The 89,918-nt window shown below is 54.8% G+C and carries 80 protein-coding genes; 27 read left to right on the top strand and 53 right to left on the bottom strand.

Annotation, left to right across the window (positions count from 1 at the left end; all coding sequences use genetic code 11):
- The 9 genes from ACRCWW_RS17940 to fkpA all read right to left on the bottom strand — a co-directional run.
- The coding region (locus ACRCWW_RS17940) for a GTP-binding protein (protein ID WP_032439543.1) at window positions 1-232 on the bottom strand (232 nt) is incomplete at its 3' end.
- A 70-nt stretch (window positions 233-302) separates the two neighbouring features.
- A complete protein-coding gene (gene fusA, locus ACRCWW_RS17935; RefSeq protein WP_438683601.1) occupies window positions 303-2,417 on the bottom strand; it encodes an elongation factor G in 2,115 nt (704 codons plus the stop codon).
- 97 nt (window positions 2,418-2,514) lie between these two features.
- Window positions 2,515-2,985 carry a 30S ribosomal protein S7 gene (rpsG, locus tag ACRCWW_RS17930; RefSeq protein WP_004106370.1) on the bottom strand — a complete coding sequence of 157 codons (471 nt, stop codon included), beginning with the start codon at window positions 2,983-2,985 and terminating at the stop codon, window positions 2,515-2,517.
- A gap of 94 nt (window positions 2,986-3,079) precedes the next feature.
- Window positions 3,080-3,454, bottom strand: a complete 375-nt coding sequence (gene rpsL / locus ACRCWW_RS17925; protein WP_002436309.1) for a 30S ribosomal protein S12 — start codon at window positions 3,452-3,454, stop codon at window positions 3,080-3,082.
- 124 nt (window positions 3,455-3,578) lie between these two features.
- Window positions 3,579-3,866 carry a sulfurtransferase complex subunit TusB gene (gene tusB / locus ACRCWW_RS17920; RefSeq protein ID WP_438683600.1) on the bottom strand — a complete coding sequence of 96 codons (288 nt, stop codon included), beginning with the start codon at window positions 3,864-3,866 and terminating at the stop codon, window positions 3,579-3,581.
- A 7-nt stretch (window positions 3,867-3,873) separates the two neighbouring features.
- Complete coding sequence (gene tusC / locus ACRCWW_RS17915) at window positions 3,874-4,230, bottom strand: sulfurtransferase complex subunit TusC (protein WP_438683599.1); 357 nt, start codon at window positions 4,228-4,230, stop codon at window positions 3,874-3,876.
- Window positions 4,230-4,616 (bottom strand): sulfurtransferase complex subunit TusD, encoded by a 387-nt coding sequence (gene tusD / locus ACRCWW_RS17910; RefSeq protein ID WP_438683598.1) that lies wholly within the window; start codon window positions 4,614-4,616, stop codon window positions 4,230-4,232. Before tusD ends, tusC begins: the two co-directional genes overlap by 1 nt.
- On the bottom strand, window positions 4,616-5,338 hold the full coding sequence (locus ACRCWW_RS17905; protein WP_404659817.1) for a helix-turn-helix transcriptional regulator: 723 nt from the start codon (window positions 5,336-5,338) through the stop codon (window positions 4,616-4,618). Before ACRCWW_RS17905 ends, tusD begins: the two co-directional genes overlap by 1 nt.
- Before the next feature lie 220 nt (window positions 5,339-5,558).
- Window positions 5,559-6,407 carry an FKBP-type peptidyl-prolyl cis-trans isomerase gene (gene fkpA, locus ACRCWW_RS17900; protein ID WP_404659816.1) on the bottom strand — a complete coding sequence of 283 codons (849 nt, stop codon included), beginning with the start codon at window positions 6,405-6,407 and terminating at the stop codon, window positions 5,559-5,561.
- 218 nt (window positions 6,408-6,625) lie between these two features.
- Between fkpA and ACRCWW_RS17895 the strand changes: the two genes are divergently transcribed.
- Complete coding sequence (locus ACRCWW_RS17895) at window positions 6,626-6,844, top strand: protein SlyX (protein WP_330985034.1); 219 nt, start codon at window positions 6,626-6,628, stop codon at window positions 6,842-6,844.
- Window positions 6,845-6,907: 63 nt separating this feature from the next.
- Here the strand turns inward: ACRCWW_RS17895 and slyD are convergent, their stop codons facing one another.
- The 4 genes from slyD to kefG all read right to left on the bottom strand — a co-directional run bounded on the left by slyD (window position 6,908) and on the right by kefG (window position 10,154).
- The gene (gene slyD / locus ACRCWW_RS17890) at window positions 6,908-7,492 is read right to left on the bottom strand and encodes a peptidylprolyl isomerase (protein WP_438683597.1); all 585 of its coding nucleotides are present in this window, start codon (window positions 7,490-7,492) and stop codon (window positions 6,908-6,910) included.
- Between the two features lie 94 nt (window positions 7,493-7,586).
- On the bottom strand, window positions 7,587-7,787 hold the full coding sequence (locus ACRCWW_RS17885; RefSeq protein ID WP_404659814.1) for a YheV family putative zinc ribbon protein: 201 nt from the start codon (window positions 7,785-7,787) through the stop codon (window positions 7,587-7,589).
- A 10-nt stretch (window positions 7,788-7,797) separates the two neighbouring features.
- Window positions 7,798-9,603: a glutathione-regulated potassium-efflux system protein KefB gene (gene kefB / locus ACRCWW_RS17880; RefSeq protein ID WP_438683596.1), complete on the bottom strand. Its 1,806-nt coding sequence runs from the start codon at window positions 9,601-9,603 to the stop codon at window positions 7,798-7,800.
- Window positions 9,603-10,154: a glutathione-regulated potassium-efflux system ancillary protein KefG gene (kefG, locus tag ACRCWW_RS17875; protein ID WP_438683595.1), complete on the bottom strand. Its 552-nt coding sequence runs from the start codon at window positions 10,152-10,154 to the stop codon at window positions 9,603-9,605. Before kefG ends, kefB begins: the two co-directional genes overlap by 1 nt.
- 164 nt (window positions 10,155-10,318) lie before the next feature.
- On the opposite strand from kefG, the gene ACRCWW_RS17870 reads away from it, so the two are divergent.
- The 4 genes from ACRCWW_RS17870 (at window position 10,319) to ACRCWW_RS17855 (ending at window position 14,540) form a co-directional block, all read left to right on the top strand.
- On the top strand, window positions 10,319-12,223 hold the full coding sequence (locus tag ACRCWW_RS17870; RefSeq protein ID WP_438683594.1) for an ABC transporter ATP-binding protein: 1,905 nt from the start codon (window positions 10,319-10,321) through the stop codon (window positions 12,221-12,223).
- Between the two features lie 176 nt (window positions 12,224-12,399).
- Window positions 12,400-13,422 carry a hydrolase gene (locus ACRCWW_RS17865; RefSeq protein WP_404659811.1) on the top strand — a complete coding sequence of 341 codons (1,023 nt, stop codon included), beginning with the start codon at window positions 12,400-12,402 and terminating at the stop codon, window positions 13,420-13,422.
- Window positions 13,419-13,637 (top strand): YheU family protein, encoded by a 219-nt coding sequence (locus tag ACRCWW_RS17860; RefSeq protein ID WP_330985027.1) that lies wholly within the window; start codon window positions 13,419-13,421, stop codon window positions 13,635-13,637. Before ACRCWW_RS17865 ends, ACRCWW_RS17860 begins: the two co-directional genes overlap by 4 nt.
- A gap of 36 nt (window positions 13,638-13,673) precedes the next feature.
- A complete protein-coding gene (locus tag ACRCWW_RS17855) occupies window positions 13,674-14,540 on the top strand; it encodes a phosphoribulokinase (RefSeq protein ID WP_438683593.1) in 867 nt (288 codons plus the stop codon).
- A gap of 116 nt (window positions 14,541-14,656) precedes the next feature.
- On the opposite strand, the gene ACRCWW_RS17850 is transcribed toward ACRCWW_RS17855, so the two are convergent.
- Window positions 14,657-15,061, bottom strand: coding sequence for an OsmC family protein (locus ACRCWW_RS17850; RefSeq protein ID WP_438683592.1), 405 nt, complete (start codon window positions 15,059-15,061; stop codon window positions 14,657-14,659).
- A gap of 306 nt (window positions 15,062-15,367) precedes the next feature.
- On the opposite strand from ACRCWW_RS17850, the gene crp reads away from it, so the two are divergent.
- Complete coding sequence (gene crp / locus ACRCWW_RS17845) at window positions 15,368-16,000, top strand: cAMP-activated global transcriptional regulator CRP (protein WP_000242758.1); 633 nt, start codon at window positions 15,368-15,370, stop codon at window positions 15,998-16,000.
- A 53-nt stretch (window positions 16,001-16,053) separates the two neighbouring features.
- Complete coding sequence (locus ACRCWW_RS17840) at window positions 16,054-18,126, top strand: YccS/YhfK family putative transporter (protein WP_438683603.1); 2,073 nt, start codon at window positions 16,054-16,056, stop codon at window positions 18,124-18,126.
- An 89-nt stretch (window positions 18,127-18,215) separates the two neighbouring features.
- On the opposite strand, the gene argD is transcribed toward ACRCWW_RS17840, so the two are convergent.
- From argD to ppiA, 4 genes are all read right to left on the bottom strand, one after another.
- Window positions 18,216-19,433: a bifunctional acetylornithine/succinyldiaminopimelate transaminase gene (argD, locus tag ACRCWW_RS17835; RefSeq protein WP_438683591.1), complete on the bottom strand. Its 1,218-nt coding sequence runs from the start codon at window positions 19,431-19,433 to the stop codon at window positions 18,216-18,218.
- 79 nt (window positions 19,434-19,512) lie between these two features.
- Window positions 19,513-20,076: an aminodeoxychorismate synthase component 2 gene (pabA, locus tag ACRCWW_RS17830; protein ID WP_438683590.1), complete on the bottom strand. Its 564-nt coding sequence runs from the start codon at window positions 20,074-20,076 to the stop codon at window positions 19,513-19,515.
- 31 nt (window positions 20,077-20,107) lie between these two features.
- Complete coding sequence (locus ACRCWW_RS17825) at window positions 20,108-20,707, bottom strand: putative adenosine monophosphate-protein transferase Fic (protein ID WP_438683589.1); 600 nt, start codon at window positions 20,705-20,707, stop codon at window positions 20,108-20,110.
- A 106-nt stretch (window positions 20,708-20,813) separates the two neighbouring features.
- The gene (gene ppiA, locus ACRCWW_RS17820; protein WP_438683588.1) at window positions 20,814-21,386 is read right to left on the bottom strand and encodes a peptidylprolyl isomerase A; all 573 of its coding nucleotides are present in this window, start codon (window positions 21,384-21,386) and stop codon (window positions 20,814-20,816) included.
- 279 nt (window positions 21,387-21,665) lie between these two features.
- On the opposite strand from ppiA, the gene tsgA reads away from it, so the two are divergent.
- Complete coding sequence (gene tsgA, locus ACRCWW_RS17815; protein ID WP_438683587.1) at window positions 21,666-22,847, top strand: MFS transporter TsgA; 1,182 nt, start codon at window positions 21,666-21,668, stop codon at window positions 22,845-22,847.
- A gap of 7 nt (window positions 22,848-22,854) precedes the next feature.
- Here the strand turns inward: tsgA and ACRCWW_RS17810 are convergent, their stop codons facing one another.
- On the bottom strand, window positions 22,855-24,171 hold the full coding sequence (locus ACRCWW_RS17810) for a cytosine deaminase (protein ID WP_438683586.1): 1,317 nt from the start codon (window positions 24,169-24,171) through the stop codon (window positions 22,855-22,857).
- 241 nt (window positions 24,172-24,412) lie between these two features.
- Here ACRCWW_RS17810 and nirB point away from each other — a divergent pair, with 241 nt between their 5' ends.
- From nirB to cysG, 3 genes are all read left to right on the top strand, one after another.
- Window positions 24,413-26,956, top strand: a complete 2,544-nt coding sequence (gene nirB / locus ACRCWW_RS17805) for a nitrite reductase large subunit NirB (protein WP_438683585.1) — start codon at window positions 24,413-24,415, stop codon at window positions 26,954-26,956.
- Entirely contained in the window at window positions 26,953-27,279 is a 327-nt protein-coding gene (gene nirD / locus ACRCWW_RS17800; RefSeq protein ID WP_438683584.1) for a nitrite reductase small subunit NirD, read from the top strand. The genes nirB and nirD overlap by 4 nt, the downstream gene beginning before the upstream one ends.
- Before the next feature lie 61 nt (window positions 27,280-27,340).
- On the top strand, window positions 27,341-28,714 hold the full coding sequence (gene cysG, locus ACRCWW_RS17795) for a siroheme synthase CysG (protein WP_438683583.1): 1,374 nt from the start codon (window positions 27,341-27,343) through the stop codon (window positions 28,712-28,714).
- A 106-nt stretch (window positions 28,715-28,820) separates the two neighbouring features.
- Here cysG and trpS read toward each other — a convergent pair whose 3' ends face one another.
- The 12 genes from trpS to ACRCWW_RS17735 form a co-directional block, all read right to left on the bottom strand.
- Window positions 28,821-29,825: a tryptophan--tRNA ligase gene (gene trpS, locus ACRCWW_RS17790; RefSeq protein ID WP_438683582.1), complete on the bottom strand. Its 1,005-nt coding sequence runs from the start codon at window positions 29,823-29,825 to the stop codon at window positions 28,821-28,823.
- The gene (gene gph, locus ACRCWW_RS17785; protein ID WP_438683581.1) at window positions 29,818-30,579 is read right to left on the bottom strand and encodes a phosphoglycolate phosphatase; all 762 of its coding nucleotides are present in this window, start codon (window positions 30,577-30,579) and stop codon (window positions 29,818-29,820) included. The genes trpS and gph overlap by 8 nt, the downstream gene beginning before the upstream one ends.
- Window positions 30,572-31,249 (bottom strand): ribulose-phosphate 3-epimerase, encoded by a 678-nt coding sequence (rpe, locus tag ACRCWW_RS17780; RefSeq protein ID WP_438683580.1) that lies wholly within the window; start codon window positions 31,247-31,249, stop codon window positions 30,572-30,574. Before rpe ends, gph begins: the two co-directional genes overlap by 8 nt.
- Window positions 31,250-31,269: 20 nt before the next feature.
- Window positions 31,270-32,091 (bottom strand): adenine-specific DNA-methyltransferase, encoded by an 822-nt coding sequence (gene dam / locus ACRCWW_RS17775; RefSeq protein ID WP_438683579.1) that lies wholly within the window; start codon window positions 32,089-32,091, stop codon window positions 31,270-31,272.
- A gap of 121 nt (window positions 32,092-32,212) precedes the next feature.
- Window positions 32,213-33,511 carry a cell division protein DamX gene (damX, locus tag ACRCWW_RS17770; protein WP_438683578.1) on the bottom strand — a complete coding sequence of 433 codons (1,299 nt, stop codon included), beginning with the start codon at window positions 33,509-33,511 and terminating at the stop codon, window positions 32,213-32,215.
- Window positions 33,512-33,600: 89 nt separating this feature from the next.
- Window positions 33,601-34,689: a 3-dehydroquinate synthase gene (gene aroB / locus ACRCWW_RS17765; protein ID WP_438683577.1), complete on the bottom strand. Its 1,089-nt coding sequence runs from the start codon at window positions 34,687-34,689 to the stop codon at window positions 33,601-33,603.
- Between the two features lie 171 nt (window positions 34,690-34,860).
- Window positions 34,861-35,382, bottom strand: a complete 522-nt coding sequence (gene aroK, locus ACRCWW_RS17760; RefSeq protein WP_297196781.1) for a shikimate kinase AroK — start codon at window positions 35,380-35,382, stop codon at window positions 34,861-34,863.
- A gap of 270 nt (window positions 35,383-35,652) precedes the next feature.
- The gene (gene hofQ / locus ACRCWW_RS17755) at window positions 35,653-36,888 is read right to left on the bottom strand and encodes a DNA uptake porin HofQ (protein ID WP_438683576.1); all 1,236 of its coding nucleotides are present in this window, start codon (window positions 36,886-36,888) and stop codon (window positions 35,653-35,655) included.
- Window positions 36,803-37,150 carry a HofP DNA utilization family protein gene (locus tag ACRCWW_RS17750; RefSeq protein ID WP_438683575.1) on the bottom strand — a complete coding sequence of 116 codons (348 nt, stop codon included), beginning with the start codon at window positions 37,148-37,150 and terminating at the stop codon, window positions 36,803-36,805. Before ACRCWW_RS17750 ends, hofQ begins: the two co-directional genes overlap by 86 nt.
- A gap of 43 nt (window positions 37,151-37,193) precedes the next feature.
- Window positions 37,194-37,616, bottom strand: coding sequence for a HofO family protein (locus tag ACRCWW_RS17745; RefSeq protein ID WP_438683574.1), 423 nt, complete (start codon window positions 37,614-37,616; stop codon window positions 37,194-37,196).
- The gene (locus ACRCWW_RS17740) at window positions 37,600-38,127 is read right to left on the bottom strand and encodes a PilN domain-containing protein (protein WP_438683573.1); all 528 of its coding nucleotides are present in this window, start codon (window positions 38,125-38,127) and stop codon (window positions 37,600-37,602) included. The genes ACRCWW_RS17745 and ACRCWW_RS17740 overlap by 17 nt, the downstream gene beginning before the upstream one ends.
- Before the next feature lie 13 nt (window positions 38,128-38,140).
- Entirely contained in the window at window positions 38,141-38,863 is a 723-nt protein-coding gene (locus ACRCWW_RS17735) for a pilus assembly protein (protein ID WP_438683572.1), read from the bottom strand.
- A gap of 118 nt (window positions 38,864-38,981) precedes the next feature.
- Between ACRCWW_RS17735 and mrcA the strand changes: the two genes are divergently transcribed.
- Window positions 38,982-41,534 (top strand): peptidoglycan glycosyltransferase/peptidoglycan DD-transpeptidase MrcA, encoded by a 2,553-nt coding sequence (mrcA, locus tag ACRCWW_RS17730; RefSeq protein ID WP_438683571.1) that lies wholly within the window; start codon window positions 38,982-38,984, stop codon window positions 41,532-41,534.
- An 88-nt stretch (window positions 41,535-41,622) separates the two neighbouring features.
- On the opposite strand, the gene nudE is transcribed toward mrcA, so the two are convergent.
- Window positions 41,623-42,183: an ADP compounds hydrolase NudE gene (nudE, locus tag ACRCWW_RS17725; RefSeq protein ID WP_330985001.1), complete on the bottom strand. Its 561-nt coding sequence runs from the start codon at window positions 42,181-42,183 to the stop codon at window positions 41,623-41,625.
- 319 nt (window positions 42,184-42,502) lie between these two features.
- Between nudE and ACRCWW_RS17720 the strand changes: the two genes are divergently transcribed.
- The 5 genes from ACRCWW_RS17720 (at window position 42,503) to pckA (ending at window position 48,717) form a co-directional block, all read left to right on the top strand.
- Window positions 42,503-44,650 (top strand): intracellular growth attenuator family protein, encoded by a 2,148-nt coding sequence (locus tag ACRCWW_RS17720; RefSeq protein WP_438683570.1) that lies wholly within the window; start codon window positions 42,503-42,505, stop codon window positions 44,648-44,650.
- Between the two features lie 68 nt (window positions 44,651-44,718).
- On the top strand, window positions 44,719-45,387 hold the full coding sequence (gene yrfG / locus ACRCWW_RS17715) for a GMP/IMP nucleotidase (RefSeq protein WP_330984999.1): 669 nt from the start codon (window positions 44,719-44,721) through the stop codon (window positions 45,385-45,387).
- A gap of 10 nt (window positions 45,388-45,397) precedes the next feature.
- The gene (gene hslR, locus ACRCWW_RS17710) at window positions 45,398-45,799 is read left to right on the top strand and encodes a ribosome-associated heat shock protein Hsp15 (RefSeq protein ID WP_438683569.1); all 402 of its coding nucleotides are present in this window, start codon (window positions 45,398-45,400) and stop codon (window positions 45,797-45,799) included.
- A 23-nt stretch (window positions 45,800-45,822) separates the two neighbouring features.
- Window positions 45,823-46,701, top strand: a complete 879-nt coding sequence (gene hslO / locus ACRCWW_RS17705) for an Hsp33 family molecular chaperone HslO (protein WP_438683568.1) — start codon at window positions 45,823-45,825, stop codon at window positions 46,699-46,701.
- Window positions 46,702-47,097: 396 nt separating this feature from the next.
- Window positions 47,098-48,717: a phosphoenolpyruvate carboxykinase (ATP) gene (gene pckA, locus ACRCWW_RS17700; RefSeq protein WP_438683567.1), complete on the top strand. Its 1,620-nt coding sequence runs from the start codon at window positions 47,098-47,100 to the stop codon at window positions 48,715-48,717.
- 85 nt (window positions 48,718-48,802) lie between these two features.
- Here the strand turns inward: pckA and envZ are convergent, their stop codons facing one another.
- Together envZ and ompR are read right to left on the bottom strand one after the other, a co-directional pair.
- Window positions 48,803-50,155 (bottom strand): two-component system sensor histidine kinase EnvZ, encoded by a 1,353-nt coding sequence (gene envZ, locus ACRCWW_RS17695; RefSeq protein WP_330984994.1) that lies wholly within the window; start codon window positions 50,153-50,155, stop codon window positions 48,803-48,805.
- Window positions 50,152-50,871, bottom strand: coding sequence for an osmolarity response regulator transcription factor OmpR (ompR, locus tag ACRCWW_RS17690; RefSeq protein ID WP_182382783.1), 720 nt, complete (start codon window positions 50,869-50,871; stop codon window positions 50,152-50,154). Before ompR ends, envZ begins: the two co-directional genes overlap by 4 nt.
- A gap of 226 nt (window positions 50,872-51,097) precedes the next feature.
- On the opposite strand from ompR, the gene greB reads away from it, so the two are divergent.
- Together greB and ACRCWW_RS17680 are read left to right on the top strand one after the other, a co-directional pair.
- Window positions 51,098-51,571 carry a transcription elongation factor GreB gene (gene greB / locus ACRCWW_RS17685; protein WP_438683566.1) on the top strand — a complete coding sequence of 158 codons (474 nt, stop codon included), beginning with the start codon at window positions 51,098-51,100 and terminating at the stop codon, window positions 51,569-51,571.
- A 101-nt stretch (window positions 51,572-51,672) separates the two neighbouring features.
- Window positions 51,673-54,003 carry a Tex family protein gene (locus tag ACRCWW_RS17680; protein ID WP_438683565.1) on the top strand — a complete coding sequence of 777 codons (2,331 nt, stop codon included), beginning with the start codon at window positions 51,673-51,675 and terminating at the stop codon, window positions 54,001-54,003.
- 115 nt (window positions 54,004-54,118) lie between these two features.
- On the opposite strand, the gene ACRCWW_RS17675 is transcribed toward ACRCWW_RS17680, so the two are convergent.
- Window positions 54,119-55,144 (bottom strand): fimbrial protein, encoded by a 1,026-nt coding sequence (locus tag ACRCWW_RS17675; RefSeq protein WP_438683564.1) that lies wholly within the window; start codon window positions 55,142-55,144, stop codon window positions 54,119-54,121.
- A 499-nt stretch (window positions 55,145-55,643) separates the two neighbouring features.
- Between ACRCWW_RS17675 and feoA the strand changes: the two genes are divergently transcribed.
- The 3 genes from feoA to feoC are packed head-to-tail and all read left to right on the top strand — an operon-like array spanning window position 55,644 to window position 58,469.
- A complete protein-coding gene (feoA, locus tag ACRCWW_RS17670; protein ID WP_404659781.1) occupies window positions 55,644-55,871 on the top strand; it encodes a ferrous iron transporter A in 228 nt (75 codons plus the stop codon).
- 29 nt (window positions 55,872-55,900) lie between these two features.
- The gene (gene feoB, locus ACRCWW_RS17665) at window positions 55,901-58,219 is read left to right on the top strand and encodes a Fe(2+) transporter permease subunit FeoB (RefSeq protein WP_438683563.1); all 2,319 of its coding nucleotides are present in this window, start codon (window positions 55,901-55,903) and stop codon (window positions 58,217-58,219) included.
- A 10-nt stretch (window positions 58,220-58,229) separates the two neighbouring features.
- Complete coding sequence (feoC, locus tag ACRCWW_RS17660) at window positions 58,230-58,469, top strand: [Fe-S]-dependent transcriptional repressor FeoC (protein WP_438683562.1); 240 nt, start codon at window positions 58,230-58,232, stop codon at window positions 58,467-58,469.
- Between the two features lie 196 nt (window positions 58,470-58,665).
- On the opposite strand, the gene ACRCWW_RS17655 is transcribed toward feoC, so the two are convergent.
- Window positions 58,666-58,935, bottom strand: coding sequence for a YdgH/BhsA/McbA-like domain containing protein (locus tag ACRCWW_RS17655; protein WP_438683561.1), 270 nt, complete (start codon window positions 58,933-58,935; stop codon window positions 58,666-58,668).
- 105 nt (window positions 58,936-59,040) lie between these two features.
- Window positions 59,041-59,814, bottom strand: coding sequence for a pimeloyl-ACP methyl ester esterase BioH (gene bioH / locus ACRCWW_RS17650; protein WP_438683560.1), 774 nt, complete (start codon window positions 59,812-59,814; stop codon window positions 59,041-59,043).
- Window positions 59,815-59,853: 39 nt separating this feature from the next.
- Here bioH and gntX point away from each other — a divergent pair, with 39 nt between their 5' ends.
- Together gntX and nfuA are read left to right on the top strand one after the other, a co-directional pair.
- The gene (gene gntX, locus ACRCWW_RS17645) at window positions 59,854-60,522 is read left to right on the top strand and encodes a DNA utilization protein GntX (protein ID WP_438683559.1); all 669 of its coding nucleotides are present in this window, start codon (window positions 59,854-59,856) and stop codon (window positions 60,520-60,522) included.
- A gap of 58 nt (window positions 60,523-60,580) precedes the next feature.
- Window positions 60,581-61,156: a Fe-S biogenesis protein NfuA gene (gene nfuA, locus ACRCWW_RS17640; protein ID WP_438683558.1), complete on the top strand. Its 576-nt coding sequence runs from the start codon at window positions 60,581-60,583 to the stop codon at window positions 61,154-61,156.
- A gap of 142 nt (window positions 61,157-61,298) precedes the next feature.
- On the opposite strand, the gene malQ is transcribed toward nfuA, so the two are convergent.
- On the bottom strand, window positions 61,299-63,380 hold the full coding sequence (gene malQ, locus ACRCWW_RS17635) for a 4-alpha-glucanotransferase (RefSeq protein WP_438683557.1): 2,082 nt from the start codon (window positions 63,378-63,380) through the stop codon (window positions 61,299-61,301).
- Window positions 63,381-63,389: 9 nt separating this feature from the next.
- Entirely contained in the window at window positions 63,390-65,780 is a 2,391-nt protein-coding gene (gene malP, locus ACRCWW_RS17630) for a maltodextrin phosphorylase (protein WP_438683556.1), read from the bottom strand.
- A 573-nt stretch (window positions 65,781-66,353) separates the two neighbouring features.
- On the opposite strand from malP, the gene malT reads away from it, so the two are divergent.
- The gene (gene malT / locus ACRCWW_RS17625; protein WP_438683555.1) at window positions 66,354-69,059 is read left to right on the top strand and encodes an HTH-type transcriptional regulator MalT; all 2,706 of its coding nucleotides are present in this window, start codon (window positions 66,354-66,356) and stop codon (window positions 69,057-69,059) included.
- Window positions 69,060-69,191: 132 nt separating this feature from the next.
- Here malT and ACRCWW_RS17620 read toward each other — a convergent pair whose 3' ends face one another.
- Genes ACRCWW_RS17620 through glpE form a run of 3 tightly spaced genes read right to left on the bottom strand, consistent with a single transcriptional unit; the run spans window position 69,192 to window position 71,183 of the window.
- Window positions 69,192-69,950, bottom strand: coding sequence for a DeoR/GlpR family transcriptional regulator (locus tag ACRCWW_RS17620; RefSeq protein ID WP_330984981.1), 759 nt, complete (start codon window positions 69,948-69,950; stop codon window positions 69,192-69,194).
- A gap of 31 nt (window positions 69,951-69,981) precedes the next feature.
- Window positions 69,982-70,812: a rhomboid family intramembrane serine protease GlpG gene (gene glpG, locus ACRCWW_RS17615; protein ID WP_438683554.1), complete on the bottom strand. Its 831-nt coding sequence runs from the start codon at window positions 70,810-70,812 to the stop codon at window positions 69,982-69,984.
- Between the two features lie 44 nt (window positions 70,813-70,856).
- On the bottom strand, window positions 70,857-71,183 hold the full coding sequence (gene glpE, locus ACRCWW_RS17610) for a thiosulfate sulfurtransferase GlpE (RefSeq protein WP_404660023.1): 327 nt from the start codon (window positions 71,181-71,183) through the stop codon (window positions 70,857-70,859).
- 261 nt (window positions 71,184-71,444) lie between these two features.
- Between glpE and glpD the strand changes: the two genes are divergently transcribed.
- A complete protein-coding gene (gene glpD, locus ACRCWW_RS17605) occupies window positions 71,445-72,953 on the top strand; it encodes a glycerol-3-phosphate dehydrogenase (protein ID WP_438683602.1) in 1,509 nt (502 codons plus the stop codon).
- A gap of 126 nt (window positions 72,954-73,079) precedes the next feature.
- On the opposite strand, the gene glgP is transcribed toward glpD, so the two are convergent.
- The 6 genes from glgP to asd all read right to left on the bottom strand — a co-directional run bounded on the left by glgP (window position 73,080) and on the right by asd (window position 83,821).
- Complete coding sequence (gene glgP, locus ACRCWW_RS17600; protein ID WP_438683553.1) at window positions 73,080-75,527, bottom strand: glycogen phosphorylase; 2,448 nt, start codon at window positions 75,525-75,527, stop codon at window positions 73,080-73,082.
- A gap of 16 nt (window positions 75,528-75,543) precedes the next feature.
- The gene (glgA, locus tag ACRCWW_RS17595; RefSeq protein ID WP_438683552.1) at window positions 75,544-76,977 is read right to left on the bottom strand and encodes a glycogen synthase GlgA; all 1,434 of its coding nucleotides are present in this window, start codon (window positions 76,975-76,977) and stop codon (window positions 75,544-75,546) included.
- 11 nt (window positions 76,978-76,988) lie between these two features.
- Complete coding sequence (gene glgC / locus ACRCWW_RS17590; RefSeq protein ID WP_438683551.1) at window positions 76,989-78,272, bottom strand: glucose-1-phosphate adenylyltransferase; 1,284 nt, start codon at window positions 78,270-78,272, stop codon at window positions 76,989-76,991.
- A 22-nt stretch (window positions 78,273-78,294) separates the two neighbouring features.
- On the bottom strand, window positions 78,295-80,283 hold the full coding sequence (glgX, locus tag ACRCWW_RS17585; RefSeq protein WP_438683550.1) for a glycogen debranching protein GlgX: 1,989 nt from the start codon (window positions 80,281-80,283) through the stop codon (window positions 78,295-78,297).
- Complete coding sequence (gene glgB, locus ACRCWW_RS17580; protein ID WP_438683549.1) at window positions 80,280-82,466, bottom strand: 1,4-alpha-glucan branching enzyme; 2,187 nt, start codon at window positions 82,464-82,466, stop codon at window positions 80,280-80,282. The genes glgX and glgB overlap by 4 nt, the downstream gene beginning before the upstream one ends.
- A gap of 248 nt (window positions 82,467-82,714) precedes the next feature.
- Window positions 82,715-83,821 carry an aspartate-semialdehyde dehydrogenase gene (gene asd / locus ACRCWW_RS17575; RefSeq protein ID WP_438683548.1) on the bottom strand — a complete coding sequence of 369 codons (1,107 nt, stop codon included), beginning with the start codon at window positions 83,819-83,821 and terminating at the stop codon, window positions 82,715-82,717.
- Between the two features lie 198 nt (window positions 83,822-84,019).
- Between asd and ACRCWW_RS17570 the strand changes: the two genes are divergently transcribed.
- Entirely contained in the window at window positions 84,020-84,613 is a 594-nt protein-coding gene (locus tag ACRCWW_RS17570; RefSeq protein WP_438683547.1) for a YhgN family NAAT transporter, read from the top strand.
- Window positions 84,614-84,714: 101 nt separating this feature from the next.
- Here the strand turns inward: ACRCWW_RS17570 and gntU are convergent, their stop codons facing one another.
- The 5 genes from gntU to ACRCWW_RS17545 form a co-directional block, all read right to left on the bottom strand.
- Entirely contained in the window at window positions 84,715-86,055 is a 1,341-nt protein-coding gene (gntU, locus tag ACRCWW_RS17565) for a gluconate transporter (RefSeq protein WP_438683546.1), read from the bottom strand.
- Window positions 86,055-86,585 carry a gluconokinase gene (gene gntK / locus ACRCWW_RS17560; protein ID WP_438683545.1) on the bottom strand — a complete coding sequence of 177 codons (531 nt, stop codon included), beginning with the start codon at window positions 86,583-86,585 and terminating at the stop codon, window positions 86,055-86,057. Before gntK ends, gntU begins: the two co-directional genes overlap by 1 nt.
- A gap of 126 nt (window positions 86,586-86,711) precedes the next feature.
- The gene (gntR, locus tag ACRCWW_RS17555) at window positions 86,712-87,707 is read right to left on the bottom strand and encodes a gluconate operon transcriptional repressor GntR (protein ID WP_438683544.1); all 996 of its coding nucleotides are present in this window, start codon (window positions 87,705-87,707) and stop codon (window positions 86,712-86,714) included.
- Window positions 87,708-87,809: 102 nt separating this feature from the next.
- A complete protein-coding gene (locus tag ACRCWW_RS17550) occupies window positions 87,810-88,505 on the bottom strand; it encodes a pirin family protein (protein WP_438683543.1) in 696 nt (231 codons plus the stop codon).
- A 123-nt stretch (window positions 88,506-88,628) separates the two neighbouring features.
- Complete coding sequence (locus tag ACRCWW_RS17545) at window positions 88,629-89,666, bottom strand: oxidoreductase (protein WP_438683542.1); 1,038 nt, start codon at window positions 89,664-89,666, stop codon at window positions 88,629-88,631.
- Window positions 89,667-89,918: the final 252 nt, after the last annotated feature.

Below are 89,918 nucleotides of genomic sequence, written 5' to 3'. Positions count from 1 at the left end.
CGTAGTGGCGAGTCGGGGTGTCATATTCAACGTGGGAAGTGTTGATGGTGATACCACGAGCTTTTTCTTCTGGTGCGTTATCGATCTGGTCGAAAGCACGTGCAGAACCACCGTAGGTTTTAGCCAGTACGGTAGTGATTGCAGCAGTCAGAGTAGTTTTACCGTGGTCAACGTGGCCGATAGTACCAACGTTAACGTGCGGTTTTGTACGTTCAAATTTTTCTTTAGACACGGCTATATTCCTTACTATAGTGCTCTCCCCCTTGGGAGAGAGCACGGGACATTAGTTTTTAACCTATGGCTTATTTGCCACGAGCTTCGATAACGGCCTGAGCAACGTTGTTCGGCGCGTCGTCATACTTCAGGAACTCCATAGAGTAAGAAGCACGACCTTTAGTCAGAGAACGCAGCTGAGTTGCATACCCGAACATTTCAGACAGCGGAACTTCAGCGTGAATCTGAACGCCAGTAGCGTTGGATTCCTGACCTTTCAGCTGACCACGACGACGGCTAAGGTCGCCGATAACGTCACCGGTGTTCTCTTCCGGAGTTTCTACTTCAACCTTCATGATAGGCTCAAGCAGAACTGGTTTCGCTTTCTTAAAGCCATCTTTAAAGGCGATAGAAGCGGCCAGTTTAAACGCCAGCTCGGAGGAGTCAACGTCATGGTAAGAACCGAAGTGCAGACGCACGCCGAGATCAACAACCGGATAACCAGCCAGAGGACCAGCCTTCAGCTGCTCCTGGATACCTTTATCAACGGCAGGGATGTATTCGCCAGGAATTACACCACCTTTGATGTCGTTGATGAACTCGTAACCTTTCGGATTTGAGCCCGGCTCCAGCGGGTACATGTCGATAACAACATGACCGTACTGACCACGACCACCAGACTGCTTGGCGTGTTTACCTTCGATATCGGTAACTTTCCCACGAATCGCTTCGCGGTAAGCCACCTGAGGTTTACCGACGTTCGCTTCAACGTTGAATTCACGCTTCATACGGTCAACGATGATGTCGAGGTGCAGTTCACCCATACCGGCGATGATGGTCTGGTTAGATTCTTCATCAGTCCATACGCGGAATGATGGATCTTCTTTTGCCAGACGACCCAGAGCCAGACCCATTTTTTCCTGGTCAGCTTTGGTTTTTGGTTCTACGGCGATGGAAATTACCGGCTCTGGGAATTCCATACGCTCAAGAATGATCACGTTGTCCGGATCACAGATGGTGTCACCTGTGGTCACGTCTTTCAGGCCGATTGCAGCTGCAATGTCGCCTGCGCGAACTTCTTTGATCTCTTCACGTTTGTTGGCGTGCATCTGAACGATACGACCAAAACGCTCACGAGCCGCTTTCACTGGGTTGTATACAGTATCACCGGAGTTAACCACACCAGAGTAAACGCGGAAGAAGGTCAGGTTACCTACGAACGGGTCGGTAGCAATTTTGAATGCCAGAGCAGCAAACGGCTCTTCATCGCTAGCGTGACGCTCGGACGGGGTATCTTTACCGTCGTCCAGCATACCGTTGATAGCAGGTACGTCAGTTGGTGCTGGCAGGTAATCGATTACCGCATCCAGCATCGCCTGAACACCTTTGTTCTTAAATGCAGAACCACAGGTTACCAGGATAATTTCGTTGTTCAGAACGCGCTGACGCAGAGCGACTTTGATTTCTTCCTCGGTCAGCTCTTCGCCGCCCAGGTATTTTTCCATCAGCTCTTCAGACGCTTCCGCAGCGGATTCGATCAGGTTCTGGTGCCATTCGTCAGCCAGGTCCTGCATATCAGCTGGGATATCTTCGTATTCGAAGGTTACGCCCTGATCAGCATCGTTCCAGTTGATGGCTTTCATTTTCACCAGGTCAATAACACCGGTGAAACCTTCTTCAGCACCAATCGCCAGCTGCAGCGGAACAGGGTTCGCGCCCAGACGGGATTTGATCTGACCAACAACTTTCAGGAAGTTAGCACCCATACGGTCCATTTTGTTAACGAACGCGATGCGTGGAACTTTGTATTTGTTAGCCTGACGCCATACGGTTTCAGACTGTGGCTGAACACCACCAACTGCGCAGTAAACCATTACCGCACCGTCAAGAACACGCATGGAACGTTCTACTTCGATGGTGAAGTCAACGTGGCCCGGGGTGTCGATGATGTTTACGCGATGCGGTTCATACTGCTTCGCCATACCAGACCAGAATGCAGTAGTCGCTGCGGAGGTAATGGTAATACCACGCTCCTGCTCCTGCTCCATCCAGTCCATGGTTGCGGCGCCGTCATGAACTTCACCGATTTTGTGGTTTACACCGGTGTAGAACAGAATACGTTCGGTAGTCGTGGTTTTACCGGCGTCGATGTGCGCACTGATACCGATGTTACGATAGCGTGCGATGGGTGTTGTACGAGCCATTTGATTCCTCGTTTGTTTCTTTAGACGTTCAGATTAAGTAACCCAGAGCGGGCGGCTTACCTGAAGCGCCCGCCTGGTGACTAACACTCCGAAGGGATTACCAACGGTAGTGAGCGAACGCCTTGTTGGCTTCTGCCATACGGTGAACGTCTTCACGTTTCTTAACTGCAGTACCTTTGTTGTCTGCAGCGTCAGAAAGTTCGTTCGCCAGACGCAGAGCCATAGATTTATCACCGCGTTTACGAGCAGCTTCAACGATCCAACGCATTGCCAGAGCATTACGACGAACCGGACGAACTTCAACTGGAACCTGATAAGTAGAACCACCTACACGGCGGGACTTAACTTCGACAGTCGGACGAACGTTGTCCAGAGCGACTTCGAAAGCTTCCAGTTCATTTTTACCAGAACGCTGAGCCAGGGTCTCCAGCGCGCTGTATACGATTGCTTCAGCAGTAGATTTTTTACCATCTACCATCAGGATATTTACAAATTTAGCCAGCAGCTCTGATCCGAACTTAGGATCCGGCAGAATTTTACGCTGACCAATGACGCGACGACGTGGCATGGGAATACTCCGTTGTTAATTCAGGATTGTCCAAAACTCAAAGAGTTTAGATTGACATTAATTTAAAACGTTTGGCCTTACTTAACGGAATCCATTAAGCCTTAGGACGCTTCACGCCATACTTGGAGCGAGCTTGCTTACGGTCTTTAACGCCGGAGCAGTCAAGCGCACCACGAACGGTGTGGTAACGAACACCCGGGAGGTCTTTTACACGACCGCCACGGATCAGGATCACGGAGTGCTCCTGCAGGTTGTGACCTTCACCGCCGATGTAGGAGGTGACTTCGAAACCGTTAGTCAGACGCACACGGCAAACTTTACGCAGTGCGGAGTTAGGTTTCTTAGGAGTGGTGGTATATACACGAGTACATACACCACGTTTCTGCGGGCAGGCTTCCAGCGCAGGCACGTTGCTTTTTGCAACTTTGCGTGAGCGTGGTTTGCGAACCAGCTGGTTAACTGTTGCCATTAAATAGCTCCTGGTTTTAGCTTTTGCTTCGTAAACACGTAATAAATCGCCTCATATAATATGAGGACGCGAAATTTTAGGGCCACGCCGAAAAGGTGTCAAGAAATATACAACGATCTCTGCACTACCAGGCAAGTTGCCCGTCGTGTTTGACCGCTAGTCTGACGAAGTCAGTATAGCTAACCCTGACGACACTGCTCGAAATTTGACCACAAAGGCCACGAGCTTCAATGTCTTCCTGCAGCGCATACAGGGTTATGGGGGCGTCATTGAGAAGATCAAGGAAGCGGCTGCCATCCAGCGCCGCAATCACCCCATCGGAGAGCAGCAGCAAATCATCCCCATCGGCCGTGAGTCGCAGAAAGGCACTGATATCATGCTGCCAGGGAGAGTGACTAAGCGTATGAAGCATCGACACCTCAGAAACGTAAAATCACATCGTATCCCTCAAGTTTCTGGCGCAACGCAGCTGGCTCCAGAATCTCAGGTTCGATAATAAAGGAAGGCGAACTCAGCCCGCGCTCTCGTAGCGAAGCAGCACATACCCAACTCTCTTCGATGTCATACAGCGCCATCAATTTAAAAGCAGGGATATAATCCCGGGCCAGGATCGCCGCCGGTTTTTGATCGCTTAGAAGCTGAAGAACCCCGTCACCGATAAAAAACACGCCGATATCTTCCGTTAGCGCCGAGGTGGCGAGGAGTGCATCCAGCCCTTCCCTGCCGGAAGAACTTCCGTGCGGTGCGGTGGAAAAGACAAAAGCCACACGTTTCATCAGAACTGCACCATTCTGTCGCAGGTTAATGAGGCTTCAGCCAGTGCGCCTAATCCACTTAAGTGGAAGCCCGGTTGAAGATTGGCACCCGCTAACCCAAGCTGTTTTGCTTCGGTTTCATCCGTCACCCCACGGCGCAATGCCGCAGCGACACAAATGTGAAGCGCTACACCGTGCTGCTCATGCAGTGCCTGCCACGCACGCACCAGATCGAATTCATCACTTGCCGGCGCGCTCAACTGGTTGGCGTTATACACACCTTCACGGTAGAAGAAGATACTGGAGAGCTCATGCCCTTCGGCAAGCACCGCCTGCGCAAATTGCAGGGCACTGCTGGCTTGTTGGGTGCCATACGCAGGCCCCGTAACCATCAGGGCAAACCGCATTACTTATCCTGTCCCTGGAAATCGCCGCTCTTAAACTGGCGAATATAGAGGTAAACGGTGTGTTTGGAGATGTTGAGACGATCGGCCACCTGGTTGATTGCGTCTTTGATATCGAAGATCCCTTTTTCATAAAGGTTAAGGACGATCTGACGATTTTTGGCGTTGTTGGAAACGTTACGATCGGCGTTGACCTCTTCGATGGTGAATTCCAGAGTCTGGGTCACCAGGTCTTCAACAGAAGATGCAAAGTTCACCTGAGAGTTTACTTCAGGCGTTTCAGGCGGAATAAAGGTGCTCATGATTTGCGAGAACGGCACATCAAGGTTCATGTTGATGCACAGCAGCCCAATCACACGCTGGTCACGGTTGCGGATAGCAATCGTCACAGACTTCATCAGCACGCCGCTTTTGGCGCGAGTGAAATAGCATTTGGAAACGCTGCTGTCCGCACCGGTCATATCATGGAGCATACGCAGCGCCAGGTCCGTTATCGGCGAACCGATTTGACGACCTGTGTGTTCACCGTTGGCAATACGAATGGCGGAACATTTGAGATCCTGCAGTGAGTGCAGCACGATTTCGCAATGGGAGCCAATGAGCATCGCTAACCCGTCCACTACCGCTTCGTAAGATTTCAGAATGTCGAAATCGGTCTGGTCAAAAGGACGTTGATCCAGCAAATCAAGTTCACTGGTTTCGTTGGTTAAAAGCGACCTGGACATGAAAAAAAGCACTCCTTTTCAGGAGCCTGTCGTTAGGTTGTCAGGGCAGGCTCATTATCATCATCAAAAATAAGGCATCTAAAGTAATACGCGCCTCAGGCACTTTCCAGTGTTTATTATACTCGTCATACATCAAGTTGCCTGTGCGTGGGTGACAACACAACGTTTGTTGCGCCCAATAAAAAACCGCCGCCCTTAAGGACGGCGGTTTTCATCACGCTTATTTCTTGCTGGAATCAGCAGCGGCTTTGTCGTCTGCAGCAGGTGCAGCGGCATCCGCTTTAGGTGCTGGTTTGATATCCAGCAGCTCTACGTCAAACACCAGCGTAGAGTTAGCAGGGATACCCGGGACGCCAGTTTTGCCGTAAGCCAGGTCTGGTGGAATGACCAGCTTGATTTTGCCGCCTTTCTTGACGTTTTTCAGGCCTTCAGTCCAGCCTGGGATTACGCCGTCCAGACGGAAGGACAGTGGCTCACCGCGGGTGTAAGAGTTATCGAACTCTTTACCGTCAATCAGCGTGCCTTTGTAGTTCACGACCACAGTGTCGCTGTCTTTCGGCGCATCGCCGGTACCTTCTTTCTCTACTTTGTACAGCAGACCAGTCGAAGAGGTTTTCACGCCTTTCTCTTTGGCAAAGGTGTCACGGAAGGCTTTGCCTTTCGCTTCGTTGTCAGTCGCGTCTTTTTCCATTTTCTGCTGAGCAGAGGTTTTTACGCGAGTTTCGAAGGCCTGCAGGGTCTGTTCGATTTCCTGATCAGAGAGTTTGCTCTTATCCGCAAATGCGTCCTGAACGCCGGCGATCAGCTGTGCTTTATCCAGTTTGATGCCCAGCTTTTCCTGCTCTTTCAGGGAGTTTTCCATGTAACGACCCAGCGATGCACCCAGTGCATAAGCAGATTGCTGGTCGTCGTTTTTGAATGCAGCGTTCAGGCCAGCAGGTGCGGCTTTCGCAGCATCAGCGGCCGGAGCAGCTTTCGCGGCAGCAGCATCGGCAGCGAAAGTCAGCGGAGCATTCAGGGCAACGGCCATCGTTGTCGCCAGAAGCGTTACTTTAAACAGTGATTTCATCCATCTCTCCAGGGACGGGGCATCTTTCTCACCCCGGGGTTTACGTAAATGAGTTGTCTACTATAAAGCGTCACAGAAGAAATCTACATATGAACACTCTGTAATCTCGGATCTTTTCAGACTCTTTTTGTGTAAATAAGTTTCGTCATTCGGGTTATTGGCTGCACAACCGGGAAAAGTCCCGTAAAATCCGCGCGAATTGATTAAAGAGGTGATTCATGAGCGAGACAACACTCGAAGCGCGCCTGGAAGAGCTGGAAAGCCGACTGGCCTTTCAGGAGATCACCATTGAAGATCTCAACCGGACAGTCACCGCGCACGAAATAGAGATGGCGAAGATGCGAGACAATATGCGTCTGATGGTCGAAAAACTGAAAGCCAGCCAGCCTTCCCACATTGCCTCACAGGCAGAAGAGACGCCACCACCTCATTATTGAGGCGTAAAAAAAGCGGGTTTCCCCGCTTTTTCCTTTAATGCGCCAGCCCAAAGGCAAAACGCATTAGTGGCAACCGCAGCCGCCGTTACCGCAACCACCTTTACCATGTTCATGGTCGCCGTGATCGTGGCCGTGACCACCGCAGCAACCACCTTCATGGTCGTGATCGTGGTGATGGTCGTGTGCACCGTGAACGTGGCCATGAGCCAGTTCTTCTTCGGTCGCTTCACGCATCGCTACCACTTCAACGTGGAATTTCAGGTTCTGGCCAGCCAGCATGTGGTTACCATCAACAACGACGTGGTCATCTTCCACTTCGGTGATTTCTACCGGTACTGGACCCTGGTCAGTTTCAGCCAGGAAACGCATGCCGACCTGCAGCTCGTCAACGCCCATGAAGACGTCTTTTGGTACGCGCTGAACCAGGTTTTCATCATACTGACCGTAAGCGTCGTTCGCGCCAACTTCAACGTCGAACTTATCGCCAACTTCGTGACCTTCCAGCGCTTTTTCAAGGCCAGAGATCAGGGAACCGTGACCATGCAGGTAGTCGAGCGGCGCGCTTACCGGAGACTCATCAACCAACACACCGTCTTCTGTACGTACCTGATAGGCCAGGCTGACCACCAGGTCTTTTGCTACTTTCATGATATCTCCTGAGCATGGGAAGAATAGTGGCGCAGATTGTAGCGGAATTCTGCACCTGTGTACCCCTTAGCTTAAAAAAAGACAGCGAGGATCGCTACTCGGGATGAAAAATGCCAATCACTTGCTCATCTTTGCGAACGTGCTCGCGGGCTTGTTTGTCAGCCTCTCGCATCTGGTGACCGCACTTAACACACTCAACAATATCGACATTATTCTCACGCCACATCGCCATTGAATCCTGCGCCTGGCATGCCGGGCATTTTGCCCCGGCGATAAAACGTTTACGGATTGCCATTGTTCACCTTCTATTCAAATTCGTCCCAGCCGTCCAGCTGGCGTCGTTCTTGTTGCATTTCACGCTGGAAAATCTCTTCCAGCTCGCGTCGGGCTTCCCGCACGCGAGATATTTGCTGCGTATCCGAGTGCACTGGCATCAGCTCACGCAACATGCGCATATCCAGACGACGGAAATGAAGCTGCGCGCGCTGCGCCTGATGAGGATGCATCCCCAGCGTAATGAGCGCCTTGCGTCCCAACTCCAGCGCACTGGAAAACGTCTCGCGTGAGAATTGTTTCACACCTGCCTGCAGCAATTCGTGAGCTTCCACACGCCCGCGTGCTCGGGCAAGAATGTGCAGATGAGGGAAATGCTGTTGGCAGATTTCCACCAGCTTCATGGTGTCTTCCGGCGCATTACAGGTGATGACGATAGATTGCGCTTCTTCTGCCCCTGCGGAGCGCAGCAGTTCAATCTGCGTCGCGTCACCGTAGTAGACCTTATAGCCATATTTACGCATCAGGTTCACCGCGCTAATGTCACGTTCCAGCACGGTTATCCGCATTTTGTTGGCCATCAGCAAGCGCCCGATAACCTGACCAAAGCGCCCGAAGCCAACCACAATCACCTGCGGTTTATCATCTTCAACCCACGGCGCTTCATCTTCTTCTTCCGGACCATTGAAACGGCGAGACAGCAGCTTATCGACAACTTTCATAACCAGCGGCGTGGTCATCATCGACAGCGTAACCGTCACCAGCAGCAGCGCCATTTGATCGTGATGGAACAGGCGCTGCGAAGAAGCCGTCGAAAAAAGCACAAACGCAAATTCTCCGCCCTGACTCAGTACACCAGCAAACTGCATACGCTCTGAACTTCGCAAACCATAAACCCGCGCCAGGACATACAGCACCAGTGATTTCACCGCCACCAGGATAATCACGCTGCCAATAACCCACAGCAAATGGGTATAGAGAACGCCAAGATTCAGCGCCATGCCAACGGAAATAAAGAACAACCCGAGCAGCAGCCCCTTAAACGGCTCAATGGCGATTTCCAGCTCATGCCGGTATTCACTTTCCGCCAGCAGCACACCGGCGATAAACGTGCCAAGCGCCATCGACAAGCCCAGCGCATCCATAAACAATGCGGACCCGAGCACCAACAGCAGCGTGGCCGCCGTAAACACCTCGCGCACGCCGGAACCTGCAATAAAGCGAAAAACCGGGCGCAGTAAATAGCGCCCGCCAATCAGCACGCCGGCAAACGCCAACACTTTCAGGCCGATCTTGATCCAGTCAGGATGCTCATCGCCCGATCCCGCCAGCAGCGGTACCAGTGCCAGCGCGGGGATCACGGCTAAATCCTGAAACAGCAATACCGAGAAGCCGAGCTGCCCGGCCTCATTGCGATTCATCCCTTTTTCGCGCATCAGCTGAAGTGCCATCGCCGTGGAGGACATTGCCAGACCAATGCCGCCAATCACCGCCGCCTGCCATGAGAAATTGGTCAGCATTAACAAACCGGTCAGGATTGCTGCGCTCAGCAGCACCTGAGCGGCTCCCACACCAAAGATAGAACGCCGCAGTTGCCAGAGCTTCGACGGATTCAGCTCCAGCCCGATGATAAACATCAGGAACACCACGCCTAATTCGGAGAAGTGCAGAATTTCGTCCACATCGCTGATGAACCCCAAGCCCCACGGGCCAATCGCGATGCCAGCCAGCAGATACCCCAGCACCGGGCCAATGCCCAAACGCGATGCCAAAGGCACTGCCGCAACGGCCGCGAAGAGAAACAGCACGCCCGCCAGCAGTAAATCCGATCCTTCCATCAGCGACCTCCCGGAGCGATAGGGTTTGCCAGCCATTCACCATAAGCTCTGGCATGGCTGGCCAGTTCTTCCGGAGGCTGGCGGCGGGCCCAGTAAACAATGATCGGATTCATCCAGTGCATGCGACACATCGCGGAGGTCAGTTCAAAAGGCCGCAAAACATCGCTCATCGAATAGCGATTCAGGGAGTCGTGGCGATAAGCACTCTCCGGCTCACCGGTGGTGATGACACTTCGCCAGTACTTTCCCGCCAGCTGGTTTCCGCCCGGGCCACTGGCAAAGCCGCGACTCAGCACACGGTCAAGCCACTCTTTTAAGAGCGCCGGACAGCTGTAGGTATAAAGTGGATGCTGGAACACAATGACATCGTGCTCCTGCAGCAATTTTTGCTCGCGTGGAATGTCGATAAAGAAATCGGGATAGTGTGCGTACAAATCGTGCACGGTAACATTTTCAAGCTGTTGTGCCGGCTTAAGCAAAACCCGGTTCGCCACCGAGTCCTGAGATTCCGGATGGGCATACAGCAGCAACACTTTTGCTGTCTCTGACATCATTCCCCTCCCGGCCAATGGGCAGGCCTCATTTCATGCCTGCGCCTGAATACTTTTGTCTGGCGTTGTTGTTTTGGGCTACCATTGCCGCCCGGTGTCGCGATGCGTCACCACACTACATTATCATAATGACAATTTAACATAGTCAGAACATACGGCGCCTTATGATTGTTTTCTCCTCGTTACAAATTCGTCGCGGCGTGCGTGTCCTGTTGGACAACGCCACAGCCACTATTAACCCTGGGCAAAAAGTCGGTCTGGTGGGAAAGAACGGCTGCGGCAAATCCACGCTGCTGTCGCTACTAAAGAACGGGATTAGCGCCGATGGCGGGAGTTTCACTTATCCGGGTAACTGGCAACTGGCCTGGGTGAATCAGGAAACCCCGGCGCTGCCGCAGCCTGCGCTCGACTATGTTATCGATGGCGACCGCGAATACCGCCAGCTTGAAGCGGAACTGAATGCCGCGAATGAGCGCAACGACGGTCATGCCATCGCCACCGTTCATGGCAAGCTGGATGCTATCGATGCGTGGACCATCCGTTCTCGCGCGTCCAGCCTGCTGCACGGTCTGGGTTTCAGCAATGAGCAACTGGAGCGTCCAACCAGTGATTTCTCCGGTGGCTGGCGTATGCGCCTCAACCTTGCGCAGGCGCTGATTTGCCGCTCCGACCTGCTGCTGCTCGATGAACCAACTAACCACCTCGATCTTGACGCCGTTATCTGGCTGGAGAAGTGGCTGAAGAGCTATCAGGGCACGCTGATCCTGATTTCCCATGACCGCGATTTCCTTGATCCAGTGGTGGGCAAAATTATCCATATCGAACAGCAGTCGATGTTCGAGTACACCGGCAACTACTCTTCTTTTGAGATCCAGCGCGCGACGCGTTTGTCTCAGCAGCAGTCGATGTACGAAAGCCAACAGCAGAAAGTGGCGCATTTGCAGAGCTTTATTGACCGCTTTAAAGCGAAGGCGTCGAAAGCCAAGCAGGCCCAAAGCCGCGTGAAAATGCTGGAGCGTATGGAGCTGATTGCCCCGGCGCACGTCGATAACCCGTTCCACTTTAGCTTCCGTGAGCCAGAGAGCTTGCCCAATCCGCTGCTGAAGATGGAAAAAGTGAGTGCCGGTTACGGCGACCGCACCATTCTCGACTCCATTAAGCTCAACCTTGTCCCGGGTTCGCGTATTGGTTTACTCGGTCGAAACGGTGCGGGCAAGTCTACGCTTATCAAACTGTTGGCCGGTGAACTGGCCCCGCAAAGCGGTGAAATCGGTCTGGCGAAAGGCATCAAGCTCGGTTACTTCGCCCAGCATCAGCTTGAATTTTTACGCGCTGATGAGTCACCGCTTCAGCATCTGGTAAGACTGGAGCCGCAAGTGCTGGAACAGCAGCTGCGCGATTACCTCGGCGGTTTTGGTTTCCAGGGCGATAAAGTGAGCGAAGAGACGCGTCGTTTCTCCGGAGGCGAGAAAGCGCGCCTGGTGCTGGCGTTAATCGTCTGGCAGCGCCCTAACCTGTTGCTGCTCGATGAACCGACCAACCACCTGGATCTCGACATGCGTCAGGCGCTGACCGAAGCGCTGATTGAATTTGAGGGCGCACTGGTCGTGGTGTCGCACGATCGCCACCTGCTGCGTTCCACGACCGATGACCTCTATCTGGTTCACGATGCGAAAGTGGAGCCTTTCGATGGCGATCTGGAAGATTATCAGCAGTGGCTGACAGATGTTCAGAAGCAGGAAAACCAGGCTGACGAAGCCCCCAAAGACAACGCCAACAGCGCCCAGGCGCGAAAAGATCAGAAACGTCGCGAAGCAGAGTTACGCACGCTGACCCAGCCGCTGCGCAAAGAGATAACCCGTCTGGAAAAAGAGATGGAAAAACTCAATGCGAAACTCGCCGCCGCTGAAGAGAAGCTGGGTGACAGCGAACTGTATGATCAGGCTCGTAAAGCGGAGCTGACGGAGTGCCTTCAGCAGCAGGCCAGCGCCAAATCAGGCCTGGAAGAGTGCGAAATGGCCTGGCTTGATGCCCATGAGCAACTGGAAAAAATGCTCCAGGAAGAGTAACCCATGCCCGGTGGCGGCTACGACTTACCGGGCCTACAAGGAGATGATCCGTAGGCCCGGCAAACGAAGTGCCGCCGGGCAACGCGTTGCAAAAGCGTCACGCGGCTCATTTTCATAAACACGAAACCGTCATGACGGTATAGTAAACAGGATTTTCATCACAACAGCGTAACAGTATGGCCCAGATCACCCCTGTAGAATTTGAAGTCCCACCCGAAGAGAACGACACATTTGTGCCGATGAAAGGCGTGCGCAACTGCCACCTGCAGACCATGCTGCCGCGCCTGATCCGTCGCAAAGTGCTGTTCACGCCGCACTGGCAGCGTCTGGAGCTTCCGGATGGTGACTTTGTCGATCTGGCCTGGAGTGAAGATCCGAATCAGGCACGTCACAAACCGCGTCTGGTGGTGTTTCACGGCCTTGAAGGCAGCCTTTACAGCCCTTACGCTCATGGCCTGATTCATGCGGCACAGCAGCGCGGCTGGCTTGGCGTGGTGATGCATTTTCGCGGCTGCAGCGGTGAACCGAACCGCAACGACCGTATTTACCATTCTGGTGAAACCGAAGATGGCACCTGGTTCCTCTCCTGGCTGAAACGTGAATTTGGAGAAGTGCCGACGGCGGCGGTCGGCTACTCGCTGGGCGGCAACATGCTCGGCTGTCTGTTAGCGAAAGAAGGCGACGCGACGCCGCTGGATGCCGCAGTGATCGTTTCTGCGCCCTTTATGCTCGAAGCCTGCAGCTATCACATGGATAAGGGCTTTTCCCGCGTTTATCAGCGCTACCTGCTTAATCTGCTGAAGGCCAATGCTTCACGCAAGCTTAAAGCTTATCCTGGTACGCTGCCGGTCGATCTTAAGCGTTTGAAAAGCGTTCGCCGTATTCGCGAGTTTGACGATCTGATTACCTCAAAAATTCACGGGTTCGCCGATGCCATCGACTATTACCGCCAGTGCAGCGCCATGCCGGTGCTGAGTCAGATAACCAAACCGACGCTGATTATTCACGCCAAAGACGATCCCTTTATGGATCACCACTCGATTCCTGCACAGGAAGAGTTGCCGAAGAATATCCAGTATCAGCTTACCGAATACGGCGGGCACGTTGGCTTTGTCGGCGGCACGCTGCGCCATCCAGAAATGTGGCTGGAAAAACGCATTCCTGACTGGCTGACCCGTTTTCTTGGAGCCATCGCATGATCATTCCCTGGCAGGATCTGGCTCCCGAAACGCTGGAAAACCTGATTGAAAGCTTTGTGTTGCGCGAAGGCACCGATTATGGTGAACATGAACGTTCGCTCGAAGATAAAGTCGCCGACGTCAAACAGCAATTGCAAAGCGGGGAAGTGGTTCTGGTGTGGTCCGAACTGCACGAGACCGTCAACTTAATGACCCGCACTCAATTTCGCGGCTGACTATACTCATTATCACAGCTTACCCAGGGAGTCGTTATGTCTGCCAAATACCCGGTGATTGCCGTGACCGGCTCCAGCGGCGCGGGGACCACCACCACCAGCCTCGCCTTTCGTAAAATCTTTGCTCAGCTCAATTTAAACGCCGCCGAAGTCGAAGGGGATAGCTTCCATCGCTATACCCGCCCTGAGATGGACATGGCCATCCGTAAAGCGCGCGATATGGGCCGCCATATCAGTTATTTCGGCCCGGACGCCAACGACTTCGGCCTGCTGGAACAGACGTTTCTTACCTATGGCCAAAGCGGTACCGGGCAGTCGCGCAAATATCTGCATACCTATGATGAAGCCGTGCCGTGGAATCAGGTACCCGGAACATTCACGCCCTGGCAGCCGCTGCCGGAACCCACCGATGTGCTGTTCTACGAAGGATTACACGGTGGCGTAGTCACGCCTCAGCATGATGTGGCAAAGCATGTGGATTTGCTGGTTGGCGTAGTCCCGATTGTGAACCTGGAATGGATTCAGAAGCTTACGCGCGACACCAGCGAACGCGGACATTCTCGTGAAGCGGTGATGGATTCCGTGGTGCGCTCCATGGAGGATTACATCAACTTCATCACGCCCCAGTTCTCGCGCACGCATATCAACTTCCAGCGAGTCCCTACGGTCGATACCTCTAACCCGTTTGCCGCCAAAGGCATTCCGTCGCTGGATGAAAGCTTTGTGGTTATCCATTTCCAGAATCTGGGCGACATTGATTTCCCCTGGCTGTTGGCGATGCTGCAAGGCTCGTTCATTTCACACATGAACACGCTGGTGGTGCCTGGAGGGAAAATGGGGCTGGCGATGGAGTTGATCATGACGCCGCTGGTTGAGCGGCTGATGGATGGCAGAGCGATTTAAACCACAACCGGGCGGCCAAGGTAAACAGCAAAACCTTCTCTTACGAGAAGGTTTTTAGTGTTTGCTCCCTCTCCCTGTGGGAGAGGGTCGGGGTGAGGGCATCAGGCCGCACACGATTACCCCTCAACCACCTCAAACGAGTGGGTGATCTTCGCCGCTTTCTCCAGCATTAGCGCCACAGAGCAATATTTCTCCGCAGACAAATCCACCGCACGAGACACTGCCGCTTCTTTCAGGTCTTTACCCGTTACGATGAAGTGCAAATTAATGTGCGTAAACATACGCGGCGCTTCTTCACGACGCTCCGAGGTCAGCTTCACTTCGCAATCTTTCACGTCATGACGCCCTTTTTGCAAAATAGACACCACGTCGATCGCACTGCAACCGCCGGCTGCCATCAGCACCATTTCCATCGGGCTCGGCGCTTTGTCTCCAGAGTTACCGTCCATCAAAATCTGGTGGCCAGAAGCAGACTCGCCCAGGAAGGTTAAACCCTCAACCCATTTCACACGTGCTTGCATAATTTTTAACTCCGAAGTTGCAAATTTCCTCTCAGATTACGCGCACATAACAAAACTCGCAACGGAAGGAGACGTGCATCATGCTGAAGCGAGACACCAGGAGACACGCAGCTAAAGCTATGCTAAAACAGTCGGGATGCGACAGTAATGCATTGAAGTGCTGAATGTACGCAGAGGACACCACATTACAGGCTGCTGCACAATTCGACAGCCGACTTCCCAGGCACAGGGAAGGATACGATTGCAAAGCCAGCGGCAGTGTCATGTCTGCCACTGGAGACAGCTTATAACAGAGGATAACCGCGCATGGTGCTTGGCAAACCGCAAACAGACCCTACCCTTGAATGGTTCTTGTCTCATTGCCACATTCATAAGTACCCATCGAAGAGCACGCTGATTCACCAGGGTGAAAAAGCAGAAACGCTGTACTACATCGTGAAAGGCTCAGTTGCTGTACTCATCAAGGACGAAGAAGGGAAAGAGATGATCCTCTCTTACCTCAACCAGGGCGATTTCATTGGTGAGCTTGGTCTCTTCGAAGAAGGCCAGGAGCGTAGTGCCTGGGTTCGGGCGAAAACCGCTTGTGAAGTGGCCGAAATCTCGTACAAAAAATTCCGTCAGTTAATTCAGGTAAACCCGGATATTCTGATGCGCCTCTCTTCGCAGATGGCCCGCCGTCTGCAGGTCACCTCAGAGAAGGTCGGCAACCTTGCGTTCCTCGACGTAACGGGCCGTATCGCCCAGACGCTGCTGAACCTGGCGAAACAACCCGATGCCATGACCCACCCGGACGGTATGCAGATTAAAATTACCCGTCAGGAAATCGGTCAGATCGTGGGCTGTTCCCGTGAAACCGTTGGCCGTATTCTGAAAATGCTGGAAGATCAGAACCTGATCTCCGCCCACGGTAAGACCATCGTCGTTTACGGCACCCGCTAAGCTCGATAAATGGCGTATTGTTCACGCAATACGCCATTTTTGTCTCTACCGCTATGTGGCGCAGGCTAATTTATCACCCGGAAATTAACTACGCACTGCGGCAAACCCTGGTGCTCTGTACGCCCGTGGCTATCGGCCTGATGCTGGGGTATCTCAAGTACGGTCTGCTGTTTTCGTTAGTTCCCGCCTGCTGCAACATTGCCGGTCTCGATACGCCGCACAAACGCTTTTTTAAACGCCTGATTATTGGCGGTTCACTGTTTGCGGGCTGCAGCCTCGCGGTTCAATTACTGCTGGCACATACCCTCCCCTTGCCGCTGATCCTGACCGTTCTCGCCATGACGCTTGGCGTAACGGCCGAGATAAGTTCTCTGCATGCCCGTTTACTTCCGGCGTCTCTCATCGCCGCAATTTTTACCCTGAGCCTTGCGGGCAACATGCCAGTCTGGGAGCCGCTGCTGATTTATGCCCTCGGCACGCTTTGGTATGGCCTGTTTAACTGGTTCTGGTTCTGGATGTGGCGTGAACAGCCGCTGCGGGAATCGCTGAGTCTGCTGTATCGCCAGCTGGCGGATTACTGCGAGGCCAAGTACAGCCTGCTGACCCAGCACACCGATCCCGAGAAAGCTTTGCCGCCGCTGCTGGCTCGTCAGCAAAAAGCCGTCGATTTAATCACCCAGTGCTATCAGCAGCTTCACATGCTCGCGGCCAATAAGAACCATGATTACAAACGCCTGCTGCGCTCCTTCCAGATGGGCCTTGATTTGCAGGAGCATATCTCCGTCAGCCTGCACCAACCGGCAGAAGTCCAGAAGCTGGTTGAGCGCAGCCATGCTGAAGCCGTTATCCGCTGGAATGCCCAAACCATTGCCACCCGCCTGCGCGTGATGGCCGATGATATTCTCTACCACCGTTTTCCCCAACGCTTCTCGATGGACAAGCAGATTGGCGCGCTGGAGAAAATCGCCCGTCAGCATCCCGATAACCCCGTGGGCCAGTTCTGCGCCTGGCATTTCAGTCGCATCGCCAGAGTGCTGCGCCTCCAGCGCCCGCTCTATCCGCGTGATTTAATGGCAGATAATGAACGCCGCTTGCCGGTCTTCGCGGCACTCAAAAGCTATCTTTCGCTGAAGTCCCCGGCACTGCGCAATGCCGCGCGAATCAGCGTGATGCTGAGCATCGCCAGCCTGATGGGGTCGGCATTACACCTGCCAAAACCTTACTGGATCCTGATGACGGTCCTGCTGGTCACACAAAACGGGTATGGTGCGACGCGAGTGAGGATCTTCCACCGGGCGGCAGGTACGCTGGCTGGATTAGTCATCGCAGGCATCACCCTGCACTTTCATGCTCCAGAAGGCTATGCGCTGGCGGCGATGCTGGTTATCACCCTCATAAGCTATCTCATCATCCGCAAAAGCTACGGCTGGGCCACGGTGGGCTTTACGGTGACGGCGGTATACACCATCCAGTTGCTGACGCTCAACGGAGATCAATTTATTGTTGCCCGGCTGATAGACACGCTAATCGGCTGTCTGATTGCCTTTGGTGGGATGGTCTGGCTGTGGCCGCAATGGCAAAGCGGCCTGTTGCGTAAAAATGCCCAGCAGGCGCTGGAAGCCGATCAGGAAGCCTTACGCCTTATTCTGAGTAACGACCCGGAAGCACCAACCCTCGCCTATCAGCGTATGCGTGTGAATCAGGCACATAACGCACTATTCAATTCGCTTAATCAGGCGATGCAGGAGCCCGGCTTTAACTCGCGCTATCTTGCCGATATGAAGCTATGGGTGACCCACAGCCAGTTTATTGTCGAGCATATTAACGCCATGACCACGCTCGCCCGCGAGCACAACATGCTGACGGAATCACTGGCCCAGCGTTATCTGGAATCTTGTGAGATTGCGCTGCAACGGTGTCAGCAGCGCCTGGAGTATGACGAAGCAGGGGGAAGCGGAGATGCGAATATTATGGAGTCACCTGATACGCTGTCCCACGGCCCGTTGAGCACCATGGAACAGCATTTACAGCGGATACTGGGGCACCTGAATACCATGCACACCATCTCTTCGGTGGCCTGGCGTCAGCGTCCGCATCACGGGATTTGGCTGAAACGCCGGGCATAGATACCCTGCCTGGCGGCGCTTCGCTTGCACAGGCCTACAGACGGTCACATCACGCAGGCCCGGCAAACGCAGTGCCGCCGGGCGAAAAATCAGCCGACGACCTTCTTCACCGCAGCAGCAAAACGCTTCATCCCTTCATCGATATCAGCGCTCTCAACCACCAGCGAAGGCGCGAAACGCATCACGTCAGTCCCTGCATTCAGCACCATTACGCCTTCATGAGCCGCTGCATGCAGGAAGTCACGCGCACGCCCTTTGAACTGGGGCTTAAGCTCAGCCCCAATCAGCAGCCCCATGCCGCGGATATCGCTGAATACATCCAGTTCGGCGTCAATCTGCTGTAAATGCTTCACAAACTGTTCGCGCTTTGCCTTCACCCCTTCCAGCACTTCCGGGGTGTTGATGATGTCGAAAGCTGTACCCGCTACCGCACAGGCCAATGGATTACCGCCGTAAGTTGAGCCGTGTGATCCCACGTGAAAAGCGCTGGCGATCTCTTCCGTGGTCAACATAGCGCTGACAGGAAAACCGCCGCCCAGAGCTTTAGCGGTGGTGAGAATATCCGGCGTCACGCCGTAATGCATATAGGCGAACAGCGAACCCGTACGCCCCATGCCGCACTGCACTTCATCAAACACCAGCAAAGCCTTATGTTCGTCGCACAGCTCACGCAGGCCTTTCAGAAATTCAGGCGTCGCCGCCGTCACGCCACCTTCGCCCTGAATAGGTTCAACCACAACGGCGCAGGTATGGTCGTCCATTACCGCTTTCACTGCATGCAGGTCGTTGAAGGGCACATGAATGATATCCGCAGGTTTTGGCCCGAAGCCGTCGGAATACTTCGGCTGCCCGCCAACGGACACGGTAAACAGTGAACGACCATGGAAAGCGTTATGGAAAGCGATGATTTTGGTTTTGAACGGACTGTGGCGCATGCAGGCATAGTGGCGAGCAAGTTTAAAAGCGGTTTCGTTCGCCTCAGTGCCGGAATTCATAAACGCCACACGTTCAGCGAATGTCGATGCCACCAGCTTACGCCCCAGACGCAGCGCAGGTTCATTGGTGAAGACGTTGCTGGTGTGCCACAACGTTTCGCCCTGGCTTTTCAGCGTTTCGACGAGTCTGGGATGACAGTGACCCAACGCAGTAACGGCAATCCCACCAGCAAAATCAACATACTCTTTGCCCTGCTGATCCCAGATTCGGCTCCCTTTCCCTTTCACCGGGATAAACTCCGCCGGGGCATAAATGGGCAGGATCACTTCGTCAAAAGTTGCCCGGGTAATTGCCATTTGTTCACTCGCCATGTCAAAACCTCTTACGCAGCATGATTATGAAAATATAATCATGAAATATGCATAAAAAATCAGATCGTGGCAAGCGCATTTACCGCTTAAGGAAGTTCTCCAGCAGCTGATGGCCCTGCTCGCTGAGAATGCTTTCGGGGTGAAATTGCACGCCTTCGAGATCCCATTCACGGTGGCGAATGCCCATGATCTCACCTGTTTCGCTGGTTGCAGTTATCTCAAAACAGGAGGGTAACGTTGGCGGGTCAATCACCAGTGAATGATAGCGAGTCACCGTGAGTGGATTATTCAGTCCGCTGAAAACGCCAGCACCGTTATGCGTTATCGGGGAAGTTTTCCCGTGCATCACTTTAGCCGCACGAACAATGGTCGCGCCAAAAACCTGGCCGATCGCCTGGTGGCCCAGACAAACACCGAGAACAGGCAGTTTTCCAGCATAGTGACGGATCACGTCGAGCGAAATCCCGGACTCATCCGGCGTACAAGGGCCTGGCGAAATGACGATTTTTGCCGGTGCCAGCTGCGCTATCTCATCGAGACTGATCTCATCATTGCGCCTGACAACCACCTCGGCTCCCAGCTCGCAAAAATACTGGTAGAGGTTCCAGGTAAACGAATCATAGTTATCGATAAGCAGGATCATAGCGGCTCCGGTGACAGCAAACCGCGCTATTCTACTCAGTTTCCTGCGCTTCGCTCACCACTTTAGTGAACAGGTCGGTCAACGGCTGTAAATCACCCATCGCCCCGCTCTGGTTCGCCTGACTCCAGCTTTCCGGGTCAACGACGCCCCAGTCCAGCACATATCCGGCGTGAATGGCCAATTGCTCGAAGAACACGCGCTGCGCACGGCCGCTGCCAACAAAGAACGGATGCAGCACATTAATCTCACAGTAGTAGTGTGCCAGCCGCTGAATAAACGCCTCTCTGGGCAGCCCAACGAGGTAGTGTTCGTCTTCCAGCTCCTGCATCAGGTCGTTGCCTTCATTTTCGATGTACTCAAAATGGCAGAAACGGGTCTCACCACGGGAGATATCAACCTCGCGCAGTTCGCCTGCCCAATCATAAGCATCCTGAAAAATCTGCTGGTGAATGGCGCACAGCCACGGCAAACCGCGATGCAGCGGGCCGAGTTCGAGGGATTCGACACGCTGGGCGAAAAGCGCATCCTGGGCGTGAGGCTCAGGGACATCCAGCCGACCGCTGGTCGCAAACGAGTGAGCTCGTCGCTTTTCCCACAGGCGAATTTTTTGCTTATCGGTGAGCTTTTTCATCTGAACCTCCCTGACGGTTCCCCTTGTGCCACAAGTATAAGCAGCAATTTCGGGTTACGCAGAAAGGTCAGAGTGACGCGGGCAGGTTAGCCCGCGAGAGAAGAGATTACGGCAGAACTTTCGCAGACAGGATAACTACCGGTTTTGTTGGCACATTCTGGTATGGGCCAACGTCGTGAGACGCCACCTGAGAAATCTTATCGGCCACGTCCATGCCTTTCACAACTTTACCAAAGACCGCGTAGCCAAAATCACGCTGACCGTGATCCAGGAACGCGTTGTCTGCCACGTTGATAAAGAACTGGCTGGTTGCGCTGTCTTTATCCGCTGTACGCGCCATAGAAATAGTCCCGCGAGTATTGCGCAGGCCATTGTCAGCTTCGTTTTTGATAGGCGGATTTGGCTGCTTCTGCTGCATCTGCTCGGTGAAGCCACCGCCCTGAATCATAAAGCCCGGGATCACACGATGGAACGTGGTGTTGTTATAGAACCCACTGTTTACATAGTTCACGAAGTTTTCGACAGAAACAGGGGCTTTTTGGCTATTCAGTTCCAGCTCAATATTACCGGCAGACGTTGTCAGTAAAACGTGCGGATCTGCTTTTGCCGCCAGAACTGCAGGGGAAATCGTAGAGAGTGCAAAAACAGCCGTCACGACAGCCAGGGTAGATTTGAGCATGTGAATTCCTTAAACGGGAACGGTAGAGAGTGCGAATCGCTTGATTCTAAAAGGCGTTCGGCTGACAAACCAGCCTTTTACTTAAGTTTACTTATCAGAAACAGATGTAACGTAGTGGATTTTATTTGAAGGCCGACAAAAATGTGACGAATGCCGCGCCAATTTAAGACTAATTTCATCATTTTCAGAATAAACATTTGCCTCAGTCACGCTAACGCATAAAATCTGCACACCCCACGCATTGTCAATGCGTTTTACAGTTCTATTCACAGGCCAGTCATGACTAACAGCAATCGTATCAAGCTCACATGGATCAGCTTCTTCTCCTACGCCCTGACCGGGGCGCTGGTAATCGTCACCGGGATGGTGATGGGCAATATCGCCGACTATTTCCACCTGCCGGTGTCCAGCATGAGCAACACCTTCACGTTCCTCAACGCCGGTATTTTGATCTCTATTTTCCTTAACGCCTGGCTGATGGAAATCGTGCCGCTGAAAACACAGCTGCGTTTTGGCTTCGTACTGATGCTGGCAGCGATAGCTGGCCTGATGTACAGCCACAGCCTTGCGCTCTTCTCCGCCTCGATGTTCGTTCTTGGGCTGGTGAGCGGGATAACGATGTCGATTGGTACCTTCCTCATCACCCATATGTATGAAGGCCGTCAGCGTGGTGCTCGTCTGCTGTTTACTGACTCCTTCTTCAGTATGGCCGGGATGATTTTCCCGATGGTTGCCGCGTATCTGTTGGCGCGCACCATTGAGTGGTACTGGGTCTACGCCTGCATTGGTCTGGTGTATGTCGCGATTTTCATTCTGACCTTTGGCTGCGATTTCCCGGTGCTCGGCAAGAAAGCTGAAGCGAACGCGCAGCCTGTGGCAAAAGAAAAATGGGGCATTGGCGTGCTGTTCCTCGCCGTGGCCGCCCTGTGCTACATCCTCGGTCAGTTGGGCTTTATTGCCTGGGTGCCAGAGTATGCGAAAGGCCTGGGCATGAGCCTGAGCGATGCGGGTGAGCTGGTGAGCAAGTTCTGGATGTCCTATATGCTGGGCATGTGGGCGTTTAGCTTTATCCTGCGCTTCTTCGACCTGCAACGCATTCTGACCGTGCTGGCAGGTGCCGCCGTTGTGCTGATGTATCTGTTCATCAACGGCTCGCCGGAGCATATGCCATGGTTCATTCTGTGCCTGGGCTTCTTCTCCAGCGCGATTTATACCTCAATCATCACCCTGGGTTCCCTGCAGACTAAAGTCGCCTCGCCAAAACTGGTGAACTTCATTCTGACCTGCGGCACCATCGGCACGATGCTGACGTTTGTCGTCACCGGCCCGATTGTCGCCCACAGCGGCCCGCTGGCTGCGCTGCACACCGCGAACGGTCTGTATGCCGTAGTGTTCGTGATGTGCTTTATCCTCGGCTTTGTGACTCGCCACCGCCAGCATAATGCGGTAGCAGGCCACTAAGCATCTGTTAAGCCCCTTTGCGTTCGCCGAAGGGGCTATTTTTGGTAAAGAACACCTCTTCCCCGCCGTTATCCATTTGCACCCAGGTTTGCGCCAGTTGTGTCGTCGCAATCACTCTCCCCTGACGAATCGACCAGCGAACCGGCACCTGACAGCGCACGGCTTCGAAGCCATTTTCGGCTGGCAGAATAATCAGGTTAGCGCTGTTCCCCACTTCAAGACCGTAATCCTGCAGACCAAACGTTCTGGCACTGTTGTGCGTGATCAGGTTCAGGCCATCATTAATCTGCTGATAGCCCATTATCTGGCAAACGTGCAGCCCCATATGCAGCACCTGAAGCATATTGCCCGTGCCGAGCGGATACCAGGGGTCAAACACATCATCGTGGCCGAAACAGACATTAATGCCCGCGCCCAAAAGCTCTTTCACGCGGGTGATACCACGCCGTTTAGGATAATCATCAAAACGGCCCTGCAGGTGGATGTTGACCAGCGGATTGGCAACAAAGTTAATACCCGACATTTTCAGCAGACGAAACAGGCGCGAGGTGTAAGCCCCGTTATAGGAGTGCATCGCGGTGGTGTGACTGGCCGTGACGCGAGCGCCAATGCCTTCTTTCAACGCCAGTGCTGCAACCGTTTCGACAAAGCGAGACTGCTCATCGTCGATTTCATCACAGTGAATATCTAACGGGTGGTCGTATTTTTTCGCCAGGGCGAAAGCAATATGCAGGGATTCCACGCCGTACTCGCGGGTGAATTCAAAATGCGGAATGGCTCCCACAACGTCAGCCCCTAATTCCAGCGCTTTTTCCAGCAAAGCAGCGCCATCCGGATAGGAAAGAATGCCTTCCTGTGGAAACGCCACAATTTGCAGATCCACCCAAGGCGCAACTTCCTTTTTCACTTCCAGCATGGCTTTCAGCGCCGTGAGCGTCGGGTCCGACACATCAACGTGGGTACGAACAAACTGGATACCGTTGGCAATCTGCCATTTCTGGGTTTTCCACGCTCGCGCTTTCACATCTTCATGCGTGAGCAGCGCTTTGCGTTCTGCCCAGCGTTCGATGCCTTCAAACAGCGTGCCTGACTGGTTCCAGCTTGGCTCGCCTGCCGTCTGGGTGGTATCCAGGTGAATATGAGGTTCAATAAAAGGCGGAATGGCCAACCCGCCGCGGGCATTGAGTACCTCTAAGCTCTCATGGCGAGTTTCTCCCATAGGAATAATCGACTGGAACTTACCGTCTTCAATCCCGAGTTGCCATAGCCCTTCACGCCCAGGCAAGCGGACATTTTCAATCAACCACAACGGTGTGCTTCCCATCCTCATTTCCCCCAGGAGTGGCGCACTGCGCGCCTTGTTTCATTTTTAGGCTAAAACCCGCACTTTTTGTACATTATTTCAGCACCACAGAAAAGTCTGACATTTCCGCAACTTATAAAAAACCTGACAAATCAACCGCATACCACTTAGGTGGTAGGTTAGGCCGGAATTGATTCACATCAATAAGTCACCTTGCTGAATCGTTAAGGTAGGCGGTAATAGAAAAGAAATCGAGGCAAAAATGAGCAAAGTCAGACTCGCAATTATCGGTAACGGCATGGTCGGCCACCGCTTTATTGAGGATTTACTCGATAAAGCGCCAGCAGACCAGTTCGAGATTACCGTCTTCTGTGAAGAACCCCGTATCGCCTACGACCGCGTGCATCTCTCATCATACTTCTCTCACCATACTGCGGAAGAACTTTCGCTGGTGCGCGAAGGCTTTTATGAGAAACACGGCGTCAAGGTGCTGATTGGTGAGCGTGCCATCACGATTAACCGTCAGGAAAAAGTGATTCACTCAAGCGCGGGTCGCTCTGTCTTTTATGACAAACTGATCATGGCGACCGGTTCTTATCCGTGGATCCCGCCGATCAAAGGCTCTGATACTCAGGACTGCTTCGTCTACCGTACTATCGAAGATCTTAACGCCATCGAAGCCTGTGCTCGTCGCAGCAAGCGTGGTGCAGTGGTCGGCGGCGGCCTGCTTGGTCTTGAAGCCGCAGGCGCGCTGAAAAACCTCGGCGTTGAAACACACGTCATCGAATTTGCCCCGATGCTGATGGCCGAACAGCTTGACGCGATGGGCGGCGACCAGCTGAAGCGCAAAATCGAAAGCATGGGCGTACGCGTCCACACCAGCAAGAACACCGAAGAGATCGTGCAGGAAGGGACCGAAGGGCGCAAAACCATGCGCTTTGCCGACGGCAGCGAGCTCGAAATCGACTTTATCGTCTTCTCGACCGGGATCCGTCCACGCGACAAACTCGCCACCCAATGCGGCCTGGCAACCGGTCAGCGCGGCGGGATCATGGTCAATGATACCTGTCAGACGTCCGATCCCGATATCTACGCTATCGGTGAATGTGCCAGCTGGAACAACCGCGTTTACGGCCTGGTCGCGCCAGGTTACAAAATGGCGCAGGTGGCCGTCGATCATATCCTCGGCAACCAGAACACGTTCGAAGGCGCAGACCTCAGCGCCAAGCTGAAGCTGCTGGGCGTTGATGTCGGCGGCATTGGCGATGCGCATGGCCGCACGCCGGGCGCACGCAGCTACGTTTACCTCGACGAAAGCAAAGAAGTCTACAAACGCCTGATCGTCAGCCCGGATAACAAAACGCTGCTCGGCGCCGTGCTGGTCGGCGACACCAGCGACTTCGGTAACCTGCTGCAGCTGGTGCTGAACGCTATCGAACTGCCGGAAAACCCGGACGCACTGATTCTGCCGGCTCACGCAGCAAGCGGTAAACCGGCCATCGGCGTGGACAAACTGCCGGACAGCGCGCAGATCTGCTCCTGCTTCGACGTGACCAAAGGCGATTTGGTCAGCGCTATCAATAAAGGCTGTCACACCGTGGCGGCGCTGAAAGCCGAAACCAAAGCGGGCACTGGCTGCGGCGGTTGCATCCCGCTGGTGACGCAGGTGCTGAATGCCGAACTGGCGAAACAGGGCATCGAAGTGAACAACAACCTCTGTGAACACTTCGCCTTCTCTCGTCAGGAGCTCTACCACCTGATTCGTGTAGAAGGGATCAAAACCTTCGACGAACTGCTGACAAAATACGGCAAAGGCTACGGCTGTGAAGTCTGTAAGCCAACCGTCGGTTCCCTGCTGGCATCCTGCTGGAACGAATATGTGCTGAAGCCTCAGCACACGCCGTTGCAGGACACCAACGACAACTTCCTCGCCAACATCCAGAAAGACGGCACCTACTCGGTGATCCCTCGCTCTGCGGGCGGCGAAATCACTCCAGATGACCTGATGGCGGTGGGGCGTATCGCGCAGGAATTTAACCTCTACACCAAAATCACCGGTTCTCAGCGTATCGGCCTGTTTGGTGCGCAGAAAGATGATCTGCCAGAAATCTGGCGTCAGTTGATCGACGCAGGCTTCGAAACCGGTCACGCCTATGCCAAGGCATTGCGTATGGCGAAAACCTGCGTCGGCAGCACCTGGTGCCGTTACGGCGTTGGCGATAGCGTTGGCTTCGGCGTTGAGCTGGAAAACCGCTACAAAGGCATTCGTACGCCGCACAAAATGAAGTTTGGTGTCTCCGGCTGTACCCGTGAATGTGCGGAAGCCCAGGGCAAAGACGTGGGCATCATCGCCACCGAAAAAGGCTGGAACCTGTACGTATGTGGTAACGGCGGGATGAAACCGCGTCACGCCGATTTGCTGGCTGCGGACCTCGACCACGACACGCTGATCAAATACCTCGATCGCTTCATGATGTTCTACATCCGTACCGCGGACAAACTGACCCGTACCGCGCCGTGGCTCGATAACATGGAAGGCGGCATCGACTATCTGAAAGCCGTCATCATCGACGATAAGCTTGGCCTCAATGACCATCTGGAAGAAGAGCTGGCTCGTCTGCGTGCCGCCTTTGCCTGTGAATGGACCGAGACGGTCAACAGCCCGGCTGCACAAAGCCGCTTCCAGCACTTTGTGAACAGCAAGCAGCGCGATCCAAACGTGCAGGTTGTACCTGAGCGCGAACAGCATCGCCCGGCAACCCCGTACGAACGCATCCCGGTCACTCTGGTGGAGGAAAACGCATGAGCCAGTGGGTAACTATCTGCAACATCGACGAAATCCTGCCTCAGACCGGCGTCTGCGCTCTGCTCGGCCACGAGCAGGTGGCGATTTTCCGCCCGTATCATGACGAGCAGGTGTTCGCTATCAGCAACATCGACCCCTTCTTCCGCGCCAGCGTCCTCTCTCGTGGGCTGATTGCGGAGCACAACGGTGAATTGTGGGTCGCCAGTCCGTTGAAAAAACAGCGCTTCCGCCTCAGCGACGGGCTGTGCATGGAAGATGAAAGCCATTCCATTGCACATTTTGACGTGCGCGTTAAAGACGGTCAGGTACAATTAAAGGCCTGATGACCCTTCCGGCGGCGTTCTGTCGCCGGACTTCTTTCCCCTTCATTGCTGCGAGACGCCCATGGATCACTTACCCATTTTCTGCCAACTGCGCGATCGCGACTGCCTGTTAGTCGGCGGCGGTGACGTTGCCGAGCGCAAAGCCCGTCTGTTACTGGACGCCGGCGCGCGGCTGACGGTCAATGCTCTCGAGTTCGCGCCCCAGTTCCACGTCTGGGCGGAAGCAGGCATGTTGACACTGGTCGAAGGGGAATTTGAGGCCGCTCTGCTCGATAAGAGCTGGCTAGCTATCGCCGCCACGGATGACGATGCGGTGAATAACCATGTCAGTGAAGAGGCAGAAAAACGCCGGATATTCTGTAATGTGGTCGATGCGCCAAAACAGGCCAGCTTCATCATGCCGTCCATTATCGACCGTTCTCCGCTGATGGTCGCCGTTTCTTCGGGCGGTGCCTCCCCGGTTCTGGCGCGTTTACTGCGTGAAAAGTTAGAGTCTCTGTTGCCACAGCATCTGGGCCAGGTCGCCCATTTCGCAGGCCAGCTTCGCTCACGCGTCAAACAACAGTTTGCGACCGTTAGTGAGCGTCGCCGCTTCTGGGAAAAGCTGTTCGTGAACGATCGTCTGGCGCAGTCACTGGCGAATCAGGACGAGCAGGCCATTCAGGCCACCACTGAGCAGTTACTTAGCGAACCGCTGGATAATCGCGGCGAAGTGGTGCTGGTTGGCGCAGGCCCCGGCGATGCGGGGCTGCTGACGCTGAAAGGCCTGCAGCAAATTCAGCAGGCAGATATCGTGGTCTATGACCGTTTGGTGTCCGACGACATTATGAATCTGGTGCGCCGCGATGCTGATCGGGTCTTTGTGGGTAAGCGTGCGGGCTTCCACTGCGTGCCGCAGGAAGAAATTAACCAGATCCTGCTGCGTGAAGCGCAGAAAGGGAAGCGCGTAGTGCGTCTGAAGGGCGGCGATCCGTTTATCTTTGGGCGCGGCGGCGAAGAGCTGGAAACACTGTGCAATGCAGGTATTCCGTTCTCCGTGGTACCGGGAATTACCGCCGCCTCTGGCTGTTCGGCCTATGCTGGCATTCCGCTCACCCACCGTGATTACGCCCAAAGCGTGCGTCTGGTCACCGGTCACCTGAAAACCGGCGCGGAACTCGACTGGCATAACCTGGCAGCAGAAAAACAGACGCTGGTGTTCTATATGGGCCTGAATCAGGCGGCAACCATCAGCGAAAAGCTACGCGAACACGGTATGGAGGCAGAGATGCCCGTGGCGCTGGTTGAAAATGGCACGGCGATCAAACAACGCGTCGTGGAAGGGACGCTGGCAGGGCTGGCAGAGCTTGCGCAGCAGGTCGAAAGCCCGGCGCTGATCATTGTTGGCCGCGTCGTGGCGCTGCGGGAAAAATTGAACTGGTTTTCAAATCATTAAAAAACAGAAAGGCGGGTTTCCCCGCCTTTTTTATTGCCGGATGGCGCTACGCTTATCCGGCCTACAAATTCCTCGTAGGCCAGTGCAAACGAAGTGCCACCAGGGTTTACGGCTTAGCCACAAAGCCAATCGCTTCATAAACCGCTTTCAGGGTTTCTGCCGCCTGAGCGCTCGCCTTCTGCGCACCCTCACGCATGATTTTCTGCAACAGCGCTTCGTCGTTGCGGAAGCGGTTGTAACGCTCCTGCAGCTCACTCAGCATGCCAGACACGGCATCAGCCACTTCACCTTTCAGGTGGCCGTACATCTTGCCTTCGAAGTGCTGCTCCAGCTCTGGGATCGTCTTGCCCGTCACACCGGAGAGAATATCCAGCAGGTTGGAAACACCCGCTTTGTTTTGCACGTCGTAGCGCACAACAGGCGGTTCATCACCGTCGGTCATCGCACGTTTGATTTTCTTCACCACGGATTTCGGATCTTCCAGCAGGCCGATAACGTTGTTGCGGTTATCGTCGGACTTGGACATTTTCTTGGTCGGCTCAAGCAGCGACATCACGCGCGCGCCAGATTTCGGAATGAACGGCTCGGGCACCTTGAACACCTCACCGTACAGCGCATTGAAGCGTTGAGCGATATCACGGCTCAGCTCCAGATGCTGTTTCTGATCTTCGCCAACCGGCACCTGATTGGTTTGATACAGCAGAATATCTGCCGCCATCAGCACCGGGTAATCAAACAGACCGGCGTTGATGTTTTCAGAGTAGCGCGCTGACTTGTCTTTAAACTGGGTCATGCGGCTCAGCTCGCCGAAGTAGGTGTAGCAGTTCAGCGCCCAGCCTAACTGTGCGTGCTCTGGCACATGAGACTGAACGAAGATGGTGCTCTTCTCAGGATCGATACCGCAGGCCAGATACAGCGCGAGGGTGTCCAGCGTCGCTTTGCGCAGCTTTTCTGGCTCCTGACGGGCGGTGATGGCATGCAGGTCAACGATGCAGTAGATGCAGTGATAGTCGTCCTGCATGTTGACCCACTGACGCAGCGCACCCATGTAGTTACCAATGGTTAATTCACCGGACGGCTGTGCGCCACTAAATACGATGGGCTTAGTCATTTTTCACTTCCTGAATTTCACTGTGCGGGAGCCCGAGCGCGGGCAACAAATCGTTAAAACGGTCATAGACGACGTCGGGATTGCTGTCGGCAATCGCTTCGCCATAGTTATAGCCATAGGTCAGACCCACCGAGCAGCAGCCAGCGGCCTGGGCGGCAAGAATATCATTGCGTGAGTCGCCAACAAACAGCAGCTCTGCGGGCGTTAGGGATAATTTTCCTGCTACCAGCAGGAGCGGCTCCGGATGCGGCTTTTTGTTCTGCACGTCATCGCCACCGACAACCACGGAGAAGTATTTCGCGATATCCAGCGCTTCCAGAATAGGCGCAACAAACGGGGATGGCTTGTTGGTGACCAGCGCCAGGGGCAAGCCTTTGGCATGCAGCGCGCTTAACGTTTCGGCCACTGCCGGGAACAGATAGCTGCCCTCTTCGGCAAATTCTGCGTAGTAACGGTCAAACAGCTTACGCAGTACGCGTTGCTGCTCTTCCTGCGGGATATCGTCATGATCGACGGACGGTTTGCCCTGCTGCGCACGCAGCGAAGCCCGCTCCTGACGCGCCCACGTCAGCGCTCGTTCCATCAGAACGTCGGCCCCGTTGCCAATCCAGGTAACGACGCGCTCTTCGCCTGCCGTCGGTAACTCCAGCGCATAGAGCGCGCTGTCCACCGCGGCCGTTAAGCCCGGAGCGCTGTCGACCAGCGTGCCGTCGAGATCGAAGGCCACGCCGCGGATAGAATCGAATTTACTCATGACTTACCTTTGCCAGTTCACTGCGCATGTCATCAATCACTTTCTTGTAATCCGGCTGGTCAAAAATGGCCGAGCCAGCCACAAACATATCGGCACCGGCGGCCGCAATCTCGCGGATATTCGCGGCCTTCACGCCACCGTCCACTTCCAGACGGATGTCGCGCCCTGACGCATCAATCCGCCGACGCACTTCGCGCAGCTTATTAAGCGTGTGAGGAATAAAGGACTGACCGCCAAAACCCGGGTTAACGGACATCAGCAAAATCACGTCGAGTTTATCCATCACGTGATCCAGGAAGCTCAGCGAGGTCGCTGGATTGAGCACCAGACCGGCTTTGCAGCCGTGTTCTTTAATCAGCTGTAACGAGCGATCAACGTGTTCGGACGCTTCAGGATGGAAAGTGATAATGCTGGCGCCTGCTGCGGCAAAATCCGGGATAATGCGATCGACCGGTTTGACCATCAGATGCACATCAATCGGAGCGGTGATGCCGTAATTACGCAGGGATTTGAGCACCATCGGGCCCATCGTCAGGTTCGGCACATAATGGTTATCCATTACGTCGAAATGGACGACGTCACCGCCAGCCGCCAGGGCTTTCGCGGTATCTTCACCCAGACGGGCAAAATCGGCCGACAGAATCGACGGGGCAATCAAATACTGTTTCATCCGCATCTCCTTGAAAACGTTTATGGGGCAACCGGGCGATAGAGCGCCAGCAGTTCATCCACCTTCTTTCGCGTGCCGCCATTGCTGCTGATGCTGCGGCGCACTTTGACCTGGTATTGCTTCGCCGCTTTGTACCACTCGCGAGTGGCGGGCGTGTCATGGTTCGAAATTAACACCGGTATTTGCTTACTGACCAGCTTTTCTGCCATTTCTGCCAGGTGCTTTTGCTGGTCTGGCGTGAAGCTGTTGGTGTGGTAGGCAGTAAAATTGGCGGTCGCTGAGAGCGGTGCATAAGGCGGATCGCAGTAAACCACCGACTCTTTATTCGCCATGGCCATGCACGCTTCGTAAGACAGGCAATAAAACTCGGCGTGCTGCGCCTTCAGCGCAAAATGGTTCAGTTCCGCTTCCGGGAAGTAAGGCTTTTTGTAACGCCCAAACGGCACGTTGAACTCGCCTTTCAGGTTATAGCGACACAGGCCGTTATAGCCATGACGATTCAGATACAAAAAGAGCACCGCACGACGCAGCGGCTCCTTGCACTGATTAAACTCATCCCGCAGTTGATAATAGATTTCAGACTGATTATGAGCGGGGGTGAACATCAGGCGCGCTTCGCGAATGTATTCGTCGGTGCGGGTTTTAACGATGTTGTAGAGATCAATCAGGTCGCTGTTGATGTCCGCCAGAATGTAGCGGGAATAGCTGGTATTGAGGAACACAGAACCGGCCCCGACAAAGGGCTCGATAAGACACTCGCCCTTCGGCAAATGTTTTTCAATATCGTTGAGCAGCGGGTATTTTCCCCCTGCCCATTTCAAAAAAGCGCGATTTTTTTTCATGCTGTCTGACTGCTTACACTTTCCCCGGCTGAGGAGAAAAGGCTCCTACAGCATCCTGCGCTTAAAAACACAGTCGCCTTCAGCCCGCGAATGCAGACTGAAGGCGCTGTGTCATGGACGACTACTGCTTCAGATCAGACTGAACCTGATGCAACGGTTTTGCCCATGGGTTTTTCGCCTGGACATCCGCTGGCAGCGCGGTCACTGCGCGTTTCGCTTCGTCTTTCGAAGCATAAACGCCGCTCACCAGCACATACCAGGGCTGACCATTGCGGGTGGTCTGATAGACCACATATTTTTGAATATTCTCTTTCTTCGCCCAGTTGTTCAGGTTGTCGTAGTTCGACGAACTGCTGAGCTGCAGGGTGTAATGGCTACCTGGTGCAGATTTCAGGGAACCTACATCACCCGTTTCTTTGCCGCCAGTGGCCGCAGAAGCCGTGGCTGCCGGAGCCGTTGTCGCCGCAGGTTTCGCTGCTGCGGTGGCGGCTGGTTTTGCCGCTTCAACTGGTGCAGCCGGTTTTACAGGCGTGCTGGTGGCTGCCGTCGTGGTTTCTGTACGCTTCGGCTGAGTAACAGGTTTTGGCTCGGCTTTGACTGTGGCCTGAGGCTTAGTCTGCGGCTTCGGCTCAATCACCGTGTGCTTACGTTCAGGGCGTGAAGTTGCCGCTGGAGCCGTTTCTGCAGTACTGGTGGTCGCCTGACGCGGAGCGCTGCCGCCGCGAACAGGTGCAACAGTGGCAGGTTCGGTCGGCAGAGTGGAGTTCGCCACCGCGCTGTCAATCTGGCCTTGCTGCTGGTTCAGTGCATTGTTCAGGTCGCCCTGAACTTCAACACGCTGCTGACCATCAGGCGCAACGGTATTCTGACCCTGAGTGGGGGTAGAGGAAATGGGCGGCAGAGAGACATCCTGCTGTGGATTTCCTGCGGCTTGTCCCGCTGGCGTCGCGCCTGGCGCAGGCTGTGCACCGTTTGCCTGATCGGCAGGCGATCCATTACTTCCGGACAAATCGACGCTCTTCTCACCGGAAGTCGCTGCTTGCTCGCCAGAAGTGGACGGCGCTTTCAGTGCAGAGCCGATACCAATAATCAGAACCAGCAGGACGACAATCCCCAGACCCATCATGATGTACTGGCGAGAAGCCGGTTTGCGGGCAGGCATTTTTTTGCGTTTGCGTGGACGACGCTCAACGGGGGCTTCTTCCTCGCCGTCGTCATCAGATTCGTAATACTCTTCTTCCTCTTCGCGCTCATCACGCACTTTACGTGCGCGAGCCGGGCGGCGCTCGTCGGAGTCTACATCAACATCATCGAAGTTGATCTGCGGATCGTTTTCACGATCGGAAGACTGACGGGAACGACCAGCACGACGATCGCTGGGATCGGGTTTCAGCTCGTCTTCTGGTTTGAATTCATCCATTTAACACCCCACTAAAAGGCTTATGCCAACGACACTGCACATCACCTGAAGTTATAACGCCGCAACAGCGGCATGACCTTTCTTATTAGTTACGCCTGCTGAGTATCAGCAATAGCGCCAAGAACCACATCGTGCGCCACACCACCACGCACTTCACTTTTGCCAATTGCCAGCGGCAACACCAGACGCATTTCGCCTGCAAGCACCTTTTTATCCCGCATCATGTGCGGCAGGTAAGCTTCGGCTGACATCTCTTGCGGCCCGGAAACCGGGAGGTTTGCGCGCTTAAGCAAAGCAATAATACGCTGAGTATCCTGTGCTGCAAACTGACCGAGACGTTCAGAAGCATGCGCCGCCATGACCATACCGGCCGCAACAGCTTCCCCGTGCAGCCAGTTACCGTAGCCCATTTCGGCTTCGATAGCATGACCAAAGGTGTGCCCCAGATTCAGTAAAGCACGTAAGCCTGTTTCTCGCTCGTCTGCCGCAACAACTTCGGCTTTCAGCTCACAACAGCGACGAATACAGTAAGCCATCGCTTTTTCATCCAGCGCCAGCAAAGCATCGATATTGTTTTCAAGCCAGGAGAAGAAGTCTGCATCCAGAATGATGCCGTACTTGATGACCTCAGCCAGGCCCGAGGAGAGCTCGCGTGCAGGCAGGGTTTTCAGGCAATCGAGATCGACAACAACATTCACTGGCTGCCAGAAGGCGCCAATCATGTTCTTACCGAGAGGATGGTTAACGGCTGTTTTGCCTCCAACGGAGGAATCAACCTGAGAGAGGAGCGTGGTCGGCACCTGGATAAAGCGCACGCCGCGCTGATAACTGGCAGCAGCAAATCCTGTCAGATCGCCCACTACCCCACCACCCAGCGCGATAAGCGTAGTATCGCGACCGTGCGGTTTCTGAAGCAATGCAGTGAAAACGGTGTCCATCACCGCCAGCGTTTTGTACTGCTCGCCGTCCGGAATGATGACGCTGTCGACTTTCACGCCAGCCTGCTCAAGCACCGATCGCACCTTGTCCAGATAGACAGGCGCCAGTGTTTCATTGGTGACCAGCATAGCCTGGTCGCCGGATTTCAGTGGCAGAAAGGAAGCTGGATCGTTAAACAAACCAGCCGCGATGGTAATCGGGTAACTACGTTCCCCGAGAGTTACAGTGAGCCTCTCCATAACGCGACGTCCACCTTGGTTACTTGAATTCACTGGCGAGCTACACGCTATCCTTCAGGCTGCTTTTTATCACTGGCTTTTTGCGCCCCGGTTGCTGGCCTATGCCAGCAAGAGTTCACGCCGTTGCCGCCATGATGCAGCTTGAACGATGCCGTATAGCGCTAACCAGAATCAGTTACTTTCCAGCATATGAATAATTTGGTTCGCCACCACTTTCGCGCTCTGATCGTCAGTGCGAATGGTGACATCAGCAATCTCTTCATACAGAGGATTGCGCTCGCCCGCCAGGGCTTCCAGAACTTCACGCGGAGGCGTTTCAACCTGCAGCAACGGGCGCTTTTTATCGCGCTGAGTGCGTGCCAGCTGTTTTTCGATCGTTGTTTCAAGATACACAACGACGCCACGGGCGGAGAGGCGATTGCGAGTTTCACGGGATTTCACAGAGCCGCCGCCAGTAGCCAGCACAATACCCTGTTTTTCCGTCAACTCGTTGATGATTTTTTCTTCACGATCACGGAAACCGTCTTCGCCTTCAACATCGAAGACCCAGCCCACGTCAGCGCCTGTGCGTTTCTCAATCTCTTGATCAGAATCGTAGAATTCCATGTTGAGCTGTTGAGCTAACTGGCGCCCAATAGTGCTTTTGCCGGCACCCATAGGCCCAACCAGAAAGATATTGCGTTTCTCTGCCATTTTTTCGGTACTACTAAGACTATTTCGTTAATAATAAACCCGCGCCGTGAACACCTTTGACGACGCTGGACATGAACTGAAACCTCATATGCGATAGTGCGAGAGTCAGACCGAAAATTATCTCAATACTCCGGCAGGTTTGGCAACTCTAATCATTACCGGATTTTGCAGGGCGCCGACTCTCAAATCGGTACTCCTTGTATGCTAAATCCGGTCCCACGTCAAACACCTGAAACGTGTTCAGTAAGAAAAAGCGTTGCCTGAAAACGTTTATTGCACAGAAATAATACGCGGCGTAATGAAGACGACCAGCTCGCGTCGCTCGCTATCTTTGCCATCATGGCGGAACAATTGTCCCAGCCACGGAATATCCCCCAGCAGCGGCACACTGTCTTGTGCCGACTTGCTCTTGCGCGAGAAAATGCCGCCTAACGCCAGCGTCTCACCGCTTTTCACTTCCACCTGAGTTTCAATTTCCTGCTTATCAATAGCCAGGACTTCACCGTCGGCCTGCTGAAGCACCTGACCCGGCATGTCCTCCGTTATCTTCAGTTTTAGACGCACCCGGTTCTTCTGTAATACCGTAGGCGTCACTTCCATCCCCAGTACTGCCTCTTTAAATTCAACCGATGTCGCACCGCTGTCGCCACTGGACACCTGATACGGAATTTCGCTGCCCTGTTTGATGCTCGCCGGTTGCAGATGTGAAGCTAATAGATGAGGGCTGGCGATGATCTCCACTTGCTGCTTTTGCTCCAGCGCAGAGAGTTCAAGCTCCAGCAGACGCCCGCTGATTTTGCCAATATTAAACCCGGCATGCGTTGTCGCAACGCCGACAGAAAGATCGGCTGTCAGCGTCGTCGCTTTCCCTGCTCCAGCCCTGCCTTCGGCATCCGCCAGGCTCCACTTCACGCCAAGCTCACGCAGGCTTTTTTCGGTCATGGTGACGATATGCGCCGTGAGCTCCACCTGGCCGACGGGCTCATCCATCTCTGCGGCCCAGGCTAGCAGGTCTGTCAGATGCGCCTCGTCGTCTTTGATAAGCAAGCGGTTCGTTCTTTTATCTACTGTTAGCGTTCCCCTGCTGCTCAGCAGCTTCTCCCCGGCTTTTGCGAGTTCGGTAGCATCCGCATAATGCACCGCAACGCTTTGGCCTTTCAGCGGCAAGGCAAGTTGCTGCTTCTGGCGCTCGGCTTCGTTTTGAGCCTGTTTCTCAACAAGCCAGCCTCGAGTATGAACAAATAAGATGTTGTTGCGGGTTTCAAGCACCAGGCCCGCGCTGTTGAGCACCGTCTGCAAGGCCTGTTTCCACGGCACGTTCTTCAACTGCAGAGAAATTTGCCCCTTTACGTCTGGCGCTATCACAATGTTACGCTCGCCCAGCCCGGCTAAACTCTGCAGCAACTGCACAACGGGCACCTCATCGACCGCCAGCGTGACGGTTTTTTCTTTCGCTATGGCGACTGTCGTCAGGAACAGCAGCCCCAGCAGTATCCTTCGAATCATGGTTCGTTCCTTCTTTAACCCAGCGCCACTGCGAGGGTTCGCACTCTGCATTAAGGGTGAGATCAATCTGATCCGGGGTGATGCCTGAGACAGTCCAGCGGTTCTCCAGCTGTTGCCCTGGTCGCAGGCGATGCCATTTCCCTTCGGCATCCTGCACAATGCCGGTCACTTGCCCGCCAAAATCAGCCATGCCACGGTAATGCCACATCGCCAGCTGAGAGGCAGAACAGTTGTCCTCGGGAACCTTGAAAGGGTCGCGCATCCCTAATAACCCTGGAATGAACACCAAAAATAGTACGCGCCAGCTATTCATTACCCAAGGACTCCAGTTGCAGCGTCATCCTTAAGCTTCCTTTATCAGGCTGCAGACTGAAGGCTTTGATGGCTCGGTCACTTGCGGCAAGTCGGCTAAACGCCCCCATCAACGTCGGCCACTCTCCTTCAAGCACCAGCTCTCCCCCGGAAGCCGCTGGCTGCCAGCTCACCAGGCTGCGCTGAAATGCCAGAGCGGAAAACGGAACCGTTGTCGAAAGAGGGATTTGATTTTGCTCTATCCGTAATGGCATCACTTTGCTCCATTGCGCCCGCAAGCTGTGGCCCGACGGCTGCCGCTCAGGGGAGTGATAGCAAATCACACAGATAATGGCCGACAGCAAAAGCATCACTGCCCAGCTTCCAGGCCGCGCAGATTTTGGTAAATCGCACCAGCGATCAGCGAGCGCTAACATCAGTATCCCCCACTCGCAGCTGGTAACTGAATTGCCATCGCCCCTGCTTATCCTGTCGGGTTGGCCCCGGCATGACGGAAACAAAGCCGGGCAAACTTTTGACCATCTGATCGACGGAGGAAAGCGCGGGAAAGCGCATTGCCATGCCAGCCAAACTAAACTGATTACCCTGCCACTGAAGCGCGGTCAGCCATGCCTGTTCGGGTAGCTTTTCGGCCAGCGTTAGCAACATGGCTTCCCAGTTCGCTGTCTGTTTTCGCCTGAGTTCATGTGCCTGCGCCGCTGCCCAACGCAGGTGCTGTTCGCGAAGTGCTTTCTCCTTATTAGCCAATAGCGCTGATAACGCGCTTTCATTTACGCGATACACTTCCTGGCGGGCTAAGAACTGGGTGTGCGCCAGCCGCCCCGTCACAATCTGGAGAATAGCCGCCAGCCAGAGACCGGAAAACATCATGGCCCAAAACCGCACGCAGCTACGGCGTCGCGCTTCCCGCCAGCTCAGTAAATTCACCGGGCGCCTCATCTCAGCTCACTCCCACAGCCAGCGCAAGTGCGATGGCAAAAGCATCACCGTTTTCGGGCAGAGGCGGCTGGAGTTGGTTTAACGGGAACCAGGGATTGAACGTTTCCCCAACCCGGGACTGGGTAGTACAAGGAAGAAATTCGTCTGGCTGAACAGGGCCACTTCCCCAACTTTCACGCGTCGCCCATAGCCAGCGCTCCCCATCGTACCAGCACAAGCCCGGTACCGCCTCTGACACCCAGGGCAGGAAGCTTTGCAGCGCACAGGCATCCGGCGTAATCGCAAACAGATTCAGCCTGGCGGCGCGCAAGCGCTGTTGCAAAAGGCTGATGTCCTTTCGGCGCGCAGCTGTCACGCTATAGCTGTTCGCGTCAGTATTGTGGAAATCAAAAGCCAGCGTGTTGGCGGGCATCTCAAGCTGCTGCGAGACCGTGTTAACTATCCACTGAACCTGCTCGCTTTCTCGCAAGGGCATCTGTGGTGGGGGTAATTGCTTTTGCAGCGTATCGCCTGCGGGGAGCGCAACCGCAATCCTGTGATAACGTGGCATTTCGCGCCGAATTTTGCATAACGCTGCAATCGCTTTTGGCTCTGTCACCTCTTCTGTAAGAGGGACTTGCCACCAGCGGCGTAATGCCAGTCCAAACCGTGTTCTTTGTAGCGCAACACAGACCACGCTATCTTGCTGAAAGTGCAACCCTGCTTGCCAGTGACTGTAAGTCATTCTTACGATCTCCTTATCCTTCAAACCATTCCGGCTATATCAATGCTTCTGGCTTGCCTTTATACTACCGCGCGTTTGTTTATAAACTGCCCAATTGCCACTTAATGGGAAATCTCCGGTGAAGTTCGTAAAGTATTTATTCATCCTTGCAGTCTGTTGCATTCTGCTGGGAGCAGGCTCGATATACGGCCTCTACAAATTCATTGAGCCGCAGTTGCCTGACGTTGCCACGCTCAGAGACGTGCGCCTGCAAATCCCGATGCAGATCTACAGTGCCGATGGCGAGCTCATCGCACAGTACGGTGAAAAGCGCCGTATTCCCGTCACGCTCAGTCAAATGCCGCCTGAACTGGTCAAAGCCTTCATTGCGACAGAAGACAGCCGCTTCTATGAGCACCACGGCGTCGATCCTGTTGGGATTTTCCGTGCGGCAAGCGTAGCCCTGTTCTCCGGTCACGCTTCGCAAGGGGCGAGTACCATTACTCAGCAGCTCGCGCGTAACTTCTTCCTCAGCCCTGAAAAGACACTGACGCGTAAGATCAAAGAAGTCTTTCTGGCGATTCGCATTGAGCAGTTGCTGAACAAAGACGAAATTCTTGAGCTCTACCTGAACAAGATTTACCTCGGCTACCGCGCCTATGGCGTGGGTGCCGCGGCGCAGGTCTATTTTGGTAAATCGGTCGATCAGTTGACGCTTAGCGAAATGGCCGTCATTGCCGGCCTGCCTAAAGCACCGTCAACCTTCAACCCGCTGTATTCGATGGACAGAGCAACAGCGCGTCGTAACGTCGTCCTGTCGCGCATGCTGAGCGAGAATTACATTACTCAGGATCAGTACAACGACGCCGTCGGCCAGCCGATTGATGCCAGCTACCATGCGCCGGAAATCGCCTTCTCTGCCCCTTACCTCACGGAAATGGTGCGTCAGGAGATGTATCACCGTTACGGTGAAAAGGCATATGAAGACGGCTATCGCATCTACACCACCATCACCCGCAAAGATCAGTTAGCCGCGCAAACGGCTTTGCGTAATAACGTGATGGATTACGACATGCGCCATGGTTATCGCGGCCCGGCTAACGTGCTGTGGAAAATTGGCGAGACGCCGTGGGACAGCAAAAAAATCACTGACTCCCTGAAGAGCCTGCCAACTTATGGGCCGCTTGAGCCTGCTGTGGTGACAGCCGCAAATCCGCAGGAAGCCACCGTGATGATGGCGGACGGCACCTCCATCGCGCTGAACATGGACGCCATGCGCTGGGCGCGTCAGTATCGTTCTGATACTCAGCAAGGCCCGACACCGCGCAAAGTCACGGATGTCGTACAGACAGGGCAACAAATTTGGGTTCGCCAGGTGGGTGAAACCTGGTGGCTGGCGCAGGTGCCGGATGTGAACTCTGCGCTGGTGTCCCTCAATCCGCAAAACGGCGCGATCATTGCGCTGGTTGGCGGTTTTGATTTCAACCAGAGCAAATTTAACCGCGCGACCCAGGCGCTGCGTCAGGTCGGTTCCAACATCAAGCCATTCCTGTATACCGCCGCGATGGATAAAGGCCTGACGCTGGCCAGCATGCTCAACGATGTGCCAATCTCGCGCTGGGATGCCGGAGCAGGTTCAGACTGGAGTCCGAAGAACTCGCCGCCAGAATATGCGGGCCCGATTCGTCTGCGTCAGGGTCTGGGTCAGTCCAAAAACGTGGTGATGGTCCGCGCGATGCGTGCGATGGGCGTGGATTACGCCGCAGAATACCTGCAACGCTTTGGCTTCCCGGCGGATAACATTGTTCGCACCGAATCACTGGCGCTCGGTTCCGCTTCCTTTACCCCACTGCAGGTAGCCCGTGGCTATTCCGTGATGGCCAACGGCGGTTTCCTGATTGACCCGTATTTCATCAGCAAGATTGAAAATGATATGGGCGGCGTGATTTTTGAAGCCAAACCGAAAGTGGCTTGTGCCGATTGCGATATTCCGGTGATTTACGGCGACACGCAGAAATCAAACGTGCTGGAAAATCAGAACGTGGAAGATGTCGCCACCTCGCAGGAGCCTCAAAACTCCTCCGTGCCGATGCCAAGCCTTGAGCAGGCGAACCAGGCGCTGGTTGCGCGCAGCGGCGGTCAGGAATATGCCCCGCACGTGATCAGCACCCCGCTGTCGTTCCTGATTAAGAGCGCCCTGAACACCAATATCTTTGGTGAACCAGGCTGGCAGGGAACAGGCTGGCGTGCAGGCCGTGACCTTAAGCGTCATGACATCGGCGGAAAAACCGGGACAACCAACAGTTCGAAAGATGCCTGGTTCTCCGGTTATGGCCCGGGCGTCGTGACCTCCGTATGGATTGGCTTTGACGATCATCGCCGCGACCTTGGCCGCACCACGGCCTCCGGGGCAATTAAAGATCAGATTTCAGGTTATGAGGGCGGTGCCAAGAGCGCACAACCTGCCTGGGATGCCTTTATGAAAACCGTGCTGGAAGGCGTGCCGGAACAACCGCTAACGCCACCGGCAGGCGTGGTGACTATCAATATCGATCGTGCGACAGGCCAGCTCGCCAACGGTGGCAATAGCCGTGAAGAGTACTTTATTGAAGGGACGCAGCCGAACCAACAGGCCGTTCATGAGGTAGGGACAACGCTCATCGATAACGGTGAAGCACACGAGCTGTTTTAATTCCTGAAGAGAAATGCCCGGTGGCGCGATGCTTACCGGGCCTACGGATGTTGTAGGTCGGGCAAACAAAGTGCCGCCCGACAGCGCCCTAAAGTCGTCCCTGCCCTTTGAGCCATTCGCGCACAAGGAACAACGCGCTGACATTGCGGGCTTCGTTGAAGTCCGGCTCGTCCAGCAGGCTCATCAGATTCGCTAACGGCCAGCGAACCTGAGGCAGCGGTTCCGGCTCATCGCCCGGCAATGACTCCGGGTAGAGATCTTCAGCAACGATGATGTTCATTTTGCTGGAAAAGTAGGAGGGTGCCATGCTGAGCTTTTTCAGGAACGTCAGCTGATTCGCCCCGAAGCCCACTTCCTCTTTCAGCTCGCGGTTTGCCGCTTCCATGGCGCTTTCGCCAGGGTCAATCAGCCCCTTGGAGAAGCCCAGTTCATACGATTCTGTGCCCACGGCATATTCGCGGATTAGGATCAGGTGATCGTCAACAATCGGCACTATCATCACGGCTTCCCGCGTCGAAGGACGCATTCTTTCGTACACGCGACGTTCGCCATTGCTGAATTCCAGGTCCACACTTTCCACAGTAAACAGCCGTGAACGAGCAACGGTTTCAACTTTATGCAGGGTGGGTTTTGTTAATGGTTTATCCATGGTGACCTGATTTTTCTGTGATAACAGGGTAATTGTGCGACATGCCGCACAGTTTAGGCAATTCCTGATGCTATGTATTTACATTCGCATAACTTTTTGCCGGAGTCACTTTTTTGATCAAAAAGTCAAGAGGTTGCAATGAATTTGAGAATTTGCTGATATTCGCACTTACTGACCTCTGATATCCTCAAATGTTGCGTCAGAACGTAATTAATCTTTCAAGTTCTGGGTGATGCGTGCCGATAGCTAACTACGGGCTCACGTTCTGTGTTAATGGGCAACCGACGAAACCTGTAAGAATAAGTATGATGGGAAAAGCATGGGCACCTTTTTGATTCTCCTCGCTGCTATGCTGGTCTGCGCATTGCTTGCAGGGTGGTTTTATCGACAGCGCTTACAACACGGAAGACTTCCCCGGCTGCATGCTTTTGTGGGCGCGACCACGCGTAAACTGAGCGCGGACGAACGCGCTGCCGCTGAAAGCTATCTCGAAGGCCTGAGCCGCACGCAGGAAGTGCCCGCTTCCGGTGCCACTGTTGCGCCGACTGCGTTAACCCTCAATGCCCAAAGCAATATTGTCTACTGTGTCACCCGATCGATCACTCGCTACGGCATCACCACTGACGATCCGAACAAATGGCGCTACTTCCTTGATTCCGTCGAGATTCACCTCCCGCCGTTCTGGGAACAGTACATCAATGATGAGAATACGGTAGAGCTGATCCACACCGATTCATTGCCGTTAGTCATCTCGCTCAACGGCCACACGCTTCAGGATCACAAACAAGAAGCTCGTGGTTACGCACTCGAACAACGTTCTGCCACTCAGGCTTCCATTCGCGGTGAAGAAAGCGAACAGATTGAACTGCTGAATATTCGCCAGGAAACTCGCGAAGAGTACGCGCTGAGCCGTCCGGATGGTTTACGCGAAGCGTTGCTTATCGTCAGCGCCTTTCTGCTGTTCTTCTGTGCGTTGATGGTGCCAGAGGTCTTTGTACCCTGGGTGGCTGGCGGCGCAGTGTTGCTGCTGGCCTTTGGGCTTTGGGGTCTTTTTGCGCCACCGTCTAAAACGTCGCTGCGGGAGATTCACTGCCTGCGAGGCACGCCAAAGCGCTGGGGCCTGTTTGGTGAAAACGATCAGGAACAAATCAACAATATCTCACTGGGGATTATTGACCTGATTTACCCGCGCCACTGGCAGCCGTACATCGGCCAGGATTTAGGCCAGCAAACGGATATCGATATTTACCTCGACCGCCATGTCGTGCGTCAGGGCCGCTTCCTGTCCTTGCACGAAGAGGTGAAACATTTCCCCCTTCAGCACTGGCTGCGTAGCGCCATTATCGCGGGCGGAGCCTTACTGATTGTGATGATGCTGTGGATTAGCGTTCCACTGGGAATGCCGTTTAAATTCACGCTGTCGTGGTTGAAAGGCGCGCAGACGATTGAAGCCACCACCGTGAGCCAGCTCGATAAAGCAGGCGTTCGCGTGGGCGATACGCTGCATATCAGCGGCACCGGCATGTGCAATATTCATTCGCCAGGCACCTGGACGGCGCAGGAAAACTCGCCGTTTATGCCGTTCGACTGTTCGCAGATTATCTGGAACGATGCGCCTCCGCTGCCGCTACCGGAATCCGAAGTTGTTACCAAAGCCACGGCGCTGATGCAGGCGGTGAACCGTCAGCTGCATCCTAATCCGGATGACAGCTCCCGCGTGAGCCCGGCATTGCGCTCCGCCATTCAGAAATCAGGCATGGTGCTGTTGGATGACTTCGCCGACATCGTGCTGAAAACGAAAGATTTGTGTTCCGCTGAAGACGACTGCGCTCGCCTGAAAAATGCGCTGGTTAACCTCGGTAACACCCGTGACTGGGAAACGCTGACCAAACGAGCCAGCTCCGGCAAGCTCGACGGCGTTAACGTTCTGCTTCGCCCGGTTAGCGCAGAATCTCTGGATAATCTGGTCACCACCTCTACCGCGCCGTTTGTGATGCGCGAAACGGCACGAGCGGCACAAGCGTTAAACAGCCCTGCACCGGGCGGCTTTTTGATTTCCAGTGACGAGGGCAGTGACCTGGTCTCGCAGCCCTGGCCATCCGTTTCTCTCTATGATTATCCGGCTCACGAACAATGGGCTGAGTTTCAGCGCCTGGCCGGGATGCTAATGCACACCCCCTTCGTGGCAGAAGGTATCGTCACCAACCTGACCACCGATGCAAACGGCACCCGTCATATTAATCTGCATCGCATTCCGGACAGCTCCGGGCTGTGGCGTTACATCAGCACCACTCTGTTGATGCTGGCGATGCTGGCATGCTGTTTCTGGAACGCGCTTCAGGCCATTCGACGCTATCAACGCCATCGTATGCGCAGGGTGGAAATACAGAAATATTATGATAGCTGCATCAACCCGGTGCTGATCCCTTCCGGTGAGGCCCTACGCCAGGAAAGCTCAGACAGCTAAACCGCCCTGCTCCCGCAAGCGCGGCCGGTGTGATACCCTGTCGCGCATTCTTCGGCTGGAGACGCAACATGCATTTTGATATCGCCTGGCAAGAGGTGGATACCGTTTTGCTGGACATGGACGGTACCCTTCTCGATCTCGCCTTCGACACCCATTTCTGGCAAAAGCTGGTTCCTGAAACCTATGGCGCACAAAACGGCCTCAGCGTTGAGGAAGCGAAGCTGCGGATAAGTCAAGAATATCACGCCGTGCAGCATACGCTAAACTGGTACTGTCTGGATTACTGGAGCGACCGTCTTGGGCTTGATATCTGCGCCATGACCACCGCGCAAGGCCCAAATGCCGTGCTTCGCGAAGATACGGTCCCTTTTCTGGATGCCCTGAAAGCCAGCGGGAAGCGTCGGGTGCTGCTCACCAATGCGCATCCACACAATCTGGCCGTGAAGCTGGAACATACTGGCCTGGCTTCACACCTTGATTTATTACTTTCCACCCACACATTTGGTTATCCGAAAGAAGATCAGCGCCTGTGGCGGGCCGTCGCAAAAGAGACGGCGTTAGACGCACACAAAACGGTGTTCATTGACGACAGCGAGCCCATTCTGGATGCCGCGGCATTATTCGGCATTCGTTATTGCCTGGGCGTCACCAATCCGGATTCTGGCGTGGCGGAAAAGCAGTATCAGCGTCACCCGGCACTGAATGATTATCGTCGGCTGATCCCCGCGATTCGGTGAAGGAGAAACCATGAAAGAGAAGCCTGCAGAAGCCGTCCGCCTGGATAAATGGCTCTGGGCAGCCAGGTTTTACAAAACCCGTGCTCTGGCGCGTGAAATGGTTGAAGGCGGCAAAGTTCACTACAACGGCCAGCGTAGCAAACCGGGCAAAGCGATGGAGCTGAACGCCACACTGACGCTTCGTCAGGGGAATGACGAACGCACGGTGATTGTGAAAAGCATTTCCGAACAGCGTCGCCCGGCCTCTGAAGCGGTTCTGATGTATGAAGAGACCGCGGAAAGTATCGAGAAACGGGAAAAAATGGCCGTCGCCCGTAAGCTGAATGCGCTGACCATGCCGCACCCGGATCGTCGCCCTGATAAAAAAGAGCGCCGGGACCTGATGAGATTTAAACATGGGGACAGCGAGTAACCGTCCCCTTAAGAGAGAAAACGATGATTCAACACGATCAATTACACCGCTATCTGTTTGAAAACGTGGCCGTACGCGGCGAACTGGTCACCGTCACCGAAACGCTGGAACAGGTGCTGGAAAACCACAATTACCCGCAGCCCGTGAAGAACGTGCTGGCCGAGCTGCTGGTTGCCACCAGCCTGCTGACCGCCACGCTGAAGTTTGCCGGGGATATCACGGTGCAACTTCAGGGCGATGGCCCAATGTCGCTGGCGGTGATTAACGGCAACAACAATCAGGAGCTACGCGGTGTGGCTCGTGTCCAGGTTGATATTCCGGCAGATGCCGATTTAAAAACGCTGGTCGGTAACGGCTATCTGGTTATCACCATTGCGCCGGAAGAAGGCGAGCGTTATCAGGGCGTGGTCGGTCTGGAAGGGGATACCCTGGCGGCCTGTCTGGAAGATTATTTCCTGCGTTCCGAACAGCTGCCAACGCGTCTGATCATCCGTACCGGTGAGCACGAAGGCAAAATGGCCGCAGGCGGCATTCTGCTGCAGGTGATGCCAGCACAAAACGCTCAGGCCCAGGATTTTGAACACCTGGCAACCCTGGCCGACACCATCAAAGCGGAAGAGCTGTTTGGCCTGCCAGCGACCGATGTGCTGTGGCGCCTGTTCCATGAGGAAGAAGTGACGGTCTACGATCCGCAGAAAGTAGAGTTCAAATGCACCTGTTCCCGTGAACGCTGCGCCGATGCGTTAAGAACCCTTCCGGATGAAGAGGTCGATAGCATCCTGGCCGATGACGGTGAAATCGATATGCACTGCGATTACTGCGCCAGCCATTACGTTTTCAACGCCATGGACATTGCGGAAATTCGTAACAACGCATCACCGGCGGACCCGCAGATCCATTGATGCTGATCGGCCAGGGCCAATGCGGTCTGGTGCCCTCACCCCAGCCCTCTCCCACAGGGAGAGGGTGCAAACACTAAAAACGGCAACCCTGGTTGTGCTATTTACCTCGAGAAGTGAATCGATTTTTGCTGTAACTCTTTCGTCATTTTCTTTCAGGAATGCGATTACATTCACATTCCATCAGTTCATTAAACTAATCATTAACCGTTTAAGAACATTTCCCCCCATTCAAAAACGTTTCCTGCCATAATCTGTCTCGCCTCGTGACAGGAGTCACCGTGTTTTCCGTTAGTTTGACATCAGTCCGGATACGCAATTCTATGAGCCTCGTCGCGGTAAGAAACCTCTTAAAAACCCTACAATCATTAGCAGAACATTTGGCTAAGGAGCAGTGACATGCGTGTTAATGGTATTACCCCGCAGGATCTCAAGGCTTATGGTATCAACGACGTTCAGGATATCGTCTACAACCCCGATTACGACACTCTGTATCAGGAAGAGCTCAACCCCAATCTGGAAGGGTACGAGCGAGGCGTGTTGACGAATCTTGGTGCTATCAATGTCGACACCGGTATCTTTACCGGCCGTTCGCCGAAAGATAAGTACATTGTCCGTGACGACACCACCCGCGACACCGTGTGGTGGGCAGATAAAGGTAAAGGCAAGAACGACAACAAGGCGCTCTCCCCTGAAACCTGGCAACATCTGAAGACCCTCGTTACTCATCAACTTTCTGGTAAGCGCCTGTTTATTATCGACGCTTACTGCGGCGCCAACGCCGACACCCGTCTGTGCGTGCGCTTTATCACTGAAGTGGCATGGCAGGCCCACTTTGTGAAAAACATGTTCATTCGCCCAACCGACGAAGAGCTGGCAACCTTCAAGCCTGACTTCGTGGTGATGAACGGCGCGAAGTGCACCAACCCACAGTGGAAAGAACAGGGCCTGAACTCTGAAAACTTCGTGGCGTTTAACCTGACCGAGCGTGTGCAACTGATTGGCGGCACCTGGTACGGCGGCGAAATGAAGAAAGGCATGTTCTCAATCATGAACTACCTGCTGCCGCTGAAAGGCATCGCTTCGATGCACTGTTCCGCTAACGTCGGCGAAAAAGGCGATGTGGCCGTGTTCTTCGGCCTGTCGGGGACAGGGAAAACCACCCTGTCCACCGACCCGAAACGCCGCTTAATCGGCGATGACGAACACGGCTGGGATGATGACGGCGTGTTTAACTTTGAAGGCGGCTGCTACGCGAAGACCATTCGTCTGTCTGAAGAAGCCGAACCGGACATCTTCCACGCTATCCGCCGTGATGCGCTGCTGGAAAACGTCACCGTGCGTGCCGATGGCAGCATCGACTTTGACGATGCGTCGAAGACCGAAAACACCCGTGTCTCCTACCCGATTTACCACATCGACAATATCGTTAAGCCGGTGTCGAAAGCGGGTCATGCAAACAAGGTCATTTTCCTGACCGCAGACGCCTTCGGTGTGTTGCCACCGGTTTCCCGCCTGACGGCAAACCAGACGCAGTATCACTTCCTGTCTGGCTTCACGGCGAAACTGGCAGGCACCGAGCGCGGGGTGACAGAACCAACGCCAACCTTCTCTGCCTGTTTTGGCGCGGCATTCCTGTCGCTGCACCCGACTCAGTATGCTGAAGTGCTGGTGAAACGCATGCAGGCTTCTGGCGCGCAGGCTTATCTGGTGAACACTGGCTGGAACGGAACCGGCAAGCGCATCTCTATCAAAGATACCCGTGCGATTATCGACGCTATCCTTGACGGTTCGCTGGATGAAGCTGAAACCTTCACCCTGCCGATGTTTGACCTGCAAATCCCGACCGAGTTACCGGGCGTGGACACGCACATTCTGGATCCGCGTAACACCTACGCATCCCCGGAACAATGGCAGGAAAAAGCAGAAACGCTGGCAAAACTGTTTGTGGAAAACTTTGAGAAGTACACCGACACGCCTGCTGGTGCGGCATTGGTAGAGGCAGGACCACGGATTTAAGAGATACTCCCCGGTGGCGCTGCGCTTACCGGGGCTACAATACTAAGTAGGCCCGGTAAGGCGTAGCCGCCACCGGGCTTTTTTTTTAACTCTCTTTCGTGCCGCTGGACGTACGAACCACAGGCACCGGCAGCCACGCACGAATCAGTAATCCACCACGTTCGCTGGTATCAATCTCCAGCAGGCCGTTATGGTTGTCGATAATACGTTGCACAATCGCCAGGCCAAGGCCTGTTCCGCTGGTGCTGCGTGCGCTGTCACCGCGAACAAACGGCTGGAACAGATGTTTACGCTGTTCAGGTTTAATACCCGGACCGTCGTCTTCCACCTGGAACCACACACGGTTCGGTTCGCTGCCGCTGCTGACTTTTATCCAGCCATTGCCGTAGCGAGCGGCGTTCACCACCATATTGGCGACGGCACGTTTGATGGACAACGGATGCATCCGCACAGGAATTTCACCCGCCTGCATCTCGGTCTCAATCTCACGCTCGTAACCGCTTTCCGCGGCCACCACTTCACCCAGCACGGCATTGAGATCCGCCAGTTCCATAGGCATCTCCTGGCCTGTGCGCAGGTAGTCAATGAACTGTTCGATGATGGCGTTGCACTCTTCGATATCCTTGTTGATGGATTCCGCGAGGTAGCCGTCCTCTTCGCCCATCATCTCTGTTGCCAGGCGAATACGGGTCAGCGGCGTACGCAAATCGTGGCTCACGCCTGCCATTAACAACGTACGGTCATCGGCAAGCTGCTTCACGCCTGCCGCCATATGGTTAAAGGCTCGTGTGACTGACCGCACCTCCGACGCGCCATACTCACGCAGCGGCGGCGGAATGATGCCTTTCCCGACCTGCAAGGCAGCATGTTCGAGATCGACAAGGGGTCGGTTTTGTATTCGGATAAAGAGCCACGCGCCCCCTATCGCCAACAGCATAATCGCCAGCGTATAGCGGAACAGCGGCGAAAAGTCACCCTGATGGATTTCTGTCAGCGGAACGCGTACCCAGATGTTGGGTGACAGCCAGGTTTTTAGCCACACTACCGGCGAGCTTTTGTTAACCTCAACGCGAACTTCGGTTGGGCCACCCAACTGCTGCGCCATCTGCTGGCTAAGGAATTCGTAATGTTGCGCCCAGCGTAAGCCTGCGTCTTCCGCTGCTTCATCAGAGTAGAGCGAAATGCCCAGCTCGCGGTAAATCTCACGACGAAAAGCCGGCGGCACCACTAACTGGGTGCCGTCTTCAAGCTGCAACTTGTCGGTCATCAGCATACGAACTTCGTAGGCCAGAACCTTATTGAACTGCTGAAGGCTCGGCAAAATCGCGAAGTTCAGCACCACAAGATAGGTCGTCACCAGGCTGACGAACAGCAAGGTGACAATGAGAAGCAGCGTTCGGGCAAAGGAACTTCGTGGTGAGAAGCGCATTCGCCTCATGCTTTAGAACCGTCCGGCACGAATACGTAGCCCAGACCCCACACGGTCTGAATGTAACGCGGATGCGCAGGATCTTCTTCCACCATGCGGCGCAGACGGGAAATCTGTACGTCGATGGAACGCTCCATTGCCGAATATTCACGGCCACGCGCCAGGTTCATCAGCTTATCGCGAGACAGCGGTTCACGCGGATGGCTAACCAGCGCCTTCAGAACCGCGAACTCACCGCTGGTCAGTGGCATTGGCTCATCTTCACGGAACATCTCACGCGTGCCGAGGTTCAGTTTGAATTTACCGAAGGCAATCACCGCTTCTTCCTGCGAAGGTGCGCCCGGCAGTTCGTTCGCCTGACGACGCAGCACGGCACGGATACGCGCCAGCAGTTCACGCGGGTTGAATGGCTTAGGAATGTAGTCGTCGGCACCGATTTCCAGGCCCACGATACGGTCAACTTCTTCCCCTTTCGCCGTCACCATGATGATCGGCATCGGGTTGCTCTGGCTACGCAGGCGGCGACAAATGGAGAGACCGTCTTCGCCAGGCAGCATCAAATCCAGCACCATCAGGTGGAAAGATTCACGAGTTAACAGCCTGTCCATCTGTTCGGCGTTGGCTACGCTTCGAACCTGGAAGCCTTGCTCGGTCAGATAACGTTCGAGCAGCGCACGCAGGCGCATGTCGTCATCCACAACAAGAATCTTAAAATTCTCTTGCATTGGTTTTACTCCCAGAAGGTTCGCAACAATCAGAGTGCGTATTCTCAAAAAAGCCTACGCTACGCTCCAGCTAAATCTGGTATAAATTCTAGCCGAAATTGTTACAAAGCATATTTAACAGCAGCTTATCTGTACATTTCATCACAGAAAACTATTTTTTAGCCAACTCGCGTATGCTTTGAGGCAAAATGTGCGCAAGAGCAGGTAGTCACAAGGTAGCATTACAATGAAAACGCCGCTAATCACCCGCGAAGGGTACGAGAAGTTAAAAAAAGAGCTGGATTACCTCTGGCGTGAAGAGCGTCCTGAAGTCACCAAAAAGGTGACCTGGGCCGCGAGCCTTGGCGATCGCAGTGAAAACGCTGACTATCAGTACAACAAAAAGCGCCTGCGCGAAATTGACCGTCGGGTACGTTATCTCACAAAGTGCCTGGAAAATCTGAAGATTGTCGATTATTCCCCGCAGCAGGAAGGCAAAGTGTTCTTCGGCGCGTGGGTGGAAATTGAAAATGACGACGGCAATGTGAAGCGCTTTCGCATTGTCGGTTACGACGAGATTTTTGGCCGCAAAGATTACATCTCTATCGACTCCCCCATGGCCCGCGCACTGCTGAAAAAAGAGGTCGGCGATTTGGCGCTGGTGCAGACACCCGGTGGCGAGGCGACATGGTATGTCAATGAGATCGAGTACGTTAAATAACTCGCCTGGAACACTCTGATAGGCGCGCGGATAACTGGCATTTTCGCCGGTCAATCCGTATAACTATCCCCCTGTTTTTCGACCAACCAGATGAAAAAGCCATGATGAATGATTCGCTCTGCCGCATTATTGCGGGTGAACTTCAGGCCAGAAACGAACAGGTAGAAGCTGCCGTTCGACTGCTTGATGAAGGGAACACCGTGCCGTTTATTGCACGTTATCGTAAGGAAGTCACCGGCGGGCTGGACGATACCCAGCTGCGTAACCTGGAGACTCGTCTTGGCTATCTTCGCGAACTGGAAGAACGTCGCCAGTCGATTCTTAAGTCGATTGACGATCAGGGCAAACTGACGGACGAACTGGCGAAAGCCATTAACGGTACGCTGAGCAAAACCGAGCTGGAAGACCTTTATCTTCCGTACAAACCGAAGCGCCGCACCCGTGGGCAGATTGCGATTGAGGCAGGCCTTGAGCCGCTGGCCGATCTGCTGTGGAACGAGCCGTCGCACGATCCGGAAACCGAAGCCGCCAAATTTATCAATGCCGATAACGGCGTGGCCGACACCAAAGCCGCACTGGATGGCGCACGCTACATCCTGATGGAGCGCTTTGCTGAAGACGCACAGCTGCTGGCGAAAGTCCGTGAATACCTTTGGAAGAACGCGCATCTGGTGGCCGTGGTTGTCAGCGGCAAAAAGGAAGAAGGCGCGAAATTCCGCGATTACTTCGATCATCACGAAGCGATTTCCGGCATACCTTCTCACCGCGCGCTGGCCATGTTCCGTGGCCGTAACGAAGGCATTTTGCAGCTTTCCCTGAACGCCGATCCGCAGTTTGATGAGCCGCCGAAAGAGAGCTATTGCGAACAAATCATCACCGACCATCTGGGTCTGCGTCTGAACCATGCTCCGGCAGACAGCTGGCGTAAAGGCGTGGTCAGCTGGACGTGGCGCATCAAGGTGCTGATGCACCTCGAAACCGAACTGATGGGCACCGTGCGTGAGCGCGCGGAAGACGAAGCAATTAACGTCTTCGCCCGTAACCTGCACGATCTGCTGATGGCCGCACCTGCTGGCCTGAAAGCCACCATGGGCCTCGATCCAGGCCTGCGTACTGGCGTAAAAGTCGCGGTTGTGGATGGCACCGGCAAGCTGGTTGCGACGGACACCATTTATCCTCACACCGGCCAGGCAGCTAAAGCCGCTGTCGCGGTTGCCGCGCTGTGCGAGAAGCACAATGTCGAACTGGTGGCGATTGGTAACGGCACGGCGTCGCGTGAGACCGAGCGTTTCTTCCTCGACCTGCAAAAACAGTTCCCGAAAGTCACGGCGCAGAAAGTTATCGTCAGTGAAGCAGGCGCATCCGTTTATTCCGCCTCTGAACTGGCGGCGCTGGAATTCCCGGATCTCGACGTGTCCATTCGTGGTGCGGTCTCTATCGCGCGCCGCTTGCAGGATCCGCTGGCTGAGCTGGTGAAAATCGATCCGAAATCCATCGGCGTGGGCCAGTATCAGCACGACGTCAGCCAGTCTCAGCTCGCGCGTAAACTGGACGCGGTGGTAGAAGACTGCGTGAACGCCGTCGGCGTTGACCTCAACACGGCCTCCGTACCGCTGCTGACTCGCGTCGCCGGTCTGACTCGCATGATGGCGCAGAATATCGTCTCCTGGCGTGACGAGAACGGTCAGTTCCAGAACCGTCAGCAACTGCTGAAAGTCAGCCGTCTGGGGCCAAAAGCCTTTGAACAGTGCGCGGGCTTCCTGCGTATCAACCACGGCGATAACCCGCTCGATGCCTCCACGGTTCACCCGGAAGCCTATCCTGTCGTGGAGCGTATTCTGGCGGCCACTCAGCAGGCACTGAAAGACCTGATGGGCAATGGCAACGAGCTGCGCAACATCAAAGCTGTCGATTTCACCGATGAGCGCTTCGGCCTGCCGACTGTTACCGACATCATCAAAGAGCTGGAAAAGCCAGGCCGTGACCCGCGTCCGGAGTTCAAAACTGCGAAGTTTGCCGACGGCGTAGAAACCATGAACGACCTGCTGCCGGGCATGGTGCTGGAAGGCGCGGTAACCAACGTCACCAACTTTGGCGCGTTTGTTGATATCGGCGTGCATCAGGATGGTCTGGTGCACATCTCGTCCCTGGCGGACAAGTTCGTGGAAGATCCCCACACCGTGGTGAAAGCGGGCGATATCGTCAAAGTGAAAGTGCTGGAAGTGGATTTGCAACGTAAGCGTATCGCGCTGACGATGCGTCTGGACGAGCAGCCTGGCGATACTAATTCGCGTCGTGGCAGCAGTGGCGGACGTGAGCAAAACAACCGTCCGGCAGCGAAAGCGGCAAAACCGCGCGGGCGTGAAGCTCAGCCAGCAGGTAACAGCGCCATGATGGATGCCCTGGCTGCTGCAATGAACAAAAAGCGGTAGCGTTAGGCCTGTTTACCCGGCCGAATCCAAAGGCCGGGTAAATAGCGATACGCCCAATAATAAGCGCAGCATCTATAAGCCATGGCTGCTGTCAGAAATATCATTTTTGAGGAATTTAGTTATAGCTGATAATAAATGCAGCAGAAGCATTCGCAGTCCCCGCCGATACCTGACTCTCAGTCTGTATATATTGAACTTGCAGAGGTATTTCAAAATTCTGTGTTGCAGCCCCCGCAGCCGTATTTTGATTGAATTTTAAAGGTGAATGTTTAAACAAAACCTGTAAACCGACACCTTTCGCTGTGGTGCTGTCTGCCGGATTATTAAGATTAAGGATCCCCTTATCGATATCCAGGCTGCCATTAGGTCCTGGAGTTACCATAAAACTCACATTTGGTTGAGCATTACACGAAAGCTGTATGCTGAAATCCCTTGGTGCACTCGTTGTTCCTATTCCATTGAAACGATTTAAAGAGATCGCCCCCATACTGACTTTGATATCGTCATGAATAACTCGGCAAGGAGCATTCATTATTACAGGGTTACCTACAACATTTAAAGTTTGACCAAAAGAACCGGGCCCACCATTAAGCAATTCACCCTTTGGGTAGCACCAGAGATCAAAGCTGCCAAAATTCCCGCTCAACGAACCACTTCCAACGTTATTTCCCGTTTTAACCAATTGGTACCTCAGGTTTATATTAACTAAATTGTCATCGTTTATGACAGGATTAGTATATAAATAGACCTCTCTGGATTCAGCATCAGACCTGACAGAACCATCGGGATACGCAATGCCGACACCCGGTATATTTGTCCTGTAAACACTGACGCCATTCCCTAATGTCATAATACGATGATCCGGTGTTTTTAAGTAAACATCATAAGAACCGACATAGCGTTCAGCTGTTGTTACCCTTGCGCGAAACTGTGCCGGTGATGACCCAGTAGCAAATACCGTTCCTGTTGGTTCATTGTCTGGAAAAACAAGAGGCATATCGAATCTAATAATGGGTGTAATCGTCATCGCGTTATTAACGCAACCCGCAACGCTATCAGCATACGATGGTGCCATATATATAATTGAAGCTATAAAAATAAATATATGATATAGAATCACTCCTCCCCCTCTTTTTTTCATGGTAATCATTTCTTCGTAAATTCTAACTATCTCTGGCAATACAGGAATGAACAGGCATAAGAATATTAAATGCAGGATGCAATTAAACCTCAATTTGATAAGATGTGGAAGTTGAGTTTGCAGAGATCCTAAATAAGACCTTTTAAGCGTAGCGGTACCGTTACGCCTGGTCTCACATTGTGGCGAGCCTCCGCTCCTGAACTGATCGCGCTATCAACTTCATGCTGGTAAGTCAACCTGCATAGAAGGATCAACATTCAGGTATCACAAAACCAATGTAACCGGTTACGCATCTATATTTAAGCTTTCGATTATCAATTAATTAACAAACCATCTACGTAGACCCGGCTAACTCAATTCAATAAAAGTTGAGCCAGGTCAAACTGTCTGCTAATTAATTGCCCAATGCACATCTCGTCACATTTTAAACATTGTGGATGGAAACCATTCTCATTATCATAAAAGTGTTGATTATTTAACCTTCGTTCAAAGTGGTCTTATGCAATTCACTCCAGACAGTACGTGGAAGATCACCGGGTTCTCTGCAGACATTAGCCCGGCTTACCGGCAGAAATTACTTTCCCTTGGCATGTTGCCTGGGTCCTCTTTTCATGTGGTTCGCGTCGCCCCTCTTGGCGATCCTGTGCATATTGAAACTCGCCGCGTCAGCCTCGTATTACGCAAAAAAGACCTGGCGCTGATTGAAACAGAAGCGCTTAGCCGTTAATTCCTGCCAGAGACAGCGAGTTCATTAATATGAAAAAATTAACCATTGGCTTAATTGGCAACCCCAATTCAGGAAAGACGACCTTATTTAATCAGTTAACCGGCGCGCGCCAGCGAGTCGGGAACTGGGCGGGTGTCACCGTTGAACGTAAAGAAGGCCAGTTCAGCACCACCGACCATCAGGTGACGCTGGTTGACCTGCCAGGCACCTATTCGCTGACCACCATCTCTTCACAGACCTCGCTGGATGAGCAAATTGCCTGCCACTACATCCTCAGTGGCGATGCCGATTTGCTGATTAACGTGGTCGATGCCTCCAACCTTGAGCGCAACCTGTACCTGACGCTGCAACTGCTGGAGCTGGGCATTCCGTGCATCGTGGCGCTGAACATGCTGGATATTGCCGAGAAGCAACAAATTCGCATTGAAGTGGATGCGCTGGCTGCGCGTCTTGGCTGCCCTGTGATCCCACTGGTGTCGACCCGTGGCCGCGGCATTGAAGCCCTGAAGATGAGCATCGACCGCCATCAGGCCAACGACAATATCGAACTGGTGCATTACGCCAAACCGCTGCTGCGTGAAGCCGACTGGCTGGCGCAGGCTATCAGCCCGGAGATGCCGCTAAAGCAGCGTCGCTGGTTAGGCCTGCAAATGCTGGAAGGTGACATTTACAGCCGCAACTACGCAGGTGAAGCGGCGCAGCAGCTTGAAGCGGCAGAAGCGAGACTGAAAACCGAGATGGACGATCCGGCGCTGCACATTGCCGATGCCCGTTATCAAACCATCGCCGCCGTGTGCGATGTAGTCAGCAACACGCTCACCGCCGAGCCGAGCCGGTTTACCACGGCGGTGGATAAAGTCATTCTTAACCGTTTCCTCGGCCTGCCGATTTTCCTTTTCGTGATGTATTTGATGTTCCTGCTGGCGATCAACATCGGCGGAGCGCTACAGCCCATCTTTGACGGCGGTTCTGTCGCTATCTTTATCCACGGCATTCAGTGGATTGGCGCCACCCTGCACTTCCCGGAATGGCTGACCATTTTCCTCGCGCAGGGGATTGGCGGCGGGATCAACACCGTGCTGCCGCTGGTACCGCAAATCGGCATGATGTACCTGTTCCTCTCGTTCCTTGAGGATTCCGGCTATATGGCGCGCGCGGCGTTCGTCATGGACCGCCTGATGCAGTCACTGGGGCTGCCGGGCAAATCCTTCGTGCCGCTGATTGTCGGCTTTGGCTGTAACGTGCCGTCTGTGATGGGTGCACGCACGCTGGATGCCCCGCGTGAACGCCTGATGACCATCATGATGGCGCCGTTTATGTCCTGTGGCGCGCGTCTGGCGATCTTCGCCGTCTTTGCCGCTGCGTTCTTTGGGCAGGAAGGCGCCCTGGCGGTCTTCTCGCTGTATGTCCTGGGCATCGTGATGGCTATCCTGACGGGCCTGATGCTCAAGCACACTATCATGCGTGGGGAAGCTTCACCGTTTGTGATGGAGCTGCCGGTTTATCACGTGCCGCATCTGAAAAGCCTGATTATTCAAACCTGGCAGCGCCTGAAAGGCTTTGTCCTGCGTGCCGGTAAAGTGATTGTGATTGTCAGCATCTTCCTCAGCGCATTAAACAGCTTCACGCTGAGCGGTAAAGCGGCGGACAATATCAACGACTCCGCCCTGGCCTCCGTCAGCCGCGTCATCACCCCGCTGTTCAAGCCGATTGGCGTGCATGAAGATAACTGGCAGGCGACAGTTGGCCTGTTCACGGGAGCAATGGCAAAAGAAGTGGTGGTCGGTACGCTGAACACGCTTTACACCGCCGAAAATATCCAGCAGGAAGAGTTCGACCCGGCAACGTTTAACGTGCTGGATGAACTGGGTGCCGCCGCAGGGGAAACCTGGCAGAGCCTGAAAGACACCTTCAGCCTGAGCGTGCTGGCTAACCCAATCGAAGCCAGCAAAGGCGACGGCGAAATGGCAACCGGCGCAATGGGCGTCATGAGCAGCAAATTTGGCAGCGCGGCGGCGGCCTACAGCTACCTGATTTTCGTTCTGCTCTATATCCCCTGCATTTCGGTGATGGGCGCGATTTCCCGTGAGTCGAGCCGCGGCTGGATGGGCTTCTCGGTGCTATGGGGGCTGAATATCGCCTACTCGCTCTCCACGGTGTTCTATCAGATCAGCAGCTTCCAGCAGCATCCGCGCTACAGCCTGGTCTGTATTCTGGCCGTGGTCCTGTTTAACGTCGTGGTGATTGGCCTGCTACGCCGTGCTCGTAGCCGTGTGAATGTGAATTTGCTGGCGACGCGCAAAACGGTCGAAAGCTGCTGTAACAGCCCGGCTGGCGACTGCCACTAAGGAGTACACAATGGCTTCGATGATTGAACTGCGGGATACGCTGGCGCTACAAGGTCGGATGGAAGCCCAACAGCTCAGCCACGTCCTGCACACGCCGCAGCCGATGATTGAAGCCATGTTGCTGCGTCTGGAAGCGATGGGCAAAGCGAAGCGCGTGACGGACGATGTGTCGGATTGTCTGAGCGGCAGTTGTAAAAGTTGTCCGGAAGGGAAAGCCTGTGTGCGGGAGTGGTGGGTCCTTCAGTCATAAACATGAAGAAGCGGGCCAAAGCCCGCTTCAGACTGCTGACAAAGAAGGAAAAAGCGTGGTTTTTCCTTCTTTGTGGTTATCAGCCGAAAATCAATAAATTGATTTTCCTTGTTTCTTATTAGACACCCTCTGACAAATCTTCATTTGTTAGAGGTTTGTCATCACTCTCAAGCGGGCCAAAGCCCGCTTTTTGCTTTTACTTGTAGACGTCTGCGTTAGCGTGAACGTTTTTCTCGTTCTTCTCACCCGCAATCACCACAAAATACTTCCCGCCTTTTTCGTCAGCTTTCTTCGACAGATCGCGCTTAGCGTCCATCGGCGAAGTCGTGCGCGAAGTGGTCACCGAACCAATTTTGGTCAGATTCATTTTCGCCAGATCTTCTTTGGTAATTTCTTTGGCAGCAATTGCGCCAAAAGAGATTGAACCCATAACCAGTGCCGCAACAATACCTGAAGCAAATTTCATAGCCGTACTCTCCATATGACCATTTTATGTGGACGCTGCGGTTCGAAATGCAGCGCCTCACTAAGTATTGCCGTTAATGGATTTTTCGCCAGTTTGCCTTAAAAATCAGAGAATCGCCTGCCTGAGCGCCAGCAACTGCTGACAAAATTCGGTGGGATGCGAAATGAACGGAGCATGTGCCGCTTTAGGGAAAACGAAAGACTGACTTTGCGGCCACAGGGCATCAAGCAGAGGCACCACCTTGCGCGGGACCAGGCCATCGAGATGACCATACAGCCGCAGGAACGGCATCTTTAGGGTAGTCAACGCGTCGCGCAGATCGGCCGTTTTCAGGATTTCGAGGCCACTGTTTAGCACGTCCGCCGAGGGCATTGGCAGCACCAGCACCGCGCTTTTCAATTTTCGGGCATCCTGACGCGCACTCTCTGTGCCCATCGTTTGTAAGGCGAGAAAGCGCTCGACCGTGCGCTGGAAATCCTCGCTCAGCTGATGCTGAAAACCGGAAAGCACTTCAGGTTTGATTCCCGGCCATTCCGTTTGGGCACAGAAACAAGGAGAGGAAGCTACCGTGACCAGCGCCTGCACTCGCTCAGGCGCGGTAAGTGCAGCAAGGCTTGCCACCAGACCGCCCAAACTCCAGCCGAGCCAGACGGCTTTTTCCGGCGCTTTTGCCAGCACTGTCTCCGTCATCGCTTCCAGGGACATCGCCCCAAAGCCCTGACTGCGACCAAACCCTGGCAGATCGACCAAATGCAGCGTGAAATGCGAGCTGAGTTCAGAGGTTATGCAATCCCACACTTCCGCATTCAGCCCCCATCCGTGCAGCAGCACAAGATGCGTATTTCCTTCGCCTTTGGTTTGCCACCCGATGTCGTTCATCAGCTATTGTTCTCATTCTTCAAAAAGGAGGGGGGAGATATGCTATCAGTCCACGGCTCGTGCTGGCTATGCCAAATGCCGTTAGCGCTGGCGCACTGGGGCATTTGCTCTCGCTGCACTCGCGCAGTGAGTTCGAACCGCTCGCTTTGCCCGCAGTGTGGATTGCCCGCCACCAGCAACACGGTTGTTTGTGGGCGATGCTTACGGCACGAGCCGCCCTGGCAATCGCTGGTGACGATCAACGATTACGTCGCCCCGCTCTCCACACTGATCAAACGCTGGAAGTTCAGTAACAAGCCGGAGCTGACGCGAGCTCTCGCCAGGTTATTGTTGCTGAGGATAAAGCAGCGACAGCCAACGGCGGATTTGCTGGTCGCCGTTCCATTGTGGCAACGCCGTCACTGGCGACGAGGCTACAACCAGGCCGACTTGCTGTGCCAGCCCCTTTCCCGCTGGCTTGGCATTCGTTATCAGCCAGAAGCGATACGCCGGATACGGCCGACAGCCACGCAGCATCAGCTTTCCGCCCGATTACGGCGGCAGAACCTGAAAAATGCCTTTCAGCTTGAATTTTCTGTCGCGGGTCTCCATATCGCCCTTGTGGACGATGTCGTCACGACCGGTACCACCGTAGCCGAGCTTTCCCGCCTGCTTTTGCAAAACGGCGCCGCGTCAGTTCAGGTATGGTGCCTGTGTCGCACCTTGTAGACCCTCTGTGATGGGCGTATTATAACCGACTAAAGTAGTCAACTATTAGGCCAAAGCTATGATCCGTATTTCCGATGCTGCACAAGCGCACTTTGCCAAACTGCTGGCGAATCAGGAAGAAGGGACACAAATCCGCGTATTTGTGATCAATCCTGGTACCCCAAACGCTGAATGCGGTGTTTCTTACTGCCCGCCGGATGCGGTGGAAGCCACCGACACAGCCCTGAAATTTGACCTGCTGACCGCGTACGTTGATGAGCTGAGCGCGCCGTATCTTGAAGATGCGGACATCGACTTCGTGACCGATCAGTTAGGCTCACAACTGACGTTGAAAGCCCCGAACGCCAAGATGCGTAAAGTGTCCGACGACGCCCCGCTGATGGAGCGCGTTGAGTACATGCTGCAAGCGACGGTTAACCCGCAGCTGGCCGGCCACGGCGGTCGCGTATCGCTGATGGAAATCACCGATGAAGGTTTTGCGATCCTGCAATTCGGCGGCGGTTGTAACGGGTGTTCAATGGTGGATGTGACGCTGAAAGAAGGGATCGAGAAGCAGCTGCTGGCCGAATTCCCTGAACTGAAAGGCGTTCGCGATCTGACCGAACACCAGCGTGGTGAGCACTCTTACTACTAAGAGAAAGCCCGGTGGCGCTTCGCTAACCGGGCCTACAAAGTGCAGTATTGTAGGCCTGATAAGCGCAGCGCCATCAGGCATTTTCGCCCGGCGGCACTTCGTTTGCGCGGGCCTACGAAATCTTCGCGGCCCGCTGACTCTTTTATTTCCCCGCAGCCTTCCGGCGCTTATCCAAATCCTTAATCAGCTTATTCACCGTCTCATCGGCGAACATCGCTTCGATCGGCGTGGAAAGCTTACGTCGCCAGTTTTTATACTGATAACTGGTGCCCGGTATGTTGACCGGCCCGGCCATGTCCAGCCAGTCTTCCGGCTGAAGGCCCAACAGCGCACTGTTGCTGTCGGCGATATAACGCTGCATGCCGCGATTCAGCGTACTGGTCATGCTCATCAGCGTGGCTTTATGCCCGGCGCGTTTCGGCAAGCAGCCGTATTTGTGCAGCGCTTCCAGCAAACCTTGCTTCGCCAGTTCACGATCCTGATACAGGCCACGCAGGATAACTTCATCCGGATATAAGCCCAGCGTTTTACCCAGCGTTAAATCCCCGCTTTCCCAGTAGCCTCTGAGCGTCGGCAAATCGTGCGTTGTTGCCACGGCCATCGACTGCTCCGGATAGGCTTTTGGCGCACGGAACGTCTTCTCATGATCGCTTTCGAAATAGAGCACTTTGTAGGAGTACACGCCGCTCTTGCGCAGTTTGCCGACGATTTCCACCGGCACCGTGCCGAGATCTTCCCCGATAACCATGCACTGATGGCGTTTACTCTCCAGCGCCAGAATCGATAACAGATCGTCCACCGGATAGTGGACGTAAGCGCCATGGTCAGCGGTTTCACCGTAGGGGATCCACCACAGACGCAGGACCGACATCACATGGTCGATACGCAGCGCGCCGCAGTTTTGCATATTGGCGCGCAGCAGATCGATAAACGGCTCGTAGGCGCGCGCAGTGATGATATGCGGATCCATCGGCGGCAGCCCCCAGTTCTGCCCAAGCGGCCCCAGGATATCCGGCGGCGCACCGACCGAAGCTTTCAGGCAATAGAGTTCGCGATCGCACCAGGTCTCAGACCCGCCTTCCGCCACGCCTACCGCAAGATCTCGGTAGAGGCCAATCGGCATCTCGTACTGCTGGCATTCGTTCCAGCAGGCGGCGAACTGGCAATAAGCCAGCCATTGCAGCCACAGGAAGAAATCCACTTCGTCGGCATGCTTCTCGCAAAAAGCTTTCACTTCCGGGCTTTCGATATCCTGATACGCTTCCGGCCACGCAGGCCAGCCCCAGCGCATCTCGTCTTCTTTAACCTGATAAGCGTGCAGCGCGTCAAACGCCGCCTGCCAGTACAGGCTTTCCCCTTCATTGAGCGCGAACTGACGGAAGGCCGCCATCTGGTCGTCGTCGCGCTGTGAGAAACCTTTCCATGCCATGCGCAGCGCGGTCATTTTCAGCATAGTGACGGTCGCGTAATCCACCCACTCGGCATCGCGGGCAGATTTCAGCGTCTGCTGAGTGGTCGGCAGTTTCCACCACGCCTGCGCTTCTTTGCTTTGGCGGAAATCTTCGACCGCGTTCACGTCGATATAAATCACGTTCAGCCAACGGCGCGAAGAAGGGCTGTACGGGCTGGCGCTTTCCGGGTTCGCCGGATAAAGCGCATGAATCGGGTTAAGGCCAATGAATGACCCGCCGCGGCGGGCGATTTCCGGCAACATCACTTTCAGGTCGCCGAAATCCCCGATTCCCCAGTTGTTTTCAGAACGTAAGGTGTAGAGCTGCACGCAGCTGCCCCACAGCTTTTTGCCCTGCTTTAACGCCTGAGGTTCATAGCAGCGTTCAGGGGCAACAATCACCCGACAGTGCCAGCGGCTTTCGCTCTGGGCTAATGTCAGCGTGTGATACCCCTCTGGCAAACGAGCCGGAAGCGTCAGCGCTTTACCCGCGCTGGCGTTGCCCTGATGTTGAGCGCCCTCTTCCGTGGTCAGCATCCAGTGATAGTCACCGTTGCCTTCCACCGCCAGCGACATTTTTTTGCCGTGGGTGAAAACCAGCACGTTGGGCACCGGCGTGACGGCCACTTTCGTGACCGTTGCACTGTGATGCATTGCGTCGAGCAAACGTCGTTTGGTGTCGGCACCAATTGACTGCGGTTTGCCGTGGGCATTGATGTAACTTGGGCTGATGCCCGCCGCCTGCGCGGCAGTGTCCAGACGTTTGCTCTCCATAGCGCTCCCTTAACGTTTCGCCTGCCAGATACGGCTCTGATAATCACGGATAGAACGATCCGAGCTGAACATGCCGCAGCGCGCGGTATTGAGGATCGCCGCACGCGTCCAGGCTTCCTGGTCACGATACAGTTCGTCGACTTTCTTCTGTGCTTCCACGTAAGCCGCGAAATCGGCCATCACCAGATACGGGTCGCCGCCCTGCTTGCCCATGCTGTGCAGCATCTGGTCAAACGCATGTTTGTCGCCGTCGCTGTACTTACCGCTCTCCAGTTCTTTGAGCACCGCGTCCAGCACTTTGTCTTTCTTGCGCCATTTCAGCGGGTCATAGCCCTTGGCCTTGAGGGCTTTCACTTCTTCCACGGTATGGCCGAAAATGAAGATGTTTTCTTCGCCGACTTTCTCGGCGATTTCAACGTTCGCGCCGTCCAGCGTACCGACGGTTAACGCGCCATTCAGCGCCAACTTCATGTTGCCGGTACCCGAGGCTTCTTTGCCCGCTGTGGAAATTTGTTCGGAAACATCCGCCGCCGGGATCAGCATTTCAGCCGCCGACACGCAGTAATCCGGCAGGAACACCACCTTCAGCTTGTCGCCCACTTTCGGGTCATTGTTCACCGCTTCCGCCACTTTGTTGATGGCAAAAATGATGTTCTTCGCCAGGTAATAACCCGGAGCGGCTTTCGCGCCGAACAGGAACACGCGCGGCACGCGGTCGGCTTTCGGGTTTTCGCGGATCTCTTTATAGAGCGCAAGAATGTGCAGCAGGTTCAGGTGCTGACGCTTGTATTCGTGCAGGCGTTTAATCTGAATATCGAAAATCGCCGCCGGGTTAATCTCAATGCCGGTGCGGTGCTTCACGAACTCAGCCAGGCGCTGTTTATTCGCAAGCTTAATGTCGCGATACGTTTTGCGGAATTTCGCGTCGTCAGCGTATTTTTCCAGGTTGATCAGTTGGTCTAAATCGTTGGCCCACTCTTTCTTCAGACTCTTATCGAGCAGCGCCGCCAGCGCCGGGTTGCACTGTTTGATCCAGCGACGCGGCGTGATGCCGTTGGTCACGTTATGGAATTTGTTCGGCCACAGTTGGTGATATTCCGGGAACAGGTCCTTCACCACCAAATCAGAGTGCAGCGCCGCCACACCGTTGACCGCGAAGCCGCTCACCACGCACATGTTCGCCATGCGCACCTGCTTGTCATGCACCACTGCCAGCTTCGCCCAAACCGCTTCGTCGCCCGGCCAGGTTTTCTCGACCAGCACTTTAAAGCGTTTGTTGATTTCGTTAATGATTTGCATGTGACGCGGCAGCAGCGCTTTCACCAGCTTCTCATCCCAGCACTCGAGCGCTTCTGGCATCAGAGTGTGGTTGGTGTAGGCGAAGGTTTTGCTGGTGATAGCCCAGGCGTCGTCCCAGCTCATCTGATGCTCGTCAATCAGCACGCGCAGCAGCTCAGGGATAGCGATAGTCGGGTGAGTGTCGTTCAACTGAATAACTTCAAACTTCGGCAGCTCCGCCAGCTTGCGCCCCGCCAGATGATGACGACGCAGAATATCCGCCACCGAACAGGCACACTGGAAGTACTGCTGCATCAGACGCAGCTTTTTGCCCGCCAGATGGTTGTCGTTCGGATAGAGGACTTTCGTCAGTTTTTCGGCGTCGATGCCCTGCTGCTCGGCACGCAGGAAATCGCCGTCGTTGAATTTCGTCAGGTTAAACGGGTGAGCATGCGTGGCCTGCCACAGACGCAGTGGCTGTGCCACACCGTTACGGTAGCCCAGAACGGGTAAGTCCCACGCCTGGCCAACCATGGTAAATGCGGGTTCCCAGTGGCCTTTCACCACTTTACCGCCAATGCCAACCTGCACATCCAGCGCTTCGTTGTGGCGGAACCACGGGTAGCTGTTGCGGTGCCAGTCGTCCGGCGCTTCCCTCTGCTGCCCGTCGGCAAAAGACTGACGGAACAGGCCGTACTGATAATTGAGACCATAGCCCGTACCGGACTGGCCCACTGTCGCCATTGAATCCAGGAAACAAGCCGCCAGCCGCCCCAGCCCACCGTTACCCAGGCCCGGATCAATTTCTTCTTCCAGCAGGTCAGTAAGAGAAATATCTTGCCCTTTCAGCACGTCAGTGACCTCCTGATACCAGCCAAGGTTCAGCAGGTTGTTGCCCGTCAAACGGCCAATCAGGAATTCCATCGAAATGTAGTTCACATGGCGCTGGTTCTTTTCAGGTTTCGCCGTCGGTTGTGCCGCAAGCATCTCCGCCAGGGCACCGCTCACGGCGTGCCACCACTGACGCTGCGTCATTTCATTAGCAGCCTGCAATCCATAACGCTGCCACTGACGCGTCAGCGCAGCCTGAAACTGTTCTTTATTGAAGGTTGGCTGTGACATAAGGGATCCAATCCTGTTAGCTAAAAACGTTGGCGCTAGTGTGCCAGGCTACCCTGGTAACGTCCTCATCCTGGAGGGCATTAGCCAGGGAGGAGTAGCAGGGATGAGCGAAAAGTGTGATCGCCGCCACTATAACGTTAGCCTTTCGCGACGGTTCTGCTCAGTTTTACGCCAGGATTGTTGCAAACATTGAAAGATCGTTTTGCTAATTATGTGGAATAGCGGAAATGATTACTTACGTGTAATAATATTTCCGCATTACCCTACCGGATTACTGTTTTATTTCCTGACTATCCCGCCCCTGAATTATAAACACTTAAGAATGACCTTATTGATTAAAACCGGGGTTCAATAAATTTTCGTTGAATTAACAAAACCAGCAACCACGCGCACTGGCACCGGTTTCAGCGTCGTCGTTTAACCTTCATTAAGAATTGTGACAGAGTGCAAATTCATAAGCATAAAACCCGGACATAACTTGCAATAATTAAGCGATTGGCCGACCTTAATAGACATTAATTACGAAGCGCGAAAAAAACAAACCTCTTACTCTCACAGTGAAGTGATAACCCTATGTTGATTCCGTCAAAATTAAGTCGCCCTGTCCGCCTCGAACACACAGTGGTTCGTGAACGGTTACTGGCGAAACTTTCCGGCGCGAACAATTACCGTCTTGCGCTGGTAACAAGTCCGGCAGGATACGGAAAAACCACTCTCATTTCACAGTGGGCGGCAGGGAAAAGCGAACTGGGCTGGTTCTCTCTGGATGACGGAGATAACCAGCAGGAGCGTTTTGCCAGCTATCTGATAGCGGCCATTCAGCAGGCGACCGGCGGCCATTGTGCCGCCAGTGAAACCATGGTGCAGAAGCGGCAATACGCCAGCCTGACCTCGCTGTTTGCGCAGCTTTTTATTGAACTCAATGCCTGGCAGAAACCTTTGCTGCTGGTGATTGACGATTATCATCTGATAACCAACCCGGTTATCCACGATGCAATGCGCTTTTTCCTGCGCCATCAGCCGGAAAACATGACGCTGGTCGTGCTGTCGCGAAACCTGCCGCAGTTGGGTATCGCCAATTTGCGCGTGCGCGATCAGTTGCTCGAAATTGGCAGCCAGCAGCTGGCGTTCAATCATCAGGAAGCGAAGCAGTTCTTTGACTGCCGTCTGACCTCACCGATTGAAGCCGCAGAAAGCAGCCGCATGTGCGACGACGTTGCCGGTTGGGCAACGGCATTACAGCTTATTGCGTTATCCGCACGTCAGAATAACAGCGCGGTTCATCACTCGGCGCGCCGCCTGGCAGGCATCAACGCCAGTCATCTGTCCGATTATCTGGTGGATGAAGTGCTGGATAATGTGGATTTGCCGACCCGCCATTTTCTGTTGAAAAGCTCCCTTCTGCGCTCGATGAACGACGCCCTGATTGTGCGCGTCACCGGGGAAGAAAACGGCCAAATGCGGCTGGAAGAAGTTGAGCGTCAGGGTCTTTTCCTGCAGCGCATGGATAACTCCGGCGAGTGGTTCAGCTTCCACCCGCTGTTCGGCAGCTTCCTGCGTCAGCGTTGCCAGTGGGAACTGGCTACCGAACTCCCCGAGATCCACCGCGCCGCCGCCGAAAGCTGGATGGCGCAAGGCTTCCCCAGCGAAGCCATCCATCACGCGCTGTCTGCGGGTGATGCGAAAATGCTGCGAGACATTCTGCTCAATCACGCCTGGGGCTTATTCCATCACAGCGAACTGTCATTGCTGGAAGAGTCTCTGGCGGCCCTTCCGTGGGAAAGCCTGCTGGAAAACCCACGCCTGGTGTTGTTGCAGGCCTGGCTGATGCAGAGCCAGCATCGCTACAGCGAGGTGAACACGCTGCTGGCCCGGGTGGAAGCTGAGATGAGCGGTGAAATGGACGCGACGATGCACGCCGATTTCAACGCCCTGAGAGCGCAGGTCGCTATCAACGATGGCAATCCTGATGAAGCCGAGCGCCTGGCGATGGTCGCCCTCGACGAACTGCCGCTCGCCAGTTATTACAGCCGTATCGTTGCCACCTCGGTGCACGGCGAAGTGCTGCATTGCCAGGGGAAACTCAGCAAGTCATTGGCGGTGATGCAGCAAACCGAACAGATGGCGCGTCGCCATGAAGTCTGGCACTACGCACTGTGGAGCCTGATCCAACAAGGTGAAATCCTGTTTGCGCAGGGCTTTTTACAGGCTGCGTGGGAAACGCAGGAAAAAGCCTTCCAACTGATTCGCGAGCAACACCTGGAACAGTTGCCAATGCACGAATTCCTGTTACGCATTCGCGCGCAATTGCTTTGGGCCTGGGCACGTCTGGATGAAGCGGAAATGAGCGCCCGTCACGGAATGGAAGTGCTGGCGAATTTCCAGCCTCAGCAGCAGTTACAGTGTCTGGCGCTACTGGTGCAAAGTTCACTGGCGCGTGGCGATCTGGATAACGCCCGCAACCACCTCAACCGTCTGGAAAACCTGCTCGGCAATGGGCAGTATCACAGCGATTGGGTATCGAACGCCGATAAAGTTCGCGTGATTTACTGGCAGATGATTGGCGATAAGAAATCCGCCGCCAACTGGCTGCGCCACACGCCAAAACCGGAGTTCGCCAACAACCACTTCCTGCAAAGCCAGTGGCGCAATATCGCCCGGGCGCAGATCCTGCTGGGTGAATTTGAATCCGCCGAAATTGTACTGGAAGAGCTCAATGAGAATGCGCGCAGCCTGCGTCTGATGAGCGATCTCAACCGCAACCTGCTGCTGCTCAATCAGCTTTACTGGCAGGCCAATCGGAAGAACGACGCCCAGCGCGTGCTGATGGAAGCGCTGACGCTCGCCAACCGCACCGGGTTTATCAGCCACTTCGTGATTGAAGGAGAAGCCATGGCGCAGCAGTTGCGCCAGCTGATTCAGCTCAACACGTTGCCGGAGCTGGAACAGCATCGTGCTCAGCGCATTTTGCGTGAGATTAACCAGCACCATCGGCATAAATTCGCACACTTTGACGAGAACTTCGTCGAGCGCCTGCTGAATCACCCTGAAGTGCCGGAACTGATCCGCACCAGCCCCCTCACGCAGCGCGAGTGGCAGGTGTTAGGGCTGATTTATTCGGGCTACAGCAATGAGCAGATTGCCGGAGAGCTGGACGTGGCGGCCACGACCATCAAAACGCATATCCGCAATTTGTATCAGAAGCTCGGCGTGGCGCACCGCCAGGCGGCAGTGCAGCATGCCCAGCAGTTGCTGAAAATGATGGGGTATGGGGTTTAGGTTCTCTGCGGCCTGATGCCCTCTCCCCAACCCTCTCCCACGGGGAGAGGGAGCAAAACAAGCGCACATTCCATTCCCTCTCCTTTGGGGAGAGGGTTAGGGAGAGGGGAAGCAAACGACGCCCTACTGGCCTCAGCACAACTCCAGCTGAATATTGTTCTCCGCAATCACCTGCATCACACCCGCTGGCGGCATCACATCCGTATAGACCGCGTCGACCAGGCTGATACTGCCCATGTTCACCATCGCATTGCGGCCAAACTTCGAGTGGTCGACAACCAACATCACATGGCGAGAGTTTTCAATGATCGCCCGCTTGGTGCGCACCTCGTGGTAGTCGAACTCCAGCAGTGAGCCGTCGCTGTCGATGCCGCTGATCCCCAGGATGCCGTAGTCCAGTCGAAACTGAGAGATAAAATCGAGGGTGGCTTCACCGATGATCCCGCCATCACGGCTGCGTAACTCACCGCCCGCCAGAATCACCCGGAAATCTTCTTTTGCCATCAGCGTGTTCGCTACGTTGAGGTTATTGGTAACAATGCGCAAATCAGAGTGATTGAGCAGCGCGTGCGCCACCGCTTCCGGCGTGGTGCCGATATCGATAAACAGCGCGGAACCGTTCGGGATCTGGCTGGCCACTTTACGGGCGATGCGCTCTTTTTCCGCCGCCTGTGTGGCCTTTCGGTCCTGCCATGAGGTGTTGACTGAACTGGACGGCAGCGCCGCGCCGCCGTGATGACGCAAAATCATCTGTTGCTCTGCCAGGTCGTTCAGGTCGCGACGAATGGTTTGCGGACTGACGGCAAACTGCTCCACCAGCTCTTCTGTGCTGACATAACCCTGCTTTTTTACCAGCTCAATAATCGCGTCATGACGTTGTGTTTGTTTCATGAAAGATCCCTGGAATCAGTGAAATCAATAGCTATGTTCGTTTTCGCACATTCTGCGTATCGGCAAACGCCATCGCCAGGCCAACCACCAGCCCGGTCACGTGGGCACCATTGGCAATCGACATCCCGAAAAGATTAAACCAGCCGGCCACCAGCCACAGCAGCGAGAAAATAATAAGCCCGCGCTGCAGGAAGATCCCGCTTTGTGGATCTCGCTCACCGCGCAGCCAGGCATAACCCATCAGCGCATACACCACGCCAGACAATCCACCGAACCACGGCCCGCTAAATTTGTGCTGGATAAAGCCGCTTAACAGGGCGCTGATGACCGTAATCACCAGCAGCTTTCCGCTGCCGATGCGCTTTTCAATCATCCCGCCGAGATACCACCACCATAACAGGTTGAAGAGGATATGCATCAGCGAGAAGTGCATAAACGCGTGGGTGAAGTAACGCCACAACTCAAACTGCAGAGAAGCGTCATACGGCCATGCGAGCCATGTCATCACGGCCTGATCGCCCATCACGTTCATCGCAATAAACACCAGAATACAGACGCAGGCGATGAGCCAGGTCAAAGGCCCGGCATTGCTTTTCAGCGTGGCAAGAAAAGGGAAGCGGCGGTAGTGCAGTCCGCTGTTGGTATGGCCTGACTGCCAGCTCGCCGCTAAATAACGTGGGTCGGCAGGGTTTTCCAGAAAGCGCGCCAGCTCATTTTGCACCCGTGCAGCCTGGCTTTCATCCGCCAGCCAGACATCGGTATGAGTATGCTGCTGAATCGTCAGGATAACGCCCTGCGTCGCCATGTAGTCGACGAACGCCTGGGCCACGCGCGGGTTAGTAAAGGAGGTAATCATCAACATACGGGGCGTCGCTTATTCCACACAAAAGGGGACAGTATACCGTCTTAGCTACCGTGCGCCACTTCAGCCGGGAAATGGCGATGCCAGGCGTCGAAACCGCCGTCAACGCTGTAAACCTGGTCATAGCCCTGTTGCAGCAGATACTGCGCCGCCCCTTTGCTGCTGTTGCCGTGGTAGCACATCACCATCACCGGCGTCTCGAAATCGGTATCACGCATAAACGCGCCCAGCGTGTCGTTAGTCAGATGAAACGCTTCCGGCGTGTGGCCCATCGCATAGCTCTGCGGGTCACGAATATCCACCATCACCGCCAGTCCCTGATGCAGTTTCTGGTGCGCTTCTTCTACGTTGATACATTCAAACTGATCCATGGTGCTCTCTTTCTATTCTGTGTCGGTCGCATAATTTCCCCCTCTCCCCAGCCCTCTCCCTCAGGGAGAGGGCTGGGGAGAGGGCTGGGGAGAGGAGAGACATTTTACTGCCAAGTGTACGCTGGAGCGGCAGGGAAACGCTAATTTGTTACACGCATCACTCTGAAATGTTTTTTTGATGTTACCAATTGCTCGTTTGTTTGCTATATTGAGCGATAACGAACATTTATGAGCTTTAACGAAAGTGCGAGAGGGCGCAGCATGGAAACCAAAGATCTGATTGTGATAGGCGGTGGCATCAACGGTGCCGGTATCGCGGCAGATGCCGCAGGACGCGGTTTATCCGTGCTGATGCTGGAAGCACAGGACTTAGCCTGTGCCACGTCGAGCGCCAGCTCCAAACTGATTCACGGTGGCCTGCGCTACCTGGAACACTACGAATTCCGTCTGGTCAGCGAAGCGCTGGCCGAGCGCGAAGTGCTGTTAAAAATGGCGCCTCACATCGCTTTCCCGATGCGTTTTCGTTTACCGCATCGCCCGCATCTTCGCCCGGCGTGGATGATTCGCATCGGTCTGTTTATGTACGATCACCTTGGTAAACGCACCAGTCTGCCGGGCTCCGCCGGGTTGCGTTTTGGCGCAGACTCCGTGCTTAAGCCGGAAATCGTGCGCGGTTTCGAATATTCCGACTGCTGGGTAGACGATGCTCGTCTGGTGTTAGCCAACGCGCAAATGGTGGTGAAGAAAGGCGGTGAAGTGCTCACCCGCACCCGCGCAACCTCTGCTCGCCGCGAAAATGGCCTGTGGATTGTTGAAGCCGAAGATATCGACACCGGCGAGAAATTCAGCTGGCAGGCGCGTGGTCTGGTCAATGCGACCGGCCCATGGGTAAAACAGTTCTTCGACGACGGCATGCATCTGCCTTCGCCGTACGGCATTCGTCTGATCAAAGGCAGCCATATCGTGGTGCCACGCGTACACACTCAGAAGCAGGCGTACATCCTGCAAAACGAAGATAAGCGCATCGTGTTCGTTATTCCGTGGATGGATGAGTTCTCGATCATCGGCACCACCGACGTGGAGTACAAAGGCGATCCGAAAAACGTCGAAATTGACGAAAGTGAAATCAGTTACCTGCTGAAGGTGCATAACGCTCACTTCAAAAAACAGCTTGGCCGCGACGATATTGTCTGGACTTATTCCGGCGTGCGTCCGCTGTGTGATGACGAGTCTGATTCTCCGCAGGCAATTACCCGCGACTACACGCTCGATATCCATGATGTTGACGGCCAGGCGCCGCTGCTGTCCGTCTTTGGCGGCAAGCTGACCACGTATCGCAAGCTGGCCGAACACGCGCTGGAAAAACTGACGCCGTACTACAAAGGCATCGGCCCGGCGTGGACCAAAGGCTCAGTGCTGCCTGGCGGTGAGATTGAAGGCGATCGCGATGATTACGCGGCGAAGCTTCGTCGTCGCTATCCGTTTATCAGCGAAGGTATGGCGCGCCACTTTGCCCGCACCTACGGCAGCAACAGCGAGTGGATTTTGGGTGAAGCCAAAGACATTACCGGGTTAGGCGAGCACTTTGGGCACGAGTTCTACGAAGCGGAACTGCGCTACCTGGTGGAACACGAATGGGTACGCCGTCTGGATGACGCTATCTGGCGTCGCACGAAACAAGGGATGTGGCTGAATGCGGAAGAGCAGTCCCGCGTTGCGCAATGGCTGGTACAACACGCGGGAAAGCGTGAACTGGATTTAGCATCGTAGTCATTCCCCTCACCCTAACCCTCTCCCCAAAGGGGCGAGGGAACCGTTTTGTGCAAATTCTCACTTACAGAGCCGGTTTTCTCCCTCTCCCTTTTAGGGAGAGGGTCGGGGTGAGGGTATAAAAAACTACAGCCTCACCGGATCAATATGCCAGATACTCTCCGCATACTCCTGAATGGTTCTGTCTGACGAGAAGTAGCCCATGTTGGCGATGTTGCGCATCGCTTTGGTGGTCCACTCTTCCGGATTTTTATACAGCTCATCCACTTTATCCTGACAGTCCACGTAGCTGCGGAAATCCGCCAGCACCTGATAGTGATCGCCAAAGTTAATCAGCGAATCCACCAGATCACGATAGCGGCCCGGCTCTTCAGGGCTGAACAGGCCTGTCGCGATTTGCGTCAGCACCTGATGCAGCTCTTCATCCTGATCGTAGTAATCACGCGGCTTGTAGCCTTTGGCGCGCAGCGCTTCGACCTCCTCCGCCGTGTTACCAAAGATAAAGATGTTTTCATCGCCGACGTGCTCCAGCATTTCAACGTTCGCGCCATCGAGCGTACCGATAGTCAGCGCACCGTTGAGCGCAAACTTCATATTACTGGTGCCTGAAGCTTCCGTTCCCGCAAGCGAAATCTGTTCAGAGAGATCGGCTGCCGGGATGATCAGCTGCGCAAGGCTGACGCTGTAGTTCGGGATAAACACCACCTTCAGCTTGTCGCCAATCTGCGGGTCGTTGTTGATAACCTTCGCCACATCGTTAATCAGATGAATGATGTGCTTTGCCATGTAATACGCCGAAGCCGCTTTACCGGCAAAGATGTTCACGCGCGGCACCCACTCGGCGTTGGGATCGGCCTTGATTCGGTTGTAGCGGGTAATGACGTGCAGCACGTTCATCAACTGGCGTTTGTACTCGTGGATACGCTTAATCTGCACATCGAACAGGGATTTCGGGCTCACCACCACGTTCAGCTGTTGGGCGATGTATTCCGCCAGGCGCTTTTTGTTCTCGTGCTTGGCGTGATGCACCGCCTGATTGACCAGCGGGTAATCCAGATGCTGTTCCAGCTCTGTCAGTTGGCTCAGATCCGTACGCCACGTGCGGCCGATGTTTTCGTCGAGCACTTCTGAAAGCGACGGGTTCGCCAGCGCCAGCCAGCGGCGCGGCGTCACGCCGTTAGTGACGTTGGTAAAGCGCATCGGGAAAATCTTCGCAAAGTCGGCAAACAGCGATTGCACCATCAGGTTCGAGTGCAACTCTGACACCCCGTTGACCTTGTGGCCGATCACCACCGCCAGCCACGCCATGCGCACACGGCGGCCGTTGGATTCGTCGATAATCGACGTGCGGCTCAGCAGCCCGGTGTCGTTCGGGTACTGCTCCTGCAAGGTCTTCAGGAAGTAGTCGTTGATTTCGAAGATGATTTGCAGATGACGTGGCAGAATTTTGCCGAGCATTTCCACAGGCCAGGTTTCCAGCGCTTCGCTCATCAGCGTGTGGTTGGTGTAGGAGAACACCTGGCAGGTCACGTTGAAAGCGTCATCCCAGCTGAACTTGTGCTCGTCAATCAGCAGGCGCATCAGCTCCGGAATCGACAGCACCGGATGGGTGTCGTTCAGGTGAATGGCGATTTTTTCGGCCAGGTTGCTGTAGGTTCTGTGTAACTGATAATGGCGGCTGAGAATGTCCTGCACGGTCGCCGAGACGAGGAAATATTCCTGACGCAGACGCAGCTCGCGCCCGGAATAGGTTGAATCATCCGGGTAAAGTACGCGGGACACGTTCTCGGAGTGGTTTTTATCTTCCACCGCCGCGAAGTAGTCGCCCTGATTGAATTTACCGAGGTTGATTTCGCTACTCGCCTGGGCGTTCCACAGGCGCAGCGTGTTGGTCGCGTCGGTATCGTAGCCAGGAATGATTTGGTCGTAGGCCACCGCCAGAATCTCTTCGGTTTCGACCCAGCGGGATTTCTTGCCTTCCTGCTGAATACGCCCGCCGAAACGCACCGCATAGCGCGTGTTGTGGCGTTTGAATTCCCACGGGTTGCCGTACTCCAGCCAGTAATCCGGTGACTCTTTCTGCCGCCCGTCGACGATATTCTGCTTGAACATGCCGTAGTCGTAGCGAATGCCGTAGCCGCGGCCCGGCAAGCCTAACGTGGCAAGGGAATCAAGGAAACAGGCCGCCAGACGACCCAGGCCCCCGTTACCCAGCCCCGGGTCATTCTCTTCGTCAATCAGCTCTTCGAGATCGAGCCCCATCCCTTCCAGCGCGTTTTTTACGTCCTCATAAATACCGAGCGACAACAGCGCATTGGAAAGGGTGCGACCAATCAGAAACTCCATCGACAGGTAGTAAACCTGACGGCCTTCCTGTGAAAGTTGGGCGCGGTTAGAGCGCAGCCAGCGTTCGACCAGGCGGTCACGAACCGCAAACAGCGTGGCGTTCAGCCATTCGTGTTTGTTGGCGATCGCCGGATCTTTCCCGATGGTGAACATCAGCTTATAGGCAATGGAGTGCTTCAGTGCCTCAACGCTGAGTGTCGGCGATGCGTAAGTAAAAGGTGCATTCATAGAGAGGGTCCTGTGATTACATCAAGCGTTGATAAAGCTCGCGGTAAGACGTCGCCGCGACTTGCCAGCTAAAATCCATGCTCATCGCCTGGCGCTGGACATAGCGCCAGAGTGATGGGCGCGACCACAACACGAAAGCACGCCTGATGGCTCTCAGCAGCGACCAGGCATTACTGTCTTCGAACACAAATCCACTGGCAATGCCGTCAGCCAGGTTTTCCAGCGAACTGTCGGACACCGTATCCGCCAGCCCCCCGGTGCGACGCACCAGCGGCAGCGTGCCGTATTTCAGCCCGTATAGCTGCGTTAGGCCGCAAGGCTCAAAGCGCGACGGCACCAGAATCACATCCGCGCCGCCCATAATGCGGTGCGAGAACGCTTCGTGATAACCAATCTGGACGCCAACTTGCCCTGGATGTTCAGCGGCGGCAGCAAGGAAACCTTCCTGCAACACCGGATCGCCCGCGCCCAGCAGCGCCAGTTGCCCGCCCTGCTCCAGCAGACCCGGCAGCGCTTCGAGCACTAAATCCAGCCCTTTCTGGCTGGTGAGACGGCTGACCACCGCAAACAGTGGCACCTTATCATTCACCTTCAGGCCCATCGCAATTTGCAGCTGGCGCTTGTTTTCGGCTTTCTCTTCAAGCTGATCGCGGTTGTAGCGCGCCGCCAGCAGCAGATCGTTTTCCGGGCTCCAGATTTGAGCATCTACGCCATTAAGAATGCCCGACAGCCGCCCTTCCTGATGGCGCTGACGCAGCAGCCCTTCCATCCCGTAGGCAAACTGCGGCTCGGTGATTTCCCGCGCATAGGTCGGGCTGACCGCCGTGATGTGATCGGCGTAATACAGCCCGGCCTTCAGGAACGAAATCTGCCCGTTAAACTCCAGCCCGTGCATGTTGTAGAACGACCATGGCAGGCCGATATCATTCATGTGATGCGCATAAAACATCCCCTGGTAAGCCAGGTTGTGCACCGTGAACACTGACTTTGCCGGGTGGCCACGCGCGGCGAGATACGCCGGAGCCAGCCCCGCATGCCAGTCGTGCGCATGGACAATCTCAGGTCGCCAGAACGGATCCAGCCCACTCGCCATTTCAGCGCCAACCCAGCCCAGCAGCGCAAAACGCTGCACGTTGTCGGTATAGGCAAACTGATTGGTGTCGTGGTACGGGCTCCCTGGACGGTCGTATAAATGTGGCGCATCAATCAGATAGATGCCCACGCCGTTATAATGGCCGAACAACAGCGTGATTCGTCCGGCAAAGGTGTCGCGACGGGTCACTACCAGTGCATCCGTCACGCCGCGGCGAATGTCCGGGAAGGCTGGCAGCAGCACGCGCGTATCAACCCCATCGGCAATTTGAGCCGCCGGTAACGCGCCAAGCACATCTGCCAGACCGCCCGTTTTCAGCAGCGGGAACATCTCTGAACATACATGTAAAACCTGCATTATCGCTCCTGTCAGCCCTGCAGTTTGCGCAGCATTTCACGCGTCACCAGCACTATGCCTTCCTCTGAACGGTAGAAACGACGCGCGTCCTCTTCCGCATTTTCTCCAATCACCATGCCTTCCGGGATCACGCAGGCGCGGTCGATAACACAGCGGCGCAGGCGACATGAACGCCCGACCCAGACATCCGGCAATAACACTGCCGAATCAATGTTACAAAACGAGTTTATCCGCACGCGCGGGAACAACACCGATTGCACCACCACGGAGCCGGAGATGATGCACCCGCCGGAAACCAGCGAGTTCAGCGTCATGCCGTGGCTGCCCGAGCGATCCTGCACGAACTTCGCAGGCGGCAACGATTCCATGTGGGTGCGAATCGGCCAGTTCTGGTCGTACATATCCAGTTCAGGCGTGACGGAGGCGAGGTCGAGGTTCGCCTTCCAGTAAGCTTCCAGAGTCCCGACATCACGCCAGTACGGTTCTGCTTCCGGGTCTGACTGCACGCAGGACAGTGGGAAAGGATGTGCATACGCCATGCCAGCTTTGACGATTTTAGGGATGATATCTTTGCCGAAATCGTGGCTGGAGTTTTCATCCTCGTCGTCCTGCGCCAGCAGCTCATAAAGGTAATCTGCATCAAAGATATAGATGCCCATGCTGGCGAGCGATTTGCTGTCATCACCCGGCATGGTTGGCGGCTTCGCAGGCTTTTCGACAAACTCGATAATCTTGTCTTCGGTGTCGACCGCCATCACCCCAAAGGCGGTTGCCTCAACAACGGGCACCGGCATGCAGGCTACGGTGCAACGCGCGCCTTTTTCGACATGGTCGATAAGCATGCGCGAGTAGTCCTGCTTGTAGATATGGTCACCGGCGAGGATCACGATGTATTCGGCTTTATAACGGCGAATCACATCGAGGTTTTGCGTCACCGCATCCGCCGTGCCGCGATACCAGTTTTCACCGCTGACGCGCTGCTGTGCGGGCAGCAGGTCAACAAACTCGTTCATCTCTTCGCTGAAGAAAGACCAGCCGCGCTGAATGTGCTGCACCAGCGTGTGCGACTGATACTGGGTAATCACGCCGATACGGCGAATACCAGAGTTAATGCAGTTAGAGAGGGCAAAATCGATGATGCGGAACTTACCACCGAAATGCACCGCGGGTTTGGCGCGGGTGGTGGTCAAATCTTTAAGTCGTGTTCCGCGCCCACCGGCGAGGATCAGCGCCACCGATTTGATCGGCAATTGACGCGCTAACATCAGAGGATCGTTCTTTTCAAGTCTAACCATGATTAACTCCTTTTTTCGCTCGTTATCTGTTCGAGCGGACCTTTTCGAATACGCACACTCCGTGCGCGGGCCCATGCCAGACAGCCAGGGTGACCGGATTATCCTCTCCGGCGAATGGAGGAATGGCGCGCCACTCCCCTTCAGGTAAAGCAATTTCGGCAACGTCCTGTGAAGCGTTGAGGGTGATAAGCCACTTGCCTGCCAGCAGGATTTGTATCTGCGGGCTGCCGTGCTGCCACTCGTCTGCACTCAGGGGATGCGCGTCCTTGTTAAACCAGCTAACGCTGCCGTCTCCCTCTTCCCACCAGCGATCTTCGGTCAGCGCCGGGATCTGCTTGCGAAGATGAATCAGCGCAGCGGTAAACGTCGTCAGGCCAGCGTTGGCCTTTTCCCAGTCAAGCCAGGTGAGCGCGTTGTCCTGACAGTAAGCATTGTTGTTCCCGTGCTGGCTGTGACCGTGTTCATCGCCCGCCAGCAGCATCGGTGTCCCTTGTGATAAAAGCAGTGTGGCCATCAGGGCATGGACACTGGCTCGCCGCCGCTCAATCACGTCAAGACTGCCGCCTAATCCTTCTATACCATGATTAAAGCTATGGTTATTGTTAGTCCCGTCGCGGTTCTCTTCGCCGTTCGCCTCATTGTGTTTCTGATTGAAACAGACGCAGTCGCGCAGGGTAAAACCATCGTGCGCCGTCACCAGATTGACCGATGCGGATGGTCGCCGCCCGTTGCGTTTAAACACATCGCTTGAGGCCGCAAAACGGTTGGCAAAGTCGCCGAGAGACAGATTTTGCTGCAACCAAAAGCGTCTTACGGCATCACGGAAGTGATCGTTCCATTCCGTAAACAGCGGCGGGAAATTCCCGACCTGATACCCGCCGTCACCGATATCCCACGGCTCGGCTATCAGCTTCACGGCGGAGAGCTGCGGGTCGTTTTTGATGGCTTCAAACAGCGGCGCGTCCTGACGGAAATCCGGGGTTCTGCCCATCACGGAAGCCAGATCAAAACGGAAGCCATCCACATGACACTCATCCACCCAAAAACGCAGGCACTGGAGGGCATAGTCCACCGTGCCCGGCGAGCTGAGATTCAGGGTGTTTCCGCAGCCGGTCCAGTTGTGGTAATCGCCATCGTCCCTTATCCAATAATAGCTACGGTTGTCGATTCCGCGCAGGGAGAAGGTCGGCCCGTCGAGATCGATCTCCGCGCTGTGGTTGAGCACAATGTCGAGAATCACTTCGATCCCCGCCTCATGCAGCGCCTTCACCGCATCGCGAAATTCGTTGAGAGCAAGCTCCGGCGATGTGGCATAGCGCGGTTCAACGGCAAACATCGCCAGCGGGTTGTAGCCCCAATAGTTGGAAAGCCCCAGCCGTTGCAGACGCGGTTCGCTGGCAAACTGAGCGACAGGCAGCAGCTCCAGCGCAGTAATGCCGAGCTTCTGGAAATACGCAATCATCAGCGGATGCGCGAGGGCGCGGTACGTTCCGGCAATCTCTTTCGGGATCCCCGGATGCAGATACGTCAGCCCTTTCACATGCGCTTCGTAAATGATGGTGCTGCCCCACGGCGTGCGTGGCGGCGTGTCGTTTTCCCAGTCGTAATGAAGATCGACCACCACGGAGCGCGGCGCGACCGACGCGCTATCGCGACCGTCGGGTTGATCATGCCCACTGTGCAGAATCGGGTCGTCTTTTGCTTCGCCCTCTATCCGATGAGCGCAGGGGTCAATCAGCAATTTCGCCGGGTTGAAACGGTGCCCGTGATGTGGCTCCCACGGGCCGTGCACGCGGAAACCGTAGCGAAGCCCCGGTCGCGCGTTTGGCAGATAACCGTGCCACACATCCTGCGTGCGGCCCGGTAACTCTTCGCGGTGCTCAAAGCCGTCCTTGTCAAACACACAGAGCTCGACCCGTTCCGCGTGCGCAGAGAAGAGCGTGAAGTTCACGCCCTGCCCGTCATAGCTTGCGCCAAGCGGTGTGGGTTTGCCCGCCGTGAGTTTGCTCATTCCCCCTCCCGAACCAGCCAGATAGTGGACAGCGGCGGCAGCGTGATGGAAAGCGAATCCGGGCGACCATGGCTGGCAATCTCATCGCTGTGTACGGCTCCGCCATTGCCGGCATTGCTGCCGTGATAATGCATCGAATCGGTATTCAGGATTTCACGCCAGCGCCCTGGCTGGTTGATGCCAAAGCGATAATGGGTGCGCGGTACCGGGGTAAAGTTACTGGCGACAATGATTTCATTGCCCTGCTTATCGCGGCGCACAAACACGAACACGGAACGTTCGTGGTCATCCACCACCAGCCACTCAAAGCCATAGGAGTCGTAATCCAGCTCGTGCATCGCTTTGTGGTGGCGATAGGTCAGGTTGAGGTCTCGCACAAGACGCTGTACGCCGTGGTGCCAGTTGTCGCCTCCTTCCAGCAGATGCCAGTCGAGGCTGCTGTCGTGGTTCCACTCGCGCCCTTGTGCAAACTCGTTGCCCATAAACAGCAGCTTTTTGCCCGGGAAGGCATACAGCCAGCCGTAATAGGCGCGCAGGTTGGCAAACTTCTGCCACGCATCGCCCGGCATGCGGTCGAGAATCGATTTTTTGCCGTGCACGACTTCATCGTGCGACAGCGGCAGCACGAAGTTTTCGGTGCTGTTGTACAGCATTCCGAAGGTCAGCTTGTCGTGGTGATGCTTGCGGTAAACCGGGTCGAGCTTCATGTAGTCGAGGGTGTCGTGCATCCAGCCCAGGTTCCACTTGTACCAGAAGCCCAGGCCGCCCATATCCGGCGGACGAGAGACTCCCGCGAAGTCGGTCGATTCTTCCGCCATGCTCACCGCACCAGGCACCTGTTCGCCCATAATACGGTTGGTGCTACGCAGGAACTCGATGGCTTCGAGGTTTTCACGACCGCCGTGTTCGTTCGGGATCCACTCGCCCTCTTTACGGCTGTAGTCGCGGTAAATCATCGACGCCACCGCATCCACACGCAGCGCGTCAATGCCAAAGCGCTCAATCCAGTACAGAGCGTTGCCCACCAGGAAGTTCTGCACTTCACGGCGGCCATAGTTGTAAATCAGGGTATTCCAGTCCTGGTGATAGCCTTCGCGCGGATCGCTGTGCTCATAAAGCTCAGTACCGTCGAATTTCGCCAGCGAAAAATCATCCGACGGGAAGTGGCCCGGCACCCAGTCAAGAATCACGTTCAGCCCGGCGTTATGCGCCGCATTGATGAAATAGCGGAAGTCGTCACGCGTACCAAATCGGCGCGTGGGCGCGTACAGCCCTGTTGGCTGATAACCCCAGCTTCCGTCAAACGGATGCTCGTTGATGGGCAGCAGTTCAAGATGGGTGAAGCCCATCCATTTGGCATAAGGCACCAGCTGATCGGCAAGCTCGCGATAGCTCAGCCAGAAGTTGTTGTCGGTATGACGACGCCAGGAGCCGAGATGCACTTCATAGATAGCAATCGGCGCATCAAAACGGTTGGCCTGTTTACGTGATTCCGGCTGCTCGATTTTCTCCGGCAGGCCACAAATCAGCGATGCCGTTTCCGGGCGCATCTGCGCTTCGAAGGCATAAGGATCTGACTTGATGCGCAAATGCCCCTGCGCGTCGATCATCTCAAATTTATAGAGCTGACCGTTGTGTGCGCCAGGCACGAAGAGTTCCCAGATGCCCGACTCTGCACGCAGGCGCATCGGATGACGGCGGCCATCCCAGTAGTTGAATTGCCCGACAACCGACACGCGGCGAGCGTTCGGTGCCCAGACTGAAAAGCGAGTGCCGGTCACACCGTCCATGGTATCGGCATGCGCCCCCAGCGTTTCGTAAGGGCGCAAATGCGTGCCTTCCGATAACAGCCAGGCGTCCATCTCCTGCAACAGCGGGCCAAAACGGTAAGGGTCATCAATCAGGTTCTGCTGGCCGTGCCACAGCACCGCCAACTGGTAACGGAAAGGATTTTTACGGCGTGGCATCACACCGCTGAAGAAACCGCGTGAGTCGAGGCAATCAAGCATGCCGACTTTACGCCCGGTTTTCGGTTCGATGACCCACACTTCGGTCGCGTCAGGTAACAGTGCGCGGACTTCCAGTCCTGCGTCGGTGCTATGCATGCCAAGCACGGAAAACGGGTCCGCAAAATGGCCGGCTATCAAAGCATTAATCACGTCTCTATCGATACGATCGGACATGCTATTCATCCTGTTGTAAGTGTCGCTGTGTCTGTTCTGGGTAGCGACTTTTTTTGACCTGAATGGCGCGGCAAAATTGAGCTTCCTTTTTGCGCCATCCCACCTTCAGGAAAAACCTCTCCCTTAAAGCATAGCCAAGGCTTTATCTGACTCCCGGTAAAATTGCTGCATACGTGTTTATTCCTTGTTCTACGTATAAAGTGACAGGCGTAAAAAAGGGGTGACTCAGCACCCCTTTTTTCATTTTGTTACGCTAGTTGTCGCAATATGCGACGTAGCGGCTCGGCGGCGCCCCAGAGGAGCTGATCGCCAACGGTAAACGCGGAGAGATACTCCGGCCCCATATTCAGTTTACGCAAACGCCCGACTGGCGTGCTCAACGTGCCGGTCACCGCCGCAGGGGTCAGCTCACGCACGGTGATATCCCTGTCGTTTGGCACCACTTTTGCCCACGGGTTGTGTGCCGCCAGCAGCTCTTCCACGGTCGGGATCGACACGTCTTTCTTCAGTTTGATGGTGAAGGCCTGGCTGTGGCAGCGCAGGGCACCGATACGCACGCAGAGGCCATCCACCGGAATAACGTTCTGAGTGGCGAGAATTTTGTTGGTCTCCGCCTGGCCTTTCCACTCTTCACGGCTCTGGCCGTTATCGAGCTGCTTGTCGATCCACGGGATCAGACTGCCCGCCAGCGGTACGCCGAAGTTGTCGACCGGCAGGTCGCCGCTACGAGTCAGCTGAGTCACTTTGCGTTCGATATCGAGAATGGCGGAAGCCGGATTCGCCAGCTCGTCCGCCACGTAGTTGTGCAGGCCACCCATCTGGCTTAGCAGTTCACGCATATGGCGCGCACCGCCGCCGGAGGCTGCCTGATAGGTCGCCACAGAGACCCACTCAACGAGATCGTTAGCGAACAGGCCGCCAAGCGACATCAGCATCAGGCTGACGGTACAGTTACCGCCCACAAACGTTTTAATGCCGTTGTTAAGACCCGCGGTGATGACATCCTGATTCACCGGGTCCAGAATAATGATCGCATCATCTTTCATGCGCAGCGAAGAGGCCGCGTCAATCCAGTAACCCTGCCAGCCGCTTTCACGCAGCTTTGGATAGATTTCGTTGGTATAATCGCCGCCCTGACAGGTGACAATAATGTCGAGAGCCTTCAACGCCTCAAGATCAAAGGCATCCTGAAGCGTGCCACCGCTATGGGTGCCAAACGCAGGCGCAGCCTGACCAAGCTGAGAGGTGGAGAAGAAAACGGGGCGAATGGCGTCAAAATCGCGCTCTTCTACCATGCGTTGCATGAGTACAGAGCCGACCATACCGCGCCAGCCGATAAAACCAACATTTTTCATAGCGTGTTTTCCTGCAGAGGTGTGTGCTGTTGTGCTGAGCCGGTTTTCAACCTTGAAGCCGGGACATCCCTCACATTACAAAATGCAGCCAAAGTCGCAAGTGAAAAAATTCAATGATTCGTCATCGCTCAGTAAAGCAACTTATTTACCCTCTGCGTCTGTGCAGAGCTTGAGGGGCAATTATCAGGGAACAACGTAATGAGCGAAATCCTTTCTGCTGCGGTTTTATTGATCCTGATTATGGATCCATTGGGAAATTTACCGATTTTCATGTCGGTGTTAAAACACACGGAACCCAAGCGCCGCAGGGCGATCATGATACGTGAGCTGTTTATCGCACTGCTGATAATGCTCATTTTTCTCTTCGCCGGAGAGAAAATTTTGGCGTTCCTCAACCTGAGCACGGAGACCGTTTCTATCTCCGGGGGCATCATTTTATTCCTGATTGCCATTAAGATGATTTTCCCGAGCGCCGAAGGCAGCAGCAGCGGTTTACCGGTCGGTGAAGAGCCGTTTATTGTGCCGCTGGCGATCCCGCTGGTTGCCGGGCCGTCATTATTGGCGACGCTGATGTTGTTGTCGCATCAGTATCCAAATCAGATGGGGCATTTGATTATTGCGCTGATGCTCGCCTGGGGAGGAACCTTCGTGATTTTGCTGCAGTCAGGGCTGTTTTTACGCCTGCTCGGGGAGAAAGGGGTGAATGCGCTGGAACGCCTGATGGGGTTGATTCTGGTGATGCTCGCCACCCAGATGTTCCTGGATGGTATTCGGGTGTGGATGAAGGGATAGTTTTGAGATAACCCTCTCCCTCAGGGAGAGGGAGAAAGCCACAGCGCCCGCCGATCGGTCCCCTCTCCCTTTGGGAGAGGGTTAGGGAGAGGGGATAGCACTTAGCTCAACAGCGAAAACGCAATCATCCCAACTATCGCGCCCACGGTCCCCAGAATGGTTTCCATCAGCGTCCAGGTTTTCAGGGTTTGCGCTTCTGTGGCGCCGGTAAACTTACCGAACAGCCAGAAACCGGCGTCGTTAACGTGGCTGACCACGATAGACCCGCCCGCGATACAAATCGACAAAGCTGCCATCTGTGCGCCGCTGTAATGCAGCTGTTCAATAACGGGCATCACCAAACCTACGGCTGTCAGACAGGCTACCGTTGCAGAACCCTGAATGATGCGCACCGCTGCCGCCAGAACAAAGCAGGTAATCGCGATTGGCAGGCCCATGCCGGTCAGCGCTTCACCCAATGCTGGGCCAACGCCGGAATCCACCAGCACTTGTTTGAACACGCCACCCGCACCGATCACCAGCAGAATAATCCCCGCCGGTTGCAGTGCCGCGCCGCAGATTTCCATCACACGGTCTTTCGGCATGCCCTGGCGCACTGCCAGGCCGTAAATCGCCACCAGACACGCCACCAGAATCGCAGTGAACGGGTGACCGATAAACTCAAACCATTCGTAAGCCGGAGACCCCTGCGCCACAAAACGTGCGGCGATAGTTTTCAGACCCACCAGCACCAGCGGCAGCAGGATCAGCGACAGGCTGAAACCGAAGGACGGCATTTTGCCCTCGCCCAGGTGCGGCTCGGTGACGTCGTCAGGAATGTGCAGTTCAACGTAGCGGCTGATGAAATTCCCCCACAGCGGCCCGGCGATGATCATCCCCGGAATGGCTGCGCACAGGCCAATCAGGATCATCCAGCCAAAGTCGGCGTGCATTTGCGAAGCCAGCAGCATCGGCGCAGGCCCTGGCAGCAGAAACGCCGCTGCGGCTGCAACGCCCGCAAACAAAGGAATAACCAGTTTCACCAGGTTCGTTCCGGTGTGACGTGCCATGGAGAAAGCGACGCTAATCAGCAGCACAATCGCCACTTCGAAGAACAGCGGCAGCGCACAAATCAGCCCTGCGAGGCCGATTGCGTAATGCGCGCGGCTGTGGCCGAAGGACTTCAGCATCTTCACGGCAATCTGATCGACCGCGCCGGTTTCATGCAGAATTTTGCCGAACATCGCGCCAAGTGCGACCACAATTGCCAGGAAGCCCAGCGTGCCACCCATCCCTTTTTCCATGGTTGCCGCAATCTTATCGAGCGGCATACCGGAGAACAGCCCTGCACCAATCGACACCACCATCAAAGCCACGAAGGCGTGCATACGTGCCTTCATGACTAAAAACAGCAGCAGCAATACGGAGCCGACTGCCGTCAAAACAAGCGTTAAAGTACTCACTACTTACTGCCTTTGTTGATTAACTCAATGGTGCTGGCGACAACGCCGTCCAGCGGCTGATCGATATCGACCACCAGAACGTCAGGCTCATTCGCGCCCGGCTCTTCCAGGGTTTCGAACTGGGTGACCAGCATTTGGGTTTTGAAGAAGTGGCCTTTGCGCGCCTTCAGGCGGTTTTCAATCACCTCAAAGTCGCCTTTCATATAGATGAAAGAGAGGTTCGGGTTGCCTTCACGCAGCAGGTCGCGATAGCTTTTTTTCAGGGCAGAACAGACGATCAGCGACACTTTGTTAGTGCGCTGCATGGCGAAGGCCGCGTCGTTCAGCGCCTGGAGCCACGGTTTACGGTCGTCGTCATTCAGCGGTTCGCCGGAAGACATTTTGACAATGTTGCTGCGCGGATGGAGGAAGTCGCCGTCAAGAAACGCGGCATGCAGCCGATACGCCACTTCGCTGGCAACGGCGGATTTGCCACTGCCAGAAACGCCCATCAGAACGTGGACATGGTGATCATGGTTAGTCGTGCTCAACGCGTTGCTCCTCAGAGTTTGTTACGGGTAACTGTTATCGGTAACATTGTCCTGCTGAGCCCCTGGATAAGCAATAACCGGTGGGACGATAAACTGTGTTGTGTGATCTACTTCAAACTTGTCGGACTAGATTGATCCGCCCGGTGACAAAGTGAAACCTAAATCTAACATTTTCGGCGTAACTATTTCACCACGAATGCGCGCCAGCAGGCGCTCGGCGCCAATTCGGCCCATGCGTTCACGCGGGGTGAGCACGCTCGCCAGACGGGGCTCCATGACCTGGCCGATGTCATGGCCGTGGAAACCGGCAATCGCCATATCATCCGGAATTTTTAAACCCAGACGCTGGCACTCAAACGCCGCACCGACCGCAAGGTCATCGTTGGTACAGAAAATGCCATCAAGCTGCGGATATTCGCGGCGCGCCTGGCGCATCAGTTCAATGCCGGAAGAGTAGGACGAGGATTGTTCAACCATCATGCTGTAAGGCGTTAGGCCCGCATCACGCATCGCCTGCTCGTAACCTTTCTGTTTGATGATGGTACGCTCATCAAGGCGTGCGCCGAGATAGGCGATGTGCTGGTGACCACGCGAAATAATGGTGGCGGTCATCTGGCGGGCGGCTTCGAAGTTATCAAAGCCCACGGCGATATCGATGCACGGCGTCTGGCTGTCCATCAACTCCACCACCGGAATGCCCGAGACTTCAATCATCTTGCGGGTACGCGCAGTGTGCGTGCGTTCGGAAAGGATCAGGCCGTCGATATTCCAGGAGAGCATCGACTCCAGACGCTCTTCTTCCATCTCCGGTTTATAACCGTAGTGAGCGAGCATTGCCTGATAGCCGTAAGCGTCGGTCACGCTTTCAATACCCTTAAGCACTTCAGCGAAAACCTGGTTGGTTAAGGACGGGAGAAGTACGCCAATCGCGCGACTGGTGGAATTGGAGAGAATATCGGGGGCGCGATTGGGAATATAACCCAGTTCATCAAGGGCCGCGGCAATCTTGCCACGTAGCGCCACGGAAACCTGTTCCGGGTTACGCAAAAAACGGCTGACCGTCATTTTGGTCACACCGACGCGATCGGCCACATCCTGAAGTACGGGTCTTTTCTTTTTCATCGTCCAGAGAGTGATAAAGGGGGAGACATTTCACCAGTTTACCATGGACGTGACAGAACCTTCCCGGTAAGTGGGAAGGTTCCGCGATTTATTTAATCAGGATCATACCGGTGGCAGGTCAAACAGCAGAATTTCCGCTTCGCTGTCGGCATGAACGGACAGCGCCTGTTCATCCCAAATCGCCAGGCCATCGGCCGTAGTGGCTTTGGTGCCGTTGATAGAGACTTCGCCTTTCACCACCTGAATCCACACGCGACGGTCAGCAGCAATCTGATGCACAGACTGTTCGCCTTTTGCCAGCGCCCAGCGGTACAGCTCCATGTCCTGATAGACTTTCAGCGAACCATCACGCGCATCCGGCGACAGTACCAGCTGTTTGCCCTGAGCGGCATCAAAGCGACGCTGTTCATAGCGAGGCGTGATGCCGGTTTCTTCTGGAATGATCCAGATTTGATACAGGTGAAGTTTCTCGGTTTTGCTCGGGTTGTACTCCGAGTGACGAATACCGGTACCGGCACTCATAATCTGGAATTCACCCGCTGGCACCTGCTCTTTGTTGCCCATGCTGTCCTGGTGCTCAACGGCGCCTTCCAGCACATAGGTCAGAATTTCCATGTCTTTGTGCGGGTGAGTACCGAAGCCCTGTCCGGCATCAATCACGTCATCGTTAATCACGCGCAGAGCCGAGAAGCCCATGAAGTTCGCGTCGTAATAGTTGGCGAATGAGAAGGTGTGCCAGGAGTCCAGCCAGCCGTGATTAGCGTGGCCGCGTTCGTTTGCTTTGCGTAAGTAGATCATGATGTTCACCCCGTGTTCGTTTCGATGGACTTAGTGTGGACCCGAACCGTTCAGGATGATAGTGGGTGAAAATTGACTCCTCTGTTCAAAATTTATGAACAAGTACAGAGGAGCCAAATCCGCTTACTTCGCGAGGGTTATGGTGGCTGGCGCTGCCTGTTCGAAGCCCCGTTCGAGGATCTCCATATTGGTCAGAACTTCAGATTCCTTGATGTAATACGCCGCACCGGTGGTGAACGTGGCATACAGCGCATCGTAAACGCGTCCGTAGTCACCCGTTTCCGGTTTCACTTCTTCACGTACGCTAACGCCTTCAGCATTCATGTACTCCAGCTGGCCGATACTGTCATCCGCGCCAAAACCCGCTTCGCCCGGCATGATGTTGGCCTTCAGACTGGTTTCCTGCTGATCGATGCCATATTTGAAGTAAGACCCTTTGGTGCCGTGAACGATAAACTTCGGCGAGTCGATTTTCACCAGATGGCTGGTTTTCACAATCGCCTTCAGGTTGCCGTAGAAGAGCTGTGCCTCGAAGGTATCGTCCGGGTTGGCCGGGTTGCGCACGCTGCGAATGTCATACGACACATGATCAGGGCGACCAAACAGCGAAATAATCTGGTCCATGGTATGCACGCCAAGGCCGTAAAACGCGCCATCCTGCGGTAAACCTGGCTTGGTTTCCGCCACCGGACGGTACATATCGAAATGGCTTTCGATTTCCACGATCTCGCCCAGCTTGCCGCTCTCAATCACTTTTTTCGCTGTCAGGAAGCAGGAGTCAAAGCGACGGTTCTGATAAGGCATGACCGTCAGCCCTTTGGCTTTGGCGAGTTCGAACAACGTTTTCGCTTCTGCAAGCGTCGGGGTGAATGGCTTTTCCACCAGCACGTTTTTACCCGCTTCCAGCGCGCGCTTCGCATAGTCGAAATGGCTGTCGGCGTGAGTACACACCACCACCAGTTTGACCTGCGGATCGTTCAGCACTTCGTCGAGATCGCTGGTGAAATGAATATGTTGATACTGAGGATGCTGCTCTTCCGGCTTTGCGCTGCGGCGGTAGATATGCGCCACATGCCAGGTGTCTTTGCGGTTAAGCACGTAAGGAAGGTGATAGCGAGTGGTGCTCTTTCCAAAACCAATAAATGCACAGTGTAGGGTCATGGCTCAGTCCTTGTTGAAGGTTGCTGCCGACTACCATAGCGCAAGTTTGTGTTGGGTGTCGCCCGGCATTTAGCACCCTGCGCGCTGATGCCCTCACCCCGGCCCTCTCCCACTGTACGGTCCGGAGACATGGTAGACAGGTGTTCGGGGACATGGTGAACACTATTTAACATCCTTTACCCATGGTTATCGACCTTTTCTTCAGGTCGATAACCCCCACTTTCGTGCTGTACCACCACACTTCATAGCAAC

Origin of the sequence: Scandinavium sp. (genome assembly GCF_051650185.1) — a bacterium.
In the GTDB taxonomy this organism is placed as follows: Bacteria; Pseudomonadota; Gammaproteobacteria; order Enterobacterales; family Enterobacteriaceae; genus Scandinavium.
This window is presented reverse-complemented; position numbering and strand designations above follow the sequence as displayed.

Coding starts and splice junctions, on each gene's coding strand:
- feoC (WP_438683562.1), top strand. CDS start 58,230: ATGGCTTCGATGATTGAACTGCGGGATACGCTGGCGCTACAAGGTCGG.
- dam (WP_438683579.1), bottom strand. CDS start 32,091: ATGAAAAAAAATCGCGCTTTTTTGAAATGGGCAGGGGGAAAATACCCG.
- ACRCWW_RS17855 (WP_438683593.1), top strand. CDS start 13,674: ATGTCTGCCAAATACCCGGTGATTGCCGTGACCGGCTCCAGCGGCGCG.
- ACRCWW_RS17550 (WP_438683543.1), bottom strand. CDS start 88,505: ATGATCTACTTACGCAAAGCAAACGAACGCGGCCACGCTAATCACGGC.
- malQ (WP_438683557.1), bottom strand. CDS start 63,380: ATGGAGAGCAAACGTCTGGACACTGCCGCGCAGGCGGCGGGCATCAGC.
- nirD (WP_438683584.1), top strand. CDS start 26,953: ATGAGCCAGTGGGTAACTATCTGCAACATCGACGAAATCCTGCCTCAG.
- pckA (WP_438683567.1), top strand. CDS start 47,098: ATGCGTGTTAATGGTATTACCCCGCAGGATCTCAAGGCTTATGGTATC.
- ACRCWW_RS17895 (WP_330985034.1), top strand. CDS start 6,626: ATGAGCGAGACAACACTCGAAGCGCGCCTGGAAGAGCTGGAAAGCCGA.
- gph (WP_438683581.1), bottom strand. CDS start 30,579: ATGAGTAAATTCGATTCTATCCGCGGCGTGGCCTTCGATCTCGACGGC.
- ppiA (WP_438683588.1), bottom strand. CDS start 21,386: ATGCTCAAATCTACCCTGGCTGTCGTGACGGCTGTTTTTGCACTCTCT.
- gntR (WP_438683544.1), bottom strand. CDS start 87,707: ATGAAAAAGAAAAGACCCGTACTTCAGGATGTGGCCGATCGCGTCGGT.
- tusD (WP_438683598.1), bottom strand. CDS start 4,616: ATGCGGTTTGCCCTGATGGTTACGGGGCCTGCGTATGGCACCCAACAA.
- greB (WP_438683566.1), top strand. CDS start 51,098: ATGAAAACGCCGCTAATCACCCGCGAAGGGTACGAGAAGTTAAAAAAA.
- crp (WP_000242758.1), top strand. CDS start 15,368: ATGGTGCTTGGCAAACCGCAAACAGACCCTACCCTTGAATGGTTCTTG.
- rpsL (WP_002436309.1), bottom strand. CDS start 3,454: ATGGCAACAGTTAACCAGCTGGTTCGCAAACCACGCTCACGCAAAGTT.
- damX (WP_438683578.1), bottom strand. CDS start 33,511: ATGGATGAATTCAAACCAGAAGACGAGCTGAAACCCGATCCCAGCGAT.
- ACRCWW_RS17735 (WP_438683572.1), bottom strand. CDS start 38,863: ATGACTTACAGTCACTGGCAAGCAGGGTTGCACTTTCAGCAAGATAGC.
- fkpA (WP_404659816.1), bottom strand. CDS start 6,407: ATGAAATCACTGTTTAAAGTAACGCTTCTGGCGACAACGATGGCCGTT.
- aroK (WP_297196781.1), bottom strand. CDS start 35,382: ATGGCAGAGAAACGCAATATCTTTCTGGTTGGGCCTATGGGTGCCGGC.
- argD (WP_438683591.1), bottom strand. CDS start 19,433: ATGGCGAGTGAACAAATGGCAATTACCCGGGCAACTTTTGACGAAGTG.
- feoA (WP_404659781.1), top strand. CDS start 55,644: ATGCAATTCACTCCAGACAGTACGTGGAAGATCACCGGGTTCTCTGCA.
- ACRCWW_RS17655 (WP_438683561.1), bottom strand. CDS start 58,935: ATGAAATTTGCTTCAGGTATTGTTGCGGCACTGGTTATGGGTTCAATC.
- rpe (WP_438683580.1), bottom strand. CDS start 31,249: ATGAAACAGTATTTGATTGCCCCGTCGATTCTGTCGGCCGATTTTGCC.
- pabA (WP_438683590.1), bottom strand. CDS start 20,076: ATGATCCTGCTTATCGATAACTATGATTCGTTTACCTGGAACCTCTAC.
- asd (WP_438683548.1), bottom strand. CDS start 83,821: ATGAAAAATGTTGGTTTTATCGGCTGGCGCGGTATGGTCGGCTCTGTA.
- slyD (WP_438683597.1), bottom strand. CDS start 7,492: ATGAAAGTAGCAAAAGACCTGGTGGTCAGCCTGGCCTATCAGGTACGT.
- ACRCWW_RS17545 (WP_438683542.1), bottom strand. CDS start 89,666: ATGACCCTACACTGTGCATTTATTGGTTTTGGAAAGAGCACCACTCGC.
- ACRCWW_RS17620 (WP_330984981.1), bottom strand. CDS start 69,950: ATGAAACAAACACAACGTCATGACGCGATTATTGAGCTGGTAAAAAAG.
- malP (WP_438683556.1), bottom strand. CDS start 65,780: ATGTCACAGCCAACCTTCAATAAAGAACAGTTTCAGGCTGCGCTGACG.
- kefG (WP_438683595.1), bottom strand. CDS start 10,154: ATGTCAGAGACAGCAAAAGTGTTGCTGCTGTATGCCCATCCGGAATCT.
- bioH (WP_438683560.1), bottom strand. CDS start 59,814: ATGAACGACATCGGGTGGCAAACCAAAGGCGAAGGAAATACGCATCTT.
- glpD (WP_438683602.1), top strand. CDS start 71,445: ATGGAAACCAAAGATCTGATTGTGATAGGCGGTGGCATCAACGGTGCC.
- hslR (WP_438683569.1), top strand. CDS start 45,398: ATGAAAGAGAAGCCTGCAGAAGCCGTCCGCCTGGATAAATGGCTCTGG.
- nirB (WP_438683585.1), top strand. CDS start 24,413: ATGAGCAAAGTCAGACTCGCAATTATCGGTAACGGCATGGTCGGCCAC.
- trpS (WP_438683582.1), bottom strand. CDS start 29,825: ATGACTAAGCCCATCGTATTTAGTGGCGCACAGCCGTCCGGTGAATTA.
- rpsG (WP_004106370.1), bottom strand. CDS start 2,985: ATGCCACGTCGTCGCGTCATTGGTCAGCGTAAAATTCTGCCGGATCCT.
- ACRCWW_RS17905 (WP_404659817.1), bottom strand. CDS start 5,338: ATGTCCAGGTCGCTTTTAACCAACGAAACCAGTGAACTTGATTTGCTG.
- envZ (WP_330984994.1), bottom strand. CDS start 50,155: ATGAGGCGAATGCGCTTCTCACCACGAAGTTCCTTTGCCCGAACGCTG.
- ompR (WP_182382783.1), bottom strand. CDS start 50,871: ATGCAAGAGAATTTTAAGATTCTTGTTGTGGATGACGACATGCGCCTG.
- ACRCWW_RS17865 (WP_404659811.1), top strand. CDS start 12,400: ATGGCCCAGATCACCCCTGTAGAATTTGAAGTCCCACCCGAAGAGAAC.
- ACRCWW_RS17750 (WP_438683575.1), bottom strand. CDS start 37,150: ATGCGCGACCCTTTCAAGGTTCCCGAGGACAACTGTTCTGCCTCTCAG.
- ACRCWW_RS17885 (WP_404659814.1), bottom strand. CDS start 7,787: ATGGCAATCCGTAAACGTTTTATCGCCGGGGCAAAATGCCCGGCATGC.
- feoB (WP_438683563.1), top strand. CDS start 55,901: ATGAAAAAATTAACCATTGGCTTAATTGGCAACCCCAATTCAGGAAAG.
- aroB (WP_438683577.1), bottom strand. CDS start 34,689: ATGGAGAGGCTCACTGTAACTCTCGGGGAACGTAGTTACCCGATTACC.
- glpG (WP_438683554.1), bottom strand. CDS start 70,812: ATGTTGATGATTACCTCCTTTACTAACCCGCGCGTGGCCCAGGCGTTC.
- cysG (WP_438683583.1), top strand. CDS start 27,341: ATGGATCACTTACCCATTTTCTGCCAACTGCGCGATCGCGACTGCCTG.
- nudE (WP_330985001.1), bottom strand. CDS start 42,183: ATGGATAAACCATTAACAAAACCCACCCTGCATAAAGTTGAAACCGTT.
- ACRCWW_RS17840 (WP_438683603.1), top strand. CDS start 16,054: ATGTGGCGCAGGCTAATTTATCACCCGGAAATTAACTACGCACTGCGG.
- kefB (WP_438683596.1), bottom strand. CDS start 9,603: ATGGAAGGATCGGATTTACTGCTGGCGGGCGTGCTGTTTCTCTTCGCG.
- glgB (WP_438683549.1), bottom strand. CDS start 82,466: ATGTCCGATCGTATCGATAGAGACGTGATTAATGCTTTGATAGCCGGC.
- ACRCWW_RS17810 (WP_438683586.1), bottom strand. CDS start 24,171: ATGGGAAGCACACCGTTGTGGTTGATTGAAAATGTCCGCTTGCCTGGG.
- hslO (WP_438683568.1), top strand. CDS start 45,823: ATGATTCAACACGATCAATTACACCGCTATCTGTTTGAAAACGTGGCC.
- gntX (WP_438683559.1), top strand. CDS start 59,854: ATGCTATCAGTCCACGGCTCGTGCTGGCTATGCCAAATGCCGTTAGCG.
- hofQ (WP_438683576.1), bottom strand. CDS start 36,888: ATGATTCGAAGGATACTGCTGGGGCTGCTGTTCCTGACGACAGTCGCC.
- ACRCWW_RS17870 (WP_438683594.1), top strand. CDS start 10,319: ATGATTGTTTTCTCCTCGTTACAAATTCGTCGCGGCGTGCGTGTCCTG.
- yrfG (WP_330984999.1), top strand. CDS start 44,719: ATGCATTTTGATATCGCCTGGCAAGAGGTGGATACCGTTTTGCTGGAC.
- ACRCWW_RS17745 (WP_438683574.1), bottom strand. CDS start 37,616: ATGTTAGCGCTCGCTGATCGCTGGTGCGATTTACCAAAATCTGCGCGG.
- tusB (WP_438683600.1), bottom strand. CDS start 3,866: ATGCTTCATACGCTTAGTCACTCTCCCTGGCAGCATGATATCAGTGCC.
- glgP (WP_438683553.1), bottom strand. CDS start 75,527: ATGAATGCACCTTTTACTTACGCATCGCCGACACTCAGCGTTGAGGCA.
- glgC (WP_438683551.1), bottom strand. CDS start 78,272: ATGGTTAGACTTGAAAAGAACGATCCTCTGATGTTAGCGCGTCAATTG.
- ACRCWW_RS17720 (WP_438683570.1), top strand. CDS start 42,503: ATGGGCACCTTTTTGATTCTCCTCGCTGCTATGCTGGTCTGCGCATTG.
- tsgA (WP_438683587.1), top strand. CDS start 21,666: ATGACTAACAGCAATCGTATCAAGCTCACATGGATCAGCTTCTTCTCC.
- glgX (WP_438683550.1), bottom strand. CDS start 80,283: ATGAGCAAACTCACGGCGGGCAAACCCACACCGCTTGGCGCAAGCTAT.
- ACRCWW_RS17680 (WP_438683565.1), top strand. CDS start 51,673: ATGATGAATGATTCGCTCTGCCGCATTATTGCGGGTGAACTTCAGGCC.
- tusC (WP_438683599.1), bottom strand. CDS start 4,230: ATGAAACGTGTGGCTTTTGTCTTTTCCACCGCACCGCACGGAAGTTCT.
- glgA (WP_438683552.1), bottom strand. CDS start 76,977: ATGCAGGTTTTACATGTATGTTCAGAGATGTTCCCGCTGCTGAAAACG.
- malT (WP_438683555.1), top strand. CDS start 66,354: ATGTTGATTCCGTCAAAATTAAGTCGCCCTGTCCGCCTCGAACACACA.
- ACRCWW_RS17675 (WP_438683564.1), bottom strand. CDS start 55,144: ATGAAAAAAAGAGGGGGAGGAGTGATTCTATATCATATATTTATTTTT.
- ACRCWW_RS17860 (WP_330985027.1), top strand. CDS start 13,419: ATGATCATTCCCTGGCAGGATCTGGCTCCCGAAACGCTGGAAAACCTG.
- nfuA (WP_438683558.1), top strand. CDS start 60,581: ATGATCCGTATTTCCGATGCTGCACAAGCGCACTTTGCCAAACTGCTG.
- ACRCWW_RS17825 (WP_438683589.1), bottom strand. CDS start 20,707: ATGAAAAAGCTCACCGATAAGCAAAAAATTCGCCTGTGGGAAAAGCGA.
- glpE (WP_404660023.1), bottom strand. CDS start 71,183: ATGGATCAGTTTGAATGTATCAACGTAGAAGAAGCGCACCAGAAACTG.
- fusA (WP_438683601.1), bottom strand. CDS start 2,417: ATGGCTCGTACAACACCCATCGCACGCTATCGTAACATCGGTATCAGT.
- ACRCWW_RS17570 (WP_438683547.1), top strand. CDS start 84,020: ATGAGCGAAATCCTTTCTGCTGCGGTTTTATTGATCCTGATTATGGAT.
- ACRCWW_RS17850 (WP_438683592.1), bottom strand. CDS start 15,061: ATGCAAGCACGTGTGAAATGGGTTGAGGGTTTAACCTTCCTGGGCGAG.